Source organism: Neobacillus vireti, from assembly GCF_036962345.1.
In the GTDB taxonomy this organism is placed as follows: Bacteria; Bacillota; Bacilli; order Bacillales; family Cytobacillaceae; genus Neobacillus; species Neobacillus vireti_A.
On the sequence record NZ_JBALNB010000007.1, the window covers coordinates 337,190 to 452,532 of the forward strand.

General features: G+C 38.1%; 117 protein-coding genes, 2 tRNA genes, 1 pseudogene and 2 riboswitches (2 of these 122 running past the window's edge). Of the genes and pseudogenes, 92 read left to right on the forward strand and 28 right to left on the reverse strand.

Annotated elements, in window-relative coordinates; genetic code table 11:
• The 19 genes from V7108_RS09100 to V7108_RS09190 all read left to right on the forward strand — a co-directional run.
• Positions 1 to 272, forward strand: the end of a protein-coding gene (locus V7108_RS09100) for an aromatic ring-hydroxylating oxygenase subunit alpha (protein WP_335567974.1). 886 nt of this gene lie to the left of the window's left edge; 272 of the gene's 1,158 nt are visible here — the last part of the coding sequence; the start codon falls outside the window, past its left edge; its stop codon occupies positions 270 to 272.
• A gap of 22 nt (positions 273 to 294) precedes the next feature.
• On the forward strand, positions 295 to 777 hold the full coding sequence (locus tag V7108_RS09105; protein ID WP_335567975.1) for an aromatic-ring-hydroxylating dioxygenase subunit beta: 483 nt from the start codon (positions 295 to 297) through the stop codon (positions 775 to 777).
• Positions 778 to 793: 16 nt separating this feature from the next.
• A complete protein-coding gene (locus V7108_RS09110; protein WP_335516061.1) occupies positions 794 to 1,774 on the forward strand; it encodes a CobW family GTP-binding protein in 981 nt (326 codons plus the stop codon).
• Positions 1,775 to 1,945: 171 nt separating this feature from the next.
• Complete coding sequence (locus V7108_RS09115) at positions 1,946 to 2,425, forward strand: SRPBCC family protein (RefSeq protein ID WP_335516064.1); 480 nt, start codon at positions 1,946 to 1,948, stop codon at positions 2,423 to 2,425.
• A 101-nt stretch (positions 2,426 to 2,526) separates the two neighbouring features.
• The gene (locus V7108_RS09120) at positions 2,527 to 3,282 is read left to right on the forward strand and encodes a maleate cis-trans isomerase family protein (RefSeq protein ID WP_335516066.1); all 756 of its coding nucleotides are present in this window, start codon (positions 2,527 to 2,529) and stop codon (positions 3,280 to 3,282) included.
• A 39-nt stretch (positions 3,283 to 3,321) separates the two neighbouring features.
• Positions 3,322 to 4,203 (forward strand): FAD binding domain-containing protein, encoded by an 882-nt coding sequence (locus V7108_RS09125; protein WP_335516069.1) that lies wholly within the window; start codon positions 3,322 to 3,324, stop codon positions 4,201 to 4,203.
• Entirely contained in the window at positions 4,200 to 4,676 is a 477-nt protein-coding gene (locus V7108_RS09130) for a (2Fe-2S)-binding protein (RefSeq protein WP_335516072.1), read from the forward strand. Before V7108_RS09125 ends, V7108_RS09130 begins: the two co-directional genes overlap by 4 nt.
• A gap of 19 nt (positions 4,677 to 4,695) precedes the next feature.
• On the forward strand, positions 4,696 to 7,065 hold the full coding sequence (locus tag V7108_RS09135; protein WP_335567976.1) for a xanthine dehydrogenase family protein molybdopterin-binding subunit: 2,370 nt from the start codon (positions 4,696 to 4,698) through the stop codon (positions 7,063 to 7,065).
• A 166-nt stretch (positions 7,066 to 7,231) separates the two neighbouring features.
• Positions 7,232 to 8,086, forward strand: coding sequence for a branched-chain amino acid ABC transporter permease (locus V7108_RS09140; protein ID WP_335567977.1), 855 nt, complete (start codon positions 7,232 to 7,234; stop codon positions 8,084 to 8,086).
• A complete protein-coding gene (locus V7108_RS09145; RefSeq protein WP_335567978.1) occupies positions 8,087 to 9,076 on the forward strand; it encodes a branched-chain amino acid ABC transporter permease in 990 nt (329 codons plus the stop codon).
• A complete protein-coding gene (locus tag V7108_RS09150) occupies positions 9,051 to 9,800 on the forward strand; it encodes an ABC transporter ATP-binding protein (protein ID WP_335567979.1) in 750 nt (249 codons plus the stop codon). The genes V7108_RS09145 and V7108_RS09150 overlap by 26 nt, the downstream gene beginning before the upstream one ends.
• Before the next feature lies 1 nt (position 9,801).
• Complete coding sequence (locus V7108_RS09155; protein ID WP_335567980.1) at positions 9,802 to 10,506, forward strand: ABC transporter ATP-binding protein; 705 nt, start codon at positions 9,802 to 9,804, stop codon at positions 10,504 to 10,506.
• Positions 10,507 to 10,519: 13 nt separating this feature from the next.
• Positions 10,520 to 11,767 (forward strand): ABC transporter substrate-binding protein, encoded by a 1,248-nt coding sequence (locus V7108_RS09160; protein WP_335567981.1) that lies wholly within the window; start codon positions 10,520 to 10,522, stop codon positions 11,765 to 11,767.
• Positions 11,768 to 11,858: 91 nt separating this feature from the next.
• Positions 11,859 to 13,088 carry a benzoate/H(+) symporter BenE family transporter gene (locus V7108_RS09165; protein ID WP_335567982.1) on the forward strand — a complete coding sequence of 410 codons (1,230 nt, stop codon included), beginning with the start codon at positions 11,859 to 11,861 and terminating at the stop codon, positions 13,086 to 13,088.
• Positions 13,089 to 13,092: 4 nt separating this feature from the next.
• Entirely contained in the window at positions 13,093 to 14,334 is a 1,242-nt protein-coding gene (locus tag V7108_RS09170; protein WP_335567983.1) for an MFS transporter, read from the forward strand.
• Positions 14,335 to 14,447: 113 nt separating this feature from the next.
• Positions 14,448 to 15,500: an XdhC family protein gene (locus V7108_RS09175; protein ID WP_335567984.1), complete on the forward strand. Its 1,053-nt coding sequence runs from the start codon at positions 14,448 to 14,450 to the stop codon at positions 15,498 to 15,500.
• The gene (locus V7108_RS09180; protein WP_335567985.1) at positions 15,493 to 16,119 is read left to right on the forward strand and encodes a nucleotidyltransferase family protein; all 627 of its coding nucleotides are present in this window, start codon (positions 15,493 to 15,495) and stop codon (positions 16,117 to 16,119) included. The genes V7108_RS09175 and V7108_RS09180 overlap by 8 nt, the downstream gene beginning before the upstream one ends.
• A 305-nt stretch (positions 16,120 to 16,424) precedes the next feature.
• Positions 16,425 to 17,123: a GNAT family N-acetyltransferase gene (locus tag V7108_RS09185; RefSeq protein WP_335567986.1), complete on the forward strand. Its 699-nt coding sequence runs from the start codon at positions 16,425 to 16,427 to the stop codon at positions 17,121 to 17,123.
• A 97-nt stretch (positions 17,124 to 17,220) separates the two neighbouring features.
• Positions 17,221 to 17,844 carry a fumarylacetoacetate hydrolase family protein gene (locus tag V7108_RS09190; protein ID WP_335519312.1) on the forward strand — a complete coding sequence of 208 codons (624 nt, stop codon included), beginning with the start codon at positions 17,221 to 17,223 and terminating at the stop codon, positions 17,842 to 17,844.
• 79 nt (positions 17,845 to 17,923) lie between these two features.
• Here the strand turns inward: V7108_RS09190 and V7108_RS09195 are convergent, their stop codons facing one another.
• The gene (locus tag V7108_RS09195) at positions 17,924 to 21,052 is read right to left on the reverse strand and encodes a S8 family serine peptidase (protein WP_335567987.1); all 3,129 of its coding nucleotides are present in this window, start codon (positions 21,050 to 21,052) and stop codon (positions 17,924 to 17,926) included.
• Positions 21,053 to 21,484: 432 nt separating this feature from the next.
• Between V7108_RS09195 and V7108_RS09200 the strand changes: the two genes are divergently transcribed.
• Positions 21,485 to 22,171, forward strand: a complete 687-nt coding sequence (locus tag V7108_RS09200; protein WP_335567988.1) for a DNA-3-methyladenine glycosylase family protein — start codon at positions 21,485 to 21,487, stop codon at positions 22,169 to 22,171.
• A gap of 404 nt (positions 22,172 to 22,575) precedes the next feature.
• Positions 22,576 to 22,848, forward strand: coding sequence for a hypothetical protein (locus V7108_RS09205; RefSeq protein WP_335520457.1), 273 nt, complete (start codon positions 22,576 to 22,578; stop codon positions 22,846 to 22,848).
• A 407-nt stretch (positions 22,849 to 23,255) separates the two neighbouring features.
• Here the strand turns inward: V7108_RS09205 and V7108_RS09210 are convergent, their stop codons facing one another.
• Entirely contained in the window at positions 23,256 to 23,528 is a 273-nt protein-coding gene (locus V7108_RS09210; protein ID WP_335567989.1) for a hypothetical protein, read from the reverse strand.
• 224 nt (positions 23,529 to 23,752) lie between these two features.
• Here V7108_RS09210 and V7108_RS09215 point away from each other — a divergent pair, with 224 nt between their 5' ends.
• The 3 genes from V7108_RS09215 to V7108_RS09225 all read left to right on the forward strand — a co-directional run bounded on the left by V7108_RS09215 (position 23,753) and on the right by V7108_RS09225 (position 25,620).
• Positions 23,753 to 24,175 carry a hypothetical protein gene (locus tag V7108_RS09215; RefSeq protein WP_335567990.1) on the forward strand — a complete coding sequence of 141 codons (423 nt, stop codon included), beginning with the start codon at positions 23,753 to 23,755 and terminating at the stop codon, positions 24,173 to 24,175.
• Between the two features lie 332 nt (positions 24,176 to 24,507).
• Entirely contained in the window at positions 24,508 to 24,876 is a 369-nt protein-coding gene (locus tag V7108_RS09220) for a hypothetical protein (protein WP_335567991.1), read from the forward strand.
• A 543-nt stretch (positions 24,877 to 25,419) separates the two neighbouring features.
• On the forward strand, positions 25,420 to 25,620 hold the full coding sequence (locus V7108_RS09225; protein ID WP_335520722.1) for a hypothetical protein: 201 nt from the start codon (positions 25,420 to 25,422) through the stop codon (positions 25,618 to 25,620).
• A 350-nt stretch (positions 25,621 to 25,970) separates the two neighbouring features.
• Here the strand turns inward: V7108_RS09225 and V7108_RS09230 are convergent, their stop codons facing one another.
• Positions 25,971 to 26,303 carry a hypothetical protein gene (locus V7108_RS09230; RefSeq protein WP_335519547.1) on the reverse strand — a complete coding sequence of 111 codons (333 nt, stop codon included), beginning with the start codon at positions 26,301 to 26,303 and terminating at the stop codon, positions 25,971 to 25,973.
• A 214-nt stretch (positions 26,304 to 26,517) separates the two neighbouring features.
• On the opposite strand from V7108_RS09230, the pseudogene V7108_RS09235 reads away from it, so the two are divergent.
• Positions 26,518 to 26,634 (forward strand): annotated as a pseudogene (locus V7108_RS09235) (ketopantoate reductase C-terminal domain-containing protein); the annotation flags it as partial.
• A gap of 86 nt (positions 26,635 to 26,720) precedes the next feature.
• On the opposite strand, the gene V7108_RS09240 reads toward V7108_RS09235, so the two are convergent.
• Both V7108_RS09240 and V7108_RS09245 read right to left on the reverse strand, forming a co-directional pair.
• Positions 26,721 to 26,930 carry a hypothetical protein gene (locus tag V7108_RS09240; protein ID WP_335519544.1) on the reverse strand — a complete coding sequence of 70 codons (210 nt, stop codon included), beginning with the start codon at positions 26,928 to 26,930 and terminating at the stop codon, positions 26,721 to 26,723.
• A gap of 141 nt (positions 26,931 to 27,071) precedes the next feature.
• A complete protein-coding gene (locus V7108_RS09245) occupies positions 27,072 to 27,254 on the reverse strand; it encodes a hypothetical protein (protein WP_335519540.1) in 183 nt (60 codons plus the stop codon).
• A 363-nt stretch (positions 27,255 to 27,617) separates the two neighbouring features.
• Between V7108_RS09245 and V7108_RS09250 the strand changes: the two genes are divergently transcribed.
• From V7108_RS09250 to V7108_RS09270, 5 genes are all read left to right on the forward strand, one after another.
• Positions 27,618 to 28,439: a phytoene/squalene synthase family protein gene (locus V7108_RS09250; RefSeq protein ID WP_335519538.1), complete on the forward strand. Its 822-nt coding sequence runs from the start codon at positions 27,618 to 27,620 to the stop codon at positions 28,437 to 28,439.
• A 19-nt stretch (positions 28,440 to 28,458) separates the two neighbouring features.
• Entirely contained in the window at positions 28,459 to 29,223 is a 765-nt protein-coding gene (locus tag V7108_RS09255; RefSeq protein WP_335567992.1) for a DUF421 domain-containing protein, read from the forward strand.
• A 242-nt stretch (positions 29,224 to 29,465) separates the two neighbouring features.
• Positions 29,466 to 29,837 (forward strand): GntR family transcriptional regulator, encoded by a 372-nt coding sequence (locus V7108_RS09260; protein ID WP_335567993.1) that lies wholly within the window; start codon positions 29,466 to 29,468, stop codon positions 29,835 to 29,837.
• Positions 29,834 to 30,730 (forward strand): ABC transporter ATP-binding protein, encoded by an 897-nt coding sequence (locus V7108_RS09265; protein ID WP_335567994.1) that lies wholly within the window; start codon positions 29,834 to 29,836, stop codon positions 30,728 to 30,730. Before V7108_RS09260 ends, V7108_RS09265 begins: the two co-directional genes overlap by 4 nt.
• A complete protein-coding gene (locus V7108_RS09270) occupies positions 30,727 to 31,410 on the forward strand; it encodes a hypothetical protein (RefSeq protein WP_335567995.1) in 684 nt (227 codons plus the stop codon). The genes V7108_RS09265 and V7108_RS09270 overlap by 4 nt, the downstream gene beginning before the upstream one ends.
• 144 nt (positions 31,411 to 31,554) lie before the next feature.
• On the opposite strand, the gene V7108_RS09275 is transcribed toward V7108_RS09270, so the two are convergent.
• The 5 genes from V7108_RS09275 to V7108_RS09295 all read right to left on the reverse strand — a co-directional run bounded on the left by V7108_RS09275 (position 31,555) and on the right by V7108_RS09295 (position 34,123).
• The gene (locus V7108_RS09275; RefSeq protein ID WP_335520746.1) at positions 31,555 to 32,574 is read right to left on the reverse strand and encodes an FUSC family protein; all 1,020 of its coding nucleotides are present in this window, start codon (positions 32,572 to 32,574) and stop codon (positions 31,555 to 31,557) included.
• Between the two features lie 499 nt (positions 32,575 to 33,073).
• The gene (locus V7108_RS09280) at positions 33,074 to 33,310 is read right to left on the reverse strand and encodes a spore germination protein (RefSeq protein WP_335519525.1); all 237 of its coding nucleotides are present in this window, start codon (positions 33,308 to 33,310) and stop codon (positions 33,074 to 33,076) included.
• A 52-nt stretch (positions 33,311 to 33,362) separates the two neighbouring features.
• Positions 33,363 to 33,596 (reverse strand): hypothetical protein, encoded by a 234-nt coding sequence (locus V7108_RS09285; RefSeq protein WP_335519522.1) that lies wholly within the window; start codon positions 33,594 to 33,596, stop codon positions 33,363 to 33,365.
• Positions 33,597 to 33,607: 11 nt separating this feature from the next.
• Positions 33,608 to 33,859 (reverse strand): hypothetical protein, encoded by a 252-nt coding sequence (locus V7108_RS09290; protein WP_335568141.1) that lies wholly within the window; start codon positions 33,857 to 33,859, stop codon positions 33,608 to 33,610.
• Positions 33,860 to 33,883: 24 nt separating this feature from the next.
• Entirely contained in the window at positions 33,884 to 34,123 is a 240-nt protein-coding gene (locus V7108_RS09295) for a hypothetical protein (RefSeq protein ID WP_335567996.1), read from the reverse strand.
• A gap of 230 nt (positions 34,124 to 34,353) precedes the next feature.
• Here V7108_RS09295 and V7108_RS09300 point away from each other — a divergent pair, with 230 nt between their 5' ends.
• The 3 genes from V7108_RS09300 to V7108_RS09310 all read left to right on the forward strand — a co-directional run bounded on the left by V7108_RS09300 (position 34,354) and on the right by V7108_RS09310 (position 36,259).
• Entirely contained in the window at positions 34,354 to 34,827 is a 474-nt protein-coding gene (locus V7108_RS09300) for an Hsp20/alpha crystallin family protein (protein ID WP_335567997.1), read from the forward strand.
• 43 nt (positions 34,828 to 34,870) lie between these two features.
• Complete coding sequence (locus V7108_RS09305) at positions 34,871 to 35,968, forward strand: hypothetical protein (protein ID WP_335567998.1); 1,098 nt, start codon at positions 34,871 to 34,873, stop codon at positions 35,966 to 35,968.
• A 192-nt stretch (positions 35,969 to 36,160) separates the two neighbouring features.
• Positions 36,161 to 36,259, forward strand: a complete 99-nt coding sequence (locus V7108_RS09310; protein WP_335510086.1) for a YjcZ family sporulation protein — start codon at positions 36,161 to 36,163, stop codon at positions 36,257 to 36,259.
• A 174-nt stretch (positions 36,260 to 36,433) separates the two neighbouring features.
• On the opposite strand, the gene V7108_RS09315 is transcribed toward V7108_RS09310, so the two are convergent.
• Positions 36,434 to 37,753, reverse strand: coding sequence for a hypothetical protein (locus V7108_RS09315; protein ID WP_335567999.1), 1,320 nt, complete (start codon positions 37,751 to 37,753; stop codon positions 36,434 to 36,436).
• A 227-nt stretch (positions 37,754 to 37,980) separates the two neighbouring features.
• On the opposite strand from V7108_RS09315, the gene V7108_RS09320 reads away from it, so the two are divergent.
• The 18 genes from V7108_RS09320 to V7108_RS09405 all read left to right on the forward strand — a co-directional run bounded on the left by V7108_RS09320 (position 37,981) and on the right by V7108_RS09405 (position 57,242).
• Positions 37,981 to 38,490, forward strand: coding sequence for a flavin reductase family protein (locus tag V7108_RS09320; RefSeq protein WP_335568000.1), 510 nt, complete (start codon positions 37,981 to 37,983; stop codon positions 38,488 to 38,490).
• A 40-nt stretch (positions 38,491 to 38,530) separates the two neighbouring features.
• On the forward strand, positions 38,531 to 39,994 hold the full coding sequence (locus tag V7108_RS09325) for a 4-hydroxyphenylacetate 3-hydroxylase family protein (RefSeq protein WP_335568001.1): 1,464 nt from the start codon (positions 38,531 to 38,533) through the stop codon (positions 39,992 to 39,994).
• Between the two features lie 18 nt (positions 39,995 to 40,012).
• The gene (locus tag V7108_RS09330) at positions 40,013 to 40,579 is read left to right on the forward strand and encodes an FAD synthetase family protein (RefSeq protein ID WP_335568002.1); all 567 of its coding nucleotides are present in this window, start codon (positions 40,013 to 40,015) and stop codon (positions 40,577 to 40,579) included.
• A gap of 151 nt (positions 40,580 to 40,730) precedes the next feature.
• The gene (locus V7108_RS09335; RefSeq protein WP_335568003.1) at positions 40,731 to 41,987 is read left to right on the forward strand and encodes a Zn-dependent hydrolase; all 1,257 of its coding nucleotides are present in this window, start codon (positions 40,731 to 40,733) and stop codon (positions 41,985 to 41,987) included.
• A 354-nt stretch (positions 41,988 to 42,341) separates the two neighbouring features.
• The gene (locus tag V7108_RS09340) at positions 42,342 to 43,811 is read left to right on the forward strand and encodes a 4-hydroxyphenylacetate 3-hydroxylase family protein (RefSeq protein ID WP_335568004.1); all 1,470 of its coding nucleotides are present in this window, start codon (positions 42,342 to 42,344) and stop codon (positions 43,809 to 43,811) included.
• 65 nt (positions 43,812 to 43,876) lie between these two features.
• The gene (locus V7108_RS09345; protein ID WP_335568005.1) at positions 43,877 to 45,049 is read left to right on the forward strand and encodes an ABC transporter substrate-binding protein; all 1,173 of its coding nucleotides are present in this window, start codon (positions 43,877 to 43,879) and stop codon (positions 45,047 to 45,049) included.
• Positions 45,050 to 45,060: 11 nt separating this feature from the next.
• A complete protein-coding gene (locus V7108_RS09350; RefSeq protein WP_335568006.1) occupies positions 45,061 to 45,927 on the forward strand; it encodes a branched-chain amino acid ABC transporter permease in 867 nt (288 codons plus the stop codon).
• A gap of 13 nt (positions 45,928 to 45,940) precedes the next feature.
• Positions 45,941 to 46,969 (forward strand): branched-chain amino acid ABC transporter permease, encoded by a 1,029-nt coding sequence (locus tag V7108_RS09355; RefSeq protein ID WP_335568007.1) that lies wholly within the window; start codon positions 45,941 to 45,943, stop codon positions 46,967 to 46,969.
• The gene (locus tag V7108_RS09360) at positions 46,959 to 47,753 is read left to right on the forward strand and encodes an ABC transporter ATP-binding protein (RefSeq protein ID WP_335518479.1); all 795 of its coding nucleotides are present in this window, start codon (positions 46,959 to 46,961) and stop codon (positions 47,751 to 47,753) included. Before V7108_RS09355 ends, V7108_RS09360 begins: the two co-directional genes overlap by 11 nt.
• Positions 47,746 to 48,444: an ABC transporter ATP-binding protein gene (locus V7108_RS09365; protein WP_335518482.1), complete on the forward strand. Its 699-nt coding sequence runs from the start codon at positions 47,746 to 47,748 to the stop codon at positions 48,442 to 48,444. The genes V7108_RS09360 and V7108_RS09365 overlap by 8 nt, the downstream gene beginning before the upstream one ends.
• 102 nt (positions 48,445 to 48,546) lie before the next feature.
• Positions 48,547 to 48,999, forward strand: a complete 453-nt coding sequence (locus V7108_RS09370; protein WP_335518485.1) for a Rid family hydrolase — start codon at positions 48,547 to 48,549, stop codon at positions 48,997 to 48,999.
• A gap of 69 nt (positions 49,000 to 49,068) precedes the next feature.
• Positions 49,069 to 49,743, forward strand: coding sequence for a DUF1028 domain-containing protein (locus V7108_RS09375; RefSeq protein WP_335568008.1), 675 nt, complete (start codon positions 49,069 to 49,071; stop codon positions 49,741 to 49,743).
• Positions 49,744 to 50,440: 697 nt separating this feature from the next.
• On the forward strand, positions 50,441 to 51,220 hold the full coding sequence (locus V7108_RS09380; protein ID WP_335518491.1) for an alpha/beta fold hydrolase: 780 nt from the start codon (positions 50,441 to 50,443) through the stop codon (positions 51,218 to 51,220).
• Positions 51,221 to 51,344: 124 nt separating this feature from the next.
• A complete protein-coding gene (locus V7108_RS09385; RefSeq protein ID WP_335518494.1) occupies positions 51,345 to 52,364 on the forward strand; it encodes a LacI family DNA-binding transcriptional regulator in 1,020 nt (339 codons plus the stop codon).
• Positions 52,365 to 52,838: 474 nt separating this feature from the next.
• The gene (locus V7108_RS09390; RefSeq protein ID WP_335568009.1) at positions 52,839 to 53,696 is read left to right on the forward strand and encodes a 3-keto-5-aminohexanoate cleavage protein; all 858 of its coding nucleotides are present in this window, start codon (positions 52,839 to 52,841) and stop codon (positions 53,694 to 53,696) included.
• Between the two features lie 55 nt (positions 53,697 to 53,751).
• A complete protein-coding gene (locus V7108_RS09395; protein WP_335518499.1) occupies positions 53,752 to 54,798 on the forward strand; it encodes a ketopantoate reductase family protein in 1,047 nt (348 codons plus the stop codon).
• On the forward strand, positions 54,791 to 55,768 hold the full coding sequence (locus V7108_RS09400; RefSeq protein ID WP_335568010.1) for a 3-hydroxyacyl-CoA dehydrogenase family protein: 978 nt from the start codon (positions 54,791 to 54,793) through the stop codon (positions 55,766 to 55,768). Before V7108_RS09395 ends, V7108_RS09400 begins: the two co-directional genes overlap by 8 nt.
• Positions 55,769 to 55,919: 151 nt before the next feature.
• Positions 55,920 to 57,242 (forward strand): gluconate:H+ symporter, encoded by a 1,323-nt coding sequence (locus tag V7108_RS09405; RefSeq protein ID WP_335518505.1) that lies wholly within the window; start codon positions 55,920 to 55,922, stop codon positions 57,240 to 57,242.
• A gap of 95 nt (positions 57,243 to 57,337) precedes the next feature.
• On the opposite strand, the gene V7108_RS09410 is transcribed toward V7108_RS09405, so the two are convergent.
• Positions 57,338 to 58,465, reverse strand: a complete 1,128-nt coding sequence (locus V7108_RS09410) for a 5-methyltetrahydropteroyltriglutamate--homocysteine S-methyltransferase (protein WP_335518507.1) — start codon at positions 58,463 to 58,465, stop codon at positions 57,338 to 57,340.
• Between the two features lie 523 nt (positions 58,466 to 58,988).
• Positions 58,989 to 60,113 (reverse strand): NADH-dependent flavin oxidoreductase, encoded by a 1,125-nt coding sequence (locus V7108_RS09415; RefSeq protein WP_335568011.1) that lies wholly within the window; start codon positions 60,111 to 60,113, stop codon positions 58,989 to 58,991.
• 129 nt (positions 60,114 to 60,242) lie between these two features.
• Between V7108_RS09415 and V7108_RS09420 the strand changes: the two genes are divergently transcribed.
• Positions 60,243 to 60,419 carry a hypothetical protein gene (locus tag V7108_RS09420; protein ID WP_335519336.1) on the forward strand — a complete coding sequence of 59 codons (177 nt, stop codon included), beginning with the start codon at positions 60,243 to 60,245 and terminating at the stop codon, positions 60,417 to 60,419.
• 63 nt (positions 60,420 to 60,482) lie between these two features.
• Here the strand turns inward: V7108_RS09420 and V7108_RS09425 are convergent, their stop codons facing one another.
• From V7108_RS09425 to V7108_RS09435, 3 genes are read right to left on the reverse strand one after another with little or no spacing between them, the layout of a single operon-like run.
• Complete coding sequence (locus V7108_RS09425; protein ID WP_335519339.1) at positions 60,483 to 61,652, reverse strand: Ger(x)C family spore germination protein; 1,170 nt, start codon at positions 61,650 to 61,652, stop codon at positions 60,483 to 60,485.
• Position 61,653: 1 nt separating this feature from the next.
• Positions 61,654 to 63,084 (reverse strand): spore germination protein, encoded by a 1,431-nt coding sequence (locus V7108_RS09430; RefSeq protein WP_335519342.1) that lies wholly within the window; start codon positions 63,082 to 63,084, stop codon positions 61,654 to 61,656.
• Positions 63,081 to 64,166 (reverse strand): endospore germination permease, encoded by a 1,086-nt coding sequence (locus V7108_RS09435; RefSeq protein WP_335519345.1) that lies wholly within the window; start codon positions 64,164 to 64,166, stop codon positions 63,081 to 63,083. The genes V7108_RS09430 and V7108_RS09435 overlap by 4 nt, the downstream gene beginning before the upstream one ends.
• 360 nt (positions 64,167 to 64,526) lie before the next feature.
• Here V7108_RS09435 and purT point away from each other — a divergent pair, with 360 nt between their 5' ends.
• From purT to V7108_RS09450, 3 genes are all read left to right on the forward strand, one after another.
• Positions 64,527 to 65,696 carry a formate-dependent phosphoribosylglycinamide formyltransferase gene (purT, locus tag V7108_RS09440; RefSeq protein ID WP_335568012.1) on the forward strand — a complete coding sequence of 390 codons (1,170 nt, stop codon included), beginning with the start codon at positions 64,527 to 64,529 and terminating at the stop codon, positions 65,694 to 65,696.
• Between the two features lie 55 nt (positions 65,697 to 65,751).
• Positions 65,752 to 67,023 carry an L-lactate MFS transporter gene (locus V7108_RS09445; RefSeq protein ID WP_335520279.1) on the forward strand — a complete coding sequence of 424 codons (1,272 nt, stop codon included), beginning with the start codon at positions 65,752 to 65,754 and terminating at the stop codon, positions 67,021 to 67,023.
• Between the two features lie 325 nt (positions 67,024 to 67,348).
• Complete coding sequence (locus V7108_RS09450; RefSeq protein WP_335520276.1) at positions 67,349 to 67,777, forward strand: DUF192 domain-containing protein; 429 nt, start codon at positions 67,349 to 67,351, stop codon at positions 67,775 to 67,777.
• A 46-nt stretch (positions 67,778 to 67,823) separates the two neighbouring features.
• On the opposite strand, the gene V7108_RS09455 is transcribed toward V7108_RS09450, so the two are convergent.
• Positions 67,824 to 68,021, reverse strand: coding sequence for a hypothetical protein (locus V7108_RS09455; RefSeq protein ID WP_335568013.1), 198 nt, complete (start codon positions 68,019 to 68,021; stop codon positions 67,824 to 67,826).
• Positions 68,022 to 68,119: 98 nt separating this feature from the next.
• Positions 68,120 to 68,404 (reverse strand): DUF3784 domain-containing protein, encoded by a 285-nt coding sequence (locus tag V7108_RS09460; RefSeq protein ID WP_335568014.1) that lies wholly within the window; start codon positions 68,402 to 68,404, stop codon positions 68,120 to 68,122.
• A gap of 617 nt (positions 68,405 to 69,021) precedes the next feature.
• On the opposite strand from V7108_RS09460, the gene V7108_RS09465 reads away from it, so the two are divergent.
• From V7108_RS09465 to V7108_RS09475, 3 genes are all read left to right on the forward strand, one after another.
• The gene (locus V7108_RS09465) at positions 69,022 to 69,267 is read left to right on the forward strand and encodes a cytoplasmic protein (protein ID WP_335515734.1); all 246 of its coding nucleotides are present in this window, start codon (positions 69,022 to 69,024) and stop codon (positions 69,265 to 69,267) included.
• 170 nt (positions 69,268 to 69,437) lie between these two features.
• Positions 69,438 to 72,020 (forward strand): phosphoenolpyruvate synthase, encoded by a 2,583-nt coding sequence (gene ppsA / locus V7108_RS09470; RefSeq protein ID WP_335568015.1) that lies wholly within the window; start codon positions 69,438 to 69,440, stop codon positions 72,018 to 72,020.
• Positions 72,021 to 72,713: 693 nt separating this feature from the next.
• Entirely contained in the window at positions 72,714 to 73,160 is a 447-nt protein-coding gene (locus V7108_RS09475; RefSeq protein WP_335520014.1) for an SgcJ/EcaC family oxidoreductase, read from the forward strand.
• 67 nt (positions 73,161 to 73,227) lie between these two features.
• On the opposite strand, the gene V7108_RS09480 is transcribed toward V7108_RS09475, so the two are convergent.
• Positions 73,228 to 73,503: a phage holin family protein gene (locus V7108_RS09480; protein WP_335568016.1), complete on the reverse strand. Its 276-nt coding sequence runs from the start codon at positions 73,501 to 73,503 to the stop codon at positions 73,228 to 73,230.
• A gap of 298 nt (positions 73,504 to 73,801) precedes the next feature.
• On the opposite strand from V7108_RS09480, the gene V7108_RS09485 reads away from it, so the two are divergent.
• Positions 73,802 to 75,862, forward strand: a complete 2,061-nt coding sequence (locus V7108_RS09485) for a glycoside hydrolase family 3 protein (RefSeq protein ID WP_335568017.1) — start codon at positions 73,802 to 73,804, stop codon at positions 75,860 to 75,862.
• A 182-nt stretch (positions 75,863 to 76,044) separates the two neighbouring features.
• Here the strand turns inward: V7108_RS09485 and V7108_RS09490 are convergent, their stop codons facing one another.
• A complete protein-coding gene (locus V7108_RS09490; RefSeq protein ID WP_335568018.1) occupies positions 76,045 to 76,659 on the reverse strand; it encodes an RraA family protein in 615 nt (204 codons plus the stop codon).
• A gap of 322 nt (positions 76,660 to 76,981) precedes the next feature.
• Here V7108_RS09490 and V7108_RS09495 point away from each other — a divergent pair, with 322 nt between their 5' ends.
• Positions 76,982 to 78,253, forward strand: coding sequence for a mechanosensitive ion channel family protein (locus V7108_RS09495; protein ID WP_335568019.1), 1,272 nt, complete (start codon positions 76,982 to 76,984; stop codon positions 78,251 to 78,253).
• A 110-nt stretch (positions 78,254 to 78,363) separates the two neighbouring features.
• Here the strand turns inward: V7108_RS09495 and V7108_RS09500 are convergent, their stop codons facing one another.
• Entirely contained in the window at positions 78,364 to 78,678 is a 315-nt protein-coding gene (locus V7108_RS09500) for a DMT family transporter (protein WP_335568020.1), read from the reverse strand.
• Complete coding sequence (locus V7108_RS09505) at positions 78,678 to 79,019, reverse strand: DMT family transporter (protein WP_335568021.1); 342 nt, start codon at positions 79,017 to 79,019, stop codon at positions 78,678 to 78,680. The genes V7108_RS09500 and V7108_RS09505 overlap by 1 nt, the downstream gene beginning before the upstream one ends.
• A 68-nt stretch (positions 79,020 to 79,087) precedes the next feature.
• A riboswitch (guanidine-I (ykkC/yxkD leader) is annotated at positions 79,088 to 79,184 on the reverse strand.
• Between the two features lie 284 nt (positions 79,185 to 79,468).
• Between V7108_RS09505 and V7108_RS09510 the strand changes: the two genes are divergently transcribed.
• A complete protein-coding gene (locus tag V7108_RS09510) occupies positions 79,469 to 80,362 on the forward strand; it encodes a DUF421 domain-containing protein (protein WP_335568022.1) in 894 nt (297 codons plus the stop codon).
• Between the two features lie 137 nt (positions 80,363 to 80,499).
• Here V7108_RS09510 and V7108_RS09515 read toward each other — a convergent pair whose 3' ends face one another.
• Entirely contained in the window at positions 80,500 to 80,724 is a 225-nt protein-coding gene (locus tag V7108_RS09515) for a helix-turn-helix domain-containing protein (protein ID WP_335568023.1), read from the reverse strand.
• Positions 80,725 to 80,734: 10 nt separating this feature from the next.
• On the reverse strand, positions 80,735 to 81,211 hold the full coding sequence (locus V7108_RS09520; RefSeq protein ID WP_335568024.1) for a DUF2975 domain-containing protein: 477 nt from the start codon (positions 81,209 to 81,211) through the stop codon (positions 80,735 to 80,737).
• A 387-nt stretch (positions 81,212 to 81,598) separates the two neighbouring features.
• Between V7108_RS09520 and V7108_RS09525 the strand changes: the two genes are divergently transcribed.
• The 5 genes from V7108_RS09525 to V7108_RS09545 all read left to right on the forward strand — a co-directional run bounded on the left by V7108_RS09525 (position 81,599) and on the right by V7108_RS09545 (position 88,028).
• Positions 81,599 to 82,288: a response regulator transcription factor gene (locus tag V7108_RS09525; protein WP_335568025.1), complete on the forward strand. Its 690-nt coding sequence runs from the start codon at positions 81,599 to 81,601 to the stop codon at positions 82,286 to 82,288.
• 1 nt (position 82,289) lies between these two features.
• Positions 82,290 to 83,294, forward strand: a complete 1,005-nt coding sequence (locus V7108_RS09530; RefSeq protein WP_335568026.1) for a sensor histidine kinase — start codon at positions 82,290 to 82,292, stop codon at positions 83,292 to 83,294.
• 91 nt (positions 83,295 to 83,385) lie between these two features.
• A complete protein-coding gene (locus V7108_RS09535; protein WP_335568027.1) occupies positions 83,386 to 84,069 on the forward strand; it encodes an ABC transporter ATP-binding protein in 684 nt (227 codons plus the stop codon).
• Positions 84,066 to 86,657, forward strand: a complete 2,592-nt coding sequence (locus V7108_RS09540; RefSeq protein ID WP_335568028.1) for an FtsX-like permease family protein — start codon at positions 84,066 to 84,068, stop codon at positions 86,655 to 86,657. The genes V7108_RS09535 and V7108_RS09540 overlap by 4 nt, the downstream gene beginning before the upstream one ends.
• 220 nt (positions 86,658 to 86,877) lie before the next feature.
• Positions 86,878 to 86,981: riboswitch (purine riboswitch) on the forward strand.
• A 171-nt stretch (positions 86,982 to 87,152) separates the two neighbouring features.
• Positions 87,153 to 88,028 carry a 5'-methylthioadenosine/S-adenosylhomocysteine nucleosidase gene (locus V7108_RS09545; RefSeq protein ID WP_335568029.1) on the forward strand — a complete coding sequence of 292 codons (876 nt, stop codon included), beginning with the start codon at positions 87,153 to 87,155 and terminating at the stop codon, positions 88,026 to 88,028.
• Positions 88,029 to 88,286: 258 nt separating this feature from the next.
• Here V7108_RS09545 and V7108_RS09550 read toward each other — a convergent pair whose 3' ends face one another.
• Entirely contained in the window at positions 88,287 to 90,788 is a 2,502-nt protein-coding gene (locus V7108_RS09550) for an NEW3 domain-containing protein (protein ID WP_335568030.1), read from the reverse strand.
• A gap of 389 nt (positions 90,789 to 91,177) precedes the next feature.
• On the opposite strand from V7108_RS09550, the gene V7108_RS09555 reads away from it, so the two are divergent.
• From V7108_RS09555 to V7108_RS09600, 10 genes are all read left to right on the forward strand, one after another.
• Positions 91,178 to 92,383 (forward strand): ROK family transcriptional regulator, encoded by a 1,206-nt coding sequence (locus V7108_RS09555; RefSeq protein ID WP_335568031.1) that lies wholly within the window; start codon positions 91,178 to 91,180, stop codon positions 92,381 to 92,383.
• Between the two features lie 77 nt (positions 92,384 to 92,460).
• The gene (locus V7108_RS09560) at positions 92,461 to 93,549 is read left to right on the forward strand and encodes an extracellular solute-binding protein (protein ID WP_335568032.1); all 1,089 of its coding nucleotides are present in this window, start codon (positions 92,461 to 92,463) and stop codon (positions 93,547 to 93,549) included.
• A gap of 145 nt (positions 93,550 to 93,694) precedes the next feature.
• On the forward strand, positions 93,695 to 94,765 hold the full coding sequence (locus V7108_RS09565) for an ABC transporter ATP-binding protein (RefSeq protein WP_335568033.1): 1,071 nt from the start codon (positions 93,695 to 93,697) through the stop codon (positions 94,763 to 94,765).
• A 10-nt stretch (positions 94,766 to 94,775) separates the two neighbouring features.
• Entirely contained in the window at positions 94,776 to 96,503 is a 1,728-nt protein-coding gene (locus V7108_RS09570) for an ABC transporter permease (protein WP_335568034.1), read from the forward strand.
• Between the two features lie 14 nt (positions 96,504 to 96,517).
• Positions 96,518 to 97,249: a creatininase family protein gene (locus V7108_RS09575; protein ID WP_335568035.1), complete on the forward strand. Its 732-nt coding sequence runs from the start codon at positions 96,518 to 96,520 to the stop codon at positions 97,247 to 97,249.
• A 22-nt stretch (positions 97,250 to 97,271) separates the two neighbouring features.
• Positions 97,272 to 98,795 carry an argininosuccinate lyase gene (argH, locus tag V7108_RS09580; protein ID WP_335568036.1) on the forward strand — a complete coding sequence of 508 codons (1,524 nt, stop codon included), beginning with the start codon at positions 97,272 to 97,274 and terminating at the stop codon, positions 98,793 to 98,795.
• Positions 98,788 to 99,027 carry a BadF/BadG/BcrA/BcrD ATPase family protein gene (locus V7108_RS09585; RefSeq protein WP_335568037.1) on the forward strand — a complete coding sequence of 80 codons (240 nt, stop codon included), beginning with the start codon at positions 98,788 to 98,790 and terminating at the stop codon, positions 99,025 to 99,027. The genes argH and V7108_RS09585 overlap by 8 nt, the downstream gene beginning before the upstream one ends.
• Before the next feature lie 103 nt (positions 99,028 to 99,130).
• A complete protein-coding gene (locus V7108_RS09590; protein WP_335568038.1) occupies positions 99,131 to 99,439 on the forward strand; it encodes a BadF/BadG/BcrA/BcrD ATPase family protein in 309 nt (102 codons plus the stop codon).
• Positions 99,440 to 99,456: 17 nt separating this feature from the next.
• Positions 99,457 to 99,735: a hypothetical protein gene (locus tag V7108_RS09595; protein WP_335568039.1), complete on the forward strand. Its 279-nt coding sequence runs from the start codon at positions 99,457 to 99,459 to the stop codon at positions 99,733 to 99,735.
• A 143-nt stretch (positions 99,736 to 99,878) separates the two neighbouring features.
• On the forward strand, positions 99,879 to 101,144 hold the full coding sequence (locus V7108_RS09600) for an MFS transporter (protein ID WP_335568040.1): 1,266 nt from the start codon (positions 99,879 to 99,881) through the stop codon (positions 101,142 to 101,144).
• 165 nt (positions 101,145 to 101,309) lie between these two features.
• Here V7108_RS09600 and V7108_RS09605 read toward each other — a convergent pair whose 3' ends face one another.
• A complete protein-coding gene (locus V7108_RS09605) occupies positions 101,310 to 101,630 on the reverse strand; it encodes a winged helix-turn-helix transcriptional regulator (RefSeq protein ID WP_335510485.1) in 321 nt (106 codons plus the stop codon).
• Positions 101,631 to 101,793: 163 nt separating this feature from the next.
• On the opposite strand from V7108_RS09605, the gene V7108_RS09610 reads away from it, so the two are divergent.
• The 11 genes from V7108_RS09610 to ppdK all read left to right on the forward strand — a co-directional run bounded on the left by V7108_RS09610 (position 101,794) and on the right by ppdK (position 110,641).
• A complete protein-coding gene (locus V7108_RS09610) occupies positions 101,794 to 102,645 on the forward strand; it encodes a VOC family protein (RefSeq protein WP_335568041.1) in 852 nt (283 codons plus the stop codon).
• A 16-nt stretch (positions 102,646 to 102,661) separates the two neighbouring features.
• Positions 102,662 to 103,723 (forward strand): LLM class flavin-dependent oxidoreductase, encoded by a 1,062-nt coding sequence (locus V7108_RS09615; protein WP_335568042.1) that lies wholly within the window; start codon positions 102,662 to 102,664, stop codon positions 103,721 to 103,723.
• A 19-nt stretch (positions 103,724 to 103,742) separates the two neighbouring features.
• Positions 103,743 to 104,381, forward strand: a complete 639-nt coding sequence (locus tag V7108_RS09620) for an NAD(P)-dependent oxidoreductase (protein WP_335568043.1) — start codon at positions 103,743 to 103,745, stop codon at positions 104,379 to 104,381.
• A gap of 221 nt (positions 104,382 to 104,602) precedes the next feature.
• Positions 104,603 to 104,722 carry an FbpB family small basic protein gene (locus tag V7108_RS09625; RefSeq protein WP_335510493.1) on the forward strand — a complete coding sequence of 40 codons (120 nt, stop codon included), beginning with the start codon at positions 104,603 to 104,605 and terminating at the stop codon, positions 104,720 to 104,722.
• Between the two features lie 173 nt (positions 104,723 to 104,895).
• Positions 104,896 to 105,171 carry a DUF1450 domain-containing protein gene (locus V7108_RS09630; protein WP_335568044.1) on the forward strand — a complete coding sequence of 92 codons (276 nt, stop codon included), beginning with the start codon at positions 104,896 to 104,898 and terminating at the stop codon, positions 105,169 to 105,171.
• A gap of 72 nt (positions 105,172 to 105,243) precedes the next feature.
• Positions 105,244 to 105,317 (forward strand) — tRNA-Gly (locus V7108_RS09635).
• Between the two features lie 12 nt (positions 105,318 to 105,329).
• Positions 105,330 to 105,403 (forward strand) — tRNA-Ile (locus V7108_RS09640).
• A 101-nt stretch (positions 105,404 to 105,504) separates the two neighbouring features.
• Positions 105,505 to 106,314, forward strand: coding sequence for a bifunctional DNA-formamidopyrimidine glycosylase/DNA-(apurinic or apyrimidinic site) lyase (gene mutM, locus V7108_RS09645; RefSeq protein ID WP_335568045.1), 810 nt, complete (start codon positions 105,505 to 105,507; stop codon positions 106,312 to 106,314).
• 179 nt (positions 106,315 to 106,493) lie between these two features.
• Positions 106,494 to 107,135, forward strand: coding sequence for a helix-turn-helix transcriptional regulator (locus V7108_RS09650; RefSeq protein WP_335519677.1), 642 nt, complete (start codon positions 106,494 to 106,496; stop codon positions 107,133 to 107,135).
• Positions 107,136 to 107,141: 6 nt separating this feature from the next.
• A complete protein-coding gene (locus tag V7108_RS09655) occupies positions 107,142 to 107,969 on the forward strand; it encodes a pyruvate, water dikinase regulatory protein (RefSeq protein ID WP_335519671.1) in 828 nt (275 codons plus the stop codon).
• Positions 107,970 to 107,971: 2 nt separating this feature from the next.
• The gene (ppdK, locus tag V7108_RS09660) at positions 107,972 to 110,641 is read left to right on the forward strand and encodes a pyruvate, phosphate dikinase (protein WP_335568046.1); all 2,670 of its coding nucleotides are present in this window, start codon (positions 107,972 to 107,974) and stop codon (positions 110,639 to 110,641) included.
• A gap of 128 nt (positions 110,642 to 110,769) precedes the next feature.
• Here ppdK and V7108_RS09665 read toward each other — a convergent pair whose 3' ends face one another.
• Positions 110,770 to 111,210, reverse strand: a complete 441-nt coding sequence (locus V7108_RS09665; RefSeq protein WP_335519674.1) for a YaiI/YqxD family protein — start codon at positions 111,208 to 111,210, stop codon at positions 110,770 to 110,772.
• Between the two features lie 241 nt (positions 111,211 to 111,451).
• On the opposite strand from V7108_RS09665, the gene V7108_RS09670 reads away from it, so the two are divergent.
• The 4 genes from V7108_RS09670 to V7108_RS09685 all read left to right on the forward strand — a co-directional run bounded on the left by V7108_RS09670 (position 111,452) and on the right by V7108_RS09685 (position 114,548).
• The gene (locus tag V7108_RS09670; RefSeq protein ID WP_335568047.1) at positions 111,452 to 111,670 is read left to right on the forward strand and encodes a hypothetical protein; all 219 of its coding nucleotides are present in this window, start codon (positions 111,452 to 111,454) and stop codon (positions 111,668 to 111,670) included.
• A 222-nt stretch (positions 111,671 to 111,892) separates the two neighbouring features.
• Positions 111,893 to 112,462 (forward strand): class I SAM-dependent methyltransferase, encoded by a 570-nt coding sequence (locus V7108_RS09675; protein WP_335568048.1) that lies wholly within the window; start codon positions 111,893 to 111,895, stop codon positions 112,460 to 112,462.
• 281 nt (positions 112,463 to 112,743) lie between these two features.
• Positions 112,744 to 113,658, forward strand: a complete 915-nt coding sequence (locus V7108_RS09680; protein ID WP_335513145.1) for a VOC family protein — start codon at positions 112,744 to 112,746, stop codon at positions 113,656 to 113,658.
• A 200-nt stretch (positions 113,659 to 113,858) separates the two neighbouring features.
• On the forward strand, positions 113,859 to 114,548 hold the full coding sequence (locus V7108_RS09685; RefSeq protein WP_335568049.1) for a hypothetical protein: 690 nt from the start codon (positions 113,859 to 113,861) through the stop codon (positions 114,546 to 114,548).
• 47 nt (positions 114,549 to 114,595) lie between these two features.
• Here V7108_RS09685 and V7108_RS09690 read toward each other — a convergent pair whose 3' ends face one another.
• Complete coding sequence (locus tag V7108_RS09690; RefSeq protein WP_335513915.1) at positions 114,596 to 114,874, reverse strand: hypothetical protein; 279 nt, start codon at positions 114,872 to 114,874, stop codon at positions 114,596 to 114,598.
• 401 nt (positions 114,875 to 115,275) lie between these two features.
• Between V7108_RS09690 and V7108_RS09700 the strand changes: the two genes are divergently transcribed.
• Positions 115,276 to 115,343: the 5' end (the start) of a cell wall hydrolase gene (locus V7108_RS09700; protein ID WP_335568050.1), read on the forward strand. Its footprint extends 376 nt past the window's final position; 68 of the gene's 444 nt are visible here — the first part of the coding sequence; its start codon is at positions 115,276 to 115,278; its stop codon lies beyond the right edge, outside the window.

Genomic DNA, 115,343 nt, shown 5'->3' on the forward strand with positions numbered 1-115,343 from the left:
TTTCCATAGAAGAGAATGCCAGCAGGTTAAGAAAGCACGAAGGTTTCTATGGTCCGGCTGGTTTTGGGACTGTCGATGACCTCGAGGTTGGATTTGACCGAGTCATGGAAGGACTGAATGCAAAAGCCAATGGAGCAGAATGGCTTGAAATCAGTCGAGGAATGAACCGGGAAGAGATAGATGAAGACGGGATTATTACTGCCACTTCAAGTGACGAGGTTTCGGCAAGAGCATTATACAAAGAATGGCGGAGACTAATGACTAAAGAATAATAGGATGTTAGGAGGCATGAAAATGAATGGAGTTCTTATAGACCGAAAGGATGTAGAAGCTTTTCTTATAGATGAGGCCTCTTATTTAAATGATGGGAAGTTTAATGAATGGCTTGAATTATTTACAGAGGACGCTTGGTATTGGATTCCGTCAAATAAGGATCACTATGATCCAAATGCGCATGTATCAATCATATACGATAACAAAGAGCGGCTGGGAGAACGAGTTTGGCGATTACAAAGTGGTTTAGCATATGGTCAAGAGCCGCAATCAAGAACGAGACATTTAATCTCAAATATTAGAGTTCTAGATCAAGATGATCAATCGATTACCGTAAGCTCAAATTTTATAATTGTGGAATTAAGGCGGAGTATCCAAACTATATATTCTGGCAGATTTGAACACAAGCTGAGAAAAAACGGGAACTCATGGAAAATTGCCTCAAAAAAAGTGGAGCTCATTAATAATAACGAATTTATCGGAAACCTGAGCTTCTTGTTATAGAAAAGGTGCAAAATTTATGAGCAGAGTACCGGTAATCATTTTAAGTGGATTTTTAGGAAGTGGAAAGACAACTCTATTATTAAATTTACTTGAGGAATCCAAGCAAAAGGAAATGACGTTTGGAATACTCATGAATGAGTTCGGAAAGATGGATGTTGACAGTCATATTCTTAATGGAAGAAGTTCTGTACCTATTCAATCTCTTAATGACGGATGTGTCTGTTGCAGTAAAAAAAGTGAACTGGTAAAAAGCTTCGAACAACTTTTAAAGACAAACCCAGCTACCATTTTTGTTGAATTAACAGGCATTGCGAATCCAGAGGAAGTCATGGATGAAATGTTGAAAAAAGAATTAGTTTCTCGTATTTACGTGAAAAGTGTCGTTTCACTTGTTGACGCTGAAACTATTTCTAAAATAACTTCTTTCGATATAAGGACCACATTTGCCAGACAACTATGTTCTGCAGATTTTATTATCGTAAATAAGGTAGATACGGTAGAGAATCTGAATAGGTCTAAAATTAAAACATTAATTCAAGTGTTAAATGATTCAGCCGAGCTTCTATTCACGGTTAAAGGTCAGGTAGGTCTGGATCACCTGCTAACGATTAATAGAACAGGAAAGAAACACCATAAAAGGTCCCTTCAAGCGATAGAGGATATGGAGCAGCAGGAAGACCAACCTTCTTACGAATATTTATCTACTATTGCAATTCCTGTTCCAATTAAGGTAACAAAAAGCATGATAGAGGAGTATTTCTTTTGTCTAAAGCCCAATCTAATGAGGGCTAAAGGGTTCGTTTGTTTAGAAGAAGACAATAACATATATTTAGTTCAATGGATTGGGAATAGGCTGAGTTGGGAAGTCTTTATGGAATATGAAAGGCAACCTTTTATTACCTTAATAGGCGTTGATTTAAATGCAAATCAGGCATTTGAAAAGTTCTCCCAACTTGTAAGAATGCCAATTGAAAAGCTTTTGAAAATGAATGGATAAAAATATACAAAAATAATGCTGGTAAAATGCTGTTTGAATAGTCTATGTAGGAATATGTCGATTTTTTTATTATTCAGAAAATACAGAATTATATATAATAGGAAGGGGAAGACTAGTTAATTTTTACTAGTCTTAAACATAAGTACTAGAATACAAGGGGTGTTTGCGCAGATGAATCTTGAAGGTGAAGCGAAATTTTCAATGGATGTCAATCAGTTGTGGAATTCACTGTTAGATGAGGAAATTTTGAAAAAAGTCATACCAGGCTGTCATGAATTGGTCTTGAAAGAAAATGGTGAATACGATGTCGTTTTAAAATTGGGCGTGGCTGCAGTCAAGGGAGAGTATGTAGGAAAAGTAAAAATTGAAGGTGTAGATAAACCAAATTATTATATTCTTCACGCCTCTGGAAGTGGATCTCCTGGTCATGTAAAAGCAGAAATGCATTGCCGATTATTTGGGACAGAAGACGGATCTAGACTTGAATGGAACTGTGACGCGGAAATAGGCGGCACGATTGCAAGTGTCGGTAACCGAGTTCTAGGCGGTGTAGCAAAATTTTTAGCAGGTAAATTTTTTAAAGATATACAAAAGGCGGTAAAATCAGCTTCCATAGAATCGCCCGCAGATTCAGCAATTAAAATGGAATAAATCCTTCAATATATCGATTATACCAATAGCACTATTTCTCATTGTCTTAGAAAATCGCAGAAGAACATATATAAACTAAATTAAAGGTGGTTGTTAAGAGAATGACAAGAAATTATCGAGTAGGACTAATTGTCCCAAGTTCTAATACAACAATGGAAACTGAAATACCAGCCATGCTGTACGCGAAAATGAAAGAATCTTCCAAAATCTCTTTCACCTTTCATTCTAGCAGGATGAGAATGAAGCACGTTTCAAAAGAGGAATTATCAAAAATGGATGTGGAAAGTGACCGATGTGCGGTGGAATTATCTGATGCACGTTGTGATGTTCTTGCTTATGCGTGTCTGGTTGCCATCATGTGTCAGGGAGCGGGCTACCATATAAGCTCGGAAAAAAGGTTGTATGGTGCAACGGTTGAAAATGATGGTGCGGTCCCAGTAATCAGTAGTGCTGGAGCATTAGTGGAGGGGATAAAAACCATAAATGCAAAGAAAGTCTCTATTATTACCCCATACATGAAACCTTTAACTCAGATGGTAATTGATTATTTGGAACAGAGTGGAATTGAAGTAATTGATGCGATCAGCCTTGAGGTACCGGATAATTTAGAAGTTGGGCGATTAGATCCAAATAATCTTCCTGAGATTGCAAAAAAGCTAAATATTAAAGGAGCTGATGCAGTCGTTCTTTCTGCGTGTGTACAAATGCCATCGCTTCCAGCAGTCCAAAAGGTCGAAGATGAGCTGGGTATTCCAGTATTAACTGCTGCCACTTCAACGGTTTATAAAATTTTAAAGCAATTGGAGCTGGAGACATCAGTCCCTAACGCTGGAAGCTTATTATCAGGTAAATATTAATAATCGAAAAAATGAACCTAGTAAAAGGAGGTCATCATAATGAAGCCCCCAAAGTTCTCCTATCTAAGACCTAATAATCTCCAAGAAGCTCTAAATATGCTGGCTGAATATGGAGACGAAGCCAAGATTATGTCTGGAGGCCAAAGTTTGATTCCTTTATTAAACATGAGGCTTTCAACTCCTGGCTACATAATAGATATTGGCAGAGTAGAAGAATTGAAAGGAATCAGAGAAGAAGAAGATGCCCTTGTAATCGGCGGGATGACTCGTCATGTGGATGTAGAAAAGTCTGCATTGGTTCAGGAAAAATGCCCGCTACTGACGGAAGGAATACGCTGGGTAGGACACAATCAAATCAGATCGAGGGGCACGATTGGCGGAAGCATCGCCCATGCTGATCCCTCCGCTGAGCTGCCATGTATGTTAACTGCCTTAAGAGGCGAAATCGTTATTGTTTCAAGTGAGGGGGAAATGACCTTATCACCTGAGGAATTTTTTCTAAGTTATTTATTAACGACGTTAGAACCAAATCAGCTTGTAAAGGAAATTCGCTTTCCAAAAATCAAAAAGGGGAGTGGATACGCCTTTGAAGAAGTTGCTAGGAGGCATGGGGATTTCGCTCTAGTAGAGGTAGCAGCCGTCATAGAGCTTGATCATAATGGGACGATAGCTGATGCAAAAATTGCACTAGGCGGTGCAAACTCGGTTCCTTTTGTCCCTGAAGCAACAGAGGAATTTTTAATAGGAAAGCTGCCTGACTATTCCATTATCAAAGAAGCAGCTACTCTTCAATTAGATGAATTGGATCCAGAAGGAGATATACACGGCTCGAAGGAATACCGTCGATATTTATCAGGTGTTTTACTAGAAAGGGCATTATATAAAGCGGTTGATCGGGCTAGGGAAGGAGTAATCGCATGAGCAATTGTAACGTCAAAATGAAAGTAAATGGAAAAGTGATAGAAAAAGAGATTGAGCCTAGATGGCTTTTATCCGACTATCTGCGAGATAAACTTGGCCTGACTGGAACACATGTTGGCTGTGAACATGGTGTGTGTGGAGCGTGTACGGTATTACTAAATGGTGAGCCTGTTCGTTCCTGTTTAATGCTTGCTGTCCAGGCGGATGGCTCAGAAGTTGAGACAGTGGAATCCCTTGCTGAAGTAGATGGTACTTTACATCCGATTCAACAAGCATTTGCAAACAATCATGCGTTACAATGTGGATTTTGTACTCCAGGTTTTCTAATGTCTGTAAAAAACTTCATGGAAACTCATCCTGATTTACCAACAGATGATGAAATCCGTGAAGCGATCTCTGGTAACCTTTGCCGTTGTACTGGATACAGCAATATTATTAAAGCTGTGAAAGAGGCATACGTACTGAAATGTTAACCAAAGGAGGGACCCGAGCGTGAAACAATTTGTTGGACAAAATGTAAAAAGAAAAGAGGATTATCGGCTGCTTACTGGTTCTGGAAGGTTTGTAGCGGATATTCGAATTGAAAATATGGTCGAAGCAGCGATTCTAAGAAGCCCTTATGCACATGCAAGGATAAAAAACATTGATCTTTCACAGGCAAAGAATTATAAGGGTGTCCTTGATGTCATCATTGCTGCTGATTTAAAAGGAAAAGTAAAACCTTTCACTGAATTTGTAGAATTCACCTTGCCTCCGCAGCTAGAAGCTGATATAAAGCCCACGATTAAGAAAAACCCTGAACCCATGTTAGCAGAAGACAAGGTAACATTTGTCGGTCAAGCGGTTGCGATTGTATTAGCAGAAGACCGGTATGTTGCTGAGGATGCACTTGCTTTAATCAAGGTAGACTATGAGCCTTTGCCTGTAATTACGGATCCCTATGAAACCATAAAGGAAGACGCACCTGTTATCCATCCAGAGCTGGGTAATAATATTCAATCACATTTTGAGGTGAAAGTTGGAGATGTTGACCATGTCTTTAGGCAGGCAAATCACATTTTAAAAACAAGAATAAAAACTCCAAGAGTATCGGGAAATCCACTTGAGACCAGAGGAGTAATTGCCGAGTACCAAGAACGAAATCAACAACTTGATGTTTGGTCATCTACTCAAGTACCATTTATGGTTCGGTCCTATCTTTCAAAGCTCGTTGGGTTGGTCGAAGGCAATATACGTGTTGTTGCCCCAGATGTTGGCGGCGGATTCGGTCCGAAATGTGCGGTCTATCCAGAGGAAATTATCATACCGTATCTTGCGATGAAATACAAACGTCCAGTTAAGTGGATTGAAGATCGTCTTGAGCATATGCAGAGTACCAGACATTCGCGTGATCAGGTACATGACGTTGAAGTTGCATATAGAAATGATGGAACAATTCTTGGATTGAAAGATCAGTTCCTCTTAGATAATGGAGCACATAACTCCTTTGCTTTATGCTGTGCCTACAATTCGGCCGCACATTTGCGGGGAATGTATCACATTCCAAATTATGAGATAACCGGACGAATCGTCTTAACCAATAAGACACCAAACGTACCATACCGCGGGGCAGGCAGACCAGAAGCAGTTTACGTAATGGATCGAATCATTTATATGATTGCTGACAAGTTAAATCTTGATCCGGTAGTAGTTTCGATGAAGAATTTTGTTCGTCCTGATCAAATGCCGTATGAAACAGGTATTTTTTACCGCGATGGTGCAAATATGGTTTTGGAAAATGGTGACTACGTAAAATCGTTGCAGCAAGCAATGAAAATAGCCGGGTACGAGGAATTCCGTCAACAACAAAATGAGGCTAGGAAAAACAATAAAAATATCGGGATTGGTTTTTCGTCTTACATTGAGGGAACAGGTATTGGTCCATTTGAAGGTGCTGCTGTCAAAGTTGACTCCACTGGACATATTTTGGTAGGGGTTGGCTCTAGTCCACACGGCCAAAGTCATGAAACCACTTTTTCCCAAATTTGTGCTGATGTGTTTGGAGTAAATCCAGAACAAGTATCAGTACGGGCCGGAGATACAAGTCTGTTGCCATATGGTGTGGGTACTTTTGCAAGCAGGGGTGCAGTTACGGCTGGATCAGCGGTTCATGGCGCTTCCAAACAATTAAAAGAAAAGTTCATTCTCATTGCTGGCCAGATGCTTGGAGTTTCAATAGATGAACTAGAAATGAATGGCGGTAAAGTTTATTTGAAAAATATGCCTGCCAAATTTGTTACTTTACAAGAAATAGCTCAGGCTGCTAAACCGGGTCCTCGCTGCAAGGTTCCAAAAGGAATTGAACCAGGTGCGAGTGCGACTTACTACTTTGTACCTCCAACCGTGACATTTTCGTCTGGCTTTCACATAGCAGTTGTGGAGGTTGATAAGGAAACAGGATTTGTCGACATCTTGCGTTATATTGTCGTTCATGATTGTGGCCGTGTAATTAATCCTAAGATTGTCGATGGTCAAATTCAAGGTGGAGTTGCACAGGGTATTGGTGGTGCACTTTATGAAGAAATTATTTACGATAAAAACGGCCAATTAGTGACCGGAACCTATATGGATTATTTAATTCCTACGGCAATGGAGGTCCCTGAAGTTGAAATGGGTCACCAAGAGTATCTTTCGCCACACAATCCGATGGGGATTAAGGGAGTGGGAGAAGGTGGTGCCATCAGCCCGCCAGCTGCAATCGCCAATGCTGTTTGTGATGCAATGAGACCATTAAAAATAGAAATAAACACTCTCCCAATTAGCCCTAATAAACTAAGAAGTTTAATAGAAGAAGCTGAAAATGCAGAAAGTGTCCTAAGTTAAGAGGAATCTAGTAACCTTTTTAGAAATTTTTTTAGTCGGTAAACAATATAAGTTTAGTGATAATAAAGAAATCTATTCAAGGGTAAGACCAGCCTTATTTACGAGTCTGACCCTTGAACTGTCAATGGATAAAAACCATGTATAAAGAATGTAGGGGAGGCTGAAGATGGAATACGTTATATATGGAATTATTACTGGTTGTATCTTAATCATTGCTTCCATTGGTTTTTCGATGGTTTGGAAAACAGAAAACTTCTTAAATATAGCACATGGTCAAATGCTATTAATAGGGGCTTATATGGCTTATCTCTTTAAAAGCGTGCTCAACCTTCCATTTGCTCTGGCAATGGTCCTTTCCGTCATCGCTACAGCTGTGTTAGGGCTATTGTTAGCTAAGGTATTCTATTTTCCAGTAAGGAAAAGTGGAATTCTAGTATTACTTTTTACATCCATAGGTCTCTCTTGGGTAATTTACGGTATTGTTCAGGCAATAGTAGGTCCGCAGATTCGAACATTTGGACTTGAGACGAGCAAAATGATTGAATTGTTTGGCAGACAGATTCTTTCCTTTCAGGAATTGTTGATTATTGTTATCTCGGTGGCGTGTGTCGTTGGTCTTCATTTTATATTAACAAAAACAAAAAATGGCAAAGGTTTCAGAGCCATGGCAGAAAATCGCGATTTAGCACAATTAAGAGGAATAAATTCTAAGAAACTATCAAATTACGTTTGGTTACTATCATCAGGATTGGCAGGATTAGCCGGCATTCTACTGGCGATGTCGGGCACACTTAATATGGAGTTAGGCTGGCAGCAGATTTTGATCATCATGTCAGTTGTTATTGTTGGAGGTATGGGGAATTTATACGGTACGATGCTTGCTGCATTAATTATCGGATTGAGTATGGATGTTAGTACGGTGATAGTCCCTACATCATATAGAACAGCAATAGCATTCGTTATTGTGATTCTTGTCCTTTTAATCCGTCCTCAAGGACTGTCAAAGGGTGGTGCACATTAAATGGAGATTCTAGTCTTTTTATCAGGTCTCATAGCATTAGGTGGGATTTATGCCATGCTGGCGTTGGCATTAAATGTCAATGGTGGACTACTAGGACTGTGGGATTTAGGGGTTGTTGGATATTTTGCAGTTGGTGCCTATTCCTACACATTGCTCACCATTGATGCTCCCGAGGGACTCGGGCTCCCGATGTTCGCCGGTGTGATTGGTTCGGTTATCATCACTGGGTTACTAAGTTTATTTATCGGCTATACTTCACTTCGTTTACAAAATGAATATCTATTAATTACAACTTTTGCTTTCGCTGAAATCATTCGAATTCTTGCTGTTAATGAAGAATGGTTAACAAATGGAAACATTGGATTTTTTGGTTTAGATAAACCATTTCAGGAGCTTATCCCTGGTGCAAATTACATGTTATTTTTCTCAGGATTGGTCCTGATAAGTTTGGCTGTCTTTTACTTCTTTGCCCAAAGGTTGGCCGATTCTCCAATGGGGCGTTATATGAGGGCTATTCGTGAAAATGAAATCGTAACGCAATCGATAGGTAAGAAAATATTTGCTACAAAGTTAAAAGTGTTTGTTTTAAGTAGTTCCATGGTTGGTTTAGTGGGTTGCTTTTATGTTTGGTACATGTCCATCATTGCACCAAATATGTTTACCTCTGCTATAACGTTTACGGTTTGGACAGCACTTGTATTAGGTGGAATCGGTAATAATCGTGGAGCTGTCATTGGTGCCTTCGTACTTATTCTTGTTCAAGAAGCTACACGCTTCATTCCAGTACCAGCTGAATATAGCGTTGTATTGGCGGGCTTACGTCAGTTTATCTCTGGGATGATGCTGGTTCTTGTTCTTCGCTTCCTTCCTCAGGGATTGATCGCTGAGAAGTTTAAATCTGTTGAGAAGCTATTTAAGTTCCATGATAATTCGTTAATCCTAGAACCGAAGGGAGTAGGGAAAAATGCTGCAAGTCAAGGAGCTGAGTAAAAACTTTGGAGGCGTTCAAGCCGTTAAAAACGTAACATTGGAGGTTAATAAAGGGGAAATTGTTGGATTAATCGGTCCTAATGGTGCAGGAAAAACAACCCTTTTTAATATGATTAGTTTATTTCTAGCTTCCAATTCTGGTGAAATCTCCTTCTTGGATGAAAAAATTGATACTTCTACTCCCGAAGCTGTAGTGGAAAAGGGATTATTAAGGACTTTTCAGACTCCAGTCGGTTTTCCAAAACTAAGTTTGCTTGAAAACTTAATGGTAGTGCCTTCCAATGCTGGTGAAGGATTATTCTCTATCTTTTATAAAAAGAAGAAAATTATCCGCAAAGAGCAAGAGCATTATGATCAAGTTTGTGGGCTGCTTCGACAATTTAACTTATATGAAAAACGAAATGAACTTGCGGAAAATTTAAGTGCGGCAGAGTTGAAATTGCTGGAACTATGCCGCCAGTTAATGGCAAATCCAAAAATCATGCTCCTGGATGAACCTGCATCAGGTGTAAATCCAATCATGCTTGATAAAATGGTTCAACACATCTTAAGACTTAGAAGTGAAGGAATGACATTTCTTGTTATTGACCATAATCTAGGTTTTATCTATCGTATATGTGACCGGATTTATTGTCTTGCAAATGGAGAGCTCATCGCTTCAGGTACTCCAGAAGAAATTTCCAATAATGAAAAGGTTAAATCTGTATACTTGGGGGCGAGTTAAGATGAGCTTTCTTGAGGTTAAAGATGTGGTTTCTGGTTATGGAAAAATCCCCATTTTACATGGACTCAATCTCCATGTAAATCAAGGGGAGATGGTGGGGATTATTGGTTCTAATGGAGCAGGGAAGACAACCTTAATGCATACTATTAGTGGTTTGCTTCCTGTCATGAGCGGTTCGATTTCCTTTCAAGGGAAGCGGATTGACAATGGCTCCCCAAGTGACATTTCAAAGATGGGTTTAGGTTATGTCCCCCAGCGAAAAAATGTTTTTGCGGAATTAACGGTTTTCGAGAATCTTGAAATGGGTGCGTACACGCTAAAAAAACCTAAGGAAAAAATAAATGAGATGTTGGAGATGTTTCCACGCCTAAAAGAACGGATTAATCAGAAAGCTGGAACCTTAAGCGGTGGAGAAAGACAGATGTTAGCTTTAGCAAGTGCATTGATTGTGAACCCTAAATTTCTCCTCCTAGATGAACCGATAACCGGATTGGCTCCTCAAATTATTCAAGGGTTAATCAACATGATTGTTGAAATTCGTGATAAAGGTACAACAGTGATATGGGTCGTTGAGGAAAATCCAAAAGAAGTTTTAAAGCATGCTGATCGCGTTTATTTAATGGACTCTGGAATCATTAAAATGGAACGGACTGGAAAGCAATTTTTAGAAGAAGAAAATTTCGAAGAACTATTCTTGGGCCACTAAGGGGGATAAGGAAATGAAAAAAGTATCGATGGCTGCTATTTCTATTTGTACGGCATTAACAGTAATGACTGGCTGCGCAAGCTCTACAGGAAGTTCAAGTAATAGTGGTTCTAACAGTGGCAGTGATATTAATGTCGGATTTTTATCAGGACTTACTGGCTGGCTCGGAGCATTTACAAAAGAAAATATCAATTCTATTCTTTTGGCAAAGGATGAAATTAACGCAGCAGGTGGAATCCTAGATGGGAAGAAAATTAATATTATCGACGTAGATACAGCTTCTACTGTTGAAGGCTCCATTAAAGGGTATCAAAAGCTGGTAAACGCAGATAAGGCTGTTGCTGCGATTGGACCTGAAACAGAATCTATGCTTGCTTTATTAAAAGAAGCGCCAAAATCAAAAGTGCCGATCATGTCTGCTTTTGCAGGTTCAACAGAACTTGATAAGGTTGGCGGAAATTATGCATTCCGAACAGCCGCTTCAGATTCAACCATTGGTGAAGTTCGTGCAAAGGTATTAATTGAGAGCGGTGTGAAAGAAATAGCCGTTATGGTAGGAAACTATGAAGGAGCCCAAAGTGATGTGGAGAAATTTAGAGAAACATATGAAAGTTTGGGCGGGAAGATTCTTGCGGAGGTAACCTTTAATACAGGTCAGAATACGTACAATGGTGAATTGAAAAAGATCGCTGATGCGAATCCAAAATTAGTTTATTATTCTGGTGCCATTGATACTGCACCTACCATTTTTAAATCAGCAAAGCAAAGAGGTTACAATTGGGAATGGTATGTAACACCAGACGTTGCTGTACAAGAATTTATTGATGTTATTGGAAAGGATATCGCAGAAGGAATTAAGACGATTATTCCAATGGAAGATGAAAATAATGAAGGCTTCAAACGTTTCAACCAGGAGTACGAAGCGAAGTTTAAAGCTAAACCATCTGGCGGATACTATAATGCCAATACGTATGACTTATTAATTGCCTCTGCTCTGGCTATGGAAGCAGCAGGTGAAGCAAGCGGCAGTGCGATCAATGAAAAAATCCGTGAAGTTACGAACCCTCCAGGCAAGGTAGTCACTACATTTGAAGAAGGAATTAAGGAACTTCGTGCAGGAAACGATATCGACTATCAAGGTGCATCTGGCCCCATCGACTTTGACGAACACGGAAATGTATTAGCTTCCTATGCCTTAATGGAAGTTAAAGGTGGCGAATGGAAGCAAAATGAGTTTTTTACTGCAGATTTTCTTGAATAGAGATTTCAGAATAGTAAAGAAATAAAAGACAAAGAGGCAATGATCAAGTAACTTGCCTCTTTGTTTATTTAAAATATTGGGAGGTGTACAGATGAGGAAAATCGGTTTCCCTAAACTAAATTTACCTTCGATACATCATTCAACTGCAGCAATTCATCCAAAGAATCTTTCGGCAGGTATTGTTTCTGGGTTACTGGCAGCCACTGGTCCGCCCGTTATTATATTAGAAGCAGCAGCAAATGGCAATTTTACAGACGCTCAAACGATTTTTTGGATGTTTTCCGTCTATTTTTTTGGAGGGCTTTTTAGTGTTGTCCTCCCATTATATTATCGAATCCCCATTGTAGGAGCCCACTCCATTACTGGAGTTGCCTTTCTTGCAACAATCACTTCACAGGTCCCTTACAATCAATTAATCGGCAGTTATATCATAACAAGTCTATTAATCTTACTAGTTGGCATACTAGGGTTGTTCTCAAAATTTATGAAATATGTTCCAAAGGAAATTATTGCAGCGATGATGGCAGGAATCATTACAAGCTATGTTGTAAGATTAATTGTTTCCATACAACACCTGCCACTAATAGGGGGAACCGCTTTACTTACATATTTTTTGTTTTCAAAGTGGAAATTACGTGTTCCGCCCGTCATAGCTGCGGTTTTCTCAGGATTTATCGTTCTGTTACTAACATATAATTTTGATTCACCAGCTGAAAGTAACATTGGTTTTGTCATGCCGCAAATACAACTGCCGGAATTTAATCTATTAACTATCTTTACCGTTTCAGTACCTCTTGCCTTATTAATCTTGAGCAATGATGCGGCACCCGGAATAGGCGCATTGGAACAAAACAACTTTAAGCCTCCTATTAATAGAATTGTTACGTTAAGCGGGATATTTTCTCTGTTTGCTAATTTGTTTGGCGGTCAGTCTGCAAATGTAGCGGGAATGATGACGGCTATTTGCTCAGGAGAGGAAACGGGTATTAAAGAAAAAAGGTATATTGCCGCCATTGTATCGGGAATTTTAATCATAATGTTTGGTATTTTTTCCTGGTGGACGGTGCCTGCTATTAAAGCATTACCAAGTGAATTTGTATCAATGCTGGCTGGATTTGCTCTATTTGGAGTACTGGGTTCCAGCCTAAATTTGAGTTTTTCGCAGCCAAAAATGATGATGAGTGTTACCTTTACGTTTGTTATTGCGATGTCAAACATAAGTTTATTTTATATAAGTGCACCTGTTTGGGCATTAGTTGCAGGAGCGTTAATTGCAAACTTTATAGAAAGAAATGTAGAAAAGCAGGTCGGAAAGGGGTGAATTCATGGGTAAGGCGGCTCTTACAGCGGTGGAAAATAAGCCGAAAATTTATTATGGATATTTCATAGTTGTTTTATCTTTTATAGCTATGTTTGCCACTTTAGGAATCCGCGGTACATTTGGAACATATGTTACACCTTGGGAAGAATCATTTTCTGTTAATCGTTTATGGGTAAGTATCGTTTCCTTTACGAGTCTTTTTATATACGGTATCAGTATTGCCATTGCTGGTAGACTGGCTGATAGAATTGGTCCACGAAAAGTATTAACCTACAGTATGGTATTAATGAGTTTTTGCTTATTAGGATCCTATTTTGCCACAAACATATGGCATATCGTAATTCTATACGGATTGATTGGCTCTGTTGGGTTTGGTTTTGCTTCAAATATAACTGTTTCTGTTGCAATTGTTCGTTGGTTTAAGGAAAAAAAGGGGCTTATGATTAGTATTGTAGTTGTTGGAATGGCAGCAGGACCTATGGTTTATACCCCGCTTAATATTCTGTTGATCGAAAAGATGGGATGGAAATGGCTGTTTGTGCTCTATGGCAGTGTATATGCCCTACTATTAATCCCATTGTTTGCACTTTTTTTCAAGGACCACCCGGTTCAAAATGCTGTTATTGAAAGAAATAAATCAAAGCAAAATGAAAAAATAAAAGGTGAATCGATATTTTCTATATTTCGTTATCCAATTACCTGGGTGATTTGTATGACCTATTTTATATGCGGCTTCACCGATGTTGGCCTAGTTTATACACATATGGTTCCCTTAGGGGAAGGAAAGGGATACTCTCGTATACTAGTAGGTAATGCAATGATGGTTTATGGGATTGCCAATATCGTCGGAACCATTATAGTAGGGTATATTTCTGATAAATTTAATAATAAAAAATTACTTTGTATATTGTTTTCCATTAGGGTAATTGCGTTACTGTTTCTGCTATTTATCAATCATCCCATCCTATTATTTACATTTGCACTTTTATATGGTTTTACCGATATCGCAACGATTGCTCCTTTTACAATGCTTTGTTCCAAAATATTTGGAATCAATCGAATGGGTTCTGCTTTTGGGATGGTTAGCTTTTTCCACCAATTTGGAGCTGCATTCGGTTCGTTGATTCCAGGATTATTATTTAGCCTTTCATTAGACTATATATCAACGCTGTGGCTTTGTATTATACTCCTATTGGCTAGTGCTATTCTCATCCAAACTATTAATATGAAGCAGATATTAGATTGAACATGCCAACTAAGGATATACGATATCTAATAAATTAACAGATTATTGATAATATTCTTTAAACAATATATTATTACCATAGAGTAACACTTACAAGGGGGAGGAACTAGAGTATGTCACAATTAAAAGAATTTCGTACAATCATGAATTCGATGAAATTTGTATGGGAAAAGGATAAAAAAGCTTCGATTGTTATGTTAATTGGTGTTAATGGCTCAGCATACAGATTGCCAGGAACTAAAATGATGATGGCAGAGGATGCTGAAATGATTGGAACAATCTCGGGTGGGTGCTTAGAAGGTGATATTTACGGTCATGCAGAGAAAGCGCTGCAAACAGGGATACCGACAATAATAAATTATGATTTAAGTGATAACGAAATCTGGGGTTTAGGAATTGGCTGTAAAGGTTCATTAGAAATTCTCATCCTTCCGGCAAAAAAAGAGGATCCTTTTTGGAAGTCAACGGACAAATTGTTAAACGACGAAGAGGAATTTTCCTTTATTATAGAAATACAAACAGGAGTTAAAGCAATCGTAACAAAATATGGAGATATCATTGGTGACAGCGATTACCTTCCTTCTATGGTGTACGAAAGTGCACGAAAGAGCCTCAAATCACAAAAGCGAGCTGAAATTGTCACTTTGGATGGGCGGAAATTTGTGGTTGATGCCATTCGTCCAAGCCAAAAATTAATCGTAGCAGGTGCTGGTAAGGACGCAATACCAGTCGTTGAACTTGCTGCAAAAGCAGGCTTTTCCGTAACCGTCCTAGATCCACGAAGTGATTTTAATAAAGAACGCTACTTCCCTGAGGCACATCATTTTGTTGAAATACCTGAAAACATAAATCCAGTAAATGTGAAAAATGCATGGTGGGTGATTATGAATCATTTGCAGAGTCGCGATGAAGAGGCTCTCCATCTAGCCCTAAAAAGTAATCCGAAATACATTGGTGTTTTAGGTCCTGTATCAAGAACACAAGAAATGCTATTGAATATAGGAGCGGATCTAACCATTGGAGAAGATATTTTTTCACCTGTTGGTTTAGATATAGGTGCAGAAACCATGGAAGAAGTGGCAATAAGTATTGTTTCTGAATTGATGGCGGTACGATCCAATCGTGAGGGGAAATCACTGAAAGGGAAATTGAAGATTCATGCCTAAGATTGGGGCCATCATTCTTGCTGCTGGATTGTCTAAACGGATGGGGCATCCTAAACTTTTACTGTCCCTAAAAGGAAAACCACTTTTTCGTTATCCACTTGAACAAGCAATAAGAAATCACTTGCAGCCAATCTGTTTAATTGCGGGTCAACATATGCAGGCGTTTCAAACAGAAACCTCTGATTTACAAAATGTGGAATATATTTATAACCCTAGATATGAAAAAGGAATGTCTTCTTCACTAAAAATAGGGATTGAAAATATTAAGTATCGTACAGATGCAGCCATCATTTTTTTAGCAGATCAGCCATTTGTTCCAGATTTGGTCCTACAATCTATGATTGAACAGTTTTGTAATGATACGCTTATTGTACGACCCCAATATCAAGGCAATTTCGGTCACCCCATTTTAATTGATAACAGCTTATATGATGAATTTCTAAATTTAGAGGGTGATCAAGGTGGTAAAGAAATCATAAATAAATATATAAAAGATACAAAAATTCTTTCATTTGATCACCTATTTTGGGGTATGGATATTGATACACCTGAAGATTATCAAAAATGTGCACAACTTTTAAAATATGATCGAGGAATAAACGATGGTGAAAAGAAATGAGGTAACAAAAAGGATAGTGAAACAAAATCTAATCTAAACCTCATTTTCAACTGAATAATACGTTAAAACACTCACAAATGTATGTCAATGTTTGCGAGTGTTTTTATTTCGGCGGAAACGGCTGAAAAATACAGGGAATTGCCAATAAAAGGAAATATGACGAATATGGTATAATTCATCTGTGAAAAACCTTGATAGCTGGGACAGAATTTTAGATAAACGTGCCCCGGCCGAATCTTAGTTAATGATTGATGCAAACATACTTTCAGTTGAAAGATGGGGACAAACACAACGGAGGGAAATCGTTGAAAAAACAAACAAAACGCTATAAACAAAACATATATTTTGAGGAAGATTCAAACGATAATTTCTCTTTTATTGCAGGATATACGGATGGTGGTGCACCCTATGGAATGACTTGGGAAGAAATCATTCCCCAAGATTTGAGATTTAGGGCGGCATTGAAAAAGGATGCCGAGAAAGCTGCAGAACTCATTCATATCGCAATTGCTTATATCGCTGAGAAGTTGACTGGACAAACGAAAAATGAAAATATCCGTGAAACACTAGCGCATTTCTTCCGCGAAGAGAACAATCGTCTAAGCTACAAAAATACGATTGTTGCAGATATTTTAGGAGAAGCAGCAGGAATTGTGATTACTTATCCGGGAGAGGCTGCCTCTCGATTAGACGAGCCTATATTAAAACGATTAAGAAAGAAAAGACAGAATGAAGAGATATTCTTGGATAAGGAAGCCGACGAAGGGGATTTTTATGTTGACACACTGTGTGTTGCTGATCGGTTTAGAGGCAATGGAATCGGATCAAAGCTTCTAAAGGAAGCCGAAAAAACAGCATTACAAAAGGGATATTCAAGACTCTCGTTAAATGTTGCTCAAGATAATCCGCATGCAAAGAAGGTATACGAACGGATTGGCTATAGGAAGGATAAAGTTATTGAAATAAACGAACATCCATATGATTATATGGTGAAGATCCTTTGAGATAAAAAACGATTTAAAAGGTAAAAAGCATTGAAGTAATATGGTGTGGTGAATGAATAATCAAGGCTTTAAAAATTTATTAAGGGGCTAAAACTTAATGAATATCAAAAATATCTATTGTATTGGAAGAAATTATGCTTCGCATGCAAAAGAATTAAATAATGCAGTACCAACTTCTCCATTTTTATTTTCTAAGCCAACACATGCTGTTGTTGAAGCAAATGGTCAAGAGGTGATTTTACCTGGAGATAGAGGGTCCGTGCACTATGAGACGGAGCTTGTCCTTCATATTGGACAAGAGTATGAAAAAGGGATTACTGTCGATGAAATTGTGGATAAACTGGCGCTGGGGATTGATTTTACCTTAAGAGATGTACAAAACCAATTAAAAGAACAGCGTTATCCATGGTTATTAGCAAAAGGTTTTCCGAATTCAGCTCTACTAACGAAATTTATTGAATTTCCCGGAGAAGCTGCATGTAAAAATACCGATTTCTCATTACTAAAAAATGGGCAGCAGGTACAAATCGGCAATATCACAAATTTACTTTTTAATCTGCAAACAATCATTGACTTCACAGCTAAGCATTTTGGATTAGGTAAAGGGGACATCTTATTCACTGGGACTCCAGAAGGCGTGGGTCCCATTCAAGATGGTGACATCCTTTCCTTAGCATGGGGCGAAGAAACGCTTGGACAAAGTATCATAAGATTAGTGTGAACCAGTGTTAAAAGAATCATGAAAAATAATAAAAGGCTAGCAACCATAATAGTTTGCTAGCCTTTTTACAACTATTTAATTATTTTTTATTACCTGTAGTTCCATTATTTCCTTTGCTGCCAACTTTTACAGTGTTCTTAGTTACGTTACCGGCATTATCAACAGCAATGACTTCAACTTTTTGACCGTTTGTTACTGGCGAAGCAAGAACGTGTGAAGTTTCACCATGTACATAAGGTTTTTCTGTTACAACTTTTTCGTCAACTTTTACATACCAGGAAGCAACACCACTAGTTTTATCCGTTACATCAACTGTTACTGTTTGATTGTCAGCACCTAGTGTTGTTTTTAGTTTAGGCGTTGTTACATCAAGCTTTACTGGTAATGTAATGGTTTGAGCTTCTGCACCATCATAGTCAATCGTCGCTTCTACTTGCAAGTAGTATTGACCATCTGGAGCTCGCTTGCCGTTATGCATGGTTCCATCCCATGTCCAATCGGAGAATAGGTAGTACATTGCTCCTCTTCCACCGTCATAGTAGTTTTTACGTACATCTACTTCATTCGCAATTTCTTTTACTAAGTTGCCATCTGCATTCACTACACGTAAATTAAATTGTTTTGCATTGCGGATGAGAGATAAAATGTAAGTAGCGCTGTCATTTTCTCCATCACCATTTGGTGAAATCGCAATAAGGTCTGGGTTTAAATTGCCAGTGGCCTGGTCAATACCTAAGTAATCATAGCTGCCACCACCGGTATGAGTCAAAACCCCAGTATATCCATAGTAAGACATTGGATCCCAAGCAGGAGTATCAACAATTGGTGATGCATTCCAGTCACCTTTAAATCCAACGTATGGTACTACTAAATCTGGATTTGTATCAGTTGGGTCCGTTAGTTTTACAAAACCTTCTAACCAATAACCATTAGTGAAATAAGATTTTAAAGCTGCATCCCAATCACTTACATCAACAGTTACGTCAAATGACGTTGAACCATTGGCAGGTACTTCGATGGAGCTACTAGCTTTACCGTTAATTGTCGCAATTGCTCCTAAATCCATTGCTCCAAAAAGGTTAGGTGCTGATACCAATACACCTGCGTTTACCGGAGTATCCGTTTGAGCACTTGCGCTAACATCATAAGTCACAGCTTCATTAGAGTGGTTTTCCGCTGTTAATGTAAACGTAACTACATTATCGGTTACTTCTTTAAGTGCTACTTTTGCTTCACCAGTTTTGAAGTCAGTTACAGTTACTGGTGTTTCTAATGCTGCATGAAGTTGCATTAAACCTGCACCTTGTCGGCGTGGAGATACAGGTGCTCCATCAAATTCAACAGGTTTAGATGTGTTTAATAGGAATTTCTTCGCAAGTTTTGATCTTGTTGCACCTTGAAGTCCAAATTCTTCGTCAACACGTTGTAGTACTAATGCTGATCCACCAGAAACGTGTGGAGCTGCCATTGATGTACCACTCATGATTTGGTATTCGTTATGATTAGCAGTTGAGTAGATTTGTCCACCTGGAGCAGTGATTTCTGGTTTAAAATCAAGGTTTGGAGTAATACCCCAAGATGTGAAAGAACTCATTTTGCCGGATTCAACATTTGGTACTGAAGTTTTTTCGCCGCCAAAGCTTATTGTTACAGTTTGTCCAGCTTTAAGTGCTTCTGCAAATCGGTCTCCATCGGCCTTTAACATAAACAATTGTGGAATCTTAATGGCCTCTTCAGTTGCCATGTTTACGGTTCCATCCGCATTGTTGTAGATAATTACTCCTGCTGCTCCTGCAGCTTGAGCATTTTTAGCTTTATCAACAAATCCTAATGTTCCACGTTGAACTAGAGCGAATTTGCCTTCCATATCTTTCCCCGCAAAGTCTTCTGGAGCTCCTATTCCAGCATGAACCAATTCAAAATTTGTTCCTACTGTCGGGGCAGTCTGGCCAGCAGATAAAAACATTACTTGCTTTGCTTCACCATCACCTATCGAAACATTAGCTGCGTCTACAGTTAAAGTAGTATTTTCAAATGACGCTACGGAAATAGAATCATAGGATACACCAGGTGATCCCACTACTCCGTAATCAGGATTTGAGGCATAGGGGTGGAAATAGCCGCTTCCGTAGTAAGTAGAGTTACCTGCAGAAATAGACATAACGACTCCGTTGTCAACGGCACGTTTCACCGCTTGTTGTTCAGGAGACTCAGGATCTACAAACCCAGCTGAAGAACCGAGACTCATATTAAGAACGTCTGCTCCTAGTTTGATAGCATCATCAATCGCTTTAATATAAATATCACCTGTAGTTGTAGCTTCGTCTTCACCAAATACTCGTAGAGCTAATAGTTGTGCCTCTGGAGCAACACCTTTAATACCACCGTTTTCTTCGTCACCGTTTGCAGCGACTGTTCCACCTACGTGCATACCATGCATTCCAGTGTCAACATTGTCGTCAATAATGTCTTCGGTGCCATCCGCATAATTCCAGCCATAAGGAACTTTTTCATTCCAGAATTGTCCAGGTAGTTCAAACTCGGAAATAGCGCTATTAACCTCAGCCTCTGATAATTCACCTTTTGATTCATCAGTTAATAGAAAATCTTTATGCTCCGGGTCTATTCCCGAATCAATGATCCCCACAACCATACCTTCACCATCGTAACCAAAATCACGCCAAGCCGCTTGTGCCTCTACTAGTTCTTTACTATACTTCATATCAGGTGCTTCATTTGGGAGTTCATACTCAGTTGCTATGTACACACCTTTTACTCCTGCTACTTCTTTAATCTTTGCAATATCACCATATTTTACTTCGGCGCTAAATCCGTTAACGACTGCATTAAATTCTTGTTCGTAGGCAATTGTAATCTTTTTATCTTTGATTTTATCTTTTGCTGCCTTTTGTTGATTTTTAGCCGCTTTCTCGAGTTGCTTCCGTTCTCCTTTAGAAAGCTTATCGTACTTTACCCCTTTTTTGGTTGCTGTTTCAACTGGGGTAGTACCATCTACTTCTACGATAACTCGAACCTCTTTGTTGGGATCAACGTCTATTAAATCTGTAGCTACTAGATTTGTTTTTGGAAGTGTCGGTTTTTGCACATCTAATGGCTGTGGTGTAATGCCACCTGTAGTTGCAAAACCGCTATTACCAATTGCTAATAATGAAACTAGTAAAATTGCAGAAATTCTTCTTTTCGACATGTTCTTCCTCCTTTAGTTTTTTAAAAAAATAGTAGACAAGACGAAGATCCTCCCTTCAAAATGGTTAATAAAAATAAGACATAATATTCGGTCTACTTTCACTATATTAAATTACCATTTTATGGACTAGTTCTTTTGGTCATGGTGGAAAAGTACTAATTTTATTAGGTTGTTGGAATTTGTTATTCTTTCTGAATTAAGCAGAAGTTTATTATGTAGGATGTGGTCGAAAATCCAAGGTTATTGGCGAATATACGATGTTGCTTGAAGGTATATTTGAAAAATAGATAGAATTTTCTCGAAAAAATTTTAGTGCACTAATGCCTATGATCAGCTAATAGAAAACATAACCTGGGTAGTAGAAAATGCAAAAGGAAAATAGGGAAGTAAATATGGTATATTTATTGATAAAAAATAGGTGAGGGAAAAGTGATGAAGATAAAGATTGAAGCGAATTTAAAAAATGAAGATGTTCAGTTTTTATGGAAAGCAGATAAGGTTATGGGTAAATTGATTCAAATAATTGGGAACATTGAAATACCGATTAAGGGAAATCGTTATGAATCACTTGTAAAGTCTATAATCGGACAGCAACTTTCTGTAAAAGCTGCGGGTACGATTATAGGAAGGGTAGAAGCACTATGTAACGGAATTACTCCTCAATCCATTGATAATGCTTCCATTGATGAATTAAGAGCAACAGGTATTTCAAGATCAAAAATCAATTACATGAAAGATTTGACCGAGAAATTTTTATCTAACCAATTAAAATTAGACCAATTAGACCGTTTTAGCAATGATGAAGTAATTACTGAACTTACAAAAGTTAAAGGGATTGGGCAATGGACAGCGGAAATGTTTCTCATTTTTTCGTTAGTAAGAAATGATGTTTTGTCGTTAGGTGATGTTGGCCTTCAACGTGCCTGCAAATGGTTGTATCAAGCTGATAAAGAAACGAATGGAAAAGATTTTTTAGAGCAAAAAGCCGAGAAATGGAAGCCTTATTATTCTATTGCTTCACTATATTTGTGGGAAGCAGTCAATAGGGATTACGTTATTAAATACAAAACAATCGACGATCTTTTTTCCGAAAAGGAAATACACATGGAGGAAGCATGAAACCAATTAAAGGTTACGAAAAGCTTTATTTGATTGGTCTTGATTTTATACGGATCTCAAGTGTTAAAATTTGGAAGTGATAAAGCCATATTGATACAAAGGAATCTTAATCATCTATGTAGAATATAATTGAGGACGCTTACATTATGTGACTCTATTTGAAAAATAAAAGGAGGGATGCAAAGGAGACATATTATTACATATTACCCTTGTAATTGAAAAAATTGAGGGGAAGAAATAGAAAGATAGTAAAGATTAAAACTAAAGTATTTTGTGTTTCACCTCTCACTGAGGCGTCTTACAAGCCAAAAAAATCCTAAATAACAATTGTAGAATTATATTTTTATCCTCCAGTAGATGCTTTCTAACTAATTCCAGTGTAAAAAATTGTGGGTGGAAGTTAAATGTATAATAAAAAGGTTATAGATATATCAACCAAAATGATTCCAGAATGGTTAAACAAAGACATTGAACGGATTACCAAAAAAGAAGAGGTATCAGCTAAACCTGGTTATATTATTTCACGAATTTATAACCAATATTCTATTGGTTATAGACATCTTGTTTCGGTGATGACGGGAAATACGGAATGGGCACGCATCGCTAGGGAAAGGCTTACTTACATTGATGAAAACCTTGAATTAATAGTAAAACACCTAAAAAGGCAGCAGAATTAGTTCTAAGAAGTTCGGTTGAAGAAATTTGTAGATAACAAGCAAAAGTGACAGGAACACACCAAAAATTGGGAGATACCTTGCGTTTTATTTGGTGAATATTGTTTATTTTAATACTTTCGTGGTCTAGCTAGACCTTATTATTATATTTTCTTTTTTTATTATTTTTTTGTCGGCATTTCTTCAAAAAGGGGAAATGCTCTTTTTGTTGAAATAAATTAAATGTTAATGGTGATATAATTTCTGAAGAAAAAGAACCCATTATTGAGTTCTTCCTCTATACATTTCACCGTTTAGCACCCCATATAGTAGTTCTTCATCATCTGAGATTAACGGAAAATGTACATTTGCTTGTTAAATTGTTGTTAGGGATCCTTATGAAATAAGGCTACTTGTTAATAGCGTTAATATTATTGCTCATCACGATTATTGGAAGCTGAATCGTTACCTGCTTCAGCCTCCTCCACCATCTGGTTGCCAATCACACCGCCAGAGACACCGCCTATAACAGTACCAATTAATCCAAATTGGGAACCTATCATAGCACCCGCAACAGCATCAGTAATCGTTCCTGCTGTTTCACCAAAGTCACTGGTACCTTGATTAGCAATACCATCAGCCTGATTGTTGCCACTTTCTTCTGCATTTCCACCGAAGTCATTGCGTTCTTTACTCTGATTCATCTTTTCACTTCCTCGTTTATTGATAGGGAATATGTTAAATATGAAAGAACACTATCCCTAACATATACTACCCAGGTGAAGTAGTTTTACTCACTATATGTGTAGGAAGCATGCTTTATCCTCATTCGAGCCCTTTGTGAAATCGCTTGATAGTACATAAATAAATTTAACATTGGCATTTGCCCAGATATTGCATACTTATATAAAGAATGGGGTGAAATACATTGTATGCTCAAAACGAAAATAAAAACCAAATCAAGGAAAATAGTAATACTGATAATGTGGAAATTATTTTACAACTTGAAAAACAAATTTCAATAACTATATGGATACAAACCATTGGTAAAATAATGGAGGTATTATTATTAACCAAACTTTTTCTCAAAGATGAGGAAGCCAAACATGACCCCTATGAAAGAAATTTAGTTGAAGGGGTTTGGATACAGACCATTGGACAAATTTTAGAAGCTATCGGTGTAACAAGGGAAGTTTTATCCAACGAAGAACCCGTCAGGCTAGAAGCAGCGACGATGGCTAATATCGGGGATTGGTTACAAGGAATTGGTGCAACTTATGAATCATATGCAGGGAAACAGATTATTGCTGAAGATAGAGAGGGATTGGTAACCAATATTTTCGTCCCATAAAAAAGAATGTACTATTTATTAGCAGTTCAATAGTCTGGGTCATGCAGCGAGAGATTTGGCAATTGCAAGGAAATCAGAAAACAAAATTCTGACATAGAAATTTCTTGGCTCGCTGCAGGTCCGGCACTTAGGATCATAGTAGAGGCAGACGAGAATCTGCTGCCGGAGTGCAATTTGCTAACTGAAGGCTTAGCCGAAAAGGTGTCAAATGGGTTCGGACTGAATGTGTATATATATTTGTTCAGGGTGCTATTGGGTGGAGAAAAAGCATTGCTGCCATAAAAAAGATTATTGGAGAGAAAAAGTTCATTAGTGCAGACGAAGCCTATGATTTGATCTTAACTTTTCTAGTCTATCCAGGCATGAAAAAGAAAGCACCTTTTGTCATGATTTATGATTTTTTTGGCTTTGATGCGACAACAAAAAATCCCTTTGAAAAATTAGGTACATATTTTTGGAATTTCGCCTGGATTACCGGAAATGGAACTCCCTGGGTGGAGGATCTTACTCTGTTTGTTGGGTATCCAGAGGATATTGTTGACAGTTCCTATGGAGTTTTCCTGCCAAATGCCAGAAAACAAGCTAAAAAGCATTATCAAGGTGGGGGCACAACGAAGACAGAGCTTGCTGTATTAAACAAGAATTTCCTCTATTTTCTTTGGAAGAGCACTTTGAACAAAAACTTGTTTCTGATCGACTAGAAAGAATGGGCATAGGAGTCAAAACGAGGTTTTCAAAAACAGGCGAAGCAACCCTTTCAAGATTAGTAATGGAAAATATAGAAAAAAACCTGACGATCGAAAGATTAAGATTGACGGTGCGCAAAAAGCTGCAGAATTAATCTTACAACTGGGATTTTAACTGGCATCGCAAACTGTTATTAGATGAAATCATTGGTTTAGGTTTAGTCCTCCGGTGCGAAAAGCTTTGCTTCACTTGGGAAACCATTATTAAAATTAGAAATCCTAATGGTACTATTGGAAGTTTTATTGATACAATAGGATCATTTACAAATGCTCCGACACCATATCATGAGTTCCAATGGGATGGCACCGTACAAGGGGAAAGAATCTTCCTAATGGGAATTGGGTATTAGGTGTGTATATAAAAAAAGCTGGTGTTGTGAATATAAAGCATATTTAGTCACAAAAAGAATAATTGTAAAGTGTTCCTTCTAGCATTGCTAATGGGAATTTTATTTTATTTCCCAAAAAAGCCACCAGAACCGTCCCCACGGTCAAAAAGTGGCAAGAAAAGAAGATGTAAAGGCAACCCTGTTTTTTAAGTATGATGAGAATATGCCTGAAAGATTATTTGAGTACCAGATTTGGTTCAATCAAAGTAATGATACAGCAATGATTATTAGCAGCAATGTAAAGGAAGGGTACGGAACTTTAGATAAAGAGAATGCACAGGCATTAGAAAAAATCTTACTCAATAAATAAAGTCTTTTATCGAAAAATTTGTTTTTTTAGGTGTTTTAAATAATCGTTCTTTTATAGAAATTATCAGCTGTATAATCTTATAGATTAACGAGTTAATCCTAGTCCAAATTCCTCTTATATCATTGGATAATTTTAGTAATATTTCCTCTATATTAGATTTCGTAAACACATTATAATTGGAATCACTATTTGACCCCCTATTAAATAGATAAGTACTGTTTGGACTCCCAAGATTTTGGGAGTCTCTTTTTTAATTAAATTTTTCTTAATCAAAGAATGTTTGTGAAATACTGTACCTAAACTGTTTAGAGACACGAAATAAATGAAAAAATGCAGCAGGGCTTACCCAGCTACATCTTATCCAGCCTATTTAACAAATAACAGCTTCCATCTTCCGCAAACCATAAAAATTCTCCAAATTTAAAATTAAACTCAACGGTGTTTTTATTATAAATTAACTTTGTTGCTTTTTTAAATTGCTTTAGTAATTCAAACGGGGGATCTGTGATGATGTCCTGAGTGTCGTTAGTAATGACGAATCCTTTTGGATCTAACCTTCGCTCAGGTTTTACTTCTGTCTTCCAATTGCCGTTAAGCAAAATCGATTTAGCCGTTATTTTCTTTTTTCGATTCTGGATAGACCAGATCTTTCGACAATTACACCGATGTATTTTACTCTTCATCCCATAACCTCTTTTCTTTTAAAATAAGGTCATGGTTCATTATATTTACACTTGTAGCAAAACAGTATGATAAGATGGTTACCTATTATTAGTTATTTTGGAGAATTCAGCAGCGATGACCGAGGAACTTGTGTGAACACTGGGACATATTTACGTTAAAAAGAAGACATCTTGTATCGTCAACCATTGGACAAAATAGTTAGTCGAAGTCGAGCATTTACAAGGAGGGGCACTTCGTTTGGCAGCCGAACACAATGTGGAGGTTCCAGTCATTGAAACCTTGTATGGGATTTTAAAACCGTATGAAAATGGAAGACCGAACGTTCAATAATATTTGGTCCTTCTTCAATAAGGGGGTAATTCTGCTATAGAATGTTGGATGGCTATAGTAAATTCCCCCAATAAAAAAGCATCCGATTATTCGGATGCATACTTAAGTATTCCTTGTAAATAAACTGAGTATTCTCTCTGTACATTTTCTCTTAATTTAATTCTTTTTTCTGTTTCTAATACTCTAATTAAATCTTGAATCTCATTTTCATTCTCTTTTGTAGTAGGAATCTCTAATGCAAACAAATTACCTCGACTACTATTTAACAATTTTTTTAATAACTCAACTTTGTTCATTGGATAATCCCCTTTATCTCCTATATTCGACATAAAGGCGACCTTTTCCTTGGAATATTTTATATTGTTTCAAGTTTTCCCTCTTTCCACTAAAAAAATCTGATTAGAGGTACTATAACATGAATGGGGTATCTTTTGTTATTAACTTTTTTTATAAGTACCTTCTACCAACCTAATCATATCGCGCCCAGATATCTTTTCAGTTTCATGATAACCTTCTTTATCTCGCAAACTTAAGTACCAGCTGCTATCGTTATCTTCATTTAACCTATATACCTTATTGGTCAAAATATTTGTATAAAAATCTCCATTTCTTAGCCTCATAAGATCCCCCTCTCTACTATATATAAATTGTATTATGCCCAAGATCCTGACTGGGAGTCATTAGACATATACAGTCTCGAAATCCAGGATATACAAGGGTAATAAGTGAAAAAACAAAACATGGATGTTGTGTAAAGGAAAAAGTTCGGGCAACAGAATGTTTGCTTATTTAGCTAAATGATACATCAGCTCAAACAGAATTTCAGCGGTGTTCCTTTTCTTATTTAAAACGGTCAGGTTTATAAATTAACAAGGGCTTAAATTTTATGTTAGAGTTATTTTATTATTTATTTTAAATAGGGAGGATAATCCCCACTTTAAATGGAAAAAATCTGCATGTTGATAAAAAGGAGACAAAACTAGATGAGTAAAGCAACTAATTTACATAAAAGTGCGAAACACATGTTAAAGGAGACAAGCCGGACCTTCTTCATTCCTATTAGTTTACTGCCGTCAGGATTACAAGAAGCAGTAGCATCTGCTTACTTATGCATGAGAGCAATTGATGAGATTGAAGACCACCATCAACTCCCATTGGAAACTAAACATAATCTATTGCATTCTATCAGCGATATTTTGAAAAAGCCCTTTACGAATAAGGAGGTAATGGCTTTATTTCACCCATACGACACCCTTCTGCCGGAGGTTACCTTACGGTTAGGAGATTGGATCAATCTTTGTCCACCAACAATTGTTGAGAAGATGTTGGATGCCACATCTACGATGGCGAAGGGGATGGGTGACTGGGCTTTAAAAGAGTGGGTGATTCATACTGAAGAAGATTTAAATGAATATACATTTTATGTTGCTGGATTGGTAGGAGTCATGCTCTCAGATATTTGGAAGTGGTACGACGATGTTGAAACGGACAAGGAACTGGCTGTAGCTTTTGGTCGTGGCTTACAGTCTGTCAATATTCTTCGCAATCGCGCGGAAGATTTTGAACGTGGTGTGAATTTCTTTCCCGATGGATGGGAGTTAGAAGATATGTTTAAGTACGCCCGACGTAACCTAGAATTGGCTGACGTTTATATGGAGGATATTAAACCCGGTCCGATTCTTAATTTTTGTAAAATCCCGATAGCACTTGCTCATGGTACTCTTGATGCCTTAATGGAGGGGAAGGAAAAAATGGGTAGAGCTGCTGTAATTGAAATAGTTAGTCGTGTAGTAAATAAAAAATAAGATTTCCGGCGTAATTCAGTTGAATATTAGTCTATATTTCCATCCTAAAAATATATGGATTCATAAATTTTGTTATTATCTCGTTTCCAAAACCATCTACATATTTGGTATGTATTTAACAAATAATAACAAAAAACTTAAAGGAATGAGAGATATGATGGACGTTTTGGACAATCTACCAACCTTGCCTTATATATTTAAGGCATTGTTAATTTTTTTGGCTGCCATTATGCTTTTGCGTATCGCAGGCAAGAGATCGCTTGCAGAAACGACGGTTTCGGAAGCAGTGTTAAGGATTTCGATTGGTGCTGTACTAATCCAACCTTTAGCATTAAGAAATGAATGGGAAGCAATATATGCTGGAACTTTGCTTATTATCGGAATTGTATTACTTGCAAAAATACAAATATGGATACCAAAATCCAGAAAGTTTATTAATGGAGTACCATCCATACTAATTAATGATGGGCAGATGAAATTAGAAGAGCTAAAAAAGGCCAGACTCACGACAGATGAGCTGCAAAGTTCACTTCGCCTAAAAAACATAGGCAATGTCGAAGATGTGGAATTGGCGGTTTTAGAGTCCAATGGAAAAATATCGACTACTCTAAAGCCAAATAAAGCACCTGCAACCAAAGAAGATATTCAAAAAATTTTGGATATCTTAGCTCAAAATGGAATTAATCCCCCATCACAAAATCAGTCTCAAGCGAAAACGCCGCCGTTATTCCAAGAAGCATATGACGAGGGAGACATAGTGGACTATAAACCTCAGATCCATTAAATAAGGTGTCTTTTTGTCTTCATGCCAATGAAAATGTTCATAGTAAAATATCTTAAATGCTCACAAACGTTATTAAATCAACGTTGTGAGCATTTTTTTGTTTTTTAAAAAGATCAAGTTTGTTTTTTAGATTAAGTAAAATATGTAAAAATTCAACTCTATGTACGAACGTCTATTGACTCTATACTTTATTTGTTATATGGTTAATTACATAAGTAACTAACCAACATGGTGGTGAAGAGATGAAACAGTTAATTGATGATGGTCGGCCCATATTTTTGCAGATTTCTGAACGTATTGAGGATGAGATTATTGAAGGTGGGCTGCCGGAGGAATCTCAGGTTCCATCGACAAATCAGTTTGCCGCATTTTACAAAATTAATCCTGCAACTGCTGCGAAAGGTGTCAATTTATTGGTGGATGAAGGTATTTTATATAAAAAGCGGGGGATTGGAATGTTTGTTGCTGAAGGAGCACGTGAAAAGGTCATTAACAAACGGAAAGAACAGTTTTTCGAACAGTATGTAATCAGGATGATTCATGAGGCAAAGAAGTTAGGGATTACGGTTGATCAGTTGACCGATATGGTTCGGAGAGGGGATGAAAAACAATGAAAAAAGTAGTTGAGGTTAAACAACTTGTTAAGTCATACGGGGAATTTAAGGCGATAGAAGATATAGATTTTATCATGGAGGAAAACAAAATTTACGGATTACTTGGAAGAAATGGTGCGGGTAAAACAACATTAATGAAATTATTAACTGCCCAAGAGTTTCCTACTAGTGGTGAATTAAACGTGTTTGGTGAAAATCCCGAAGAAAACAGGAAAGTATTAAGTCAAATTTGTTTCATAAAAGAAAGTCAAAAGTATCCGGATAATTTCAGTGTTCAAGATATTTTAAAAGTGTCAAAATCACTTTTTCCGAATTGGGATGAAGAATTCGCCTACTCCTTAATTAAGGATTTCAATCTCCCTTTAAAAAGAAAACCAAAGAAACTATCAAGGGGAATGCACTCTGCAGTTGGGGTGGTGATCGGCCTTGCCAGTAGAGCACCGTTAACAATTTTTGATGAACCCTATTTAGGACTGGATGCCGTTTCAAGAAGTTTATTTTATGACAAGTTGATGCAGGATTACTCAGAGCATCCGCGTACGGTAATCTTGTCGACTCATTTGATTGATGAGGTAAGTAATTTACTTGAACATATTTTAGTCATTGACAGAGGTCGATTAATCATTAATGATGAAGCGGAAAATTTACGAGGTATCGCCTATACGGTAACCGGGCAAGCAGCAAAAGTAGAGGCATTTGTGAAAAACAAAGAAGTTATTGATCGGGAGCCTTTTGGCGGATTGTTATCTGCTACCGTCATGCAAATGGAGAACAGGTTGGATATTCAACAAGCAAGTGCTAGTGGATTAGAAATTTCGCCTGTGTCCTTACAGCAATTGATTGTCCATTTGACGAAAGAAAAATCTACTCGTGAGGGAGCGATTGTCCAGTGAATATACAAGGTGTATTAAAAATGTACTCGAGAGATAAATGGGCGTGGTTTTTTATACCAAATATGATTCTCTTCTCAGTGTTCCTTTTAAATTTTATCGTCAGTCTCCTGATTTCAAGTAATGTGATGATGTATACCGGAGGAGTTTCCTACATCTTTTTCTATATGCTGGTCATGGGGATTATGGTTGTGACACAAACTTTTCCATATGCAATCGGCATGTCAATTAGAAGAACAGATTATTTTCTTGGTACTGTCGTTATGGCTGTGGCTGTAAATGTATTGTTTGGCATTATGTTGGTTTTCTTTTCGGTAATTGAAAATGCAACAAATGGGTGGGGTGGCCGGTTCCATTTCTTTCATTTTCCCTATTTGAATGATGGGTCAATTTTGGAACAATTGACAATGTATGTGATCTTGTTAATAAATTTATTTTGTACGGGGCTATTAATATCCAGCACTGCTCGTCGCTTTGGTGCAAAAGGCCTTGTAATTGCGGTTATTTCTGTATTATTAATCTTAAGCGTTGTTGCACTGCTTGTGACTTATTATAGTGTTTGGCTGGATATTTTTCATTGGTTCGCCAGTTATACTGCTGTTCAAATCGCGTATTGGCTCATCATTCCAACAATAGTATATATGTTGCTTTCATTTGCGTTGCTGAGAAGAGCAACTGTCTAATTGTTTACTCGAAAATGAAGAACCTACACTTTTGTTCCTCGGTTGTACCTATATCATGGTATTTTTAGAACTTGCTTATTTCATTTAATACAAAAGGAGTAGCAGAATATCATCTAGCTACTCCTTTCCTATTATCCCTGCTTTCTAAAGTGACTTCTTCCTATATTGTTCTATGAGCGTGTTCAACCTGTTCAATTGAAAGGCATAATGATAAATAGAAGCCCCAACGACGGCCATTTGAATTTTATGATCTTCATGATAGGATTGCATAACTTTTTCTAAAAAGACCTCTGTTTGTTTCATAAACTCATCTTCTACTGAAGGCAGATCCATTTTTATCTTTCCATCATATTTTAATAGATATAGCTCATGATACTTGATGAGATATTCGAGGTGTTGATCAAAGAGTTGATTTTCTTCAGGTGTCGGCTTGCTCTTAAAATAGAAGGAATCAATATCCTCTATGACAATAAATCCCTGTTGGAGTGATTTAAACATTTGCTTAAAAACGACGATTTCCCGTACATCCATATTATTTACTTTGGCCATTTTTTCACGTTCTTCATCAAATAATATAAAGTGTTCTTCTAAAAGGAAAATATTATTTTCTAATTGTTCCATTTGCTCCTTAAACGACTTTTCAGTCATTTCGTCAGAGATAGCTGTTCTCATTAAAATAGAAAACTCTTGGAAAATATCATTGATTTTATTTAAGTAATTTTTCTTGTAGTTGGGCGGGTAGATAAAAATATTGACTAGCAGTGCGGTTGCCATTCCAACGAAAGTAACGATAAAACGGTTCAAAGCAAAAAACCAATCGTTTCCTGGTGCACTCATAATCGCCAACACTGTTACGACCGTTAGCGAAATCGTTTCGCCCATTTTTAATTTTAAACTAATCGAAATCAGGAGAATGATAACAAGTCCAATCGAAAATGGATCATTGCCAAGAAAGTATAAACCTAGAAAGGCAAAAATCGCACCTAAGATATTGGTTTGAGCTTGGTTCCATACTTGTTTCCATGTGCGATAAATGGACGGTTGAATCGTAAAAATAGCAGCAATTCCCGCAAAGACTGCAGATTCAAGCTTTAATACAGAACAAATATATAAGGCTAATGTAACAGCAATTCCTGTTTTAATGACGCGCGGTCCTAACTTCACAAAACTCAATCCTCCATAAAAAGCGCTGAACAATAATTCTCCCCAGTCACTTTCGTCCATTCCCCTATCAAATATAGCTATTAAAACGAAACATTTCAATTGTTTTTTAAGATTTTCGGGACATTCCCCGGTTGGTCTTGCTAGCAGAATTAGAGGTGATTATTTTAACAGAAAATAATAGGGAGGAGGTGAAACTTCGATGAAAAATAAAGTGTCTTAAATACAATAGGGATTAGCATAATCGGATGATTTTATAAATTCTATTTATCCAAAATACAAAAGGAGTAGCTGAATATCATCTAGCTACTCCTTTCATATAACCAAAGCTTTCAATTTTGATTTCTACTTCATATATTCGGTCTAATTGACGCATAAATTATTCCCTTATAACCAGGAACGCTTCTGTTAAAATAAATTACCCTCGGTCCCCAGACATCATACCCATCTTCAATGCCCAAGATCTTTGACATCCTAAAAAACGAAAGAACCATCCCATGCTTTATACTACACTGTTTTTAATGGCATTACTATCACTGACATCGGGATCAATGACTGTGGCAGCTGGGACAGCTACAGGGGAAAAGTCGCCATTTTGTTCTCCAAAGGCTTGATTTCGCTTATAGGTTACAAGTTGATCAATTAATTGAACGGTCCCCATATTCGCTACTGCACCATTATCTAATGTATTCACTTTAAATCCAAGAACATTGATGACAACTGGTGAAACAAAAAACATGTTAACACCCCTATTTTTTAAGTCATTCAAATCTTGTTCGGTACATTGCCCACTATAAAAAGCTTGTTTTAACCGAGTTGCTATCAGAGATATCCGGGTCCAATACCCAGGAACTAGACAGTATTGTTGGGGATAAGTCCCCGTTCTGTTCTCCTATTCCTTGATTCCGTTTATAGGAGACAAACTGATCCAAGTGTTGACTTGGACCAAGGTTGACGACTGCTGCATGGTCAATGGCATTGATTTTAATTCCTAAGATATTAAGTGATACGGGTGCAAATTTCATATGATTACTCCTTATAAATTAGGCAGATTGGCGGTTTCAAAAGAAGAATTTGAATCAATTTGATCCCGGTCATCGACGGCGCTTTTCGTTCCAATAAAATTGGTTCCATCACCCATATTTTGGCCTAGTCCCTGGTTTTTCTTATCAGAATTATGCCACTCCGCTAAAAGGTTTTGACCCACATTGATTGCGGATGCATTCTCAAATGAATTGACTTTAATGATATTGATATTGATATTAATGTATGGAACGGGACCCACTATTTAAAACCTCCTAATTATTTTTCCTTAAAGGGGTTTACCATTTACTTTTTGTGAGTTGGAATCCTCGATATCATGATCCAAAATCGAGCTTGTTGAGTATATTCTCAAACATCCATCAGCCAACTGCTGGCCAAAACCTTGATTTTTCTTTGCCGCAACATTCCTGTTTTTTTTCAAGGTAGAACTAAAAGAGATGGAACTACCATGATCGATATTATTTAGTTTTATTGCTTTAATAGTCACCTTGGTTGGTATAAAGTCCATGAATGATTATCCTCTCTTTACCTTTGCCCCGGGGTACTTAACTATATGACTGTTAACTAGAAAATATGTTTTTTCAGTATATAAGGACTATACGGAACGTGGGTAAATCATGGGGGTTTCATTTCAGATTGGACACTTTTTATGAATGATTTACTAAATAATAAATATCATTAATATAAGAAGACATGTACTGGGATTTTTACCGAGCCTTACAAGGAGGATGATCCATCATGGATATGAATAAGATCTTACAATGGATGGATTTGGCGAAAAAATACCAAACTGGTGATTTTTGGGATGGGATTTTTGATCAATCCTCCTTTCAAGAATCTATGAAAAGTAATTTGGAATCAAATAAATCGGGTGAAACGGCTGCGAAAGCCGGGCATGGAAAAAAATTTCCTCCAACAGATATTTTTATTACGGATGAGGAAATTTTGTTAATATCGGATTTAGCGGGTTACGTAAAGGAAAATATACAATTATCGGTATCAGGAACGAATCTTTTAATCAAAGGAAACAATCACCAATTGATGACGGGAGAGCCAGTACAGAAAGAAAGGTATCATGGCTCCTTTGAACGGGTTATCCAGCTTCCAGAACCGACGTATCCCAATCTAATCCGAGCTAAATTTAAAAATGGACTTCTATTTGTTTCATATAAACGGCAATTTTTGACAGAAGAGCGAGTAAATATCGAGTAACCTTGGTCGGGAAAATAAAATTACGTTAATGTGGGGAGACACGATGCCTATAAAAGGGATGTTCAATCAAAAAGTTCAAAAGCAAGCCCTAGATGATTTGGAAAAGCAGACGTTAAGAATCAATGCACTTGAGGTTCAATTGAAAAGCTTATTGGAGTTTGAGAAGAAGATTCGAACATCAATGTATAGTTACAACAGTGGGGAAAAAAAAGAGCAGGAGCGAGTAAAGACACAAGGTAAGGATTTCCAAATAAACATGATGGAGAACGCCCAGAAATTTAAAGAAATCAATCAAAGATTGGAAGAAATGGGACAAAGAGTAGATCAACTTGAAAATATTAATCCCTTTCCAAGAAAAAATGAATATAAAGTCGATGAACGTTTAATCCATTTTATAGAACAACTCATCTCAGAAAAATATGCCGTTCATATCCAAAAGGAAAAAAAGTTGGTTGAAAAAATTCAAGCTTTAGAAAATGAAATTTCGATATTAAAGCACAGAAAACTACCTTACGAAGATCAATCAATAATAGAAGATCACCGACAGACATCTTCTGAAGACTTTTCAACACATGAGCATAAAAGTGAGAAAAGAGATGACAAGGAAGTGTTTTACACGCAGATTGAAATGAGAGTACAACTCTTAGAACGCAATATTTTATTGGTAAATGAAGTTCAGGCTGGGTTGCTAAAACGGATGGAGGAAACCATAGAGAAAAGTAATGGTTTGGTGAAACAAATGAACGAAACAGAAGTTTCAATGAAGAACGAAGAACCTATTTTAAAAACGTTATATATTGATAAGTTATATTTAGAAAGGTATGAACAAAACAATAACTTTGCTCAGATTGGCATCAAAAGTTTAAGCGGAGCATTAAATATTGGTGCAACATATGGAAAAGAAGCAATCCCTAAGAAAATCACTGATCAAGTAAAAGAGGAAATGGAAAAAATGAAGGAAATGAAAGTGGAAATGGAAAATAGCCCGCCTAGTACAAACCAGTCTTCTGCTATTCACGATGATGAATCATCCTCAGAAGTAGCCTCCGCTCCATCAGACGAAAAGATTCAATATACGGAGATTGTTATTGAAGAGGACAACCCTTCTCTTGATGAAGATATTTATAATGATGAGAAATAGGGCTTCTCCATCCTAGAAGTCCTATTTTTGGCAGATCATAAATGAAGATGATACTGTTTGCAGAAACACGATGAATAATCCCCCAGTTAACTCTCCATAATTTAAGCCCAAAATAAAAAAGTCGGGATTTAATCCATTCCAATGACCGTGCAATGACATAGACTATTTTAAATAGCATGGAGGTGATCATATATGAGCGGAGCAGGAGCAGGCTATGGAGGCGGATTTGCCTTGTTGGTCGTATTATTTATTCTACTAATCATTATTGGAGCTTCTTGGTGGGGTTACTAAGATGTTCGCAGCCAGCACACGTGGTGTTATTTAATTAGGTGTGTCGGTAAAATTTGAAAAGAGCCGTCCGCTCTATTGCCTATTATATAATAGTTAATAGAGCGGGCGGCTCTTAATCTTAGTATGACCTGTGTAAAAAATCATGATTTATTCTTGTAATAGGTATTAACTTGTCTAGCTTGTCCCCGTTTCGACTCCATCACTCACTCGATATATTTTCCGTGGACGTCCTTTGGAGGTTGGAGCTTCATCGCCAATGATTTCCGCAATTCCCTGGTCCACTAAACCCGTTAGAATCCGGCGGGCATTTCTTGGTGTCATTTTTAATGTGTCTGCTATTTGAGTTGCGGTAATGGTCCCATTCCCAACTCTTTTTTGCACGGATAAAATTTTGTTAAATGTTGTGATGGTGATTCCGCTATTTTTTAGTTTCTCACTTATTTCCTTATTTTCAGTTCGGTATTGGAAGGTGAGGACTTCTTGTTGTTCTAAAGGCCCTTCAATGGTTCCATTATTATCAACAAGGAAAGCACAGAAAGAGTCATAGTTTTGCGCATGATTTAAAGCAAGCCGGGCGTTTTCTTCGGCAGACAGAGCGGTATCGCCATAACCAATACCAATATTGGATGGTAAATCAGAAATTAACGATAAATCATCTAGAAGAGATCCTATCGGTTTCTCGGTTTCTTCAACAGAACCTCTGGTGGAGAAAATAACAAAGGCTCCGGTTCCAATCGTAATAAAAGAGCCAGAAATGGATTCTGCAAAATTTAAGATGGCGGCCTGAATATCTAAGATTAACCGATGTAAATCGTACGATACCATATTATGATCATCTTTTTTCTCTATCCCTTGAACTTTCACGAGTATTACGGCGATTTGTGATTGTTTAAAATGCATCGTTTCCCATTGTTGTATGGCCGTTGATAGCGTCTCACGAATGTTGCTTCTTGTAGGAGTAACTCTGAAGGCAGGAATGTTTTCCAACCGCAATTGATCATAGATAGAACGCAGACAAGTGATACAAAGTTCTACTTTTCCATCTTGATAAAGGTTTTGATGAAAGGTTAGAAGATGATCTAGAGGAGTTTCATGTGTATACTCATGCACATAAACCTGACTGCTAGAAATATTAAGGTCGTTGAAAGTTTCATAGACATCACGTTCTGTCACCATATCAATACTAATACTTTCTAAGGCTTTTTTATCATTGTATCCAATCTCCACTAAAGTCTTTGTTAAGCTGGCACCATCTAACTTTAGTAGAAAAAAGGGCTGATTGACACCACTTTCTAGAAATGAATTATATAATGCCGGTCCTGCCAAGATCCAAAGATCAACTAGGTGTTGATTATGTTGTATGAGGCTGGCAGCTTCATTTGTATTCGAATAAATGAAAGGCACTGGTTGGATTTGTTCGCTATATTCCATTGCAATTTCAGAAATAAGTTGGACAGAGTCTGCTGGTCCAATAATTCCAACACTTGGTTTCAAGTAATTCCCCCCAATAAAAAGATTGTATTTAATTATATCAATGATGAAAATAATTAGGTATAAATAACTTCATTTTAAGTTTACCTCATCTTTAAACCATATTTCCAACATAATAATAGTAAATTTTTTGAAAATTCTGTTGACATTAATTTATCACCTCTGTATAGTTTTATTTAAGGAACAGATTAAGAAAAATTCCGTAAATTAATAAAGAGGAGTGTTTGTAAATGAATGCATCGAAGGAGAATAAAGAACAATCACCTTTGGTTGAACAAGATCAATTCAAACATGTCATCGGCCATTTTGCCAGCGGTGTATCGGTGATCACCGTTAGAAACAATGGAGTCGATTTTGGTATTACTGCCAGCGCTGTCAGTTCTGTATCCGTTGAGCCGCCCATGCTGCTCGTTTGTGTCAATAAAAGCACAGGAACATGTCATGCGATAACGGCTGCAGAATCCTTTACGGTCAACATAATGAACGAAAGCCAAAAGGATTTAGCTCTTACATTTGCTAGAGCAAATACTGATAAATTTAAGGATGTGAATTTTTCTTATGGGGAACTGGGGAATCCTGTCCTCGAAGATACACTTGCACATCTTGAATGTCGTGTAGTTGAAGAAGTAACAGGTGGAACTCATACGGTTTTTCTTGCTGAGGTACAAAATGCCCAAGCAGCAAGCGCCGATCCATTAGTCTATTTTCGGGGGAAGTTTGGTCAATTTAAAGAAGCTTAGTAGATAAGAAATTAATAACATTAATAGGGAGGAAAATGGAATGACATTAATGACAGGGAAACAATATCGGGAGTCACTGAATGATGGCAGGGAAGTTTATATCGATGGAGAAAAGGTTCGGAATTTAGCTGAACATCCATCTTTTAAGCCCATCATTGATGTAAAAGCTAGAATGTATGATATGGCGTTTGAAGAGAAGTATGCTAGTACTTTAACGACTAGACTTGAAGATGGTGAGATTGTATCCCGAGCATACAAAGCACCTGAGACGAAGGAAGATTTAAGCGCGATTCGCAAACATGTGGAAACCGTTCTAGACGACCTTGGCGGGGTAGTATACCGAGTTGGTGATGAAACGATTGGTGAAATGTGGTCGCTCTTTGACGCCCAAGATAAATTAAATGAAATTGACCCAACGTATGCAAAAAATATTAAGTATCACATTGACCGTGTCGCAAGAGAAGACTTGTTCCATGTTTCGGCAAACACCGATCCAAAAGGCGATAGAAGTAAATTATTCGGTGGAAAAGACGGTGGAACCCTGCTTCATGTGGTCGAGGAAAATGATAAAGGAATCGTCGTAAAAGGCGCTAAGTTTGAAACAGCCGCTGCCTATGCCCATCAAGCATTTGTAAAACCAACGATTTTAGATTGGAATGCTGGATCAGAAAAAATGGCTCCTTTCGCTTGTGGATTCATCTGCGATATGGGATCACCTGGTCTGAAGCATATTTGCCGGACATCTTTGGGTGCTGACCGAAATCCACAAGATTATCCGATTGCCACAAAATTTGAAGAAATTGATACATTACTTATCTTTGATAATGTCCTAATTCCATGGGAAAATGTACTTTTCCATCGCTCCTTAGAATCAGCCGCTTATATCCGTTCCACCCTTCATCGTTATTCTGCTTTTAATTACACCCTTAGAATGTTACGTCGAGCCGATTACTTAATCGGAGCCGCCTTATTGAATGTGGAACAAACTGGTTTAACCCATCTACAAGCTGTAAAAGAGAAAATCTCAGAACTTATCAATTATCGTGAAGGAATTAATGCTCATTTAACTGCAGCGGTAGCGGCAGCAGAAAGAAGCCCAGGCGGGTTAATGATGCCAAATCAATCACTCCTTTACACAGGCCGAGTCTTCGCGTTGGCTAATTTCCCGGCAATGGCCCATTTAACGAGAGAGCTTGTTGGCGGACAATTAGCGGTTACTCCGGACTCTACGACGATGGCAGACCCGGAAATCCAATCTTATATTGATCAATATTACTCTGTTGGGGAATGGACACCAGAGGACCGTGGAAAATTACTTTATTTCGCAAGAGATTTGTTAAATTCCTCTTATGCCGGTCACCGTACAACCTTTGAATTATTCGCCCAAAGTCCGCCATTTGCACAACAAATGGCTGTGTTTAACAATTTTGATTTGGAGCCTAATCGTGAATTGGTGCGAAAAGCAGCAGGAATTCAACCGTCTGTACCTGTTTCTAGCATCTAGTAGAAAGGAGTTTTTACTTTGGAAATTCATGCACCTGGTACGTTAAAGCTCCCAGCATCAACGCTCACGATTGGAGCCCTTGACGGTGTGCATTTAGGGCACCAAGCATTGCTTTTAAAAACAAAATTACGTGCGGAAAAACTTGAGGTTCCATTTGTGGTTTATACCTTTGATCCGCCTCCGAAGGTATTTTTTAAAAATTGCCAAATGATCACTTCACTCGATGAAAAGCTTAGCCGGCTTGAGATGCTGGGAGCTGAGCATGTGATTGTGGGGGAATTTAACGAAGCATTTACCAAACAAACTGTTTCTTCTTTTTTAGAAGAAATACAGCGAATCAATCCGATTGAAATTTGGGAAGGGCCAAACTTCCAATTTGGTAAGGATCGAAAGGGCACAATTGATGATCTACGGGCCCATTTCAATGTCGGTGTTTTAAATCCGCTGCAATGTGACCAAGGTGAATTAATCTCTTCCACTCGTATCCGCAAATTATTACTGCAAGGAAACTATTCTTCAGCCAAAAAATTACTAGGAGATATCCGCCATATTTCCTTTTTGGCAGAAAAAAACTTTGCCGTATAAGGAATTCGCGTTTTATTAGTAGACAAGTAACCTATAAAAATTGGAGCAGCAATGATTGAGTTATTCAAAATTGTTGCTCCCGTTTATTTTTTGATAAAAAAATAGAATCAGATTGCTAAACTGATAGGGTTTGAAAGTGGGGAACTGTGTATTGAAAATTAATCTTGGTCGTTTATTACAGGATATTGAGCGATATGGAAAATATGGAAAGAATGAATATGGAGGTGTGACTAGACCTAGTTTTTCTTACGAAGATCATCAAGTACGTCAATTGTTTATCGAAGAACTAAAGGAAATGGGACTTGAAATTACCATTGATGGTGCGGCCAATATATGGGGGAAATATAAAGGAACAGGAAAAAAGAAAGACAGTATCGTGATTGGCTCCCACTTGGATTCTGTTCCAAATGGGGGAGAATACGATGGGCCTCTTGGTGTTCTGATGGCAAAAGAAATTATCAAAACGTTAAAAGAGCATAGTATTCCACTTGATCATGATATTGAAATCGTTTCCTTCACTGCAGAAGAATCTAACGATTTTAATGTATCCACCTTCGGCAGCCGTTGCTTTGTCGGAAAGCTAACATCAGGAATGTTAGAGGATGTACGAGATTCAAAAGGAGCTCTATTGAGTGAAGAACTGAAGAAGGTTGGCGGTGGACTTGAAAAGTTCCCAGAAATGAAGGAGATGCACAAGGATAAAAAAGCTTTTATTGAACTTCATATTGAGCAGGGGCAGCGGCTAGAAAGCGCGAATATTTCGATGGCGGTAATTAACAGTGTTGTTGGGACGTATCGTAGTTTTGTATCCGTAAAAGGAGACCCCAATCATTCTGGTACGACCATGATGGTCAATAGAAGAGATGCCCTTACCGCAGCTTCGGAAATGATTCTTGAAGTGGAGCGGTATTGCAAATCCAAGGGGGATATTGTTGGAACTATAGGGAGATTAAATGTAAGTCCTAATGCTGCCAATATCATTCCAGGACAAGTTGATTTTATAGTAGAAATAAGAGCTGAGTCACAGGGAATCATTCAGGAGGCAATAGATTCCATCCAGGATGTTTGGAATGAGATTTCAAGTAGAAGACAGGTAAAAGTTTCACAAGAAGTATTTCTTGACCAAAAACCAGTACGTCTAGATCAGGAGTTGGTAGCTGTTCTTGAAAACACTGCCAGGGAAATGAAGGAACCTTGTTTAACGCTGCCAAGTATGGCTGTGCACGATGCCGCCCATATGGCAAGTGTAACGAAATCGGTTATGGTTTTTGTGAAGAGTATCGGCGGGAAAAGCCATTGCCCTGAAGAGTTTAGTGAACCCGAGGATATTGAAAAGGTTGGAAATTTAATCCTGCAAGGTATAATTCGGCTGGATCGAACGCTTTCAGAAAAGGAAATTAGCGTCTAAGAAAATACATGAAAGGGAAAGGATACGTATCAGTCTTTTTTTTCTTCAAAATGGAGGCTTGCTAGTAAACTAGCAAGCTTTCATTTTGGCATAGATATTTTGTCCTAACTTTAAATGGTTATCTAGTTTCTCTATTAAAATAGGTATAAGATTTATATTTATTTGTGATATAGTAATTATTGAATTTATAAAATAAAGAATTTTTAGAATATTTAATTGACATTAACACTGTGGATTTGTTATTTTTAATTAAAGAATAATTAAAGAAAAGTTCCGTAAATGAAAAAAGAACACTTAATCTTTGAAATTCATGTAGCGGATTCAAGTCATCAATGAAATGATAGGAGGAATCGTATGGCATTAATGACAGGAAAAGAGTACCGTGAATCGCTGAATGACGGAAGGGAAGTCTATATTGATGGTGAAAAAGTTCGGAACGTAGCAGAACATTCATCCTTTAAGCCCATTATTGATGTAAAAGCTAGAATGTATGATATGGCATTTGAAGAGAAGTACGCTGAAACCTTAACCACTAGACTTCCAGATGGTGAGATTGTATCCCGAGCATACAAAGCACCAGAGACGAAGGAAGATTTAAAGGCGATTCGCATACATGTGGAAACCGTACTAGACGACCTTGGCGGGGTAGTGTACCGGGTCGGTGATGAAACGATTGGTGAAATGTGGTCGCTCTTTGATGCCCAAGATAAACTAAATGAAATTGATCCAACGTATGCAAAAAATATAAAGTATCACATTGACCGTGTCGCAAGAGAAGACTTGTTCCATGTTTCGGCAAACACTGATCCCAAAGGCGATAGAAGCAAATTGTTCGGTGGAAAAGACGGTGGAACCCTGCTTCATGTGGTCGAGGAAAATGATAAAGGAATTGTCGTAAAAGGCGCTAAGTTTGAAACAGCCGCTGCCTATGCCCATCAAGCATTTGTAAAGCCAACGATTTTAGATTGGAATGCCGGATCGGAGAAAATGGCACCTTTCGCCTGTGGTTTTATATGTGACATGGGTTCACCTGGGTTGAAACATATTTGCCGGACATCCCTGGGTACTGACCGAAATCCACAAGATTATCCGATTGCCACAAAATTTGAAGAAATTGATACATTACTGATTTTCGATCATGTCTTAATTCCGTGGGAAAATGTACTTTTCCATCGCTCCTTAGAATCAGCCGCCTATATCCGTTCTACCCTTCATCGTTACTCTGCTTTTAATTACACCCTGAGAATGTTACGTCGAGCCGATTATTTAATCGGAACCGCATTACTGAATGTGGAACAAACTGGTTTAACCCATTTACAAGCTGTAAAAGAGAAAATTTCACAACTCATCAACTATCGTGAAGGAATTAATGCTCATTTAACCGCAGCTGTAGCGGAAGCGGAAAGAAGCCCTGGCGGATTAATGATGCCAAATCAATCACTCCTTTACACAGGCCGAGTCTTTGCATTGGCTAATTTCCCGGCCATGGCTCATCTAACAAGAGAGCTTGTTGGCGGACAATTAGCGGTTACTCCGGACTCTGCGACAATGGCAGACCCGGAAATCAAACCATACATTGATCAATATTACTCCGTTGGGGAATGGACACCAGAGGATCGTGGAAAATTACTTTATTTTGCAAGAGATTTGTTAAATTCCTCTTATGCCGGTCACCGTACAACCTTTGAATTATTTGCCCAAAGCCCGCCGTTTGCCCAACAAATGGCTGTGTTTAACAATTTTGATTTGGAGCCTAATCGTGAATTGGTGCGAAAAGCGGCAGGAATTAAACCAGCTACTACTGAGTCTTCTATTAACCTATAAAAATTTTGAGATAATTAAATTTTTGAAGTGAATAAAAATTCCTATAAATAATTAAAGGGGGACTTATGTTGGCACATTCTACAAAATTATTAATGAAAAAGATGGTTATGTTTTTGGTTTTAGCTGTATTGTTGGTTGGGTGTTCTGGGACTAACTCTTCATCGGGAAATGGTGATTCTTCTTCTGAAAGCGGAGACAAGATTCTCGTAGGGCTGCAAGCACCGATGACTGGTGATAACGCACAGTACGGACAGGATATGAAAAATGGCGTAGACCTTGCTTTTAAAAAGATTAATAGTGAAGGCGGCATAAACGGAAAAAAGCTTGAGTTAGTAGTCGGTGACGATAAAGCTACTCCTTCAGAAGCAGTTGCCGTTGTGAACAAAATGATTATGAATGATGGGGTAAAGGCCATTATCGGAGGATATAATTCATCACCAACATTGGCTGCACAGGAAGTTTCAGGATCCTCAAAAGTACTTCATTTAAATATGGGGGCGAGCCCTGATTTATCCAAAACAGGTAACGAATACCTATTCCGTGTTATTTTAACTGGTTCCGTTTATGTACCTGCTGTAATGAAATATATGGCGGAAGAGAAAAAGGTAAAGAAAATAGCCGCCTTATTTGAAAATACAGATTATGGAATTACGATGTATGACGCAGCAAAGGAATCTACAAAAGACCTTGGGGTAGAATTTATCGCTACTGAAAAATATAATCCAGGCGATAAAAACTTCTCAGCACAATTATCAAAGATTAAAAACCTAAACCCTGACGCTGTAATGGTAGTTGGATTGTACAATGAGGTAGCTTTAATTGAGCAACAAGCAAGACAGGCTGGATTGAATGTTCAGTTCTTCTCACCAGATGATTCTATGTATTCAGAGCAACTCATCACATTAGGTGGAGATGCGGTTGAAAATCATATTTTTGCTTCGATGATTGATTTAAATGCTGGTTCAGATGAGATGAAAGAATTTAAAGCGTTAGCAGATGAAAATAAGATTCCAGCACAGGCTAATACGGCAATTGCTTTTGACGCGGCCATGGCTCTTGCAAAAGCACTAGAAGAGGGTGCCGGAGATGCTGAAAAATCACGTAATGCTTTAGCCAATATTGAATATCAAGGAATTACTGGACCAATTAAATTTGATAAAAACGGTGATCGTGCAAATACTCCAATGATTATGCAAGTTCAAAAGGGTAACTTCTCGGTAATTAAAGAATCAGAATAGGGGGATAATCAGTGTTCTTTGACCAACTAATAAATGGAATCGTCCTCGGCAGCATATACGCATTAATGGCGATTGGATACACAATGGTATGGAATGTGCTTCGTTTTATTAACTTTGCACACGGTGAAGTCTATATGGGAGGGGCATTCGTGTCCCTTTATCTTCTATTATTAGACACACCTATTTGGCTGGCTTATATTGGAGGCGTGTGTGCAGGGGCACTTCTTGGGTATTTAATGGAGAAAATGGTATACATGAGAATGCGAAGTGCACCGAAATTAAATTTGCTGATTGCAGCGATTGGGATTTCGATTGTCCTTCAAAATTTAGCTCAATATATTTGGGGGGCTACACCGGAAAGATTAACCTCTCCATTCCTTTCCAATAATATCAGTATCGGGGATATGCTGATCAATCAGCACTATGTTTATATCATCATTGTCACCATTCTTGTCATGATTGTTTTAGAATTATTTATCAATCGAACACTTATGGGAAAAGCTGTCCAAGCTGCCTCACAGAATATTCAAGCTACCCAATTAATGGGGATAAATGCAAATAAGATTATTTCGATTACGTTTGCAATTGGTTCAGCTGTTGGTGCGCTAGCAGGTATTTTAGTAGGACCGGTATTCCTGGTATATCCGACCATGGGAGTATTCGCTGGACTAAAAGGATTTACTGCCTCGGTTATGGGGGGAATGGGGAATATTCCAGGAGCCATGATTGCCGGCTTATTATTAGGTATCATTGAGAGTTTTGCAGCTGGTTTTATTTCTTCAGGTTATCGAGATGCGGTTGCCATGGTTATCTTATTATTTATTTTATTAGTTCGTCCTCAAGGGATCTTTGGGAAAATCGTTCAACAAAAGGTATAAGGGGGGAGAAAGGATGGAACAAATCAAAAAAACAGGTTTTCGAAAAATCGTGTTCATTTTTGGAGGGATTGCATTATTTCTCCTGCCTCTTGCAGTAGTGAATCCTTACTTTATGTATGTGATTAATCTTATCCTAATCTATGCCATCCTTGCACTAGGTCTAGATTTAATTGTTGGATACACGGGTCAGGTTTCCGTGGGACATGGTGCATTCTTTGGAATCGGAGCATATGTCGCTGCCATATTGGCCAAAAAACTGGGCTTTTCACTATGGATGAATCTTCCACTCTCCATTCTGGTTACAGCATTAATCGGATTTGTCATTGGATTTATTGGATTGAAATTAATTGAAGAATACCTAGTTATGGCAACGCTTGCATTTGGAACCATCATATGGCTTGTATTTTTAAACTGGAATGATCTTACAGGCGGACCGATGGGAATTGCCGGAATACCTGCTCCTCCGCCCATTAAAATAGGATCATTTGAGCTTTTGTTTACGCGTTACCATGATTATTATCCCTTATTATTGATATTTGTATTTTTAGGCATTTTCGTCACACGGTTAATCATTAAGTCCGGATTTGGCCGTGCATGTACCGCCATTCGTGATGACGAACTCGCAGCTCAAGCAATGGGGATCCCTGTATTTAAAACAAAAGTAATGATGTTTACCATTTCCGCTGCTTTTTGCGGTGCGGCTGGTGCCTTATATGCTCATTTCCTGCGTGTTGTTAGTCCGGAAACATTTGCTTTTGGGATGTCTGTCACGATTTTAACGATGGTTATGATTGGCGGCCAAGGTTCGATAGCAGGAGCGTTGATTGGAGCATCGATTCTTACCGTTTCTTCAGAGTTACTACGTGAGACACCAGAATTAAGAATGTTAATTTATGGAGTTTTAATCGTCGTCATGATTATGTTTTTCCCTAAGGGAGTCATGGGGTTATTAAAAATGTCAAAGAAACGATTTTTTCAAAGAAATTCACGAATTGAAAAAAAAACAGCGATAGAGAAAGAGGGGTTAAGTTATGAGCAGTAATGTTGTGAATGACTCAGCCATCTTAACCGTCAACAATCTTTCAAAGTCTTTTGGGGGAGTAAAGGCAGTAAACAATCTATCGTTCTCGGTTTCACAAAACAATATCCATGCCATCATTGGCCCGAATGGTGCAGGGAAAAGTACGCTATTTAACCTAGTCACAGGTGTGATTACCCCAGATGAAGGGAAAATACAACTACTAAATCGGGACATCACTTCATTGAGACCAGATAAAATTGCAGAGCAAGGGGTTTCCCGTACCTTCCAAAATATCCGGCTATTTCCTGATATGACAGTCTTTGAAACTGTATTGATAGGAACCTATCTTTTAACAGGCGGCAACCTTCTGCCTGCTTTATTTCGGACGAAGAACTTTCGGAACAAGGAAAGGCAGGCGAAGGAACGTATAGAGGAAATATTGAAATTCGTAGGGTTGTGGGAGCTGCGTCATGAGTATGCAGCAAAACTTTCCTATGGAAGTCAAAGACGTGTTGAAATTGCCAGGGCTTTAGCAACAAATCCTGATCTATTATTACTTGATGAGCCAACCGCGGGTATGAATCAGAAGGAAACAAAAGAGCTTATGAATCTATTTACACAGGTGAATAAACAAGGCATAACGATTTTAATTATTGCGCACGATATGCATCTCGTAAATACGTTGTCCGACCAAATAACGGTGATAAATTTTGGAGAAAAGTTAGTAGAAGGTCCTCCTGAAGTGATTCAGAATCATCCTGCAGTATTGGAAGCTTATATGGGGAGGGCTGAGGTAAATGCTTAATGTAGAAAATGTAAGTACCTATTATGGACAAATATGTGCTTTAGACAATGTAAGCTTGAAAGTAGGAGAAAAGGAAGCCGTTTCGGTTATCGGTGCTAATGGTGCAGGGAAAAGTACATTATTGAAAACAATCATTGGAGAGCTGCGTCCCAAAAGTGGAAGTATTCAACTTTCTGGTAAATCAATCGTGAATGAAAAAACCTTTAAATTAGTTAGTCGCGGCATGACACTTGTTCCTGAAGGAAGGCATGTATTTCCATTACTTTCGGTTTGGGATAATTTACTTCTAGGTGGTTACACACTTCCAGCTAAAAGTCGTCAGCAAAGGGCGGAAGAGGTTACAGAGCCTTTTCCGATTTTAAGAGAAAGAAAAGAACAGTTGGCAGGTCTATTGTCTGGCGGAGAGCAGCAAATGCTGGCAATCGCAAGAGCCATGATGACGAAACCGAAACTATTATTACTCGATGAACCATCAATGGGTTTATCACCAAAACTAGTGTTTGAAGTCTATGATAAAATCACCGAATTACATCAGCAAGGAACCACCATCCTTTTGGTCGATCAGAATGCTGAAATGGCGATTGATTTTTGCAGTCGCGGCTATGTACTAATGGCTGGGCGTTTAGCTGGGCAAGGAACAAAAAAAGAATTAAAAGAAAGCGAAATTGTTCAAAAATCTTATCTCGGGTAATTGTTTAAAATGTTGACAATTTTCAGAAAAAACATTATATTATTTTTAGGGTATAAATAGGGATAAATTCCTTTAATAAAAATTTAGGGAGGAAATACCAAGATGACAGTCCATGGTGAAACAAAAAAAGTAGAGATTCAGAGATTCCGAAAGTTCAAAACAGCCCAATATTATCCAAAAAACCTGGGAAAACCAGAACACCATATTGATAATGAATTTTGCATGGCCGTTCGAGCTGGAAATCGAATCTTCTTACGAGGTCAAACGGGATTTGATTTAGATGGAAACTTTCATGGCATTGGCGATGTGGCAGCGCAAGCGGAAATGGCATGTACCTGTGTAAGGCAGCTGATTGAAGAGGCTGGCGGCACGATTAATGATATTTGTAAGATTACCGTTTACTTAATGCATCGTGAAGATCGAAGCAAAGTCTATCCGGTAATTGCGAAGCATTTTAAAGATGTATATCCTTGCAGTACTGGTTTATTGGTAAGTGGGTTTGCGATGCCTGAGATGTTAATGGAAATTGATGTTGAGGCTGTCATTAGCGAATAGGTTTTTATTTTAGTAGATTCATACAGTATTAAAGTGAATATAAATATATCTACCGAGGAGGGATAGAAAATGACATTTTCGGTAGCAGGACGTTGTTCTTCCACCGGTGCATTAGGAGTCATTGTTACTTCTAGTAGTCCAGCAGTTGGGGCAAGATGCCCATGGGTGAAAGCAGGAGAAGGTGCTATTTTATCGCAAAATGTGACTGACCCAAGATTAGCCACTATCGGTTTTACCGTGTTGGAAAATGGTTTCGATGCCGAATCGACGATACGTTCCATGAAGGCGGCTTCACCATATCCTGAATACAGGCAACTGGCAGTAGTGGATTCCAAAGGAAATTCCGCTGCCTTTACAGGGAAAAAGGCACTAGGTGTCCATGGCGAATTTTGTGCAAAAAATGTTGCCAGTATTGGAAATCTCCTCAGTGATCCTGCCATTCCTGAAGCAATGGGGCATGTATTTCTAGAAACAGAAGGAATGCCATTAGCAGAAAGGTTAATTTTTGCGCTTGAAAAAGGCTTTCAGTTAGGCGGGGAATTAGATCAGGAACGCTCTATTGGACTCCTAGTATACACGGATGAACCATTCCCTTATGTGGATCTAAGAGTAGATTATAGTGATCACCCTCTTGAAGATTTAAAGAAGCTTTGGGAAATTTACAGCCCTCAGGCAAACGATTATAAAGTAAGGGCGGTTGTTCCAGAGATGGCTCCTTCATATGGGGTTTTAGGGGACGAATAGCTATTTTTTAATTTAGTTTTGTTAGATATAGATTGATTTTTTTGAGTAGATCCTTATGAAGGACAAAACTCATAGAGGAATCATGAGATTTGTCCTTCATCCTGGTTATGAAGGACAAAACTCATTGAGGAATCACGAGATTTGTCCTTCATCCTGGTTATGAAGGACAAAACTTATTGAGGAATCACGAGATTTGTCCTTCATCATGGGTATGAAGGACAAAACTTATTGAGGAACCTCGAGATTTGTCCTTCATCATGGTATGAAGGACAGTACTCATTGAGGAATCACGAGATTTGTCCTGCATCATGGGTATGAAGGACATAACTCATTGAGGAATCACATGATTTGTCCTTCATCAATTTTTAATGTCGATGATGTAATGATATCAACACTTTAATACAATCTAAGATTAAATTAAAATCTATTACTAATTAATAGTTTAAGAATGAATAGTAAAACACATGGGAGATTCTCGTTGAGGAGCCCCATGTGTTTTTTTGTGGTGTAATATTAGAAGAAGGAAAAGCAGCGATTGCCATATAGATAACAGCACAACAACAAAGGATTGTCGAAACCTTATACTCCTAAAAACGTATGAAAGGTTAGTGAATGTATGATCAATCAACCTTGAAAACTTTTATCAAAGAATAGATTACCAACTTTCATAAAATTCTAAAGAGGTGAGGTGTAACATTTGGCATTACAGTATCAAGAATACGGCGATAAGAGTGCTCCTTTAATGCTGTTTTTACATGGCGGTGGAGTTAGTGATTGGATGTGGGATAAACAAATAGAATACTTCATTCATTATCATTGCATTGTTCCAATCTTACCTGAACATGGGTTAAACAATGATAAAATTCATTTTTCAATAAAGGGTAGTGCAGATGAAGTAATTAAATTAATCAAAGAAAAAGCAAATGGAAAGAAAGTAATTTTGATTGGTTTTTCTTTAGGTGCGCAAGTCATTATTCAACTATTAAGTATGAAACCAGATTTAATTGATTTTGCCATCATAAATAGTGCTTCGGTCAGGCCCATTTCATACGCCAAAAAACTAATAAAACCTACTATTCGATTAACATTTCCATTAATTAAAAAAAGATGGTTTTCCAAACTACAAGCAAAAACATTATATATAAGTGGAAAATACTTTGAAAAATATTATGAAGAAAGTTGTCAACTAAAACCAGACACTCTTGTAAGAGTATTAGGAGAAAACATGTCGTTCAAAATACCTAATGATTTTAAACAAGCAAATGGAAAGATATTGGTTACTGTGGGTGATAAAGAAAAATCCATTATGAAAAATTCTGCAAAAGATCTTGTAGAAAGTAATGCAAAATGTAAAGGCGTGATTATACCTAAAATTGGGCATGGAGTTTCTTTAGCAATGCCTGACTTCTTTAATCATATGGTAGAAGCATGGGTACATGAAGGTACCTTGCCAAAAGAAGGTAGAGTTATAAGTTGAATTTTCCTGTTATTGATTATAGGAGTTGTAGTTAAACCAAAGCGGACTTCTTTAATAAATTTACATATTCATGGTATATTTGTATTATTTATTCATATCGAAACGTTTTTGTGGAGGTTTTTAAATGGCTACGATGAAAGATATAGCAAAAAAAGCGAATGTTTCACTTTCTACCGTTTCGGCTGTTATTAATCAGTCAGCATATGTCAGTCCGGAACTTACGAATAGAGTGATGCAGGTAATTGAGGAACTACATTACCGACCCAATGCAGTAGCACGAAGTTTGAAAAAGAAGAGCACCAACACGATTGGTTTCATCGTAACAGATATTTTAAATCCTTTTTATCCGCCTATGATCAAAGGAATTGAGGATGTAGCGTTTAATCATAATTTCAATGTCATCCTTTGTAATACATCCAATGAACATTCTAAAATTTTGGCTTATTTAGAACTAATGCTAGAACAACAGGTTGACGGTCTCCTTTTAGCGAATATTGCTTTAGCGGAAGATTTAATCGAAATTGAAAAATCAGGATTAAAATATGTTCTCATTAATCGAAAACCCCCATTGTATGATAAACACTTTGTTGGAGTTAATAATCCGCTCAGTTCTGAAATAGCTGTTAATCATTTAGTGGCACAGGGGTACAAAAGAATTGCTTATTTTGGAGGTGATTTAAAAATAAACACTGCAAGGGAAAGAAAAGCTGGATTTATTAGCTGCATGACCCTTCATGGTTTAGAAGTGGATCCAATGCTTGTTTTTGATGGAGAATACACCTTGGAATCGGGATATACCAATGTGAAAAAGATGCTCGAACAAGAGGGAACATTACCAGAGGCGATTTGTACGGTAAGCGACGTAGTGGCGTTCGGGGTGATTAAGGGACTTAGAGATGCTGGGATTCGTGTTCCGGAGGATATCGCTGTCATCGGAAATGATAATAGCTCTTTTTCTGAAAACTTTCTTGTTCCTCTCTCTAGTGTAGATCACTCTACCTATGAAATGGGTAAATTATCGATGGAGTTGCTTTTACAGTTAATCAAGGAAAAGAATGAAACCGTTCCTAGACAAATAACACTAACACCATCTTTAGTGGTTCGCGAAAGTTGCGGGTATACAGGAAATGATGTCAATAATTGATTATCTGCTTGAAAAAGGGAGACAGGAACATCGAGAGGGTACCTTCTGTCTATTATAAGGTACATATAAAAGTTACCAGCTTACTCAATGTTTCGTTCTCCTACAAAATGTAAAAATGGACGATGATTTAGATAAAGATCTGTTTCCCGAGGCACGTCGTTACCAATAGTGAATAGTGAATTCGATATATTCAGAAAAACCTATTGATTTTGAAATCAATTCTATTTATACTAAATTTATACAGCGAAACGTTTCGATAGTAAAGAAGAACTAAAACGGTTTCAAAACTATTATTTCGATTTTCAAAAGGGTAAGAGTCTATTTAATTTTTTAAAAAGATAATAGACACCCATTGTAAAGAGTTGGGGAATGTGATTTTAGCCCATAGAAGCAGCAATATTTTATCTATTATTTTTTGATTTAAACGAAACGTTTCGCTGGGCGTATCTTACGTTAAAAAATGGAGGGATTATTTTGGAAAAATTGATTATTACAGTTGCTCCAACTGGAGCTCAGACCACTCGCAAACATACCCCTTATGTGCCGCTTTCACCTAAGGAAATTGCAGATTCTGTTTATGAAGCTTATCAAGCGGGAGCGTCTATCGCACATATTCACGTGAGAGATGAAAGCGGTAACAACACCCTTGAATTGGATACATACATTGAGACAGTGAATCGAATACAGGACAAATGTGATATTATTATCAACTTAACAACGGCCGGCGGAGTGGCGATGAACGATGAAGATCGGCTGCGAGTATGTGAATTGGGCTCTGAGATGGCGACATTTGATGCTGGTACGATGAACTTTGGATCTGATGTATTTTACAATACGCCAACTTTTTTAGAGAGATTAGCCGTAAAATTAAAAGAATTCCAGATAAAACCTGAAATTGAAGTATTCGATGTTGGAATGATTGAAAATACGATGCGGATTGTCAAAAAGGGCTTGATTGAGCCTCCATTTCATTTCCAATTTGTATTAGGTATACATGGCGGGATGCCTGCTACACCAAAAAATTTACTGTATTTAACAGAATGTATCCCACCCGGTTCAACCTGGTCAGCTATTGGGGCGAGTAAGGATCAACTAGCGATCAATACCATGAGTATTCTATTGGGTGGACATGTCCGAGTAGGAATGGAGGACAGTGTTTATTATCGACGGGGTGAATTAGCGAAAACCAATTCTCAATTTGTTGAAAGAATTGTAGATTTGTCTGGAACCTTGGGAAGAGAAATTGCTACACCAAACGAGGCAAGAGAAATTTTAGGCCTAGATTTAACCAGAAATAGAAAACTGAATAACGTGAGTGGTGTCCTTAAGTAGTGGTGTATTGTTGTGCATTTATTAAACGGTCAATCACATTGAAGGAGGAATACATATGAGAATTGCCATCATGGGTGCGGGTTCCTTAGGTACTATCATAGGGGCTTTGATTACTGCAAGAGGACAAGAAGTAGATTTAATTGATATCAATAAGGAACACGTAGAGGCACTAAATCACTCTGGTGCAAAAATTACTGGTTTTATGGATCTTACTGTACCTGTGAAAGCATTGTTGCCGAATGATATGAATGGGAAATACGATCTGGTATTTTTATTGACTAAACAAGTATATAATCAAACTTCATTAGAACAGTTACTTCCGCATCTTCATTCTAGTAGTATCGTTTGTACGCTGCAAAATGGAATACCTGAAGATTTTGTTTCCTCAATTATAGGACACGAAAGAACCATTGGGGGCGTAGTAGGATTTGGGGCAACATGGTTAGGACCGGGTGTTTCTGAACTCGTAACAGAAGTACATACTGTAAAAAATTACGCATTTGACATTGGTGAACTAGATGGTTCAATCACACCACGTATCGAAGAAGTAAAAAGGATATTAAATGTAATTGGTCATTGTCATGTCTCAGATAACATTATGGGAATTAAATGGTCAAAACTATTAATGAATGCAACATTTAGTGGCATGTCCGCTGCATTAGGCTGCCGCTTTGGTGACGTTTTATCTAATGAAACGGCGATGTTTAGTTTAGCACATATTGCTGATGAAACGATAAAGGTTGCACGGGCACACGGTATTAAGCTAGAAGAGATGCAAGGGAAAGATATGGAATTTCTTGAACTCCAGGATGAAAATGATGTGCCAAATAAAATGGATTTCTATCATGAGGTGTGGGAACCACATAGTAATACAAAAGCGAGCATGCTGCAAGACTTGGAGAAGAATAGAAAGTCCGAAATTGACTATATCAACGGTTTTGTTTGTAAAAAGGGAAGCGAAGCAGGGATTAAAACCCCTTACAATGACCTTGTTGTCAAATTAGTGAAAGAATCTGAGAATCTAGGATGTCTGCCAGAATTCTCAGTGAATATCAAACATTTCGAGCCTAGTTTCGTAACTACGGTAATTGATCATGATTAAAAAGATTGCTGTTTTAGGTGCAGGTACCATGGGGCACGGCATTGCAGAAGCTTTTGCGATGTATGGCTATGACGTTCATTTGTATGATACGGACGAAGATAGATTAAGGGATGCGCTAAAAGAAATTGAAGAAGAACTCAACATGTTAGTTGAGACAAACTTTATCGAAGCGCAGTCTGTCGGTTTAACGCTCGAGCGGATTACTGTATTTACGGATTTAAAGCAAAGTGTGGAAGATCGTGATTATGTCATTGAGGCTGTCCCTGAAATACTCGAGCTAAAGCAAAATCTTTTTAAGCAATTGGATGAATATTGTCCATCACATACGATATTTGCAAGTAATACCTCAAGTCTGCCATTAACGGGCATGATGGAACTGATTAGTGATAAACGGAAAGAGCGAATGCTGGTAAACCATTGGTATAACCCAGGTCACTTGATGCCTCTTGTAGAACTCTCATATTTTGGGAATATGCCAGATGATCTTTTTAAAGAAGTAGAACAATTATATCAGTCTATAAAAAAGCAAACCATTAGAGTTCTACAGGATATACCAGGACTTATAGCGAACAGAATTCAACAGGGTATTGCACGGGAGGTTTTTTCTCTCATTGAAATGGGAGCTGCAACTCCAGATGATATTGATAAAGCACTAAAGTTTGGTCCAGCATTTAGGTATGCGACCACAGGGCAATTAGAGATTACCGATTTAGGTGGTCTAGATATTTGGTGTACAGTTAGTGATAACTTGTTAAAGGCTATGGATCATTCTCAACATGCCAATGAGATGTTAAGGCAAAAAGTAGCCCAAGGGAAACTAGGCATAAAATCAGGAGAAGGATTTTACGAATATAATCAGGATGAAAAATCCGCGGTTAAGAAAAGGTTTGCGGAAAGACTTATCCATCAACTTAAAGCATCAGAGTTTTATATTAATAAATCTTCTATCAAAAAGGAAGTACCAAATTAATAAACTTTAATAATAGTAAAAATGACATCCGAGAAGCTTGAAGCATAATTGTATAGTTGGCGATAAACATTCCTAATAGGGAGATCTTCCCTTTTAGGATAAAGTTGAAAAGAAAATACATAAATGGATGTAGGAATGGAGTGTTTATATTTTGCCGCTTATAGCACTGGCTTTAGGAATTGTTATATTATTTATTTTAATTATCGTGTTTAAGCTTAATGCTTTTCTATCTTTGATGTTATCAGCTATATCTGTAGGGCTTATCCTTGGGATGGAACCATTAACTATCGTCAAATCCATTGAAACCGGTCTTGGCGGAACTCTAGGGCATTTAGCCATCATTATTGGATTGGGTGCTATTTTTGGAAAAATCATATCTGAAGGTGGCGGAGCCAATCGAATCGCAACATCTCTCATTAAAATTTTCGGCGAAAAAAGGGTGGACTGGGCCATCTGCATAGCCTCATTTCTGATGGGGGTTATTCTTTTCTATGAAGTTAGTTATATTCTAATCATTCCAATCGTATACACAGTTGCCATTGAAGCGAAGGTAAAGCTGTTGAAAGTGGGTCTCCCGTTTCTAGCGGCAATATCCATCACACACGTCTTTTTACCACCTCATCCAGGACCAACTGCAATTGCAGGCGCTTTAGGAGCAAATTTGGGCGTTGTTCTGGGCTATGGCTTGATTCTTGCCATTCCAGCTGCCGTTATTTTTGGACCGCTATTTACAAAGTTGTATAAAAACTGGGATATCCCCATTCCTATGCATTTAGTATCAAAGAAAGAATTTAACATGGATGAAGTCCCATCCTTTGCAACATCTATTTTAACTACTTTGTCACCTGTTATTTTAATTTTGATAGGGGTAATAGCAGAATTTTCATTACCTGAAACTTCTATCATTAGGAAAATCTTAACCTTTATTGGTAATGCTGATATGGCTTTGCTGATCGCGCTGTTTATCGCAATATACGTCTTTGGTTTGCATAAAAAAAGAAAGACGATGCCTCAAATCATGAAAATTGTAGAAGAAGCACTGATCGGTATGGGAGGAATCATTTTCATTCTCGGTGGTGGTGGTGCCTTTAAACAAGTTATTCTTGATAGTGGAATGGCAGATTATATTGCTGATTTTACAAGTGGATGGAATATCTCACCTTTTATATTAGCTTGGCTTATTGCCCTTACCATACGAATTGCTGTTGGGTCTGCGACCGTTACGGTATTAACTACCGCAGGAATTATGTTGCCAATTGTAACAGCAACTGGAGTTAATCCTGAATTGATGGTACTTGCAATTGGAAGTGCCTCCATCGCTTGGGCACCGCCAAGTGACGTATCATTCTGGATGACGAAAGAATACCTTAACTTGACCATTGGACAAACAGTCAAAACAGTGTGTTTCATGTATACCCTTGTGGCTATTTATGGAATACTTGGAGTATTAGCATTGAACATGATCTTTGGGTAATTCTTTGAAGTTAAAAAAAATAGTAGTTTGCAGGGGATAGAAAAAATACCTCCTTCCGGTGTGTTTGATGGAAGGAGGTATTATTTTTTATATATTTAGATAGCGCTCCATACACTGTTAGCAATGGAAATCACGTGTGTAATCTTATTCCATTGATCCTCTTCTGTTAAGAGATTTCCTTCTTCTGTACTGGCAAAGCCACATTGCGGACTTAATGCTAGGTTTTCTAAAGGAATAAACTGGCTTGCTTCGTTGATCCTAGCTTTAATGTTTTCAGGATTCTCAAGTTCTGCGAATTTAGATGTGATTAATCCAAGAACAACGGTTAGATCAGGTCGTTTAAAGTTTTTTAATGGTTCAAAATCACCTGAACGTTGATCATCGTATTCTAAGAACAGCCCATCCACATTTAACTCAGCAAAAATCGCGTCAGAAATTTGATCATAACCTCCGCTTGTAATATACGTGGATTTAAAGTTTCCACGGCAAATATGCATCGTAACTAACAAATCATTGGGCTTGTCTGCAATCACTTCATTAATACAGGATACCCTCTTTTTGATGATCTCTTGAACGTCCATGCCTTCTTTTTCAACCACTGCTTGAATCCGTTCTTCGGAGACAAAATCAATCCAAGAGGTATCATCTAATTGCAAATATCGGCAGCCGGCATCGTAAAATGCTTGAATGGCCTTTCTGTAAGCTGCGACAGTATCCTCATAAAATTGCTCTCGATTGCCGTTATAATACTCGTCACCTTGAATTCGAGTAAATAGCATATTCGGGCTAGGAATAGAGAACTTCGCTACTTGGCTGCCATCCCCATATTTTTCAACCGCTTCTTTTAAAAACTGAAAGTGTTCAATCATATAATGTTGATCGAAGTCGACCTTACCAACCACTTTAATCGCATTATTTCTAGTTTTCTCACCTTTAAAGGCACTTACATATTGGCCTTCAAAGAATTCAACGCCTTGGAGACCTGCTAAAAAATCCAAGTGCCACCATGAACGTCGAAACTCCCCATCCGTGATGGATTTAAGACCAACCTCTATTTGTTTTTGTACCAGTTTCTCAATTTCTTGATCCTCTACAACCTTTAAGGCATCTCTGTCAATTTCCCCATTTGCAAAAGCTTTTCTTGCTGTTTTAATCGGTTCTGTTCGAAGAAAGCTTCCTACATGATCCGCTTTAAATGGTGCTTTTACTCGTGTTTTTGTCATTACATCAAAACCCTCTTTCAGTATGATAAAATAGCCTTTTATTAAAAGGCTATTTTGTAAACTTTGTTGTTTGGAAAATCGGGTTCAAAATTCGGATTAGGTACTATTCTGATTCCCACTTCCATGTTTTTTCATATTCAACGATAACCAGAAGACTCTTTTGATTCCCCTTAGCATAATTTTAAGTGTTCAAAGGTAACCAAAAGGGTCTTTTGATTCCCGTTAGAATGATTTTTCATGTTCAAAGGTTACCAAAGTGCTCTTTTGATTCCCGTTAACATGATTTTTCGTGTTCAACGGTAATCAAAGGGAACATCTGATTCCCGCTACCATGATTTTTCAAGTTCAACGGTAGTCAGAAGGGTCATCTTATTCTAATAAACTCCAAAAGAATCTTCTTAAATCAACAAACTTTTAGAAAAGAGCCCATTAAAAAATAAGAAGAGAGGATGGCATTAGCCAACCCTCTTCTTAAACTCCTAAAATGAAACACTAAGTTTCGATGTGAGAGGTATATGTCTTTTTACTCTTCCATTGGAACCCATCCAGGTCTGCTGACAATTATTTTCCAAAGTCCTTCTGGTACAACAAGACGAGATTGGGCATCTTTTCTTAGTTTTGTTTCAATTTCAGCTTCTTTTCCTTGTTTAAGCTTTTCAACCCAATCAGGGTCAATAATAAGCTCCCGCCCGAGTGCAATCAAGCCAACACCGGCTTGAATCGCTTTTAATGCATCGTCTGCTGAATAAATAGAGCCACAACCAATCACTGGAACACTTTCTTCCACTCTCTTCTGAATCAATTCAATACGAGAACGTGAATCCTCACCCCCGCGTCTTGGCGGTGACCAGAAATCCACTGAGGAAACATGAAGATAATCAAGTTCTTTTCTTGCCAAAACATCCACTAAGGCAAGCGTATCTGCCATTGTAATTCCGGGTGTTTCTGGTTCCTCTGGTGTGAATCTATAACCTATAATGAAAGGTTTTTTTGCATGTTCCGCTACTGCCTTTTTCACTTCATCCACCACGGCAATGGGAAATGCTAATCTTTTTTCCAAACTGCCGCCATACTGATCTTCCCGTTGGTTGGTATGTGGCGAAAAGAACTGATGTATTAAATATCCATTCGCTCCATGTAATTCAACTCCATCAAATCCAGCTTCAATCGCCCTCCGGGTTGACTCGCCAAAATCACGAATAATGGATTGAATTTCTGCCTCCGTCAAAGCACGAGGAACTTGACCGGTACCTTGTTCTGTCGGAACAGCACTAGCACTAACAACATCCCCATTAGGAACTAACTCTGGCGGACACTTCCTGCCGCCATGGAAAATTTGCAATACTGCTTTTGCTCCTTGTTCTTTAATGGCAGAAGCGAGACGGCGTAAACCTGGAATAAAGTCATCATGATCGCTTCCAAATCCACCATGAAATGCTCTTCCGCTAGCTGAGACATATGCACACCCTGTGACAACCATTCCGACACCATTTGAACGAGTGCTATAGTATGCGATTTCTTCATCTGAGACAGTGTAATTATGGTTACTCGACCAAGTTGTCATGGGTGCCATCACGATACGATTATCTAATTGAATTCCGCTGCGCAACAGAATTGGCCGGAATAGTGGTGAATACTTTGGATTCATTATTCTTGACCTCCGCATTTTTTGAATACTCACTTATCATACGTTTCCGATATAAAAAATACATTAAATATGCTTGATACTAGTAGATACCAGTAAAATTTTTCTAGGGATGTCCTTGGAACATTCGGCGTGAAAATAGAAGCGTTAATAGACGTGATTCGTGGTAAATTTAATTCGACAGGAAAACTGCCTCATACCATTCCGGCAAGTCAGGAAGAAGTGGTAAATGAAAAAGGGGATGTACCATTCTTTGATGAAGCCTGTTCCTATGTATACCCGGCAAAATCCTGGGACAGTTATTCTTAAAATAAAAAGGGTGAGGGGGATATTCGAAAAGGAATCACCCCGCACCGGAATACCTTTCTAGTATTATTCCTTAATCGTGATTTTTCGGTTTTTAAATGACCCCGAATGTTCAAGCGTGATATGCACTTCTATTGACTTTATGCTGTCTTCACGGAGCAAGGTGTCCTGATCTTTTAGCTTTTTCCAATCGGATTGATATTTTCTGTAAAGTTGATGCTCCAAGTTTAAAAAATCGATATCATGTGATAAACCTAATTGATATAATTGTCTCACCTCAGATAAGATCCCTTTTTTTACAAACTCCTCCATGGCATCTACATTTATCGTGTTGTTCTTCATGCGATTACTAACAATCCCATTGGCAATGTAGAGGATGGTGAAGCGAAAGTTTTCATCTAGTTTTTCAGGATAGATCTTTACCAATTGGTCCTCAAGAACCGTCAGAAATGCAGGGTTGTTTTTATTTGGCAATAGGATGGAAGCACGTTTAGTCTTCGGAGTCAGCCAACGCATCCCTTTTAAGTTCTTATACGGAAAATAGCCTTTATACTTTTGGTTACTTAGAAAAAACGCTCCATCAATTGCTAGCTTCGCCTCGTTCTTTTTATTATTCTTCCACTGTGTATCATTAATCGTGAGCGAAGGTATATATGTGGTGCGACCTGGTTCAAAAAACTCACGTGCAAATTGATTTAACTTTACGGGATTGATGGTCGAGCTTTGCTCATATGAACTTTCCGGACTATGTAGAATTGTATTCAATGAGGTTTGATTAAAAAATCCAGTAGTTGAGAGAATGTCTACCATCGAGGCCTTAGTCCCGAAAATCCATGGAGTGGGTCGGAACTCATAATAACGAGTCAAACCATCAAAGACACTGCCAAGTCCCTTTTTTAGTACATTTTCGCTCAAAACAATTGCAGTCACATTTGCCCACAGAAATCGTTCTTGTGCAGTATAATAAGCTTTGAAAAATCCATCTATAAACGTTTTCCCTCTCGTCTCGGAAACATAAACCTCAGGTGGGGCTTTATAACCGCCTTCACTTTTGGCAACAGAGCTTAATCCTATCATCTGAATATAAACATAATATTCCCCATCCCGGTAGTCGACACCGATAGCAGTTGCAAAGTTTTGGTTTTCGATTTCACCAATGTCATTCTCACAAGCCGTAACAAAGAGGAGACAAAGAACAAGAATAGTGGGGCAGGCCATCATTGCTTTTCGCTTCATACTACTTTCTCCGTTTCTGAATGAATGAAATGCCGTATTTTTTTCGGTCAAATGGGTTCACAAACAACCCTGCTAAATATTCTTTAAATGTTAACGAGGCAATGGGTTCGAGATATGCTACTGTAAACGACTCCAATTTAGAGAGATAAATAAGAATGCTAAAGAATCCAATAATAAGCCCGTATACTCCTAAAAAAATGGATAGTATTAACGTATAAACACGGAGTATACTTACGGTTCCAACCAATGATTGGTTCACCAGGGTATAGCTTGCCACTGCTGTTAAAGCAATAATAACAATCATCGTTGGGGAAGCGAGCCCTGCTCGAATCGCCGCGTCGCCGATGATAATACCTCCGACAATGGAAACCGTTTGGCCAAGAAAGGTCGGCATTCGAACTCCTGCTTCTCTTAACAATTCAAACAGCCCCAGAATAAAAATTGCTTCAAGTCCGATTGGTAACGGTAACCCTTCGCGTGAGACAACGACAGTGGCCAATAGGGCAAATGGCAGTTGGTCAATATTGACAGAAGCCAGCGAAACCCAGAAGCCCGGGAGGAAAATGGCTGCCACTAAGCCGATAATCCGAATAAATCGTCCAAACAGAACAAGATAGTAAGGGAAATGAACATCCTCAGGTGATTTAATCAACTCTAAAATATTAGTTGGTCCAATTAATACAGAGGGTGACCCATTTACAATTAAAATAAATCTTCCGCGTAACATGCTTTCAATGACAAAATCTGGTCGTGTAACATAATCAAATAATGGAAACAAAGACAATGAGCGATCTGATAGCCATTGCTCCAATTGACCACTGCTGACAACACTTTCGCCATTAAAATCCTTAAGGCGCTTTCTGATTTCCTGAATAATGTTTTGATTGGCTTTATCATTTAAATAAAGCAGCGAAACTTCTGTTTTACTCAGTGAACCTATAGTAAAGTATTCGCAATAAAGCTGTTCAGACTTCATTCGTTTGCGAATTAAAGAGATGTTAATATTCATCTCCTCGGTAAAACTATCCTTTGGTCCCTTAATTGAAACCTCTGTATTCGATTCTTGTGGATTTCGTTGAGGAACCTTGCTAATATCAAACACATGAAAAAACGGAGTCCCTTCCCGGAACACAATCAACGAACCTGAAAACAAAAGACTCACTATCTCATTCGATTTTTTTATATGTTGGACTGGTGGGAGCACTTCAGAATGTCCTCGTGGTTCTTCTTTACTAATACTCAGAAGAATACGGTTAAAATATTCATTTAACTGTGTTGAATCGATCATCCCTTTGCAATAAAAAGCTTGCAAGGTCTCATCTGTTTCAATCGGAATGAATTTTATATCGGCATAAGGAAGAAAAAAACTTTTTACTTCATCACAAGTCAACGTTCCTTTTGCTAAAAAATGATTTAATTGATTCATGTTCATATGCGCTGGATTCCTTTCTTCATTGGCAGGTAGCCAATGATCAATAATACCAACGAAATTAATACCGCACTTATTAAAGCAGCTGGATAAAAGTATTTTCCAATTAACGTTTGCACCCATATATCACTTAACGGAATTAACGGCAATAATCCTAAAAGTAGCGAAGAAACGGCAAACACATGCTTTTTTCTAGAAGCGGATGAATCGCCTTTAACCATATCGGCAAGCAGGTAGAGGCCTAAGGAAACCCGTATGATCTCGCCGCTTAATAATTGAAATACTGCCAAAAAGTCAACATGGGATATATATTCTCCCAAGGTAATAAGTCGCCATTGTTCAAAAGCTGGGAACCGCATACCAGATGCAACAGCTGGTCCAAATGAAGACAGGGAACCCATGGTAGGGCCAAGAATGAGAAAGACTAGAATGGAGATGAGAACGAAAAGGTTGAATAAGGTAAACGATTTTTTTAAATGGTGCTGAAGAAGCAAAAGCACAAGCAAATCCGCACTTCCCCCAAGAATGATGACTGTACCTTTTAAAACGGGGTGATAGCCATCAGCAAGAACAGGGAAAAGATAGGAGTAATCTTTATCTTTAATAGTAAACAAAGCGACAAATATCCCAAGAATCCACACAATTGGCAATAATACAGCTGAAACATAGACAATTGATTTTAATCCACTATAGGCTGACCAAGCACTTATTAGCAGGAAAGGCAACATCACAACAAAGGATGGCGTTCGCGGCAGAAAATAAATATTAATGGATTGAATTAAATCATAAAAAGAAATTGCACTGATCGCAAAAACATAAGCCGCAAGGACGCCAATGATAAAGTGGGAAATCGCGGCCCCCGCACGTACTTTTAACCAGTCATAAAGACATAGTCGTTGATGATTTTTTTTCATAATCAAATAAAGGATAACTCCCCAAAACAGTAAAAAGGCATAAGAAACCAATACACATAACCATGCATCCCGTTTTCCCGATGAAAGCAAATGAGGCATGATGAGCACATGATTGGAAATACCAATAAAAAGGATGAGAACAAAAATTAATTGAGTCCTTGAAAAATGCATATAAACACCACCGAATAAATTCCACTGTTGTTAGGTTTTGTTTGCGTTTCCAAATTATGCATAACAAAGCAAAGAGATAAAACTTCAATAAATAAGGAGCAGAACAAGTTGAAAACGAAAGAATAAGGGGAGGCGAAGAATTACACTCAAAGGAACGGGTGATTTTCTTAGAAGAAGAAGTGTCCTTTTTTGTTGAAGTTATTGTAGGGACTAGGAAGGTTTGCTCTGACAATAACAAATATACGAATGATAAAATAAAAAAATAAATAAATGTTCGTGTTTTATGAGAAAAAAATGCTTGAAATTGTCGAAAACATAAGATATCATAATCAAAAGACAAACGATAAGGGGTTGTAACAGGTGTTCGGTACCCAAACGAAAAAAGTAATGTTACTAGGTTCAGGTGAACTTGGAAAAGAGACCATAATAGAGGCGCACCGTCTAGGACTCGAGACGATTGCGGTAGATCGTTATGAAAATGCTCCGGCCATGCAGGTTGCTCATCGTTCTTATGTGGTGGACATGCTTAATGGAGAAGAGCTTCGTAGAGTGATAGAACAAGAGAAACCAGATTTAGTCGTTCCGGAAATTGAGGCGATTGCTACAGAAACATTGGTGGAGCTTGAAAACGAAGGTTTCCGTATTGTGCCGACAGCTAAAGCCGTGAACCTGACCATGGATAGGGAAGGAATTCGTCGATTGGCAAGTGAAGAATTGGGGCTGCCTACTGCGAAGTACGCTTTTGCGGACACACTTTACGAACTAAGGAAGGCTGTAGAAAAAATCGGCACTCCATGTGTGATCAAACCAATCATGAGTTCTTCTGGAAAAGGTCAAACCATATGCCGTTCGATAGAGGATGCAGAATGGTCTTGGAATGAGGGGGTTGCAGGTGGACGAGGTAAAAAAGCCCGAATGATTGTGGAGGAATTTATCCATTTTGAGTCTGAAATCACGCTATTAACCGTCCGTTCTGCTTCCGGAACAACCTTTTGTGCTCCTATTGGGCATGTGCAGAAAGATGGTGATTATATAGAATCCTGGCAGCCGCATGACATGTCAGAGGAACATATCCAAGAGGCTCAGGATATCGCCAAAAAAGTCACCGATGCTCTTGGCGGGTATGGAGTTTTTGGAGTGGAATTATTTCTAACTCCACAAGGTGTCTATTTTAGTGAAGTGTCACCCCGGCCACATGACACAGGAATGGTTACCATGGTTACGCAAGATCTATCCGAATTTGCATTGCATATAAGAGCCATCTTAGGCTATCCGATTCCAGAAATTCAGCTCATGAGACCTGGTGCCAGTCACACGATTAAGGCAAGTAAAGAAAGTAAGACTTACCAACTATCTGGGGTTGCGGAAAGCCTATCCATTCCTCAAACACAGGTGAGGGTATTTGGAAAACCGGAAACAAAAGAGGGACGACGGATGGCGGTCGCGTTAAGCACCGGAGAATCTGTAAATGAGGCGAGAGAACGCGCCGAGTTAGCAGCTTCTAAAATAAAGGTGAAGTATAACGAATAACATTTTTGCAATCATCGACAACAAGACTATACAATTTGGAAAGTAGGGATGGAAGTTGCAAACAAAAAATCGTTGGTTTATTGCTCTAGCAGCAGTTGGAATTCATATCTCAATCGGTTCAGTATACGCATGGAGTGTTTTTACAAATCCACTTCAACAAGAAATGGGATGGGGATTAAAGCAGATTTCCCTAACGTTTAGCTTGGCTATTCTGTTTTTAGGTCTATCAGCAGCCTTTTTAGGACATTTTGTTGAGAAGTTTGGTCCGAGAGCAGCTGGAACACTAAGTGCTGTGTTTTTTGGAGCTGGAGTTGCAGGGTCAGGATTTGCCATTCAAGTAGAGTCATTGCTATTACTCTATTTATTTTATGGAATGATTGCTGGAATTGGGTTAGGAGTTGGGTATATCACACCAGTTTCTACCCTGGTAAAATGGTTCCCAGACAGGAGAGGACTGGCAACAGGACTCGCAATCATGGGATTTGGATTTGCTGCATTAATCAGCAGTCCGATTATGAATTATTTAATCGAACAATATGGGATTTCTAACACTTTCTATATTCTTGGAGCGTCCTACTTCGTCATCATATTTTGTTCTGCACAATATCTGGCACCGCCTGCATCGGGATGGGTACCTAAGAGCCTAGACGGAGCAGGAGAAAAATCAGGAGCTAGGAAACTCAAAGCGGATCTGCGTCAGTTAACGGCTAACGAAGCAGTTAAAACAAGACAGTTTTGGGCCTTATGGGTGATGTTATTTATCAATATTACCTGTGGTATTGCGATTCTTTCTGTTGCATCGCCTATGGCGCAAGAGCTAGTAGGAATGTCAGCAGCTAGTGCCGCAGCCATGGTTGGAATCATGGGATTATTTAATGGTGGAGGAAGGATTGTTTGGGCCACCATCTCTGATTATATCGGTAGGCCAAACGTTTATACACTTTTCTTTGCTTTTCAAATTGTTGCCTTTTTTATCCTTCCAAGTATGACAGTGGGTATTCTATTTTCAATTATTGTTTATATGATTATGACCTGTTATGGAGGCGGCTTTTCTTCGATCCCAGCCTATATTGGCGATTTGTTTGGAACGAAGCAGCTTGGAGCCATTCATGGATATATTTTGACCGCATGGGCAGCAGCCGGTCTAGCAGGACCGATCTTTGTATCCTGGGTCAGGGAAACAACCGGAAGCTACCAAGGGACATTGGTCATTTTTTCAGGAATTTTTATTGTAGCCCTGGCACTTTCGCTCCTCATTCGTCTTGATATAAAGAAATTAAGAACCATGAACGAAAAACAAATCTTCAAAAATGTGGAGAATTTTTAGGAATTTATTGCTTCTAGATACGTAAATTTATTAAACAAGTGATTGGAAAACTCGCTGAGTGGGCGGGTTTTCTTTAATTTTCGGATGAAGACCCAATCCCCTTAGAAAACCGGATAAAGTGGTCTTCATAAAGGCGATGAAGACCCAATCTCTTAGGAAAACTGGAGAAAGTGGTTTTCATAAAGGCGTCATCGAAAATAAAGTATTAAATGTAAAACCATATCATAAGTATTTGAATTGAAAAGGAGTTTTTTTCTTCGTGTTTCATTTAATCTCCTATTTTCCTCCTTTTAACGAAAGGGTAAAGACAAGGCGAGTGATTATGTTGAAAAAAAGAAAAAACTTACTCGGTTTCCTTTTTAGACAAGAAAAAGCAGCAAGTCTTCAAACAAGAATAATTAAAGTTATCAGTGGAAAACGGACAATCAAATTAACCGTTCACGTTGCTGATACGTTTAAAAAGAGAGAAAAAGGCTTAATGTTTGTTGAACAATTACCCGAAAACGAAGGGATGCTGTTCGTCTATTCAGGAAAAACCTATGGTGGTTTTTGGATGAAAAACACCTTCATTCCTTTATCGATTGCTTTTCTTGATTCAGATGGGAGAATTCTAAAAATACTCGATATGGTTCCGTGTACAGGGGATGAATGTCCAACTTATGACCCCGAACTTTTTTATCAATATGCCCTAGAAGTCAATCTTGGATGGTTTGAAAAGAATCAAATCAAAGAAGGGGATTTTGTAAGGTTTTAAACATATCATCTCACCTCTATGAGTTCTTAGGGGTGAGGTGATTTTTTTAATAAGCATCATTGTTAATTTTTTTAAAAGTAATTAAATTCCCCAGAACTCCTACAAAACCTGTAATTGCAAATACTATTGGAACAATCAATAGACTATCCGTTGATGGAGCTTCTACAATTACACGATATACTCCAAAAAGACAGACAATAAGGGATCCAATCAGTCCAATGAAGACCTTTGTTTTTTTGTTCACCAGCCACACCACCTTAAAATAGTTAATTTTTTCTCCAACAACCTACTTACTATAGATAGGAAGTGATTACCTTTTTGAACAATCGCGCTTACATTTAACTAATCGAGTAACCTTCTATTTATAAATAGGTACACAAATGTTAATAAAACGAACATAGCAACTAATAAAACAGTTTTCTCATAAGGATATTCAATAAAACTATGGACTACCGCCAACAAACCTAACGGCAGGAAAAAACCTCCTCCTACCACTTTCCTCAATAAATCCTTATTTTTTATCATTTTTTCATTGAATCCAGCTAACAACCAAGTTTGTTTTTTCACAGCTACTAGGTATGACACAACTAAGTGGACTATACCAATAATTAACAATTCGTATTCCAACTTAACACCACCTAATTGCTTAATACTTTTTATACGAAACACCAAGATAATAGTTTCATTAATAGATACAGAGATAGCTGTATAGAAAGGACCAATTATTCCTGAAAGTTATCTTAAAGAATGGGAAATGAAAAAGGTTGTTAATGGTGAAATCCATCCTTGGAAAAACGAGTTTTGGAGCCAATTAACAAAACTAAAAGGATCTTCCAGACGAAGATCCTTTTTCAAGAGTTTGCAATAATCATAATATACGTTGTTCAATTTCTTCTGCAATTTTTAATCCAGGAAAACGTCCATCTTCAATGTTTTTTCCAAGGACAAGAGTTAAATGACTCTTGTTTTTTTCTTTTTCACCGACAGGGTAAGAGTAGAATAGGTAGGGGTGGTCGTCGAAAGTAAGTCTTACTTCTTTTTCCCTTCTCATTTTGAAGAGTAAACATGAAAAAAATTGCAGATGAACGTTTAGTATTAAAAATTTAAAAAACATCAGCATTGATATATCATTAAAACTGTTGGTATTCTTGGGATTTTAGGATATGACTTAGTTACAAAAGGCTTAGAAGGGTATGTTTGAGGACAGGGAGAATTTAGTTGGTTATTAAAAGGGGAGAATAGTAATGGAAAAACATTTTGAAGAAGCCCACCGATTTAGTAGCCATAATAGAAAAGGCCTAGAAAAGGATAGCATATGTGGGTGCTTTTATTGTTTGAAAATATATCATCCCAATGAAATTAATGAATGGTGGGATAACGATGACACAGCCGTTTGTCCTCATTGTGGAATTGATTCTGTAATAGGCGAGAGTTCTGGAGCTCCCATAACAGAAGTATTTCTAAAAGGGATGCATAGGGTTTGGTTTTAATTAGCTTGTATTAATAGATTCTTCAAAAAAAAGGGGTCGTTTTTTCTTATTTTTAAAATCGTAGTATTCCTAATTTAATTATAGCACATAAAAAAAGGTCAAAATAGACTATTTATTACCATTTACAACTGCTAAAATCAATAGACATTAATGGTTAGGAGAGATGTGGAATGAGTTCTTTGGTACTCGGTCTTCAGGAGATAGAAAAAACACAGCTTTGGCTCGTTGGCGGAAAAGGGTTGAATTTACGGGAATTATCCAAAATTCAAGGAATACCAGTACCAGAAGGATTTTGTGTGACAACAGTGGGATTTCAAAAAGCCATCGAACAAAACGAAACGTTTCAAGCATTGTTGGATCAACTAATACTGCTAAAAGTTGAGGATCAAGATCAAATTGGGGAAATCAGCAGGAAGATTCGACAAATCCTAATGGAAGTAGAAATTCCTTCCGATGTTGCGAAAGCTGTTTCTGACTATCTCTCCAAGTTTGGCGATAAACATGCTTTTGCCGTTCGTTCTAGTGCAACTGCTGAAGATTTGCCACATGCCTCTTTTGCTGGGCAACATGACACCTATTTAAATATCCTCGGAGAAGAAGCCATCTTGCAGCATATCAGAAAATGCTGGGCTTCCCTATTTACGGATCGTGCGGTCATCTATCGAATACAAAACAAATTTGACCACAGCCAAGTATCTTTATCCGTTATCATTCAAAGAATGGTATTCCCACAGGCTTCAGGGATTTTATTTACCGCGGACCCAATTACTTCTAACAGAAAGTTACTCTCCATCGATGCCAGTATTGGACTTGGAGAAGCATTGGTCTCTGGCTTGGTCTCCCCAGATTGTTATAAAGTACAGGAAGATAAAATCGTCAATAAAAGGATAGCAACAAAAAAATTGGCTATCTTTGCACAAAAAGAAGGCGGAACAGAGACCGTGCCGATCGATCCTAATCAGCAAAAGTCTCAAACACTTACTGACCAAAAAATCGTACAGCTTGCTCGCATCGGTAGACAGATCGAAGCTCATTTTGGCTGCCCTCAAGATATCGAATGGTGTTTGGTTGATAATACCTTTTATATTGTCCAGAGTAGGCCAATCACTACGCTTTTCCCTATCCCAGAGGACAATGATCAAGAAAATCATGTCTATGTATCTGTTGGCCATCAACAAATGATGACAGATCCAATCAAGCCATTGGGATTGTCTTTTTACCTATTAACGACACCTGCACCCATGCGTACAGCCGGTGGAAGGTTGTTTGTGGATGTCACACCTAAGCTAGAAATGGTAGTAAATACCCTGGGTCAATACGATCCGCTCATAAAAGACGCACTTATGACACTTTTAGAGCGCAGTGATTTTATAAAATCGGTATCAAGTGATATAAAAGCACCGAGCCCAAGCAGAAACAATACAAATTTGCTGGCAGAAATCGAAAACCTTCCGACCATCGTTTCTGATTTAATTAAGAGTAATCAAACATCAATAGATGAGTTAAAACAAAACATCAAAACGAAATCAGGCTCGGATTTATTTGATTTTATTCTAGATGATATCCAGCAATTAAGGAAGATCTTATTTGACCCACAAAGTTCTGCTGTGATTATGGCTGCTTTTAATACTGCCTCATGGATTAATGAAAAAATGAACGAGTGGTTAAGAGAAAAAAACGCAGCAGACACACTTTCTCTATCAGTACCAAACAATATTACTTCTGAAATGGGGCTGGCGTTATTGGATGTTGCGGATGTGATTCGTCCTTATCCAGAAGTAATTAATTATTTACAGCAGGTTAAGGATGATACCTTTTTGGATAAAATGGTTAAGTTTGAGGGTGGAAAAGAAAGCCATGACGCAATAGTAACTTATCTCAGCAAATACGGAATGCGTTGTGCCGGAGAAATCGATCTAACGAAAGCACGTTGGATTGAAAAACCCACTACACTTGTCCCATTGATTCTGAGTAACATCAAAACATATGAGCCTGGTGCTGCCAAACGAAAATTTGAGCAAGGGCTGCAGGTTGCTTTGAAAAAGGAACAAGAGTTAGTACATCGATTGAAGCAATTACCTGATGGTAAACAAAAAGCCGAAGAGGCAAAACAAATGATTAGTCTACTACGGAATTCCATCGGATATCGTGAATATCCAAAATACGGGATGATTAATCGCTACTTCGTTTATAAGCAGGAGTTACTGAAAGAAGCCGAACAACTTGTACAAAACAAACTTATTTCTGAAAAAGAGGATATCTACTATCTCACGTTTGAAGAACTTCACGAAGTCGTTCGTACAAACAAACTGGATTACGAGATGATCAGCAAACGAAAAGACGAGTATAAATTATTTGAAAAATTAACTCCCCCACGTGTTATCACGTCCGATGGTGAAATCATTACGGGTCAGTACAAACGAGAAAATCTCCCGGCACATGCGATCGTAGGCCTGCCTGTTTCTTCTGGCGTAATAGAGGGGCGGGCACGTGTCATCTTAAATATGGAAGGTGCTGATTTAGAAGAGGGAGATATCTTAGTCACCTCCTTTACGGACCCTGGCTGGACACCATTGTTTGTATCCATAAAAGGACTCGTCACCGAAGTCGGCGGGCTGATGACCCATGGAGCTGTTATCGCACGTGAATATGGCTTGCCAGCAGTTGTTGGCGTCGAAAATGCTACCAAACGGATTAAAGACGGGCAGCGAATTCGCGTGAATGGTACTGATGGGTATATTGAAATTTTGTAATGGCTGAATACATCCAGATATAATTAGTGACACCGCTTCTGGAGATACCAGAGCGGTGTGTTATGTAATAGAAATAATACTAGGGGCAGCACCAAGATTACTTGACAGACAGTTATGTTGATAAAGGATAATATGAAACTTTTATGTAGAAATAACCGTATAAGTTTAAAAGATTTTATGTGTAAAGGGATGGAATTAATTTGCTCAAAAGGAAAAAGTTATCTTTGCTGTCTGTAACGGCTTTAATAATTCTATTATTTTTAGCAGTTTTAAATTATCATTCATTAAATTATGCAAAAAATGCTTGTATCAATAACAATAAGACTCCTATAATCGATAAGACGTTATTATCAATTAATTGGAGTGTTTCATGCGAATAACAAATGAAGGTCATAGGAGATTCTTTTTGTTATAGAGCTAATAGCAAGAATAATATGGTATTAATATTTAAAATTATTTAAATGGGTGTGATGATTATGAAACGATTTTTAACGGTTTCAATCAGTTATTTTATTACCGGAATTGGTGGTTATTATATTTTTTCGGGTGGCGCTAACTTTTATAGCATTATTATTTAGCAGTAGGTTTATGTGGTATTCTATTTGATGTTTTTCATAAAAAATTGAAAACAGAATGAATTTTATTGTTACTTATTTTAATACATATGTAGTTATTTAAGGAGTAGTGAATAACATGGAAAGCAATTCACCAATAGAAGTACAAACAATCTATAACCAACTATTAGATGCCTGGAATCATCGTAATGCTCGTGCCATGGCGGATTTATTTACCCAAGATGGTGAAAGCATTGGATTTGATGGAAGCCAATCAATCGGCAGGGAGGAAATATTTTCACACCTTCATCCAATCTTTGAGCACCATCCAACAGCTCGCTTTGTTAGCAAAGTGAAAGAGGTACATTTTCTAAGTTCTGAGATCGTAATGTTACGCGCAATTGCTGGTATGGTACCGCCTAAATCAAACGATATTAACCCAAATGTAAACACTCATCACACTCTAATTGTGGTAAAAAAAGATGGAACTTGGCGTATTCAATTATTCCAAAATACTCCTGCCCAGTTTCACGGAAGACCTGAATTAGTAGAACAAATGACAGAAGAGCTTAGAGCTTTATTATAGACGTAGGCGGCAACATAAAAAATGTTTCTTACACTTGTAAGGAACATTTTTTATATTCATAACTGGTTCACTCTTCCTTCTTATCTTTATTCTCACTATTAAGGTTTCTTTTGATTTTTGATTCATTTAATCCATTAAACGTGTTATAAAATAAATTGCTTGTTAGTACAGCTACTCCAGTAACAAGTATACCTTGAACAACAGATTGTATTTCTAGACCATAATAGATGAGACATGCAATAACTGAAAAAAACAACTGTATCCAAGCATGTGTCCATACAGGAATGAAAGGAGTTTGTCTAAGTAACAAGCTGATAATGTATAGAACTGGGACTAAAATCAATGCATCAGACCTTATATACTTATCAAAATTAAGATCCATTTTATCACCTACAGCTTATCCGGGTTTTAAAATAATATATTCTTGATAAAATAACTTGGTTCATCTTGTTTCTTTCATTTAATAAATATTGTTTAATTTGGTAATACACAATTAAAACGAATTCAAGTTTGTCAACAGGTTAGAGCAGGTCTTTGTATTGCCTCGTTTTGAGTGAATAATTTTTCCTGAAAAGGAAAATATATGTGAAAATTGGAGACTAAACATCAACCACCATGAATGATTGAAAAGAGGGAACTTGTTGAAGTTGAAGTGCAGTTTGATAATCCTCGTTTTATCTTTTGTCATCGTTAACCCTGCTGTAAATGCCCAACGTGTTAATCCTCAAGTCGTGGCACGGGTAAAAGCAACGCTTACGATCGACGGAAAAGTATATAAAGATTTAAATTCAAATGGAACACTCGATGATTATGAAAATTGGGAGTTATCGGTTGAAAAGAGAGTCGCAGATCTACTATCTAAAATGGCCCTAGAAGAAAAAGCGGGACTTATGGCTATACCTGAATTTCAAGACATCGAAGGATCTAAAATGGAACAGCACAATAATCTGATCAATCAACATGCTCGATATTATGTATATCGGAAGACACCTGGTGTTGACGAAATTGCCAATACTAATAATCAATTGCAAGAAAGGACGGAGGGAACAAGATTAGGGATTCCAGCCGTTCTGATTTCAAATCCCCGGAATCATTACACAACGATTGCTGATATTACAAATTTAGGAGAAACAGAAGATTATTATGTTACCGCAAAAGATGAGCCTGGCCAATTTACCATCTTTCCTGATTCATTAGGTCTTGCTGCTAGCCGGGACCTTGATTTGGTTAAAGATTTTGCTCAAATTGCACGTAAAGAATGGACGTCTTCCGGTCTTCGTAAAATGTATGGCTACAATGCTGATCTTGCAACACAACCTTTATGGTCAAGGATTTTAGAAACATTTGGAGAAAGTCCTAAACTTGTTTCAGATATCAATTATACGTTAATCAAAGGTTTTCAAGGTGAAGAACTTGACGATACCAGTGTTTCTTTGACAACAAAGCATTTTCCTGGCGGGGGATCGAGATATTTGGGTAAAGACCCGCATTTCGAGGAAGGGAATTTTAATATTTATCCAACAAAAGGGAGCTTGCAAAAGTATCATTTGCCGCCGTTTATCGCAGCCATTGAAGCTGGAACAACTTCTATGCTGCCTTATTATGCTTATCCAAGTAATAAAAGTGCAGAGCAAGGGCTTCCTCCTTATGATGAAAATCAGCAATTTGAAGAAGTTGGTTTTATTTTTAATAAAGCATTCCTCACCGACTTATTGCGTGAGAAACTTGGTTTTAAAGGTTATGTCAATTCAGATACGGGAGCAATTATTGATATGGCTTGGGGAGCTAAACATTTGTCGAGGGAAGAAAGAGTTGCTAAAGCATTGGAAGCGGGTGCAAATGTTTTTTCCGGACAGAAAGATCCACAGCCCATTATAAATGCAGTAAAGCAAGGTTTGGTTAGTGAAGGACAAATCAATCAATCTGTATCCTATTTGCTCACAGAAATGATGGAATTAGGTTTGTTTGAAAACCCGTATGTGGATTCGAAAAGGGCACTTGACGTGGTTAACAATCCCGCCTCAAAAGAAAAGGCAGATTTAGCCCATCGCAAGTCGATCGTTCTATTACGCAATGATCAGAAACTTTTGCCACTAAATGATAAAAAAATAAAAGATATGAAACTTTATGTCGAATCGTTCCCAGCTGGAGAACAGAATGCAAATACGATTGCATTTAAAGAAACTATTCAGAACTATGATCGGGGCATCACTTTAACAGACCATTTGGAAGAAGCAACACATGCACTAGTATGGATAAAACCCAAACAAGATCTTCTTTCGAAGCAGCCAACCATTTCCATTGGACCTGATTCGAATATTCATAACAAAAGCCGGATTATCGAAATTGAGAAAACGGTACCGACGATTACCGTCATCAACTTTAGTAACCCTTGGCTGATTCAAGAAATTGAACCGAATGCGGCGGCTGTCATTGGGACGTTCGGAGTGAAAGCCGAAGCATTAATGGATGTGATTCGCGGAAAATTTAATCCGACAGGAAAACTTCCTCTTACCATTCCAGCAGGTCCGGAAGCTTTAGCCATCGACAGGATGGACGTGCCAGGCTTTGATGAAGACCCTTCCTATGTATACCAAGCAAAAACTGGAGACAAGTATGGTTACGATTTTGGACTAACCTATAATGAGGAGGACAGGAAAACAGAATCCGGTGATTTCTTGAGGAATATCTTTAAAAATTAGGCTAGTTAAAGACAAATGTTGGTTTTTTTTGAAATCCATATGAAGGACAAATCTCACTAGGGACTTTCCTAATTTGTCCTTCATCGATCTTTTGTTGGAATTTTCTAATAATAACAATGAAATTTAACAACGCTTAACATAAAAGAAAGGAAAACGTCAGTCGTTTTCCTTTTTTGTCCTATTTATATCAACATATTATCTAAATACCGGATAATTTCATCGGGTTTACCGGATACTTTTTGATCCCGTTCTTGGTCCTTCACAAGTTTTTCTTTTGCTTTCCTTAATACATCTTCCTCTATTGCTTTCGGAATTACTACAACTCCATCCGCATCTCCTACGATGATATCCCCAGGACATATAGAGGTTCCACCGCAAGAAATCGGCACGTTTACTTCACCCCAACCACCTTTAGCGCTTGAGGCTACCGTTGTTCCTTTACAAAAAACAGGAAAGTTAAGTTTTTTCACCCCTATGATGTCCCGGATCACCCCATCGGTTACGACCCCTTTAATGCCTAATGTTTGCGCAAGTCCAAGGATAAAATCTCCTGCGATGGTTCGATAGGTATCTCCTTTGGCATCCACTACAAGAATATCGCCCGGCTTGGCTTCACGAATGCCACGTAAAACGCATTGATTATCCCCAACCGGCATTTTTACGGTATAGGCCCGCCCTGCCATTCTGTATTCCTCTTTTAACGGTTTAATGAGTGGATCCATATTATTTAGACCTTGCATAATATCTGAAATACACGTAGTTGGAATCTCTTGAAACGCCGAAACAGTCTTGCTCATTTTTATCCTCCTTTAAGATTATGGCTGTGTTAAAGGATTGTTGAGTAAACAGAAACACAGCCAAGGCAATTATAAAATGTACTTCCATTCTACAAAAAACATTCGACTTTATATAATAGTTAAAAAAAATAGATAATTATTACTTATTTGATTGGAAAACCTAATAGGAAAGTAAATTAATTTGATACAAAAAATCTCTGCCTTTGCAATCGATATATCCGCTCAATTGGGATCGTCTCTGGCATTAGAGGACAAACAGAACCTTCCATTTAGGTTCTTGTTATAATGATCACTATCTCAAAACACCATGGGAGGAGAACAAATGAATTACATTAATAACATGCTATTAGATTTAGAAATGACTCCTTCGATAGCGAGATATCTTTCAATCGTCATTATGATATTTTTTATCGCGACTCTCTGTATTATTGCGAATTTTATCACGAGAAAGGTCGTATACAGAGTGGTCACTCGTATTGTGGCCACTACCCAAAATACCTGGGATGATATGCTGTTGGAAAGAAGGGTTTTTCAAAAGCTGTCTCATATTGTTCCGGCACTAATTATTTATTATTTTGCAGCTACCTTTCCGGGAAAACGGCATTTAATCGAAAAGGGTGCTGTTGCCTATTTAATCATTATGGGATTAATTGTTATAACAACGATATTAAATGCCATTAATGATATTTATAAAACCTTTGAAATTTCTAAGATCCGGCCAATTAAAGGGTATATCCAGGTCATCAATATTATTGTCATAACCATTGGAATCATTTTGCTTATTGCACATCTTATTGGCAAGAGTCCTTTAATTTTTCTAAGTGGAATTGGTGCTCTTTCTGCTGTCCTTTTGTTGGTTTTTAGAGATTCATTATTGGGGCTGGTTGCCGGGATTCAGTTGGCAGCCAATGATATGGTCCGGGTAGGTGATTGGATTGAAATGTCTAAATATGGTGCGGACGGGGACATTATTGATATCTCGTTAAATACGGTGAAGGTGCAAAATTGGGATAAAACGGTTTCGATGATTCCAAGCTATGCCTTGATATCCGATTCTTTTATCAATTGGAGAGGGATGCAGAACTCTGGAGGACGCCGGATTAAGCGGTCATTATTCATTGATACATCAAGTATTTCCTTTTGTACCGAAGAGATGATTGAAAAATTTAAAAATATTCACTACCTCACTGAACATATTATCAATCGGGAACGTGAAATTGCAGAGTTCAATGCTAGGCATGAAATTAACCGGAGCAATCCGGTGAATGGAAGGGCACTTACGAATATCGGAGTGTTTAGAGCTTATATTAGCAATTATCTTCAACATCATCCTGGTATTAATCTAGAAATGACGCTAATGGTCAGACAGTTAGCACCCACCGAACACGGGCTGCCATTAGAAATCTATGCATTTTCAAATGATACAAAGTGGGCAGTGTACGAAACGGTACAGGCGGATATTTTTGACCATCTTTTTGCCGTTGCAAAGCAATTTGGACTTTGTATATTCCAAAACCCATCGGGGAATGATTTGAAAGCTATGGCGGCTGATTTACATAAGGGTGGATTCGTAAGAGAAAGGGACCAATCATGAATCAATTACCAGGAGAATTGAAAAGAAATAAGGAAAAGCCAAATTTTACTGTAGCTCAAGTAAAATTTGGCCTTTCTGATGGATAAATATAGATTATTTATTTGCCTTCATCATGCAACAAGTTTTAATCCAATAGCTGCACCTAAAACCATTGCGATGAAAACCAGCCTTTTCCAGTCCTTTGATTCTCCATATAAAAGCATTCCCAATATCGCCCCACCAGATGCACCAATTCCCGTCCAAATTGCATAAGCTGTACCCATAGGGAGTGTTTCCATTGCATAAGATAGAAATAGGAAGCTTGCTCCAAATCCAAGAAACAATAGAACGAGGGATTTCCAATTACGATCTTTATGAAGTTTATTTATCATAACAACTCCGAACATTTCAAATAACCCTGCTAATACTAAAGAAATCCACGCCATTAGGAATCAGCTCCTTCCTGAACGTTATCATTTGTGACTAATTTCAAGCCAATTACACCTGCTAGTAACAATAAAATTAAAAGTATTTTACTTATTTTGAATGGTTCACCAAAGAATAGTATTTCAGAAATAACAGTGCCTGCTGTGCCTAACCCCACAAAAACTGCATATACCGTTCCCACGGGAAGTTTTCTGCCTGCCATAATCATTCCATAGAAGCTGATAATGATGGCTATAACTGTCCCAGCCCACGTCCAAAAGTCATCTGCGTGTTTCAATCCAATAACCCAAAATACTTCAAATAGAGCAGCAACAAATACTTTAATCCAATCTGTGTTCATATAATGACACCTCCAATTTTATTCTTACCTAACATTAAAAAAAGCCTGGGAGAAACTGTTTAACAGTTATCTCCCAGGCTTTTATCCCTCCGTGACACAGCAAAGCTGTGAGTTTTCTCTCGGACCAGCCCAACCGATCGTTGCGGAACCCTAGAAAACATTTTCGTTATGCAATTAACTTTTAGTTTACATACATTTAAAATTTAATCAAGATGAAAGTTATGGATATTTTGAAGAGTAAGTTCTTAAGGTTTAAAAGTGGTGTGATGGCAAGCTTATTCTTCTGCCATGGAAGGAATGAACTTTAATTTACATTTAGTCCTTCACGAAAAGGTGTAATTCTGCCATCGGAATTGTCCCTTATTGGTGGATAAAAAGTTACCGCCTTTAGGACCATTTGACCGTTTATTGCTAATAATGATATTTCCTGTGAAATCGGGGAAAATAGGATGGATTATGAAACTTCGGAGGTTGTAATGCCGGAATATGTTGAAGTAGCACTTCGGGCTACCTTATCCTTTATCGTATTATTTACTCTCGCAAGAATACTAGGTAAAAAGCAGATATCACAGCTGACCTTCTTTGATTACGTGGTTGGAATTGTCATTGGGGACATGGCTTCTACGTTGGCAATCGATACGAAATTAAAGATTACAAGCGGTTTAACAGGTTTAGTTGTTTACACACTTTTTTCAGTGATTCTTGCATATGGTGCGATTAAATCCTTTAAGTTTAGAGATTTGGTCGAGAGCAGCCCCTCCATCCTTGTTAAGAATGGCAAGATTATGGAGAAAAACCTTTTAATACATAAGATGACCTATGATGATTTATTGACTGGCTTAAGGGGAAAAAGTGCATTTAATCTTGATGAGGTTGAAATGGCTATTTTGGAGACAAACGGACAAATCAGTGTCATGAAGAAACCTGAGTTTCAGTCACTAACAGCAAATGATATCGGCCTGACGGTAGAAGAGGATCATGCCCCTTCCTTAATTATTATAGATGGAGTCCTGTTACCAAAACGGCTGCATTATTTAGGCTATACCGAGGAATGGCTTCTCAGTGAGATTAAGCAGCAGGGTGCCACTAAATTTGAAGATGTCTTTTTGGCACAGATTAATTCTGATGAAAGTGTATACGTTGATTTATATAAAGATGATGAAAGATCGCAACAGGAAAAGCGTAAGCCAAACATTGCGGCAAAGCTGAGAACCATGCAAGGTGAAATTGAACGTATTGCTTATCAAACGAAAGATAAGAATGCTAAGAAGATGTATTTTAAGCAATCCAAAGAATTAGAAGATATGATAAAAAAAATCAATCCATATCTTAAAGAAAGCTAAGTACGGAGTACAAAAAAAGGAATAAATAAATTTGTGGAAAATTGACCTTAAATTAGCAAGGCCATAAATGAAAAAGGTTCGTCTTGGTTATCAAGACGAACCTATTTTTAAGTTACAATTCCTTATTTGTCTTTTGACTATAATTTTTGAGTGTCATCATCGCTTCTATACTCTAAAATATCTCCTGGCTGACAATCTAATGCTTTACAAATTGCCTCTAATGTTGATAATCGAATCGCCTTTGCCTTTCCATTTTTCAAGATCGAAAGATTCGCCATCGTTATTCCAACTCGCTCAGAAAGTTCTGTTACGCTCATTTTCCTTTTAGCCATCATCACGTCAATATTAATTATAATTGCCATTTTATTCACCTCAGACCGTCAAGTCATTTTCTGATTTAATATCAATTGCCTCTTTTAATAGCCTTTGAAGAACAGCAGCAAAGACTGCGATGACCATGGAAGCAAAGATAGGGACCATTCCAATGATGATGAGACCTGGTGCATCGTCTAGCTCTGCTACAAGATAAACAAATGGCAGAATAACCACATACAGACCACTAATTGTGATTGCTGCAATCTTGATATTCTTTAGAGCCTTAACAGACAATTCAGAGAAAGCTTGGCTCTTGTCAATATAGCCCAAAAGTTTAAAAGCCTGATACAATGCAGCAAAAAACGGTATCACGGATAGATACATCCCGATTACAATTGGATATAATATATGAGAATAATCTGGATTTGCTGGATTCTTAGCTAACCAAGTCAATCCAAATATTCCTAATGCAAGAACTGGAGTTCCAATAAGAAAAACTGCCATCCTTAAAAATAATGTTGACCCTCGTTTCATAAAAAGCACCTCACCTATTTATTGTCTATTTGAATTTACCACAATATTTATTGTTTATCAATAAATTTTTATTAAATTTAATGATGTTTTTGTTGTTATAAAAGATTAATTTCCTTTTCTATTTTACCCCAATCATGTTTAAACCATAATTTGGCTAAATGAAGCGAATCCATTTTGTTTTTTTTTCTAATATGATGTCTATTAATTGGAAAAACTTTCTATCAAGATCTCTTATTTAGTCACTACTAGGGATGGTTTTTTCATGAAAAATAGAAGGAACTTAGAAAATGAGCCTAATTCTTCGTTCAACCTATATTTTGTCAGGAATAGTTTGTTAAACTAATCTAGTACATTACCATGTAAATAAAGAAAGAATAAGGTGTTACCATGAAAATTTTATTAGTAGAAGATGATAAGACGATCGCTTCTGGCCTGGATTATTCGCTGAAACAAGATGGGTATGAGACGATTGTTTGTCATAATGCAGAGGATGCCAAACGGGTAATCGTTGATAATTTGGAATCTGTGAAATTGTGTTTATTTGATTTATCTTTACCGGACGGCAGTGGTTATGAATTATGCGAATTGGTCAAGAAGCAAAGTGATAAACCTGTTATTTTTCTAACGGCACTTGATGATGAAGTGAATGTGGTAATGGGGCTGGATATGGGGGCGGATGATTATATTACCAAGCCGTTTCGTTTACGTGAGCTTCTCTCTCGCATTAAATCCGTACTGCGTCGTTATCACAAGCAACAAACAACCCAGCCTAAGAACGTGATTGATATCGAAAATATCCGGATTAACGTGCTAGAAGGAAAGGTTTACAAAAATGGGGAGGAAGTGCTGCTTACCTCATTAGAATATCGGCTATTCTTAATTTTTGCTAATCATATTGGGCAAGTCCTTACGCGCACCCAGTTACTGGATCGTATATGGGATGTTGCGGGAGACTTTGTGAATGACAACACATTAACAGTTTACATTAAAAGATTACGAGAAAAGCTTGAAGACGAGCCGCAAAATCCAAAAATCATTAAGACCATTCGCGGTATGGGCTATAAGGTTGGTGACTAATATGCTGCGAAACCGAGAAATTCAGCTTTACATGCTTGTGTTCATCGCCATAACACTCACTGCAATAGTTGCTGCGATTGTCCTATTTTCTGCTCACGTTGCTCTATTTGTTTTTGTAACGGCTGCCATACTCATTCTATGCAGCTTGCTTTTTACCAAATGGAGATACAACGAAATCGCTAAGCTTTCAGGCTATTTACGGAGAATCACGAGCGGGGATTATAGCCTGGATTTGCGCGATAACCATGAAGGTGAACTAAGCATTTTAAAAAGTGATATCTATAAAGTTACATTAAAGCTGTCAGAGCATAGCTCTCTATTACAGCAGGATAAAGTAAAACTGACAAATGCTATCTCGGATATCTCCCATCAACTAAAGACACCTCTCACGTCGATGATGGTTATGGCAGATTTATTAGGAGATACCAAGTTAGAAGATTCAAAGCGGGTTGAATTTACTGAAAACATCCGTGTTCAATTAGAGCGAATTGAGTGGCTAGTGTCGTCACTATTGAAGCTTTCGAAAATGGATGCGGGTACAGTTCCATTTAAAAAGGATACCGTTTATGTTGCTGAATTGGTGGAGCGGGCGATTCAGCCTGTTCTCGTGCCGATGGATGTTAAGCAGCTAACTCTCCATATTACAGGTGATAAAGAAGTTTCCTTTATTGGCGATTTTAACTGGAGTACAGAAGCTCTTATCAATATTTTTAAAAACTGTGTAGAGCATACCGAGGACAGTGGCGAGATTTCGATTTCCTTTTCAGAAAATACCTTGTTTACACAAATCATCATTTCTGATAATGGAAAGGGGATACCGAAAGAAGATTTACCTTATATTTTTAAGCGCTTTTACAAAGGGAAAAATGCAGGGGAAGAAAGTATTGGAATTGGCCTTGCAATGGCCTATAGCATCATCAAAAGTCAACAAGGAGACTTTGAAGTAAGAAGCGAGATTAGCAAAGGAACACAGTTTTTTATTAAATTTTATAAAAGGGTGATATAACCCAAAGTGAATAAATTGTCACTTTAGAGTCACTGAATAGTCATACTAGGCAGATATACTGAACGCAACAACGAACAATTGGAGGTTACCCATGGATATATTACAAATTGAAAATCTGTCTAAGGTATATGGCAAAGGTGAAACGGCGGTTAAGGCCCTTGATAATGTCTCGTTTTCAGTGAAAAAAGGAGAATTCGTCGCGATTATCGGTCCATCAGGCTCAGGGAAGTCAACTTTGTTGCACCTGCTAGGCGGCGTAGACCGCCCGTCTAGCGGGAAGGTACGAATCGATAACACCGACATTTATGACCTGAATGAAACACAATTGGCGATTTTTAGAAGGCGGCAGATCGGATTGATCTATCAATTCTATAACCTAATTCCGATTTTAACGGTAGAAGAAAATATAACCTTGCCAATGCTGTTAGATGAACACAAGGTGGACCCGAAGCAGCTCGCAGATGTGGTGAAGATTCTTGGCCTCGAAAACCGATTGAATCATTTGCCAAACCAACTTTCAGGCGGTCAGCAGCAGAGGGTATCGATTGGACGAGCGCTTATTAGTCATCCAGCAATCATGCTCGCTGATGAGCCGACCGGTAACTTGGATAGCAAGAACAGCAGCGAAATCATTGAATTACTAAAAATGTTTAATAAAACCTATCAACAAACCTTGCTTGTGATTACACACGATGAGCGGATTGCTCTTCAAGCCGACCGTGTGATTTCCATTGAAGATGGAAGGATTGCCAAGGATGAGGTGATTCGGCCGTGAACATCATCAACAAATTAACGATCCGTCATCTGAAGGCAAACAAACGAAGAACACTGGTTACCATCATTGGTGTCATCATTTCGGTTGCGATGATCACCGCAGTGGCGACGCTTGGCGTATCATTTTTGAACTTAATGATTCGGCAGGAAATCGCCAATAATGGAGAATGGCATGTCAAATATAAAGACATCAATCGTCAGCAACTGAAATCGATTAAAAAAGATCGTGATACAGAAAAATTGATCCTCACAAATGACTTGGGATATGCAGCACTTGAAGGCTCTGAAAATGATAGTAAACCATTTTTGTTTTTAAAAGAATATAGTGCAGCTGGACTTAAACAATTTCCAATAGAGTTGAAAGAGGGAAGACTTCCTGCTGCTGATAATGAAGTAGTTATATCAGAGGAAATCGAGGAAACTGCTCATGTGAAGTATTCCATTGGGGATTCATTCACACTTAATATTGGAGAACGATGGTTACCTGGAGGCGATAAGCCGCTGAGTCAAACCGATCCCTTGCAAAAAGATGAAAATGGACTCATAGAAAAACTTACAATTCAAAGTACAGAAAGTTTTAAAATCGTAGGTGTCATTAAGCGGCCAAAATGGGAACCGACGTGGTCACCCGGATATACGGTTATTGAGTTTATTGACGAGAACTCCCTGAGCGCAAGTGATACTTTTGATGCAGTCGTGGTGGTAAAAAAGGTAAGGGGATCTTTATATCAAGATTCAAAAGCACTTGCCAGCCAGAGTGGAATCAAAACCATTCAATACAATAATGAATTACTGCGCTATTACGGAGTCACGAATAATGATAACCTGCGAATGACTTTGTTTTCTTTAGCAGCAATCATTATGGGAGTTATTATTGTTGGATCCGTTGCGTTAATTTATAATGCCTTCGCCATCAGTGTATCGGAAAGGGCAAGGCATTTAGGGATGTTATCAAGTGTAGGAGCGACTAAAAAGCAAAAGCGTAACTCTGTCTTTTTTGAAGGTGCTGTAATTGGAGCCATCAGCATACCATTCGGGATGATCTCGGGATTGGTTGGAATTGGTGTTACCTTTAGCTTTATTAACTCATTTATTGAAGGTGCACTTGGAGGGACTGAAAAATTAAAGCTGATCATTACTCCCGCTTCTCTACTTGTGGCGTGTGTGATCTCAATTGCTACTATTTTCATTTCAACGTATTTACCTGCACGAAAAGCTTCGAAGGTAACTGCGATTGATGCCATTCGACAAAGTGATGATATTAAATTATCGGGTAAAGCGGTTAAAACCTCCAAATTGGTTCGCAAGCTTTTTGGAATTGAAGCAGAAATTGGCTTAAAGAACCTTAAACGGAATAAAAGAAGATATCTTGCTACCGTTTTCTCCCTTGTGATCAGTATTGTCCTCTTTTTATCCGTGTCTTTTTTTACCGAAAGCCTTAAAAAGTCAATAGAGCTTTCTCTGGAGGACATTGCCTATGATATTCACGTGGATGGAGGACAAATGGAGAAAGAGGATTTGCAGCCGTTTACCAAGCTTGACTATGTGACAGCTTCGAGTATGGTACAAGAGCTCCATTTTTTAAATACATGGGTAGAGGAGAAACAGCTTCCTAATGAATTACAAAAACAAGTAGAGCAGGAACCTTCTATCCTAGAGGATGGGAAATATCCTTATTCCGTTAGTTTATATGGTTTAGATAAGAAAAGTTTCGAGAATTTTGCTGTCAAGTTGGGAGTAGATCACAAGAAGTTAGAAAATAGAGATTTGCCTGCAGCCATTCTTGTTGATCGGATTACTTACCAGGATTATGAGTCTGGAAAATTTATTGAAACGAAATCTATCGATACAAAGATAGGTGCTGTTCTAGATCTATATAGGATTGTAGATGAGAATGGCAAGAAAGAGATTATTAGTCAGGTAGAAGTGGGTGCCTTAACTGCCGAAGTTCCAATTGGGGTTCACACATCTGGTCCTGGTGCAATCGATATCATTGTTTCCGAGGAAGGTTGGAATGCGCTCTTGGCTGGTATGGACCAGAAAATAGGCGAAGTCGGAACTTATTTGTACTTGAACAGCTCCGACCCTATGGCCACTCAGGCGGAGCTCGATCAGGTGAAACCATCGAACTTGTATGTATACAATGTCTATCAATCTCGTCAAGAACAAGAACAACAAGTCATGTTCATGTCCGTGTTTACGTATGGGTTCATTGTATTAATTTCACTAGTTTCAATAGCCAATATCTTTAATACGATTTCAACCAGTATCTCCCTAAGGAAACGTGAATTTGCGATGCTCCGCTCCATCGGGATGACACCCAATGGTTTTAATAAAATGATCAACTATGAGAGCATTTTTTACGGGGTAAAGGCATTACTGTACGGACTGCCTATAAGCTTTGTTGTTATAGGTTTGATTTTCTGGTCTATGCGCCATACCTTTGAATATGGATTCGCCTTTCCATGGGTAAGTGCTGGCATTGTGATTATCATGATTTTCATTATTGTTGGTTTAGCTATGCTTTACTCCATTCAGAAAATTAAAAAGGAAAATATTATTGATGAATTGAAGCAAGAAAGTATTTGATTTTACTAAGCCAAAAACATTAGAAATGACGTGTGAATGTCACATGTCATTTCTATTTTACGGGTTGAACACATTTTGTGCCGGTTTTAAGAAATTATTGTAAAAATTATCCGTTTTACCGGTACTTTACTCACAAAACACGAACGTTATATAGTTAATTTAAATTAATGTTCACCTTTTAGTTGTAAATCTATTATGAATTTGTTATATTAGCAAAGTATTAATCTTAAATATCATTACTCGTATATACTCAGTAATACGGTCTGAGTGTTTCTACCTGGTTCCCAATATAAGAACTAGACTACGAGTTAAAGTATTCGGTCGTATGATTTCAAGCTGCAGCCGCTTATGATTTAGCAATAAATTTTTGCTCAATTATTTATACTTTGACTTTCGTAGGTCTAGAAGACAGGAATGATCCTGAATTTCTAGACTTTTTTCTTTTGGAACCACTTGCGAGTAAACAAACAACAAGAAAAAGGGGATAGATTATTTATGAAAAACAAAATGTTTAAAAAGATCGCTTCAGTCGCTGCTATTTCCGGCATGTTCGTGATGCTTGCAGGATGTAACTCATCTTTACTTAAAGAAACAGAAGTAGAAGGTGCTCAGAGACCGATCATCATTCAAGGTCCAATGCCTATCGAAGCTGAATATTTTGCCGGAAAATTAGAAAAAGTAAAAGTGGAAAAATCAGGGAAATTTGTTTTCTATAAAGGTAAGCTTAACAATTACCCTGTTATTGTGACTAAAACAGGCAAGGGAATGGAAAATGCAGCTGCTGCAACAGCATTGGCGATTGAAAAATATGATCCTATCGCCATCATCAACCAAGGTACATCTGGCGGGCATAATCCAGAGCTAAATGTATTTGACATTGTGTTAGGAGAAAGAACGACAAACATTGGTTCATTAAAAACAACACATATGGATGAAGGCCAAGGAATGGATCCTGCTTCATGGATTCCGATGGACTTAATGGCTTCGGAAGGAAGCGGATCAGACGATAGTGCGAATCAAGTCCGATACTACTACGGCGATAAGGATTTACTTACAGCTGCAAATGCAGTAAAAGACACATACACGAAGGGGAAGGTTGTCGAAGGTACCATTGGTTCTGCAGACTTTTGGAATAGTGAAGTGGATAGAATTAAATGGATTCATGAGATTTACGATACTGATGTAGAGGAAATGGAAGGTGCCTCAGTAGCTCAAATTGCTGATGCTTATGACGTAGCCTTCTTGGGTATTCGAATCTTATCGAATAATAAAACAAATGGCGGTACTTACGATCCCGGAACTGCACCAGCGAATCAAGCCTATGTTTATGAAGTAGTAAAAGAGTATATTTCTATGATTAAAAACAAATAAAATATTATACAATTTTATTCATGACCTGCTTCCTTTGTTTATTGCTTCTAGGGTAACGAATAGCAGCTATTCGTTACCCTTTTTTCACTTTCCAACCAAAACAGGCACGAATACTTTCTATTCATTACCAAATTTCTTTTTCCAAGTCAAAACGGGCACGAATAGCACACCCAATACTTTCCTAATAGCAAATAAAGCCCTCTTTCGTAAGTGAAAGAGGACTTTATTTTTTTAAACCTATTTAATGAGCGTTCCTAGTTAGTTATTTGCACCATAGCTAATTAAGTTTGTAAAGATTCGATATCCGCCCGGAACTTGTGCGTTGATTTGGCGGTAGAATACTAGGTTGGTGTAGAGGAATGTTCCTTCACCGTATTCAGCCATTAGGATTCCGCTATTGAATGGGTCTTCGCCAGGGTCTGCCATGGATACAAATGTTTCATATTTTGCATCCCATGCAGTTGGGAAGTAAAGAGCTCTTTCTTGTACCCAGTTATCCCAGTCACTATCATTAATTTTATTTGGATAGTTAAACAAGGCATGTTCTGGTTGAGTGACTGTTACCTTTGCATTTTCATCCGTCACACGCACACGTATTGAAGGTGATCCGATGGTTAACGGATATGGTGGTGTGAATTTATTATTATTCCATGGATCCCCAGAAGTAACATACTGCATCACTAAATGTCCGCCATTTTTTACATAATCAAGTAATCTTGCGTTATTCTGCAATACATCTGGTCTACCAAGTGTCGATCTGATTCCAGCGACGATGGTATCATATTGTGATAGATCACCAGCAGCTAGATCATCAGGAGTAAGCTTCGAAATATCAAATCCAGCATTCAGCAAGGAATCAGCAATCGTGTCAAAGCCGCTGTCGATGTAACCAACCTTCAAATTGTCTGGCTTTAATAACTCAAATGCAACCCCATTTATGTTGGAAGGGTACATAAAGTAGGAGTCATTAATATGGTCATATTTAATTTCTTGTACGGTCGTATCAAATATTTTGCCGTCTGCTTCAGCTATCGCTCCGATTGTAAAATTACCTTCAGCAACCGAAGTAGGAGGAACTAATGTGAATGATACTTGTTTTTCTTGATTTCTTTCAGTAAAGCTGACATCTGCTGCTGCAGGTTGACTTTCCCAGCCTTTAGGAAGATTCAACAAAACGGTACCTTTCTTAGCACCATTGAAATAGTTTTTCACTTTCACCGTAACCGGTATTTCCTCTTGTACATTTGCTGTGTTAACCGTAATATTGACTGGATCCGGTGTAACACTTAATTCAGGGAGCACACTCACTGTATTATCTAGGTCAATGACAGATGTTGTTTCCACACCGTTTTCCTTAAATGTTAGTTGTGCCTTGATCACAGCGTCGCCATATGGCTGGTAATATTCTGCCTCAGAAGGGACAGTGACATTGAAGGTAACAGTCTTTGATTCACCCGGCTTCAGATGTTTTACTTGACTTACCCCTTCGTGTTTCCAATTTTCCGGAGTCAGTAACGCTGCTTCGATATGCTGGACTTTTTGCTTTCCTTCATTTGTAATCTTAACCTTTACTTGAGTTTGTTCACCTTGTGCTAATACATAGGAACCGATCTCAACATCAACAGCAAGATCGGAAGCAACGAAACTAACCTGTTGCAGCTGTTCTTCTTTTAGGGCAAGCTTATGAAGCAAGTCATTTTTAACAGCGGCATCTAGCTTAGCAGTTTTTGTACTTGAAATTAATTTTTGGACATTTCCCAAAGCCTTTTGTGATTGAGGTAAAATCGCTGCACGGTCTGGATACAGCTTAATAATGCCTTCTAATTGGTTTTGTAATGTATCCAACTGCTTGCTTACATTCGCAGCAGGAACGATATCCGCCCATGCATGGAAGTCATATGGAACCCCTGCAAAAAGGTCAGTTGAATCTGTTTCCACCGCAGATTCTATTAATTTTAGATGTGATTTTCTAGGTGCAACAGGAATATCATTTCCCATTCCTTGGCTCTTGTGAAGATATCGGGATGCTTCACCAAGCTGCGGGTAACTCATACCGTAGATTGGGTCAAAGTCCCCTATTTCAATCGAGGTGGTAGCAGTATCTTTATCAACTGGTAAATAAAACTTTTTGATCTGCCAAGGCTCTAAGCCATTTTCCAATTGTTCAGGGAAAACAGTTGGGTCGGAAGCATCTTTAAATGCTTTCTCAGATAAAATCGCCATCAATCGATGGTGTCCATGCTGGCTGTCAACATTTTCGAAAGAAGGCATTACAATATCCGGCTGATACGTTCTAATAAATTTGATCAGACGTTCGTACGTAACTTCTTCACCCCATTTTTCAAGGGTTTCATCTGGAGATTTCGAAAAACCAAAATCATAGATCGCATCTGAAGTGGTCTCACTTAAATGGTAGGCTTTTACACCATTTACCTTGGCCGCTTCAATCATTTCGTTGGAACGGATTATTCCAAGTGCATTACCTAATTCATTTCCAATCGCATTTTGTCCACCTTCGCCACGGTTGGCGATTAAGCTAGCTGTTTTCACACCTAACCCACGGGATAAATAGGCAAGTAAATCACTGCGTTCATCGTCTGGATGTGCTCCTGTGTTCAAGAAAGTAACAGTAGTATCTAGAGGTTTAACAACATTCCAAAGCTCAACATCATTTTCACTTTGTTCTTGTGCAAGACTAATCGGAGGTAGTAAGGAAGCAATTAAAAGAATGGACATCAATAGACAAAAAAGCTTTTTCAATTTTTGAAACCCCTTTCATTAGTAAGTGAAATAAACCGATTCAATTCTCCTTTCTATATATGTAATTTTAGTTAGTAAAGATAACTAACTAATTGGGAGAATATTCTTACAAGTCCGATTATAATATCTTTCGAGTTTTTGTAAATATTACCAATTTACTATCTGGTAATCAAATATTAGTTCTTTTAAATCAGGTGATAAGTACTAGATATTAGCGTTCATACAGGCTAGGGGCACTGAGTCTAGATTTATTATTCACTGATTAATCATAATTATCCGAATTTTTAAAATTTAATATTGAGAACGCTTCCATTATAAGGTATAGTGTATTTAAATTAGTTAAACTAACTAACTAACAACAAACAATATGAATTAAGGCCGTGATGTTTATGAATAAGAAACTCTCCAATGCACAAATACGGACTAATAATAAAAAGATCGTCTTACAATGTATTAAAAATCATCAACCCATATCGAGAGCAGAAATAGCAGAAAAGGTCCATTTTAGTAAACCTACTGTTTCCTTACTTGTCGATGAATTAGTAAGAGAGAACTGGGTTCATGAAAAAGGAATTGGAGAATCCTCATCACAAGGCGGGAGACGACCTATTCATCTTTATTTTAACGAAAAGGCTGCTTATGTCATAGGGGTGGATATCGGTGGCACCAAAGTAAAAACCGTTATTTCAGATCTAGGTGGAAAAATTATTTGTTCAAGCAGTTTTGCTACAAAAAAACATTTAAATTATGAATTATTGAAGCAAATTCACAAAGAAGTTCATGAGATGATCCAAAGGAATCAAATTGATAAAGGATTGATTCTCGGTATGGGAGTAGGAGTACCAGGAATTACAGAAACCAAAACAGGAGTTGTAGTAGAAGCTCCAAGCTTAAAATGGGTTCGTTATCCATTTTTGAAGGAGGCTGAACGATTTTTTCCCTTCCCTGTTTTTGTTGATAACGATGTCAATGTAGCAGTACTTGGAGAACAATGGTTAGGCAGGGCTAAAAACAAAGAAAATGTCCTGTTTATAGCCGTAGGAACAGGGATTGGCAGTGGCATTATTATTCACGATCAACTTTATCGCGGCTCCTCCCATGCAGCTGGTGAATTAGGATATATGGTTACGGATAAAAACGATATGAAAAATGAGTTTAAACCAATCTTCCATCGCTATGGTTATCTTGAAAGTGTTGCAGGCGGTAAAGCAATTGGGAGAAAATTTACCTTGCTTGTCCAGCAGAATAAGAATCATCCTTTATATAAAGAAGCGGCTGAAACGGAGCTGACTGGTGAGCAAGCGTTCACACTCGCAAAAACGGGAGATCCTTTCGCACTTTCGGTTGTAGAAGAAGCCATTGAGCATTTAGCTTATGGCATCATTAATTCGGCTACTCTGCTAAATCCAGAGGTTGTTATTCTAGATGGTGGAGTGATGCAATCCGCTGATTTCATTCTTCCAAGATTGAAAGGGATTGTTCATCACTACCTGCCAAGCTCGGTTGAAATAGCTCAATCCCAGCTAGGAGAAAATGCAGGAGTTTTGGGAGCAGTTTCTTTGTTCCTTCGGGAATACGACAGTATTTTAAAATAGATTGTTTCCTACTTTGGTTCTTAGCAGGTATTTTAGCCTGCTTTAAGAATAAATAAAATTATTATAGGGGGAGAAGGATGTTTAAGAAAAAAAGTTTATTGGCGCTCTTAATAGCTGTTCTAATGCTTTTCGTCGCAGCCTGTTCGAGCAGTTCCTCAAATGGGGATACTCCAGCAAAAGATGATGAAGAAGGAAAAACAGAAGAAAAAGCTGAAGCTAGTGGCAACTTAGTTGTTTATACTGCCCGGGACCAAACAATTGTCGACAAAGTGGTTGAAATGTTTAATGAAAAATACCCTGATGTTCAAGTTGATGTGCTAACCATGGGAGCACAGCAGGTACTTGAACGTGTTCGTGGGGAAAAGGCCAATCCTCAAGCTGACTTTTGGTGGGGTGGTACACAGTCTGCTTTTATGACTGCAGCGAACGAAGATTTATTAGAGCCGTTTAAACCAAGCTTCGATGCAAGTATTTTACCTGAACATAAGGATGCCCAAGGCCTGTGGTATGGTGAAATGCTGCTGCCAGAAGTAATTATGTACAACTCTGACATGCTTAAGAAGAACGAAGCCCCACAAGACTGGGATGACCTGCTAGATTCGAAGTGGAAGGATCAAATCATTATTCGTGGTGTTTTAGCATCGGGAACAATGAGAACGATTTACTCTGCGATGATTCATGAACAAGGTGCAGATACTCCTGAAAAAGGTTATGAGTGGCTTAAAAAGCTCGATTCCAATACAAAAGAATATGCACAAGATCCAACAAACCTATACTTAAAGCTAGCTCGTCAGGAAGGTTCGATTTCACTTTGGAATCTTCAAGATATTCTGATCCAAAAAAATCAGCACAACCAACCATTTGATTATGTGTATCCAGAAAGTGGAGCACCAATTTTAGTTGATGCGGTCGGACTTGTAAAAGATGCGAAGAATCTAGACAATGCAAAATTATTCTATGAGTTCTTGTTTGATCCAGCAACTCGAACTACATTAGCTGAAGATTTATACCAAATACCAACTCGTACAGATATCGACAAGGACACTATGCCTGATTGGTATAAAGAGCTTGACCTGAAGTCACTAGACCTTGATTGGGAAGTAATGGCTGAAAAAGAAGCTGAGTGGATGCAGCATTGGGATGAAAATATAAAAGGTAAAAATTAATAGTTTGGTATAAAAGGGGTGAAGGAGTTTTTCACCCTCTTTTACAAGGTAAGCAGGCAATAACACTTGCTTATCTTGTAAAAGAGTTAGCCCGACTATAGGCTTTTCTTTTTGGCTAAGTTTTAAGAACAGCGAGGTGTTTGTGTTGAAAAGTGTAAGGCTTGATCATGTTAGTAAAATGTTTGGAACCTCCATTGGGGTAGAAAACGTTGATATTGATGTCAAACCTGGAGAGTTTTTTACCTTTTTAGGTCCATCAGGATGTGGAAAAACAACGACATTACGGATGATTGCGGGATTCTATTATCCGTCAAAAGGGAAGATCCTTTTTGACAACAAGGACGTCACTACCCTGCAGCCGAACAAAAGGAATATTGGAATGGTCTTTCAAAACTATGCCCTTTTTCCTCATATGACGGTCTTTGAAAATATTGCATTTGGTCTTGAAGTTCGTAAAATGTCAAAAGCGGTGATAAAAGAAAAAGTCGAACGTGCCCAAAGGCTGGTTCATCTCGAAAAATATGGATCTCGTAAAATAAACGAGCTTTCAGGTGGTCAACAGCAGCGTGTAGCTTTAGCCCGCGCTCTCGTGATTGAGCCGGATATTCTACTGCTTGATGAACCACTGTCCAATTTAGATGCAAAATTGCGTGAGGAAACGAGATTAGAGATTAAGAGACTTCAAGTTGAATTAGGTGTTACAACCATTTATGTTACCCATGATCAGACAGAAGCGATGACAATGTCAGATCGAATCATGGTCATGAAAGAAGGGGTCGTTCAACAAATTGGAACACCACAAGAAATTTATAACCAGCCTGTCAATCATTTTGTTGCTTCCTTTATCGGAGAATCAAATATCCTTGAAGCGGAAGTCGTTGAAGTAAAAGCTGACGCAGTCAAGATTAAGTTGGATGAGAATATCTTCTTACAAGGCAGTATGTCACAATCTGCAAATGGGAAAAAGCTAGACGCAGGAGAATCTATTAAAGTTTCGATTCGTCCTGAAGCTGTATATGAAGGTACCGGTCCGAATCAGGTGACAGGCACTATTCAACTCGTTGAATTTACTGGGGTGAGTATCAATTATGTGCTTAAAATAGGCCCTAATATTATGAAGGTCATGATAATTAATAAAGGCAATGAAATCCTTAAGCGCGGTGATTCGATTACGCTTCACATACCTGAAAAAGGAATCTACTTAATCGGAGAATAGAGGTGATAGAATGAGTGCGAATCAAACTACGGCCGTACAGGAAAGCTGGTGGGCGCAGCTTATACGTTCTAAATATTTTATTTATGTGTTAATTTCACCGCTTTTTTTAGTTCTTTTAGCGTATGTGATTTATCCGTTTTACCAAACCTTTCTTCAAAGTGTAGTGGGCGAAGAAGGGACCACTCTCGAAAATTACCAGCGTTTTTTTGGGTTAACAAGTACAGCCAACCTTGAAGCGCTTTGGACAAGTGTATATATTTCAGTCATTAGTGTCATTACCTGTGCCATTGTTGGTGTTACTATGGCGTTTTTATTGGAAAGATATGAGTTTCCAGGAAGAAAACTTCTTTCTGTGTTAATTCTGGTACCAATGGCATTGCCGCCACTCGTAGGAGTGTTATCTTTTACCTTTCTTTATGGAGAAAGCGGGATCATCCCACGGGCTTTTCAGGTATTATTTGACCTTGAAAAAGTACCGTTCTCATTAAAAGGTGTTATGGGTGTTATCGTCGTTCATACCTTTACCATGTACACATACTTTTATTTAACGGCAGCAGCAGCAATTAAAGGCCTGGACCCTTCCTTAGAGGAAGCAGCAACAAGCCTAGGGTCGGGAAGAATACGTATTTGGTTAAAGGTCATCCTTCCAATGTTAACTCCAGCGTTAATCGCAGCTTCCTTATTGGTATTTATGATTTCAATGGCGTCTTACACAGCACCATTGATGTTTGGTGTGGAACGGACCATGACGATGCAAATCTATTTATCTCGTACAAATGGTAGTCTCGATATGGCAGCCACACAATCTACCATTCTATCGATTGTATCAATTAGTTTCTTAATTTTAATGAGATGGTACCAAGGAAGACGGAACTACCAAAACCAAAGTAAAGGGATTAGTGTTCATCGCACCGAATTACGTTCTCAATTTGCAAAGTACCTATCGATGCTTCTTTCATTTATTGGGGTTATTATTTTAATGCTTCCGATCCTTGTTCTTGTCCTGATTTCATTTTCAGTTGATGGCGAATGGACGGTTCAGGTAATCCCAACGGCATATACCTTTCAGCACTATATTGATCTGTTTACCGATGAACGAACGTGGCGTCCAATCTGGAACAGCTTACAGATGAGCTTTGTGGCAACAGCCGGAAATATTTTGTTTGGTGTGGCGGCAGCTTATGCCATGGTCCGGACAAAGTTTAAAGGAAAAGCTTTACTGGATATCTTAATCATGGTTCCATGGGCACTGCCTGGTACAGTTGTAGCCGTTAACTTAATCGCTGCCTTCAGCGAACCAAGTGTATTCAGCTTTAATCAAGTGTTAATTGGGACGTTCTGGATTTTACCATTAGCGTATTTCGTCCGACATTTACCGCTTATTTTCCGATCTACTTCTGCGGCGTTAATGCAAATGGATGAATCCGTAGAGGAGGCTGCTCGAAGCTTAGGAGCGAATTGGTGGTATACATTCAGAAGGGTCGTTGTTCCAATGGCATTCTCAGGTATTCTTGCAGGAACCTTGCTGGCATTGGTTCAAGGGATAGGTGAATTTGTAGCCTCCATCTTAATTTATAGTACGTCAACCATGCCGGTATCTGTAGCGATATTCCAAAAAATGTATGCTTTCCAATTCGGAACTGCCTGTGCCTATGGTGTACTACAAATCATTTTAATTATTACCGTTCTGTTTGTTTCACAAAAGATCACGGATGGAAAGGCAGGTTCTGCCATTTAAGGAGGAGACCCGAGTTGAACGCAAGCGACATTCATGGAAGAGACCTAAAAACGCTAGAGCAGGCAGCTTTTGCAGTTGTTCCGTTAGGTAGCTTTGAATACCACGGACCGCATTCTCCTTTAGGAACAGATATTGTATTAGCAGATGGGTTTGCCAAGGTAATAGACCCAAGCTTAGGTGGTGTGGTGTTCCCTACCGTTCCTTATACAGCCTGTCCGGGTAAAACAAATAAATATAAAGGAACCATTTCCATTCGCCCAAACATAATTCAAGAATACTTGATTGATATAGCGGTGGGAATAATTGAGCAAGGGATCAAGAAAATTATTCTCTTAAATGCTCATGACGGGAATATGGGTGTTTCTAGAACAGTAGCAGAATATGTTACGGGTAAGTATACAGATGCCAGCTTCTTGCTTGTAAACTGGTGGCAAATGGTCGATATCAATGCGGCAGTGGATATCGGCTTTAAAGGAACGAAAGGCAGAGGACATGGTGGACCATACGAAATGTCTGCGGTTAAAGCGTTTCGTCCGGATTTGGTCCATGTTGACACAGACGATGAAGAATTTAAAGAGGTGCCGCCGCTTTCATCCTATCCATATATTCTTGTAGAAGGTACTCCAAAGGCATGGGATGGTTATACAGGACTCATTCAACAAACCTCCTATGAAAAAGGGAAGAAAATCGTCGAAAAAGCAACCGCAAATATGAATGAGTTAATTAAAAACTGGCTTGAAAATTAATCGACAGAAGGGATGGACCTAAGTGAAAACCTCACTGAGAGACCAAATCATAAAGAAGGAAGGCACCAGTTTTCCTTCTAAAACCTATACATCCATGGTACTCGAACCAGCCTATGATGAAGCGAAACAACAATTTATTGACTCGATGGTTGAGATTCATAAAGCCCATTTAATTATGCTGGTTGAACAAGGGCTGGTTGGAAAAGAAGTAGCGCGGAAAATTGCCAAAGCAGTAGCCAGCTTGGATGCCGAAGAGATTAAAAACAGAAGATACACAGGTGAATTTGAAGATTTATTTTTTGAAGTCGAGCATGCTTTAATTGAAGAAGCGGGTGATATTGCAGGAAATCTCCATATTGCCAGAAGCCGAAATGATATGGGAATTGCGATTTACCGTATGACACTTAGGAAAAAGCTTTTAATATTAGTGGAAAAGGCATTAAAACTTCGCGAAGCACTGATCGAATTGACGGACGAACACAAAGAAACGGTGATGATTGGCTATACCCATACCCAACAAGCGCAGCCTACTACGCTGGCTCATTACTTAAATGCAATGACGGATATGCTTACACGCGATATCTCGAGACTGCAGGCAGCTTATAAAACGGTTAATCGCAGCAGCATGGGAGCAGCGGCGCTAACCACTTCAGGATTTGGGATTAGTCGTGAGCGGATGAAAGAGCTGCTTGGATTTGAAGAGATTATTGATAATGCTTGGGATGCAGTTGCAGGTGCTGATTATATTGCAGAAACGGCAACGGCTGTTCAGTTGTCATCCCTAAATTTAGGCAGATCGATTCAAGACTTCCTATTATGGGGTACACAGGAGTACGGCGCATTCCTTTTATCTGCACCGTATGTTCAAATCAGCTCGATTATGCCGCAAAAACGTAACCCTGTTTCCATTGAGCATATGAGAGGCCTTTTGTCGAGTGTAGCAGGAGATTGCCAAACCGTCTTGCTTATGCTCCATAATACACCATTTGGCGATATTGTAGATACTGAAGATGATATGCAGCCGTATATCTGGAAAGCAATTGAAAAATTAGGCGGCATTTATAATTTATTAACGTGTGTTTTACTTACTATGGAAGTAAATAAAGAAACCCTTCTAAAAAGAGCGAAGGAAAGCTTTGCAAACGTTACGGAATTGGCAGACACCCTTGTACGAAAGGATGGACTATCCTTCCGTCAGGCGCACCATGTTGTAAGTGCAACGGTTAAGGAGCTTTTGCAGGGTGGAAAAACGACATTAGAATCTTTAACGTTGAAGATTTTAAATATACAATCTAAAAAGGTAGTTGGAAAAGAAACTGTTCTAACAGAAGAAGAGCTAAAACAATGCTTGAGCCCTAAATATTTCGTTCAAATCCGAGATCTCGAAGGTGGTCCTAGCCCGAGCAGAATGGAAAAAACCATTCAAATACGATTAAATGAACAGAATCAATTGGCCAGCTGGTTAAATGAAAAACAAGAGCATCTTTCGACAGCCACCACTGTGGTTTACGAAATTATCACGGAATGGACTGGAGAGAATGAATAGGATATCCATCGAACTGCTAGCGGTCGATGGGGGAGGAACAAAAACGCGGGCTGTCCTTGTCGAAGGTGATGGAACCATCCTTGGGGAAGGGAATGCTGGGGCTTCTAATTATCAGGTAATAGGGGCAGAAGGATCTGAAGAAGCTTTAATAAAAGCTATTTTAGCTGCCTTTATGAACGCTGGGATTGAAACTTGTAGTAAGGTGAATGTGGAAAAGCTGTATTTGCTTTAGCCGGAATTGATACATTGAAGGATGAAAAAGTAGTTGCAGGAATTGTTAAGCGGGTAGTAATGAATTTGTCTATCGAGATTCGTAGTTTACAAGTAGAAAATGATTGTCTTTCCGCCTTATTGGGGCTACTGAAAACAAAGCCGGTGTTTTATTAATCGCTGGAACTGGTTCGATTGTGTTTGCACATGATGGCAACAATCGAATCATTCGTTCTGGAGGCTGGGGTCACCGTGTCGGTGATGAAGGAAGCCGCTATTGGATTAGTAAACAAGCTATTGCTTCTGTTCTCAGAATGGTGGATGGCCGTGGAGACGAAACACTTTTATCCAAATTGATATTAAAGAAGTTTAATTTTAATTCAATTGAAGATCTTTATAATTGGACCTATAGTGATGATTATTCTGTTGATTAGGAACCCTTGCGGCTGTAGTGGATGAGGCTTTTCGATTAGGAGACCCAGTAAGTAAACGCATCTTAGATGCCGCAGTGGATGAACTACTGCTCCTTATTGAAACAGCGATTGGAAAAGCTGATATCCAGCAGGACGAATTTGACATGATTTTTCAAGGTGGTGTTTTCCATTACAATCACTACATTAGAAATCAGGTTTGCCAAAGGATCCAACAAAGTAAGTCAAAAGTGAATATTAAAACCACCATCGAAGAACCGATTCGTAACATCATTAGACGCGGCTTGGTATTAAAATAACTTTCGAAATTCTAAAACATTCGCAAACGAAGTTTGTGGGTGTTTTTTATTTTAAGTAAAAGGATAAAGGTGGTAGAATTTATATTTAAGAACACAATACCCTGATACAGTAGAACTTTATAAATGGAAGAAGTGACACCTTGATGAAAAAACAGGAGAGCGGCTATCGATGGGTCGTATTTGGTACGGCCTTATTCGCTTACTTTTTAATCGTAAGCCAAAGAACAGCTCCCGGACTTATTACTGACCAATTAATGAATGAGTTTCACGTTTCAGCTTCCCTCATAGGCCTTATAACTAGTATTCAATTTTTAGCCTATGCAGGTTTTCAAATTCCGGCGGGTCTATTATCTGACCGTTATGGTCCCAATCATTTTCTGATTTTCGGCACACTTCTAACTGGGCTGGGAAGCCTGCTCTATAGTGTTGCACCAAATGAATATGTATTGATTTTATCTCGACTTTTAGTTGGCACAGGAGATGCAACTATTTTTGTCAATCTAATTTTAATCTTAAATCAGTGGTTTAAGGCAAATGAATTTATAAAATTGTTAGGACTGATTTCTCTCGCTGGGGGACTCGGTTCACTTGCAGCTACGCTTCCTTTTTCCATCTGGATTTCACTTTCAGGCTGGAGAACGACATTCCTTAGCATTGGAGTTATTTTAGTGATAACATCCTATCTTCTCTATACCGTTCTCGTTTCAAAGCCTAAAACAATCTTTAAAGAAGATTTCGAAGGAAAAAAGAGGCCTGTTAGAGACCGGGAAAATGTATGGTTGACCCTCCGCAGAATCTTTTCTACTCGTCAAGCTTGGGCAACCTTTCTCTGTCATTTTGGGTTGGTAGGTACCTATATCGGATTTATTGGATCCTGGGGAGTTCCATATGGAATTCACGTATTGGGACTTTCACTTTCAGAGTCAAGTCAGTTGATCATGTTTGGTCTGTTTGGTGTCATGATGGGGGGCTTATCCATCGGCTGGGTTACAAGTTTACTGAATTCGAATAAAAAAATATACACCCTTGTCCATATTATTGTGTTGATAAGCTGGATGGTCCTGTTTTTATTCGGCGAGAAACCTCCTTATATTGCGGTGATGGTTCTGTTCGTCATCATAGGTTTTTGCAGTGGAGCAAGCTCGTTAACTTTCGCAATCGTAAGAGAATCCTTCCCTATCAAAGAAGTGGGGGTTGTGACAGGATTTTCTAATATGGGTGGATTTTTAAGTGCTGTTTTATTGCCGATTGTTTTCGGATATGTACTTGATCTATTTCCTAAAGATTCAATCCACATTGGCTATCATTATGGATTTATCATCTCTATTCTATTTTCGTTGATGGGACTTATAGGGGTCCGATTAATTAAAGAGGAAAAAGTCAATAAAGCCGTTTTAAGTACTTCTTAATCTTCATGTCCTCCTATAAAATTTTACTTTTAAACACCCGCAAGGTAGGTAAATCAATACCTTGGGGTGTTTTTATGTATTCCCAAAATGAAAAAGACATTTTCAAAAGTGATTTCAATTAGGAATCACCAAGGAAATGTCTTTTTGGTTATTAGTATAGAATGATCACTCATTTACTGGAGGAACCCAAAGCTGTGACCAGTTTTCAATTTCTCTCAAAACCGTTTCAAGTGAATGTCCTTTTTCGGTTAATGAATATTCAATGACTACAGGGGTTTCCGGGATAACCTTCCGTTTAACAACTTCTTGGTGCTCTAAATCCTTTAACCGCTCCGACAGGACTTTTCCACTTATACCAATCGCTGTTTGAATTTCGCTAAACCGTTGCGGACCTGATAATAATTGATATATCACTAATGCTGTCCATCGTTGACTTAAAAGCGAAATGGCTTTTTCGAATCTTGGACAAATTGTTGGCTGCTTCATAGTAATAACACCTCTTCATATATAGTATACCACAAAATTGCAAATTAAGATTACAAAAATAAACATAGTTACTTGACAAAAACTAATTACTCTAATAAAGTTAGTTACATAAAGTAACTATAAAAAATATTCAACATGAAAAATGACTCTTGGGGGTATATGAATGGGATTTCACACTAAACCAACTACATTTGTTGGGCATGTTAAAATCAAGGTGGAAAATTTACAGCGTTCTCTAACTTTTTATCAAGATGTTTTGGGTTTTGATATTTTAGAACAAACGGCTGCTACAGCAAAACTAACAAGCGATGGTAAAACAAGTATTTTGTCTTTGGAACAACCTGAAAATGTAATTCCGAAAAAAGGAAGAACAACAGGTTTATATCATTTTGCGATCCTTTTACCAAAAAGATCAGATTTAGCCAATATTGTCATTCACTTGGTGAATAAAGGGATAAAATTTGGCTCTTCGGATCATCTTGTAAGTGAGGCATTGTATTTAAATGATCCGGATGGAAATGGTATTGAAATATATATTGATCGGGATCCTTCAGAATGGAGCTGGAAGGGTACTGAAGTGGCGATGACAGTAGATCCGCTTGATTTTAAAAATCTACTAACTACTGTGATTCAAGGAACAACTTGGAATGGAATGCCGGCAGGAACCGTAATGGGGCATATTCATTTACATGTTTCTGAATTAAATAAAACAGAAGAATTTTATGTAAATGGACTTGGATTTGATGTTGTTAATCGATACGGTGCGCAGGCGCTTTTCATTTCAACTGGAAAGTATCATCATCACATTGGACTCAATACTTGGAATGGAATAGGGGCACCAGCACCGGCGAAAAATAGTGTAGGACTAGAGTCTTTCACACTCATTTTGCCAAACGAAGAAGCACGTAAACAAATAATAAGGAATTTACGACAGATTGGTGCGAATGTTATGGAAGAAAACAATACATTTGTAACGCATGATCCTTCTGGAAATCGAGTGGAGTTAGCCATATAAGATAGGAGGTATCTCATTGTCAACGATTGAAAATAACGGTATAGAAATAGGTATCTACACACTTGCAGATATTGGTCCGGATCCGCTAACGGGAAAATCGATTACAGCGCAGCAGCGAGTAAAAGAGATCATTGAAGCAGCAAGGCTTGCGGATGAAGCTGGTTTGGATATTTTTGGTGTAGGAGAACATCATCGGTTAGATTATGCCGTCTCATCCCCAGCGGTTATATTGGCTGCCATTGCTCAAGCAACCGAGCGTATTCGATTAACCAGTACAACAAGTGTGTTAAGTACGCTTGATCCTGTTCGCTTATTCGAGGATTTTGCCTCCTTGGATTTGATTTCTAATGGAAGAGCAGAAATCCTAGCTGGCCGAGGTGCGTTTATTGAATCATTCCCTCTTTTTGGGTATAGCACAAATGATTATGATGAGCTTTTTACCGAACATATGGATTTGCTTCTCCAACTTAATAGAAATGAGAGGGTCACCTGGTCGGGGGATTATCGTCCTGCTTTAAGGAATGCGGAAATTTCACCACGTCCGGTGCAAGAGCAAATGCCGATTTGGATTGGTGTTGGCGGGACCCCTGAAAGTGCCGTTCGTGCCGGAAGATTCGGGGTAGGCATGGCGCTTGCCATTCTAGGTGGAGATCCCGTACGGTTCAAGCCGCTTGTTGATATTTACCGTAAAGCCGGGTTGGAAGCAGGCCATTCACCAGAAGACTTAAAAGTCGGTGTAACAGGGCATACTTTTCTTGCTAACACGACACAGCAAGCTAAAGACGAATTCTTTCCTTACTATTCAAATTATTGGTACTATGTGAATCGCCAAAGAGGGATGGGGACTAGGATGTCAAGGGATGATTTCGAGCATATGGCAAGTCCAAATACAGCACTGTTTGTAGGAAGCCCGCAGCAAATTGTCGAAAAGATTCTTAGACAGCACGAGCTTTTTGGTCACACACGTTTCCTAGCGCAAGTGGATATAGGCGGACTACCTTTTAATAAAGTAGTCAAAAACATTGAATTATTAGCAACTGAGGTTGCCCCAGTGGTTAAAAAGGCAACAAGTAAATAATGAACAGGAGGAATTGAGGATGAATATCGCAGTGATAGGAGCAAGTGGAAAAGCAGGAAGTCTGATTTTGGAAGAAGCTGTAAGCAGGGGGCATCAAGTAACAGCCGTCGTAAGAGATCCGTCTAAGCTTCAAGATAAAAGTGCAGCAGTCATTGAGAAGAATGTGTTCGAATTAACAACGAATGATTTAAATGCATTTGACGTTGTTATAAACGCCTTTGGTGCTCCGCTTGGAGAAGAACAGGCACATGTGGATGCAGGTCATGCGTTAATTGAGGCACTAAAAGGAACGAGTACCAAATTAATCGTTGTTGGCGGAGCAGGAAGTCTCTTTGTCGATGAGAACAAAACGGTACGTTTAATTGACACTCCTGAATTCCCGGATTTTGTTAAACCAACAGCTATGGGTCAAGGAAGAAATCTGCAAGAATTACAGGAAACAGCTGACTTAACATGGACTTTTATTAGCCCTTCTGCTGTATTTAATCCTGAAGGGAAAAGAACAGGATATTATCAGTCAGGGAAAGATCACCTTCTCGTTAATTCAAAAGGTGACAGTTATATTAGTTATGCAGACTTTGCAATTGCAGTAATAGATGAAGTCGAAAATCCTAAGCATGTTAATGAAAGATTTACAGTCGTTGGGGAAGCGGAATAAAAAGTGGTTCAAAAATTATCTTTAAGCGTTCCAGGTATTTAATATATTCTTTTAATTAAAATGTAAAGCTGCCCTTGGGGCGGCTTTCTTTATTCCATATTTTTGAAAATCGATTGTCTTAATTCAATAAATTTAATAAATGTTCAAAAAATTGTAATATTTAACTTATGATAACTTAAACAACTTTAGTATAATAGGAATATAGAAAGGTGGAACAGCAAATGAGAAAACGTAATATAAGTTTTAAGAAATTAGTAGATGACAATAAACAGGAAATTAAACGTGACGAAAAAGCAATGGAGAGAATCGAGGCGAAAATTGATAAGAAACATTCGAAATGATATCTATTTCCTGAATAGTCATTAGCAAAAGAGCAACCCTATCATAAAAAAGGTTGCTCTTTTGTGTGCTTATACGAAAAAAGTAAAATTACTATTAAATCAAAAATGAAGAATTGTTTAGCTTTTATTGTTATACTCAAAACATAGTAAAGCTAAGTGGAGTTGTGTAACCTATGAATTTTATTAAGAAGCTTTTTGCGAAAGAAAGAAAGTTGAAAATTGATTTTTGTGAAAAAAATCTAGATCGATTTCTATCAGACGATTTACAAAATGAATACAGCAGCTTTTTTAGTAAAAAAAATATCGAATTTAAAGAATACCATTGTCAGAGCAGATGTGAGGAATGCAAATTAACTCCCTATGCGATTGTTAATGGAGAATTTATTACAGCAACCGATTCACAAGAATTATTGAAAAAATTTAAACAACTTGAAGTAGAGAAAAAGTAGTTTACAACTCGTGTGAAGGTTGTTATAATATTTCATGTACTAATTCATTGGGGAATTAAATGGAGCCAATTTGCGGGTGTAGTTTAGTGGTAAAACCACAGCCTTCCAAGCTGTTGTTGTGGGTTCGATTCCCATCACCCGCTCCAATTCATCTACATGGGCCTATAGCTCAGCTGGTTAGAGCGCACGCCTGATAAGCGTGAGGTCGATGGTTCGAGTCCATTTAGGCCCACTTCATAAATATTGATACATAAACCGAACTTTAAAAAGTTCGGTTTTTTTGCGTGTTTATGAGGAAAATATAGTGAAAAGCTAAATGGAGGAGGTGACTTCATGCCTGAGCTTCCAGAGATGGAAAATTATCGACGATTATTAAATCAAAAAATTGCTGGTCAAATGATTACAGAAGTAGAAATAAATCGAGACAAATCAGTAAATGTCGATCCCAATCATTTTATTCGTGCGGTCGCCAATCAGAGGGTTGTTACTGTTGATCGAAGAGGGAAGCATTTATTATTTCATTTAGATAATAAACAAGTTTTGTTGCTTCATTTAATGCTTGGCGGCTGGATGTATTTTGGTACCGAGGAAGACAAACCGGAAAGGACAATTCAGGTTCGCTTATCGTTCGGTCAGTACCATCTTTATTTTATCGGATTGCGGCTTGGTTATTTGCATTTACATAATGAACAGACTGTTCAAAAGGAGCTTGCTGATTTAGGTCCTGAACCATTAGAACCATCATTCACGGTGCAGGAATTTTTAAATCTTCTTGGTGAAAGAAGAAGTAAAATAAAAACAAAACTGCTTGATCAGGAGTTTATTGCAGGGATTGGGAACTGCTATTCAGACGAAATCTGTTATCACGCAGGAATTAAAACAAAACGGAGTATTGAAGATATAGGTGAACCTGAACGAATCCAGCTCTACCATTCGATGAGGCATGTTCTCTTAAATGCGTTAAAGCTCGGCGGTTACATGGATAATCCACTTTTTCAAGGAGACAACCTTACTGGCGGCTACACTAATCGCTGTCTGGTTTATGACCGAGAAGGAGACAAATGCAATCGATGTGGAGGTACGATCATCAAAGAAATGATTTCTTCGCGAAAAACCTTTTTTTGTTCAAATTGTCAAAAATAAAAAAAACCCTATCGCTGAGATAGGGTTTTTTTTGAAGAATTTGATTATTTGTCAAAAATATGTTGAACAAATAGTATCGCATAGTGTATAAATGTAATATACTAATTATAAATAAGTATAGCACATTTATATTTTATTAATAAAATTATAGCATAAATAAAATCGAAAAGGGGGTAAATGTGATCAAACTGACGAAACGCCAAGACGAAATTCTGAGGATTGTGAAAGAAAACGGTCCTATTACGGGACAACAAATTGCAGAAAAGCTTTCTCTAACGAGGGCGGCATTAAGACCAGACTTAGCAATCTTAACAATGGCGGGAAATTTGGACGCCAGACCTCGGGTAGGTTATTTTTTTAATCATAATTATGAAGTAAAGCTTCAGGCAGAAAAATTCCTGCACCAAAAGGTTGTCAATTACAAAGCTCGTCCAATTGTTGTTGATAAATCTACCTCCGTATATGACGCAATCGTCCAATTATTTTTAGAAGATGTTGGAACACTGTATGCGGTTGATAGCAGTGGTTATCTAGCGGGGGTCATTTCTAGAAAGGATTTGCTGCGGACAGCGATTGGCAATCAGGATTTGCAAGAATTGCCATGCAGCGTCATCATGACGAGAATGCCTAACATCATCACAATCACATCTGAAGAAACATTGTTAGAAGCTGCTAATAAGATGATCACCAATCACATTGACTCCTTACCAGTTGTGAAAGAAATCAATCCTGGCAATCATACATATTTGTTGATTGGGAGAATTACAAAAACAACGATTACACGAGCATATCTAGAAATTATGGAGCAAAATTCGGTATAAAGGGGAGTGGCAGCGATTTTTGTAGAAAAAGAAGTTGTTTATGTGGTTTCAGACTCAGTTGGGGAAACGGCTGAGTTTGTAGTAAAAGCTGTAGCAACACAATTTAATGGTGGAAATGTTGAGATTCGCCGCAATTCCTATGTGGAGGATTTAGAGGATATTGAGGATATTATTCTTTTAGCTAAGAATGGAAAGGCGATTATCGCTTATACGATTGTCGTACCTTTTTTAAAAGAGTATTTAGATCGTCGTGCAGCAGAAGAAAACATTAACGCTGTGGATTTGCTTAGTCCATTAATAAATGCGTTCACGGCTAGTTTTAACAAAAAACCGCATCATCAGCCAGGTTTAATGAGAAAACTAGATGAAGAGTATTTTAGAAAAATAGAAGCGATCGAATTCGCAGTCAAGTATGACGACGGACGTGATCCGCGAGGAATCCTTAAGGCTGACATCGTTCTAATCGGAGTTTCGCGGACGTCGAAGACACCTTTATCGATGTATTTGGCACATAAACGCTTTAAGGTTGCGAATGTTCCGTTGGTTCCTGAGGTTCCAGCACCCGATGAACTGTTCGAAATTCCAAGAAAAAATTGTATTGGATTAATTATTTCGCCAAATAAATTAAATGAAATCCGTATTGAAAGACTGAAGGCATTAGGGTTGGGTTCCAAAGCAAGTTACGCAAGCTTCGAGAGAATTCTTGAAGAACTGGATTATGCTGAGAAAATCATGAAGCGAGTCGGCTGTCCAATTATCAATGTATCCAATAAAGCAATAGAAGAAACTGCAGGATTAATTTTAGAAGTGTTGAAAAAAGAGAGGAGCTTATAATGATGGAAAAGTTTGTTTACTTGTTTCATGAGGGTAATGGAAATATGAAAGAAACGCTTGGAGGAAAAGGAGCTAACCTTGCGGAAATGACACATATCGGGTTACCTGTTCCTTATGGTTTTACCATTTCGACGCAAGCATGTAATGCTTATTATGATGCGGGAAAAATGATTCCATCTTTAGTTGAATGTCAGGTACTAGGAGCATTAAGTACCCTTGAAGAAAAAATGGGGAAAAAGCTCGGGGACGCTAAAAATCCATTACTAGTATCAGTCCGTTCAGGCTCTGTATTTTCCATGCCGGGGATGATGGATACAGTCCTAAACCTGGGTATGAATGATGAAACGGTTATCGGGATGGGGAAATTAACCAACAATCCTCGCTTTGCCTATGACTCTTACCGTCGCTTTATTCAAATGTTTAGTAATGTGGTTCTTGATATTAACACTTTTTATTTTGAACAATTATTAGAAGAAACGCGTGAGCAAAAAGGTTATCATGCCGATCCAGAGATGACAGCAGAGGACTGGAAAGAAGTCATTGAAGGGTATAAGGGTATTGTTAAAAAGCATACACGAAAAGATTTTCCGCAGGATCCGAAGGAACAGTTATTTCTCGCCATTAACGCGGTGTTTGATTCTTGGAATAATCAGCGTGCCATTGTTTACCGCCGCTTAAATAAAATTCCTGATCACCTCGGTACAGCTGTAAATATTCAAAGCATGGTGTTCGGTAATATGGGTAACGATTCTGGTACTGGCGTCGCCTTTACGAGAAATCCTTCTACCGGCGAACATAAACTATACGGTGAATACCTAATCAATGCTCAGGGTGAAGATGTGGTCGCGGGAATTCGTACACCACAACCAATTCAAACCTTAAAAGACGAAATGCCTGCGGTTTTCAAGCAATTTACTGAAACATGCAGACGTCTTGAGCAGCATTATAAGGAAATGCAGGATATTGAATTTACCGTGGAACGTGGTCAATTATTTATTCTTCAAACACGTAATGGCAAGCGGACTGCGCAAGCTGCCATTCGAATTGCGGTGGAAATGGTCGAAGAGGGAATCATTGATAAAAAGACAGCGCTGCTTCGTGTGGACCCAGATCAATTAAATCAACTGCTTCACCGCCGAATTGATGATAAATATCAGCGGACATTATTAGCAAAAGGTCTGCCGGCATCACCTGGTGCGGCTACTGGTCAAGTTGTCTTTGATGCAGATGAAGCCGAGGAATTAGGGAATGCAGGTAAAAAGGTTATTCTTGTCAGACCTGAAACTACTCCTGATGATATTCATGGTATCGTTGCGGCGCAAGCAATTGTTACAAGCCGTGGAGGTATGACGAGCCATGCAGCTGTTGTCGCACGTGGTATGGGGAAAGCGTGTATTTGTGGGTGTGAGGCACTTAAGATTGACCTTAAAGCGAAACAATTTAAGGTTGACGAGCAGGTGATTAACTATGGCGATGTCATCACCATTGATGGTTCTACTGGTGAAATTATGCTTGGCGAAATTCCAATGATTGAACCACAGCTTTCTGATGAGTTCCAGTTGTTACTCGCTTGGGCAGACCAAGAACGAAAAATGGGTGTACGTGCCAATGCCGACAATCCAGAAGATGCTCAAAAAGCGTTTGAATTTGGTGCCGGCGGAATTGGATTATGTCGTACGGAGCATATGTTTATGGATTTGAAACGAATTCCAATTGTTCAAAAAATGATTCTGGCTGAGAAATATAACGAGCGTAAGGAAGCGCTGGATGAGCTGCTTCCAATGCAGCAAGGTGACTTTGAAGGAATTTTTGAAGCCATGCAAGGATTCCCAGTTACTATTCGTTTATTGGATCCGCCATTACATGAATTCTTACCAGATAAGGAAGAGTTGCTCGTCGAAGTAACAAAGCTGCAAATTCTTGACCCTGCTTCACCAGATTTAAAGAAAAAAGAATTACTGTTGAAAAAGATACGTCAATTGGATGAATTCAACCCAATGCTCGGTCACCGCGGCTGCCGACTAGGTATGGTTTACCCAGAAATTTATGAAATGCAAGCAAAAGCTATTTTCTATGCTGCTGCTAAACTAGCAGATAAGGGCTTGGAAGTTCAGCCTGAGATTATGATTCCTCTGGTAGGTCATGTAAATGAGTTAAAACAAATGCGTCAGCTTGTGATTGATGCAGCTGAAAAAGTGCAGGAAGAAACAGGAAAGCAGTTTGAATACACGATCGGAACGATGATTGAGATTCCACGAGCAGCCCTTACAGCTGACCAAATTGCCGAAGAAGCTGATTTCTTCTCGTTTGGTACAAATGATTTAACGCAAACAACATTCGGTTACAGCCGTGATGACGCAGAAGGGAAATTCCTTCAGAATTATATCGAAAACAAGGTACTAGCTGAGAATCCGTTTGCAGTCCTTGATCAAGATGGCGTTGGCAGATTAGTAGAAATGGGCGTAAAACTTGGCCGCGCGGCAAAGCCTGCATTAAAAACAGGTATCTGCGGCGAGCATGGCGGGGAAAAATCGTCTATTGATTTCTGCTACAAAACCGGACTGGATTATGTAAGCTGCTCACCATACCGAGTGCCGCTGGCAAGATTAGCCGCAGCACAAGCAACGATTCGCCATGAATTAAATAAGGAAGAAGTTTATACAACCGCATAATATAGATGGATACCACGGTATCCTAGCAAAACCGGCCCCTTTTGAGCAGGAGCCGGTTTTTGCTTTGATTTATAGTTTATTAGATGAATGAGAGATCGTGAACATGTAAAATGTAGGGAAGCGGTCACTTAGTGTGAAATCGCTCTTTTAAAAAGCTCCCTGAATTTCTCCTTATCCTCTGATGTAAATGGTTTGGGTCCCTTTGTACGCTTACCGCTTTTTCGAGCCATCGCACTCAAATAACGTGATTGTAATAATTGGTCAATGTTTTCATTTGTATAGGTATACCCGATATGGTGAAGAACAGTACATCCTTTAGCTAAGCCTAGTGAAGCAAGACCATAATCTTGTGTAATGATTATATCTCCTTTTTCTGCTAACTTCATAATCCGATAATCCGCAGCATCTGCTCCAGAATCAACATAAATGGTTTCCACTCCAGATGGTTGTTCCGCTGTTGAAAAGTGAGAAAAGCTTGTAACAAGGATAATTGGAATTTCAGCATTCGTGCCTTCAGAAATAATAATATCTTTTACTGGACAAGCATCTGCATCAACTAAAATTTTCATCTTTAATTCTCCAATAAATAAGTTTTAGTTGATGATAAAGGCAGGCGTAGTTTTTGTCAAACGATTAAGAGGCTTTGCCTGAAAACTATGTAGCAAATAATGAATCCTAATGAAGCTTTTAATTTGATAGTTTAGTTAGATACATATGGTAAAATGTGGTTAGTGATTCAATATAAGTTAGTATTATTTTGACCTTTTAATTACGAAACGGAGTTAAATTCTATAAAAAGGCTGGTGAAAAATGGGGCTAGTTCGATTAATTCTTGTCAGCGTTATCTTTTGGGTACTTGCCATCATTCTTGTTTTAATCTTAGGTATTACTTTTTCTATTTGGGGGATACAATTAAATGAGTTTGTAGAAAATGGATTGCAGATTATTATTATATTTTATGGAGTGAACAAGTTTGGTCTAAAAAAAGATAGTAAAAAAGATAACTATCATGACTTCCCTAGATTGTGAACCAATGTGGGGGAAGGATAAATTGTGTACCCATAACTTGCAATTATATAAATAAGTTTTAGAAAAACTAAAATGAAAGGTGTGAAATTAATTGACTTTTTATCGTTCTTTAACACCTTATTATGATGAAATTTTTCCTACTAATGTAAAAGCTCTTAACTTTTTAGTATCCAATTTAAAAAAGGGAGGATTATTGCTCGACGTTGGTGCAGGTACGGTAATATGGCACTCTTCTTGTCAAAAGAAGGATTTAACGTTACAGCCACGGAACCTGAGGAAACAATGGCTAATCAAATTCGTGAAAAAGTAACTGACCATCCCATTCATGTATTTACGAAAACCATGCAGCAAATAGGTGAATTTGAAGAAACTTTTGATGGTATTTATTGTATTGGAAATACGCTAGTTCATTTAAACAACTTAGAGGAAGTGAACGGATTTCTTCACCAAGTACACAGGAAATTGAATGATGATGGTGTTTTTATATGTCAAATTGTTATCTTTGAAAAAGTATTAAATCAACAAGATTTTGCATTTCCTATTATTCAAAAGGAAAATTTTAAATTTAAACGCCGATATGACATATCAGAAGATAAGGTTTTATTTACTACTGCAATAACTTCAAATGGACAATCTATTTCAAATACGACTTCTTTATGTCCTATTACGTCACAACAATTACTACCCATACTAAAAAATAGTGGGTTTCAAACAATCGAAACATATGGTGACTTTGAAAAAGGACCTTATTCAGCAAATTCACCCGCATTAATTGTTGTAGCAAGAAAATGAAGATTACAAATGTTGATTAAACGCTCCTGTGTTTTTTAATAATGGGGCTGCAACAGAATAATAGGTTTGAACGACAAATTTACATAGATACCTCAAAATTTGAGAACTTGAGCCGTAATACTGGCGGATAGCGAGAAATACTGGCGGATAGCGAGAAATACTGGCGGATGGCGAGAAATACTGGCGGATGGCGAGAAATACTGGCGGATGGCGAGAAATACTGGCGGATAGCAAGAAATAATACAGGATAGTAATCTTTATAAAACGAAGGAGAAATATATATGTCTAAAACAAATCAAAGAATCGTTCCACATTTATGGTATGACAAGGAGGCAAAGGAAGCAGCTGAGTTTTACACTTCCATTTTCCCGGATTCAAAAATTACAAATATATCAACGATCCACGATACACCTTCAGGAGACTCCGATATTGTAACTTTTGACCTATGGGGGCAGAAGCTCATGGCAATTAGCGCAGGACCTTATTTCAAGATCAATCCGTCCATATCTTTTATCGTAAATTTTGATCCATCGCGAGATAAAAATGCGAGTGAAAAAATAAATGAGGTTTGGAACAAATTATCAGAAGGTGGAACAGCTTTAATGCCATTTGATACGTATCCTTTCAGTGAGAAGTATGGCTGGATTCAGGATAAATATGGATTATCCTGGCAGCTGATGCTTACCAATCCAGAAGGTGAAGAGCGGCCTGCGATAGTGCCTTCACTTTTGTTTGTTGGCGACCAATGCGGCAATGCAGAAGAGGCATTTACTTTTTATTTATCCGTATTCAAGAATGCAAAGATGGGACATATCGCACGTTACCCAAAAGGCATGGAGCCTGACAAAGAAGGAACCATCATGTTCTCAGATTTCATGCTCGAAAATCAGTGGTTTGTCGCAATGGATAGTGCGCACGAGCATAAATTCAGTATTAACGAGGCAATCTCATTTATGGTGTACTGCGACACACAAGAAGAAATTGATTACTACTGGGAAAAGCTTTCTGCCGTTCCAGAAGCCGAACAATGCGGCTGGCTGAAAGATCAATATGGTGTATCATGGCAGATTGTCCCAAGTGAGATGGACGAGATGATGAGCAAGAGTACTCCTGAGCAACTAGCTCGTGTAACAAAGGCATTTCTTACAATGAAGAAATTTGATCTTGGGGAATTACGAAAAGCATACAACGGATAACAGAATTCTTGATGTGATAGGCTCTAATAATTTTAAAAAATTATGTGATGACGTTGATGATTTTAGAGCTGGCTGCCACCAATGGCAGCCTTTTATTATTGAATCAGCAAAGTTTTGAAACATATAGTTGGTTTATATAAAAATAGTTCATATTGTTACTGCCAATAATAAAAGAAACATGTGTTAAAAGAGGTGTTAGATTGAAGAAGATTGCCTTGCTCTGCCTTGTTTGTTTATTGTTTCTGACCGCACTAGAAAAGCCGCGGGCATTTGTGTCTTTTTTACAACCAGTCGCAAATGGTATAAAACATAATACGAATGTTCCTGTGTACTTGCCCACATACTGGAGCGAACAAACTGTGGAATCAAATAAATATACGTCTGTAAAGGTAAAGTCTTATGAAAATGGGTACACAATCTATTTTTTATCGATGAATAAACCTTATCGAGCAAACGATTCAGCTTTATTTCATCACCCTGAATCGAGTGAAGTAGGAGAATTATCGGGTTTTGTTGGAAGTATGTCAACCAGTGATAGGCCGAGTAATTTTGTCTATTACAAAAAGAAGGATGGAGCAAAGTTATGGATTCAACCGTGGATACGATCAATCATTTATGCAAAGCGCGGCCCATGGGTCATGCTTTTTGATGGTGATAACGGAGATGAGCCCTATCAGCAAGCAAATGAGTTGTTCAACGCAATGGAGCAGGTGAAGTGGCTAAAGGACAAAAACGTTCATGAAGGGCATATCACCATTCTTGGAACAAGACGTGCTGCAAATACAAGCATTTCTTGGGAAAGTGATAATGGCTATGTTTATCATTTATTTTATAGAGGTCCTATTAAAGAAGCAGTGAAAATCGTCGATAGCTTAAGATATGTGAAATAGCGCTATCATTTTGTTAAAGTGTAGTGGACAAACGATACGTTCGTCTCCTACACTTTTTTCCATTCTTCGATTATTTCTTTAATTTTCTTCCTATCGATGATATTGATGGCATAATAAGTCAATTCCTCCAGCTTCATGGCCCGAACAGGATGGTTGGCAACACCATAAAGATCTCCTAATAAGAGTACATCGACAATCGTAAATCCAATTAAGATAATCATCGGTTTCCCATTCGCTGACCAGGTGCCTCGTGTACCTAAGACTAGTGGTAATGGCTTTTCCGTTCGTTGAACATACTCTTTAACCCACTGTTGTTCTGTTTTCATTGGGTTATTTTACCCAGTTATTGTTTCGTTTAGTAAAAAGTAAACAATAATAATATGATAAAATTCATTAATATTTTATTGCAAATCAATATATAGTGTGTTGGTTTTAAAACAATATTAAATCAGTAAGTGACTATTTAAACAAAATAGTTAATCGTATTTCCAATAAGGTGAACTTACCTAATTTCAAAAAAACGTAGGAGGCCTAAATTATGAGAGCTTTTAATCAACTTGTTCGTTTTGGTTGGGAGCCGAGTTCTTGGCTGTTATTAGTGATTGTGAGCTTTCTTAACATAGCGACGTTAAAGCAGCTTAAGGCTAAAAATTCAACTTCATAACCAATGATAAAAACTATGACATCAATCCAGCCTCTTTTCATACTATATTTTGGGGTGAAAAGAATGCCGAGAATAAATTACAGAAGTTCAGACATTGACTTAATGGCAAGGATGATGAGAGCAGAAGCCGA

Bases quoted from the DNA above. Each gene is read 5' to 3' on its own strand.
- V7108_RS09530 (WP_335568026.1), top strand. From the start codon at position 82,290: ATGCTGCGAAACCGAGAAATTCAGCTTTACATGCTTGTGTTCATCGCC.
- V7108_RS09115 (WP_335516064.1), top strand. From the start codon at position 1,946: ATGAATCTTGAAGGTGAAGCGAAATTTTCAATGGATGTCAATCAGTTG.
- V7108_RS09155 (WP_335567980.1), top strand. From the start codon at position 9,802: ATGAGCTTTCTTGAGGTTAAAGATGTGGTTTCTGGTTATGGAAAAATC.
- V7108_RS09170 (WP_335567983.1), top strand. From the start codon at position 13,093: ATGGGTAAGGCGGCTCTTACAGCGGTGGAAAATAAGCCGAAAATTTAT.
- V7108_RS09585 (WP_335568037.1), top strand. From the start codon at position 98,788: ATGAATAGGATATCCATCGAACTGCTAGCGGTCGATGGGGGAGGAACA.
- V7108_RS09305 (WP_335567998.1), top strand. From the start codon at position 34,871: ATGCCTATAAAAGGGATGTTCAATCAAAAAGTTCAAAAGCAAGCCCTA.
- V7108_RS09435 (WP_335519345.1), bottom strand. From the start codon at position 64,166: ATGCATTTTTCAAGGACTCAATTAATTTTTGTTCTCATCCTTTTTATT.
- V7108_RS09345 (WP_335568005.1), top strand. From the start codon at position 43,877: ATGTTGGCACATTCTACAAAATTATTAATGAAAAAGATGGTTATGTTT.
- V7108_RS09400 (WP_335568010.1), top strand. From the start codon at position 54,791: ATGATTAAAAAGATTGCTGTTTTAGGTGCAGGTACCATGGGGCACGGC.
- V7108_RS09105 (WP_335567975.1), top strand. From the start codon at position 295: ATGAATGGAGTTCTTATAGACCGAAAGGATGTAGAAGCTTTTCTTATA.
- V7108_RS09560 (WP_335568032.1), top strand. From the start codon at position 92,461: ATGTTTAAGAAAAAAAGTTTATTGGCGCTCTTAATAGCTGTTCTAATG.
- V7108_RS09230 (WP_335519547.1), bottom strand. From the start codon at position 26,303: ATGAAGAGTAAAATACATCGGTGTAATTGTCGAAAGATCTGGTCTATC.
- V7108_RS09495 (WP_335568019.1), top strand. From the start codon at position 76,982: ATGAATTACATTAATAACATGCTATTAGATTTAGAAATGACTCCTTCG.
- V7108_RS09500 (WP_335568020.1), bottom strand. From the start codon at position 78,678: ATGGCGTGGATTTCTTTAGTATTAGCAGGGTTATTTGAAATGTTCGGA.
- V7108_RS09620 (WP_335568043.1), top strand. From the start codon at position 103,743: ATGAATATCGCAGTGATAGGAGCAAGTGGAAAAGCAGGAAGTCTGATT.
- V7108_RS09310 (WP_335510086.1), top strand. From the start codon at position 36,161: ATGAGCGGAGCAGGAGCAGGCTATGGAGGCGGATTTGCCTTGTTGGTC.
- V7108_RS09410 (WP_335518507.1), bottom strand. From the start codon at position 58,465: ATGACAAAAACACGAGTAAAAGCACCATTTAAAGCGGATCATGTAGGA.
- V7108_RS09375 (WP_335568008.1), top strand. From the start codon at position 49,069: ATGACATTTTCGGTAGCAGGACGTTGTTCTTCCACCGGTGCATTAGGA.
- V7108_RS09120 (WP_335516066.1), top strand. From the start codon at position 2,527: ATGACAAGAAATTATCGAGTAGGACTAATTGTCCCAAGTTCTAATACA.
- V7108_RS09630 (WP_335568044.1), top strand. From the start codon at position 104,896: ATGAATTTTATTAAGAAGCTTTTTGCGAAAGAAAGAAAGTTGAAAATT.
- V7108_RS09690 (WP_335513915.1), bottom strand. From the start codon at position 114,874: ATGAAAACAGAACAACAGTGGGTTAAAGAGTATGTTCAACGAACGGAA.
- V7108_RS09195 (WP_335567987.1), bottom strand. From the start codon at position 21,052: ATGTCGAAAAGAAGAATTTCTGCAATTTTACTAGTTTCATTATTAGCA.
- V7108_RS09425 (WP_335519339.1), bottom strand. From the start codon at position 61,652: ATGAAGCGAAAAGCAATGATGGCCTGCCCCACTATTCTTGTTCTTTGT.
- V7108_RS09190 (WP_335519312.1), top strand. From the start codon at position 17,221: ATGAATATCAAAAATATCTATTGTATTGGAAGAAATTATGCTTCGCAT.
- V7108_RS09665 (WP_335519674.1), bottom strand. From the start codon at position 111,210: ATGAAAATTTTAGTTGATGCAGATGCTTGTCCAGTAAAAGATATTATT.
- V7108_RS09545 (WP_335568029.1), top strand. From the start codon at position 87,153: ATGAAAAACAAAATGTTTAAAAAGATCGCTTCAGTCGCTGCTATTTCC.
- V7108_RS09265 (WP_335567994.1), top strand. From the start codon at position 29,834: ATGAAAAAAGTAGTTGAGGTTAAACAACTTGTTAAGTCATACGGGGAA.
- V7108_RS09520 (WP_335568024.1), bottom strand. From the start codon at position 81,211: ATGAAACGAGGGTCAACATTATTTTTAAGGATGGCAGTTTTTCTTATT.
- V7108_RS09600 (WP_335568040.1), top strand. From the start codon at position 99,879: ATGAAAAAACAGGAGAGCGGCTATCGATGGGTCGTATTTGGTACGGCC.
- V7108_RS09300 (WP_335567997.1), top strand. From the start codon at position 34,354: ATGGATATGAATAAGATCTTACAATGGATGGATTTGGCGAAAAAATAC.
- V7108_RS09200 (WP_335567988.1), top strand. From the start codon at position 21,485: ATGAAGATAAAGATTGAAGCGAATTTAAAAAATGAAGATGTTCAGTTT.
- V7108_RS09555 (WP_335568031.1), top strand. From the start codon at position 91,178: ATGAATAAGAAACTCTCCAATGCACAAATACGGACTAATAATAAAAAG.
- V7108_RS09260 (WP_335567993.1), top strand. From the start codon at position 29,466: ATGAAACAGTTAATTGATGATGGTCGGCCCATATTTTTGCAGATTTCT.
- V7108_RS09210 (WP_335567989.1), bottom strand. From the start codon at position 23,528: ATGAATCAGAGTAAAGAACGCAATGACTTCGGTGGAAATGCAGAAGAA.
- V7108_RS09130 (WP_335516072.1), top strand. From the start codon at position 4,200: ATGAGCAATTGTAACGTCAAAATGAAAGTAAATGGAAAAGTGATAGAA.
- V7108_RS09165 (WP_335567982.1), top strand. From the start codon at position 11,859: ATGAGGAAAATCGGTTTCCCTAAACTAAATTTACCTTCGATACATCAT.
- V7108_RS09605 (WP_335510485.1), bottom strand. From the start codon at position 101,630: ATGAAGCAGCCAACAATTTGTCCAAGATTCGAAAAAGCCATTTCGCTT.
- V7108_RS09180 (WP_335567985.1), top strand. From the start codon at position 15,493: ATGCCTAAGATTGGGGCCATCATTCTTGCTGCTGGATTGTCTAAACGG.
- V7108_RS09490 (WP_335568018.1), bottom strand. From the start codon at position 76,659: ATGAGCAAGACTGTTTCGGCGTTTCAAGAGATTCCAACTACGTGTATT.
- V7108_RS09150 (WP_335567979.1), top strand. From the start codon at position 9,051: ATGCTGCAAGTCAAGGAGCTGAGTAAAAACTTTGGAGGCGTTCAAGCC.
- V7108_RS09670 (WP_335568047.1), top strand. From the start codon at position 111,452: ATGGGGCTAGTTCGATTAATTCTTGTCAGCGTTATCTTTTGGGTACTT.
- V7108_RS09525 (WP_335568025.1), top strand. From the start codon at position 81,599: ATGAAAATTTTATTAGTAGAAGATGATAAGACGATCGCTTCTGGCCTG.
- V7108_RS09360 (WP_335518479.1), top strand. From the start codon at position 46,959: ATGAGCAGTAATGTTGTGAATGACTCAGCCATCTTAACCGTCAACAAT.
- mutM (WP_335568045.1), top strand. From the start codon at position 105,505: ATGCCTGAGCTTCCAGAGATGGAAAATTATCGACGATTATTAAATCAA.
- V7108_RS09145 (WP_335567978.1), top strand. From the start codon at position 8,087: ATGGAGATTCTAGTCTTTTTATCAGGTCTCATAGCATTAGGTGGGATT.
- V7108_RS09680 (WP_335513145.1), top strand. From the start codon at position 112,744: ATGTCTAAAACAAATCAAAGAATCGTTCCACATTTATGGTATGACAAG.
- V7108_RS09610 (WP_335568041.1), top strand. From the start codon at position 101,794: ATGGGATTTCACACTAAACCAACTACATTTGTTGGGCATGTTAAAATC.
- V7108_RS09240 (WP_335519544.1), bottom strand. From the start codon at position 26,930: ATGAACAAAGTTGAGTTATTAAAAAAATTGTTAAATAGTAGTCGAGGT.
- V7108_RS09570 (WP_335568034.1), top strand. From the start codon at position 94,776: ATGAGTGCGAATCAAACTACGGCCGTACAGGAAAGCTGGTGGGCGCAG.
- V7108_RS09510 (WP_335568022.1), top strand. From the start codon at position 79,469: ATGGATTATGAAACTTCGGAGGTTGTAATGCCGGAATATGTTGAAGTA.
- V7108_RS09365 (WP_335518482.1), top strand. From the start codon at position 47,746: ATGCTTAATGTAGAAAATGTAAGTACCTATTATGGACAAATATGTGCT.
- V7108_RS09395 (WP_335518499.1), top strand. From the start codon at position 53,752: ATGAGAATTGCCATCATGGGTGCGGGTTCCTTAGGTACTATCATAGGG.
- V7108_RS09295 (WP_335567996.1), bottom strand. From the start codon at position 34,123: ATGGACTTTATACCAACCAAGGTGACTATTAAAGCAATAAAACTAAAT.
- V7108_RS09465 (WP_335515734.1), top strand. From the start codon at position 69,022: ATGGAAAAACATTTTGAAGAAGCCCACCGATTTAGTAGCCATAATAGA.
- V7108_RS09370 (WP_335518485.1), top strand. From the start codon at position 48,547: ATGACAGTCCATGGTGAAACAAAAAAAGTAGAGATTCAGAGATTCCGA.
- V7108_RS09675 (WP_335568048.1), top strand. From the start codon at position 111,893: ATGGCACTCTTCTTGTCAAAAGAAGGATTTAACGTTACAGCCACGGAA.
- V7108_RS09245 (WP_335519540.1), bottom strand. From the start codon at position 27,254: ATGAGGCTAAGAAATGGAGATTTTTATACAAATATTTTGACCAATAAG.
- V7108_RS09340 (WP_335568004.1), top strand. From the start codon at position 42,342: ATGGCATTAATGACAGGAAAAGAGTACCGTGAATCGCTGAATGACGGA.
- V7108_RS09250 (WP_335519538.1), top strand. From the start codon at position 27,618: ATGAGTAAAGCAACTAATTTACATAAAAGTGCGAAACACATGTTAAAG.
- V7108_RS09320 (WP_335568000.1), top strand. From the start codon at position 37,981: ATGAATGCATCGAAGGAGAATAAAGAACAATCACCTTTGGTTGAACAA.
- V7108_RS09280 (WP_335519525.1), bottom strand. From the start codon at position 33,310: ATGTTTTTTGTTTCACCAGTTGTCATCAATGTTCTTGGATTTAAAGTG.
- V7108_RS09140 (WP_335567977.1), top strand. From the start codon at position 7,232: ATGGAATACGTTATATATGGAATTATTACTGGTTGTATCTTAATCATT.
- ppsA (WP_335568015.1), top strand. From the start codon at position 69,438: ATGAGTTCTTTGGTACTCGGTCTTCAGGAGATAGAAAAAACACAGCTT.
- V7108_RS09205 (WP_335520457.1), top strand. From the start codon at position 22,576: ATGTATAATAAAAAGGTTATAGATATATCAACCAAAATGATTCCAGAA.
- V7108_RS09430 (WP_335519342.1), bottom strand. From the start codon at position 63,084: ATGAACATGAATCAATTAAATCATTTTTTAGCAAAAGGAACGTTGACT.
- V7108_RS09415 (WP_335568011.1), bottom strand. From the start codon at position 60,113: ATGAATCCAAAGTATTCACCACTATTCCGGCCAATTCTGTTGCGCAGC.
- ppdK (WP_335568046.1), top strand. From the start codon at position 107,972: ATGGAAAAGTTTGTTTACTTGTTTCATGAGGGTAATGGAAATATGAAA.
- V7108_RS09175 (WP_335567984.1), top strand. From the start codon at position 14,448: ATGTCACAATTAAAAGAATTTCGTACAATCATGAATTCGATGAAATTT.
- V7108_RS09505 (WP_335568021.1), bottom strand. From the start codon at position 79,019: ATGAACACAGATTGGATTAAAGTATTTGTTGCTGCTCTATTTGAAGTA.
- V7108_RS09535 (WP_335568027.1), top strand. From the start codon at position 83,386: ATGGATATATTACAAATTGAAAATCTGTCTAAGGTATATGGCAAAGGT.
- V7108_RS09625 (WP_335510493.1), top strand. From the start codon at position 104,603: ATGAGAAAACGTAATATAAGTTTTAAGAAATTAGTAGATGACAATAAA.
- V7108_RS09125 (WP_335516069.1), top strand. From the start codon at position 3,322: ATGAAGCCCCCAAAGTTCTCCTATCTAAGACCTAATAATCTCCAAGAA.
- V7108_RS09515 (WP_335568023.1), bottom strand. From the start codon at position 80,724: ATGGCAATTATAATTAATATTGACGTGATGATGGCTAAAAGGAAAATG.
- V7108_RS09285 (WP_335519522.1), bottom strand. From the start codon at position 33,596: ATGAAATTTGCACCCGTATCACTTAATATCTTAGGAATTAAAATCAAT.
- V7108_RS09110 (WP_335516061.1), top strand. From the start codon at position 794: ATGAGCAGAGTACCGGTAATCATTTTAAGTGGATTTTTAGGAAGTGGA.
- V7108_RS09355 (WP_335568007.1), top strand. From the start codon at position 45,941: ATGGAACAAATCAAAAAAACAGGTTTTCGAAAAATCGTGTTCATTTTT.
- V7108_RS09325 (WP_335568001.1), top strand. From the start codon at position 38,531: ATGACATTAATGACAGGGAAACAATATCGGGAGTCACTGAATGATGGC.
- V7108_RS09160 (WP_335567981.1), top strand. From the start codon at position 10,520: ATGAAAAAAGTATCGATGGCTGCTATTTCTATTTGTACGGCATTAACA.
- V7108_RS09385 (WP_335518494.1), top strand. From the start codon at position 51,345: ATGGCTACGATGAAAGATATAGCAAAAAAAGCGAATGTTTCACTTTCT.
- V7108_RS09475 (WP_335520014.1), top strand. From the start codon at position 72,714: ATGGAAAGCAATTCACCAATAGAAGTACAAACAATCTATAACCAACTA.